A 115,343-nucleotide genomic window follows, 5' to 3' on the forward strand; every position below is an offset into this window, starting at 1 on the left:
GAGAGTGTGTGAATACACCGGCGCCTTCACGTTGCGAGCCCCTGACTTTACCGACGCGACAAAACGCATCAGCGCACGCTGATCATAGGATTCGGGGAAACCCTTGCGGTGCATGATCCCGCGTCGATTGAGCTCCGCTGATGGATAAAGAAAGCCATCAGTAGTGACGAGGTCCACCCGTGGATTGGTATCCCACCGCTCGAGCAGTACCTGCAATAGACGCGCAGTGGTGGACTTGCCCACAGCCACCGAACCAGCGACACCAATGATGAACGGCACTCCCTGGTACTGCTCGCCCAAGAACGTTGACGTTGTCTTGTTTAACTCGCGATGAGCCTGAACCCGCAGGTGAATCAAACGGGACAACGGCAGGTAGACTTCGGCTACTTCATCAAGGTCGATGTTCTCGCCAATGCCGGACAGGCGCACGGCTTCATCAGCGGTCAACACCTGGGGCATGGATTGACGAAGCGTGCGCCATTGCTGCCTGTCGAATTCGATGTACGGGCTTGGAGCTTGGGCGCGCGTCATAACTCCATTGTGCCAATGTGACTTCCATCGCGTTCTCACGGGTCTGTTTTACAGGGCACATGCGGCTGCCACGGTTGCACAGCGAACTCGATAGATCGACCATAGGATCAGCAATCATGATCGAAGTGTTTAAGGCGTTTCTCATCCTCGGATTGACCTCTTTCGGCGGACCCGTCGCCCATTTGGGGTATTTCCGTGAAGAGTTCGTCGTCAAGCGCAAGTGGCTCACCGATGCGGAATACGCAGACACTGTTGCGCTCTGTCAGTTTTTGCCAGGCCCCGCATCGTCTCAGGTAGGCATGGCATTGGGGTGGCGTCGCGCCGGGTTGCCTGGCATGCTTGCTGCGTTCGTTGCGTTCACTGCGCCGTCGGCAATCGCCTTAGGAGTGGCTGCGTGGGCAATTGCGACCGCAGGTTCGAGCATTGACCTCACTGCTCCGATTGCTGGTCTCAAGGCTGCTGCCGTGGCAGTTGTCGCCATCGCCTTGTGGGGCATGGCGAAGAACTTGACGACGACGCGCGTCACCACCGCGATCGCACTTCTCGCGTTGGCCGTCGTCTTGCTTGCGCCAGCTGGAATGGGAGTGTGGGCGCAGATTGCTGCAATCGTCGTAGGTGGCTTGGTTGGCTGGCTAACGATTCGCGGTGATCGTAGTGATCGTAGTGATCGTAGTGAAGAGGGCAACGAGAAGGGCATCGTAGACGAAAGCAGTGTCCGAACAATTCCGTACTCGTTGCCACGGTGGGCACAGGCGCTAGCAGCTACCGTCTTCGTCGTAGGTTTGTTGGGCGCCATGACCTGGTGGGCAGGGACATGGAACGGTATCGCAGCTGGTTGGGATACCTACTTACGCGCCGGTGCGCTCGTCTTCGGCGGTGGCCATGTGGTGTTGCCACTGCTCCAATCTGGTCTGGTGCCTGAACACCTCGACGCGGACCACTTCCTCGCAGGCTATGGCCTCGCTCAGGCAGTGCCGGGTCCGCTATTTACTTTCGCTTCATACCTAGGCGTGTCGACGAACGGAGCCCTCGGAGGTCTTATCGCCACCCTGGCCATCTTTCTTCCCTCGTTGCTGTTATTGCTCGCAGTATTGCCGTTGTGGTCAAAGGTGGCGGCATTGTCGTCCGCTCGTGGAATGGTAGCGGGAGCGAACGCAGCAGTAGTGGGAATCTTGGGAGCTGCGTTCTACGACCCAGTGTGGACTCACGGTGTGGTGAGCCCGGGGACGTTCGTCGTCACGTGTTTAGCACTTGTGGCGCTGACGCAATTCAAGGTGCCTGCGTGGGCAGTTGTGCTGGGTGCCGGTGCCCTTGGCTGGATCGTGTTTTAGCTCTGGCCGGGGCGGGAGGCTAGCATGGGGAGTGAAATCGACGCTTCTCTGAAAGGTTTATGGCCTACTCATGACCGGTACCCCAAATGAGGATGTCCGTTACCAGTCGCTATCCGAGCTGGACCCGGATGTCGCTACGGCAATGGCTGGAGAGCTGGCACGCCAGCGCGACACCCTCGAAATGATTGCTAGTGAGAACTTTGTGCCACGCGCTGTCCTGCAGGCACAGGGTTCTGTACTGACGAACAAGTACGCAGAAGGCTACCCAGGACGTCGTTACTACGGTGGCTGTGAAAACGTAGACGTTGTTGAAGACCTGGCACGTGACCGCGCTAAGGAACTGTTCGGCGCAGAGTTCGCAAACGTTCAGCCACACGCCGGTGCGCAGGCAAATGCTGCAGTTCTGCATGCACTGATCAACGCTGGTGACAAGATCATGGGCCTCGACTTGGCACATGGTGGTCACCTGACTCACGGCATGAAGCTAAATTTCTCTGGCAAGCTGTACCACGTTGCTGCATATGGTGTTGATCCAGAGACCATGCGCATCGACATGGACAAGGTTCGCGAGCAAGCTCTGGCAGAGAAGCCAGATGTGTTGATCGCTGGCTGGTCTGCATACCCTCGTCACCTCGACTTTGAAGCGTTCCGTTCTATTGCGGACGAGGTTGGCGCAAAGCTGTGGACTGACATGGCACACTTCGCTGGTCTGGTTGCCGCTGGTCTGCACCCAAGCCCAGTTCCTTACTCCGACGTTGTGTCCACCACCGTCCACAAGACTTTGGGTGGTCCACGTTCCGGCATGATCCTGTCTAAGCAGGACTACGCGAAGAAGCTGAACTCTGCTGTTTTCCCAGGACAGCAGGGTGGTCCGCTGATGCACGCAATTGCGGCGAAGGCTGTTGCTCTGAAGATCGCAGGAACCGAACAGTTCAAGGAGCGCCAGGAGCGCACTCTGACCGGCGCACGTCTGCTGGCCGAGCGTCTGACTGCACAGGATTGCAAGGATGCAGGCGTCGATGTCCTGACCGGTGGCACCGACGTGCACCTGGTTTTGGCTGACCTGCGCAACTCTGACATGAATGGTCAGGAAGCGGAGGACCTGCTGCACGAGGTTGGCATCACTGTCAACCGTAACGCTGTTCCGTTCGACCCACGCCCACCAATGGTGACCTCGGGCCTGCGTATTGGTACGCCAGCGCTAGCTACCCGTGGTTTGGATGAGAAGGCATTCGAAGAGGTTGCCGACATCATCGGTACCGCTTTGGCTGCTGGTAAGAATGCTGACATTGAGGCGCTGCGTGCTCGCGTGGCTAAGATCGCAGCTGACTTCCCACTGTACGAAGGCCTTGAGGACTGGACGATTCTGTAAGCCATTTCTCTGGCTAGAGTAGCTAGTTTTCTCACCCGCTACGGTGCGCTTTGTGCGTGCTGTAGCGGGTTTTCGTATGTCTCAATGCTCGCTACTGTGTAGCCCCTTTAGAGGTAAGGATGAGTCCTTAGGTTCGCTGCAAAAGCGAACTAGCGATGGTCAATATGTAGTAGTCGCCGGCCAGATCGTGCGGACCATCCGAGCCTCTCGGCACTACATCTTGTGCTCAGCTTGTTTTCAGATTCCATAAGTTGTGTCTATGTCATCTACTGGTTGACTTACAAACTTGTCATTTCAGGGCTAGCGTCAGTCAATATGACGGGTTTTGTGGATTCCATCGGAAGCGTTGACGAGTATTTGCAGAAGAGCGATTGGCGCGTCAACGCAAACGCTAATCAAGACTTTTCCTACGGTGGCCTAGTGCTTAATGTTGCCGGAAAAGTCATTGCAAATTACTGGCTCGGAACAGTATTTTCCGACGCTGCCGCCCAAGCTCATCGCACCGGTGCCATTCATATTCATGACCTCGACGTACTCGGTGGCTACTGCGCTGGATGGTCGCTTCGGCAACTACTCGAGCAAGGCTTCGGCGACGTTCCCAATACAGTGAGTTCGGCGCCACCTAGGCATATGTCGTCGGCATGTGGGCAGATCGTAAACTTCCTGGGCACGCTCCAGAATGAATGGGCGGGAGCACAAGCGTTCAGCTCCTTCGACACGTACATGGCACCGTTCGTGCGACTCGATTCGATGACCTACGAGCAGGTGTATCAATGCCTGCAGGAAATGGTCTTCTCTTTGAATGCATCCAGCAGGTGGGGATCACAAACGCCGTTTACAAACCTCACCTTCGACATCACCTGCCCAGCTGATATTGCTAATGACGTGCCGTTCATCGGCGACGAAGTCTGCGACTTCACCTATGGCGAGCTCAGCGAAGAAATGGCACTTATCAACCGGGCTTTCGTAGCGGTCATGACTGCTGGTGACTCGGATGGGCGGGTTTTCACTTTCCCCATCCCGACCTACAACATCACGCATGACTTCGACTGGGACAGCGAATTGTCGGACGCGATTTTCGACATGACCGCCAAGTATGGCCTGCCGTACTTCCAGAATTTCTTGAACTCGGACCTCGAACCCGGCCAAATCCGCTCCATGTGCTGCCGCTTGCAACTGGACCTGCGCGAACTGGAGAAGCGGGGGAACGGCTTGTTCGGTTCAGCTGAGCAAACTGGCTCGATTGGTGTCGTTACCGTGAACCTCGCCCGACTTGGCTACCTCCATGCGGGCGACTGGGACGGACTCATTGCAGAACTAGATCATCTCGTGGACATTGGCGTTGACACTTTGGAACGACGTCGCAAAGCCGTCGCTAAGTTCATGGAGCTTGGCCTTTACCCGTACACCCAGCGGTGGTTGGAGACATTGGACAATCATTTCTCCACGATTGGTGTCAATGGTGGCAACGAAATGGTACGAAACTTTACGACGGACACCGCCGATCTAGCCACACCGCACGGGCACGATATGGCGGTCGCAGTGCTTGATCATGTGCGCGCGAAACTCGTAGAGGCTCAGGAAAAGACGGGACATCTATACAACCTAGAGGCGACCCCAGCGGAGGGAGCTACCTATCGGTTCGCGAAGGAAGATCGGAAGCGGTATCCAGAGATTCTGCAGGCAGGAACGGTCGACAACCCGTATTACACTAACTCAACCCAGCTGCCGGTTGACATGACAGAGGATCCGTTCGAAGCGCTTGATGCTCAGGATGAACTGCAGACGAAATACACGGGCGGCACGGTCATGCACCTGTACATGGGCTCAGCGGTCAGTGACGGGCAGGCGTGCAAGAAGCTGGTACGTCGCGCATTGGAGACTCATCGACTGCCGTATCTCACCGTCACGCCAACGTTTTCAATCTGCCCAGCACACGGCTATCTCTCCGGCGAACACTGGCAATGCCCGCACTGCGGGGAACGTGCTGAAGTCTGGACGCGCGTGATGGGATACTTCCGGCCGGTTTCCAGTTTCAATATCGGTAAGACTGGCGAGTACCACGAGCGCACACCTTTTACGGAGCGTGTGTCCACACATGCGCAGGCGTCTTAGTGCATCGGACGGTGTCGAGTTGGCTCTAAACGTCTCGTCGGCGAGACACGTTGTCCCATCGAGGAACGCTGATCTTATTCCCATCGCCGGTCTTGTTCACTTCTCGACGGCCGACTGGCCAGGGATGCTCGTCGCCACGGTGTTTACACAGGGGTGTTCATGGCGATGTCCGTATTGCCACAATCCACAGCTGCAGGACGTACGTCGGGGTGGCGCGATGGCGTGGAGTGATGTGATGGAGTTTCTGAAGTCTCGCGAGAATTTGCTTGATGGCGTGGTGTTTTCTGGAGGAGAGCCGACTCGACATCGAGGTTTGGAGAGCGCCATGGCCGAAGTGAAGGAGCTCGGTTTTGCAGTCGGGCTGCATACGAATGGCATGTACCCAGGACGGCTGCGCTCTGTTGTGGGAGCGGGTGTCGTGGATTGGGTCGGTTTAGACATCAAGGCTGGCCGAGATGCCTATGACGTGGCGATTGGTCGTCCCGCGTGCGATTCGAATGATTCTTCCGGGAATAACACTGGTTCTGATCTACATCGCCGCCGCAGTGCTGCCGATGTCGTGTGGCAGAGCGTGGATCTTGTGCAGGAATGGGCCACCAACGCGCCGGGCTGCGACTTTGAAGTTCGTACCACGCTTTACGACGACTACCGCATCGGAGCATCTCTGCCATCCCTGGCGAAGGAACTAGCCGAGCGGGGAATTGGTGTCGTTGGTGGAGAAGGCGGAGCTGAAGGCGCTGGTAGCTGGGTGCTTCAGCGGGTGCGAGAGCAAGGCACGACAGCAGAGTTTCGTGATGTTACTTCGGTGGGGCCACACGTGAACTGGGACGACGTCATCGCCGAGGTACACCAGATCTGTCCTACAGTGACGGTTCGGCAGTGATGATTCGGTAGGAAAGGTCGAGGTTGAGCTCTAAACCCAGGCATTGATGCCAATCGACCCATTTTGGAAAAACGGCGTGCACACGTGAAAAACACTGGTTAAAGCATGTGCATAAGTGCGAACAGTGGGAGGAAAAGTAGAGCTACACAGCGTGTTTTTCGGCCGAGGTCCTACCCACGAAGCCCCTGCTTGGCTAGCGCATCGCCCGTCAACCGATAGGTATCCCACCCGGACATAGGGAAAGCTCCGAGAGAGTCATAGAAATCGATCGCAGGCTGGTTCCACTTCAATACGCACCATTCGACGCGGGAGTAACCACGATCGACGGCAGTCTTGGCGAGTTCCTGCAGAAGCGCCTTGCCCAACCCAGAACCGCGGCTCGACGGGCGGACGTACAAGTCTTCCAGGTAGATACCGTGGGTGCCTTCCCACGTGGAGTAGTTCAGGAACCACAATGCGAAACCATCGATGCGGTGGTCATCACTGCTGGAATCGGCTACGAAGGCGAAAATCGCAGGATTCTCGCCAAAGAGTTGCTCACGAAGACGCTCCGAGGTGAGTTTCACAGCGTCTGGTTCCTTTTCATACACCGCAAGCTCGGTGATCAGGTCGACGATCTCGGGAACGTCACCTTCGACAGCAGGACGGATTCGGCCAACAGGAGAGCCGTGAACAGGAGAGCCGTGAACAGGAGAGTCATGTGAGGAAGCTGAAGTCATAAGTCCTAGTCTTCGGAGTTAATTACTGATTTGCGGTGAAAGCACAACGATCACCAGCGTCGAATATTACTGTCATGAGCATGAACGCTGTGCTTACAGATTTTACTGATGGTCTCATGACCATTATCTTGAACCGCCCAGACGCTTTTAACTCTATTAATCAAGAGCTGCGAACCGAACTTCGCGACGCTTTTGTCCGTGCAACAGAACCGGATGTGCGAGCAGTTCTACTGAAGGGCAGCGCGAAGGCTTTCTGCGCTGGTCAGGATTTGAAAGAACACATCACGGATATTCAGACCGGCAACGGCATGGACAAGGTTGTCACCGAGTACAACCCAATGGTGGATGCCCTGGTAGCCATCGATGCGCCAGTCGTGGCAGCGATCGAGGGGGCGACAGCAGGGGCCGGTTGGTCCCTCGCGCTGCATTGTGATTTCCGAATCGCCGGCCCGAAGGCATCATTCAAGGCAGCATTTCCATCCATTAGCTTGGCTCCGGATTGTGGCATGTCCGCGATTCTGGCTCGAATCGTGGGGGATGCGAAGGCTCGCGAAATCCTCATGCTTGATCCGAAGTTCACTGCTGACGAGGCCAAGGAACTGGGTCTGGTTACCACCGTCGTCGACAACCCAGTGGAAGCAGCCGAGGACATGGCGCGAAAGCTCGCCTCCGGCCCGACGCTGGCCTACCGAGAGATCAAGGCTTTGCTGCGCCGCGAAATGGGCAAGCAAGTCTCCGATGCTGCAGAAGCAGAAGCAGGAGCGCAGGCCCGACTGGCTCAGTCCGCTGATCACCATGAGGCTGTATCGGCGTTCGTCGAAAAGCGAACACCTACGTTCCGCGGAAAGTAGCTGTATCAACTACCGCTCACGGCCAGGTATATCCTCTAGGGAGGAAAGGCGTGAGTGAGTGACGGTAAATAACTTCAAGAAGATGGTGTTTTCGGCCATTGGCCTGGTCTTTATGGCTCTCGGAATCACCACCGCAACAATGTCAGGGCTGGGGACCACGCCAATCTCAGCACCAGTGTGGGTAGCAACGCTCGCCGGTGGACTGAGTTTCGGTGGCTGGACTCTGGCCCTGAACGCACTGCTCTTTCTTCTGCAGCTCGTTCTTCTGCGTGGCAATTTCCCCGCATCAAGTTGGTGGCAGTTGCCAGCAATGCTTGTATTCAGTGCCGCCCTTGATATGTGGGTGTGGATTCTCGGCGATATTCATTTCACCGAATACTGGCAGCAGTTTGTCCAGCTCATCCTCGGGCTTGTCATTCTTGGTATCGGCATTGCCATTGAAGTAGCACCGAACTTCCTTTTTGTACCCGGCGAAGGGCTCGTTGCGACGATCGCCCTGCTACTAAAGAAGCCGTTTCATAAGGTCAAAATTGCCAATGACACCACGCTGGTGACCATCGCGCTCATCATGTCGTTTGTATTCTTCGGTGAAGTGCGGGGCTTGCGCGAGGGAACAGCAATCGCAGCGGTGTTGACTGGTGTTGTGGTTGGTGCGGTGGCACCAACCGTCGATAAGGCGTTGGGTAAATTCTTGGCTATTCGATCGTGACCAGCATGGCATCGCCAGACTGGGCAGTGTCGGCATAAAACTTTGCAAGCTGGGCAAAGCGGGTGCGAACAGTGTCGGCACTGTCGGAACCTGTCCCGTTCTCCTCAATGCGAGTGTCAATGTCAATCGTGGACAGTGTCTCCGCGATGACCTTCACTCGATCAGCATCAATGACTGACGACAGGGGATCACGGCACACACGATCCGCGCCCAAGATCGCTTCGCCCAAGGGATCGCCGAGTGCCTGACCGTCTAGCGGCTTGCCAGTCAGCGCCATGAGCAAGGATTCCCAATCAGTGTCAATATCGAGGGCATCGTCGTCGGCAATGTTTTCGAAATGGCGCAGAATGATCGACTTCGCTTCGGCACCGACAAGTCCGGCCGTGCCACCTTCACGTGTTGCAGCAGGGGCAGAAATATCCTGCAAGTGAGCGACGTCGCTTTCTGATAGTCGCAAATACTCTGCACACATTCCCATTGGCACGATAGTTCCCCTTCGTCGAGTGAGCTTTCACACCACTTTAGTGGTCAATCTTGGTTCGCGAATCGCTAATGTTCGAGGGCGCTTTTCATAAGCCTTCGTAGCCCTGGCGAGCTCATTCGCGTTTCACAATCACGAGCGCAGGATGCGTTCGAGCTTCTTGCCTTTGGCGAGTTCGTCGACAAGCTTGTCCATGTACCGAATATTCCGCATGACCGGATCCTCGACTTCCTGCACCTTCACACCACACACCGAGCCCGTAATCAGATCTGTGTTGGGGTTCATCTGCGGAGCCTGTGCGAAAAAATCCTCCAGCGTCCGCTTGTCGACGATCGCTTCTTGCAACCCAGTCTGGTCGTATCCGGTGAGCCAGGAAATGACGGTGTCGAGTTCTTCTTGAGTACGGTCTTTGCGCTCGATCTTGGCGAGATAGAGCGGGTAGATGTCCGCAAAGGGGACGCTGAAAATGCGATGGGGAGCCATGTCGTCGACAATACTTGCGTACTGCCGATGTCATGGCTCCCCACATGCCTGCAAACAAACAGTGTATAGCCGTAGTTCGCTGACCAGGCGAACTAACGTGAATCTGCGATGCTAGGAGGCATCACCCTTAGCGATACGACGCGAGATGATTTCCTTCATAATCTCGTTCGTGCCGCCGTAGATCGTCTGCACCTTCGTATCGAGGTAGTGCGTGGCGATTGGGTACTCCATCATGAAGCCGTAGCCACCGAACAGCTGAACACAGCGAGTAACGATGTCCTGCTGCTCCTCAGTGGTCCAGAACTTTGCCATCGATGCTGCGGTTTCGTCTAGCTTGCCCTCGTTGTGCTGCATGACGCACTGATCCACGAAAGCCTGCAGTGCAGTAATGCGAGTAGCAATGTCTGCGAGGTAGTGGCCGTGAACCTGATGATCGACGAGGCGACGTCCGAAGGTCTCGCGCTCCTTGGCGTAGTTGTAGGCCAGGGTCCACGCGCGTCGAGAAGTAGCAACCGAACCACAGGCAAGGGTGAGACGTTCGTGAGCGAGATTGGTGCGGAGGTAACCGAAAGCTGCGCCTTCTTCGCCGACGAGGTTCTCTGCTGGAACACGGACATTATCGAAGTTGAGCTCTGCAGTGTCCTGAGCCTTCAGGCCAACCTTCTTCAGAGGGCCGTTCTTGGTGTAGCCCTCAAGATCTGAATCAACCACGAACATGGAGACACCAGCGCGACCCTTGGATGGGTCGGTGACCGCTGCGACGAGTGCGAAGTCGGACAGCATGCCATTAGAAATGAAGGTCTTCGAACCGTTAAGAATGTAGTGGTCGCCGTCCTTCTTAGCGAAGGTGCGCATACCTGCGAGATCAGAACCCGCACCAGGTTCGGTCATAGCGAGGCAACCGATGAGATCACCGGCGTTCATGCCAGCGAGGTACTTCTGCTTGAGCTCCTCGGAGGCGAACTTGGCCAAGTACGGTGCACAGAGGTCGTTCAACGTGCCGAAAGAAACAACGATTGAACCAGAATCTGCCTGGGTCAGCTCCTCGTTGAGGATTTGGTTGTAACGGAAATCCATCGTTCCGCCGCCGCCATATTCCTCCGGCGTGGACATGCCAATCAGACCAAGTTCGCCAGCCTTCTTAAAGAGCTCGCGATCTGGCATGCCCTGATCGTGCCAACGCTCAACATTCGGTGCGATTTCCTTCTCGACGAAACCACGGACCATATCGCGGAACATGTCGTGTTCTTCTTCGAAGTGGGTGCGGGCGAGGAAGTCCTTCATCGCAATCTCCTTGGTATGTAATGCGGTTCAATGCCTTAACAGGTTTGTAGCGAAAAAATATCGCTAGAAATAGACATTGTGAGTATGTCCCCATTATGCCGATTAATGTGTCCGGCGCCACATTCTTGCGAATGTTACCCCCAAATTTGACAAACGTGAGACTCGCATCACGATTTTCGGCCTGGGTTAGCGTGCACTACCCCCGATGGTGGAAGTTAGGCCTACCTAATAGATGCTCGAGTCGACCTGGGATTTTGTCGACATGGGGTTGCGTTCGGAAGGTGGTGAATGGGGGTGATTTACGAAAGGATTTCGTTTCGTTATTCACAACTGTCCTGGTCAATGGCTAATGTAAAAGGCAGTGGTTAGGCCATGCCAGTCACATAGCAACCTCCAATTGCACTCGAAACGCTAAAGGCGACACATCCCTTGGAACAGGATGTGTCGCCTTTAGTCTTTGAACTACTACTCGCCGCGGGAGCTAATGAATGTCCGGAGCATTGAATTGACGATATCCGGTTGTTCAACATTGACCAGGTGCTTTGCAGGTGAAATCGTCACCATCTGAGAACCTGAAATGCCGTGATGCAGCTCCTGTACCACGGACAATGCGGTCGATGTGTCCTGCTCGCCAGCCATGACAAGCGTTGGCAGTTCAATCTGTGCCAGCACCTTGCGCGAGTCGAACTCCGCCAAGGCATGGCAACAGCCAACGTATCCAGCATCCTGCGTGTCGCAAATTCCCTGCGCATATGCATCGGGAACCTGAGGGGACGTACGGAAATAATCCTCCGTAAACCAGTTTTGCACCACAGTCTCTGCGAGAGCCTTCGTGCCGTGTTCCTTGACAAGCGCTGCCTTGTCCAGCCATGCCTGCTTGGTGCCGAACTTCGCAGCCGTCGACATCAACGTCAGCGACTCCAGGCGATCCGCATGCTTCAGCGCAAGCATCTGTGCGACCGCTCCGCCCAATGACAGGCCAACAACATGGGCTTTGTCGACCCGTACGGTATCGAGAAGCTTGACGACGTCGTCGGCAAGCAGTTCCACCGAGTACTCACCTTCCGGAGCGGGGGATTCGCCATGTCCTCGCAGGTCGACAGCGATGACCGCGAAGTCATTGGCCAACGCATCGACCTGGGCTTGCCACATCTCGCGAGTCGCGCCGAGAGAACCAAGAAGCACGATGGTGTCAGCGTGAGGCGTGGAATTCAGGCTCAGCGCAGGGTCGACGTGGGTGGGGCCGGTGATGTCGTAGGCAAGATCAACAGTGGTGAGGTCGGACATGGGGGACTCCTTCACTGAGTTTGTGATGTCGGTGAGAGCTACTCGGCTTCGGTAGCGTCCTCGCTCTTGTCAGCATTTTCTGCACGCTGCTTCGCCAAAGAGGTGCGCGCTGCACGCAACCAGTCTGGCTGGTCGGCGAGGAGTGCTTTGATGTCATCGGTGGTGAGAGGCTTATCCATCTCGTTCTTCTTGAGAGCGGTGATGGTGATGCCAAGACGGCGAGCCACTTCTGGACGCGGGTGCGGTCCATTGCGGCGCAGCTCCGCCAGCCACTCAGGTGGGTTGTTCTGCAATGCTACGAATTCATCGTGGGTCAGGGGTGAGTTCTGGAACTCGTCCGGCGTAGCAGGCAGGTAGATGCCCAGCTTCTTCGCTGCAGTCAGGGGTTTCATGGTCACTACGGTATCACCGGCAGCTAGTGTCTTGAGTATGTCGAGACCTGACTCCGCAAGCGCCGGATTGTCCATTGCATTCGTCACAGGAGCGAACCCGGAAAAGTGGTTCCGCCGTTTCCGGGAACGCAGTGGACTGTCTCTCCATGGTGTCGCTAGTGACGATCCAGGGAATTTGCTTCGCGACGACTCCGTTGACATGGCTCTCGTCCGCGACGACGGTGTTGTTGAGTTGTCAGAGGTGTTCGGAGACGACTTTCACAAGGTGCGTCTCTACGAAGAGGCGTGGGGAGTGGCCGTCGAGAAGGAACATGTCGTGTCTCTCCTTGATGAAGTTGCCGATGCGGAGCTTGCCGAAGAAACGTTGCTTTTGTCATCGACAGACGCGACGGCGCATCGAGAAATGATGCCTGTCGTTGCTACTGGGGCAGGTATCGCTACCGGACCGTTGCCATTGTTACGTGCGCTGGCAAAGAAAGCCATCGAAGTTCGGCCGGTCAGTGATGCGACGATGTCGACTCACATGTGGTTGGTCTGGCCAAAGGAATCAGACGATGACGTGCGACAGGAATTCGTGGGCATCGTGCAGGGTCGTCGGGCAGGATCGACACGCAGCGAACAGGGCACCGAGGTGCCTACGAAGAAACTCTCCGCGAGAGAAAAGACGTTGGCGAAGCAGGCTCGTCGGGAAGCACAGAATAAGCAGACCGGCGGTGGGCGCTCTGGTGGAGGTCGTGCCGGCGGGCGCTCTGGTGGGAGAGATGTTGGGAAGAATCGGAATAGAAGTAACGGCGGGGGACGTTCGATGAGGGGGAAACGTCGTTAAGATGCGATGTTTCGAGAACAATTTCGGCAATTATTCGACCCACGAGAGTTTTTAGGGGACACTGGTTTTATGTCTGACACCAAGCGCCGCTTTTCCATCCGGCTGATGCGCGAGGATGACTATCCTCAGGTCCAAGAGATTTACGAAATCGGCTTGGATACCGGTCATGCGTCGTGGGAGCATTCGGCCCCGAATTGGGAAGATTTCAGTGCGCTGAAGCGCCTCGACCTTTGCTATGTCGCAGTGTCCGAGGACAACCCAGAGAAAGTCCTCGCGTGGGCATCGGCATCGGCGGTGTCGAAGCGTGACATCTTCTCAGGTGTTATCGAAGACTCCATTTATGTTCATCCTGATGGGCAGGGCATGGGTATTGCTGGTGCCTTGCTGGGACGCCTCATGGATGACGCGATGGAGAAGGGCTGCTGGTCTATCCACTCGTGGGTATTCCCAGAAAACGTTGGTTCCCTGAACCTGCACCGGAAGCTCGGTTTCCGTGAAGTCGGTGTGTACCACCACATGGCGAAGATGACGTACGGCCCGATGGCCGGGCAGTGGCGCGACATCATCATTTTGGAAAAGCTCTTGGAGAAGCCCGAAGAGCGCGCTATTAAGCGTGCTTTGGAAGAAGCCGAGGCCGCAGGAGATCCGATTCGCCCAGTGCTTGAGAAGCTCGATTCTGCCGCTGATCAGGTTGGTGCCTAGCGTAAGCATTACTGGTTTAGAGCGTGACGACGATCGTCGTGATGTGAAAAAGACCGCCACGGTTGTGGCGGTCTTTTTAGTTTCTAGCGGGGATTACTCGATGGTTTCCTTCAATGCGTCTTCCTTAACGAAGAGCAGCAAAAGCACCGAGAAGGCCATCAGTGGCACCAGCATGAGGAAAACGGGCGCGAGGCCATCGTTGTAGCTGGTGACGAACACATCATGGATAGGTGCTGGCAACTTATCCAGAATTGCTGGGGTCATGCTGTGTAGAGCAGAAGGATCGACTGGTGTGGCATCAGCTGAGGGAGCGGATTGCTGCACTCGCGCCATTGCCTGTGGCAGGCGTTCCTGAACAAGGCTCTCCATGCGGTGAATGAAGATCGCGCCGACAACGGACGAACCAACAGCGCCACCGATCTGGCGGAAGAAGTTGTTCGCAGCCGTTGCAGTACCAACCATGGCGACTGGGAAGGAATTCTGCACAACTAGCACCAAGACCTGCATGCCAAGACCCAGGCCGAAGCCCATGATGAACAAGTAGATACCAACAGTGACCAGCGACGTGGATGCCTGCAAGGTGGACATGAGGTACAAGGCAATGCCCATAATTGTCATGCCAACTGGCGGGTACCAGCGGTACTTGCCGGTACGCGAAATAAGGTTGCCCACGCTGATCGAGGTCAGCAACATACCAACCATCATCGGAGTCATCATCAGGCCAGCGTTCGTTGGGGTCATGCCATGAACCATTTGCAGGTAAGTAGGCAAGTACGCCATCGTGCCGAACATAGCGATGCCGAGGGCCAGACCTGCGACCGTCGTCAAGCTGAAGTTACGGACGCGGAACAACTCAACTGGGATAAGTGGTGCAGACGCGCGGCGTTCGACAAAGTAGAGGGAAATCCACGCAACAATCGATACGGCAATGAGCGTCATGATGGTTGGTGACGTCCACTCGTACTGAGTGCCGCCCCACGTGGTGGTGAGAATCAGCGTTGATGCCGCAATGACCAGGAAGACGGTGCCGAGGACATCGTAACGAGCCTCCATACTGCGACGAGGCAAACGCAGGTAGCGTGCGGACACGAACAGTGCGATCAAGCCGAGTGGAACGTTGATCCACATGCCCCAACGCCAGCCGGGTCCGTCGGTGAGCCAGCCACCAATGACTGGGCCGAGCACCGAGTTGAGGCCGAATACAGCACCCATGATGCCCATGTACTTACCGCGCTGACGTGCAGGAATAACCTCAGCGATAATTGCCTGAGACGACACCATCAAGGTGCCGGCGGCGAAGCCCTGCAGGGCACGGGCTGCGATGAGAAGCCCCATCGACTGCGTGATAGCACCAAGGATCGAGCCGACCATGAATGCTGCGATGCCTGCAAGGAAAATGTGCTTGCGGCCGGTCATGTCGCCGAGCTTGCCGATAATCGGCATTGCACACGTCTGAGCCAACAGGAATGCAGAAATAACCCACGACATGTGGTTGACGCCGCCGAGTTCGCCAACGATGGTCGGCAAAGCGGTAGCGAAGATCATTTGGCCGAGCGAGCTCATCAGCATTGTGAGGATGAGCGCCACGAAAATGATGGTGACGTGGGACTTGTTCTTCTCGACGGTTGTCGTCGAGGTATCTTCCACGGTTGTGGTGGTGTCCTTTACCATGACATCCTCCTTGCGAAATTGTTGATGGCACCAGCTGCTGTTTGCAATGGGGCGCCATGAAATGGGTGTTCAATATGTGTTGCCGTGAACAAAATGCACTCTCTGAGGAAGCCAGCGCCCACAGACGCTTCTTCGCTCAACGTGAGTTCAGGACACTGACGCGAGTCCGGGTATGCCTCAAAACTTGCGACGAGGCTCAGGTGGACTCGTCGCAAGACGGGGCCGAATATGCTGAGCTTCTTCGTTACGAGGAATGGCTCGTTGTCCACAATGTCCCGACGAGTGCGACGAAGCTCTTCGAGCCGTGCAATTGGATCGGGCAGATCATCATCTCGGCGATGCGCATTGACCAGATTCTGTTCGATCATAAGCAGAAGAGCCCGCAACGGGTCGTCGTGGCGAACTGACTGGAACTCGCGAGCATCATCATCTGTGAAGATGAGTAGCCCGGGGCCGAAAACCGCGAGCTCTTTTGAATCGAAGTAATTAAAAAAAGTGCGGCGACTGATGCCGACGACAGCGCAAATATCGTCGAGCGTGACATTGTCGTAGCCACGCTTGACGACCAGCTCCGTCGCTGCATCCTCAATTCCGCGGCGAGTGCGGCGACGCTTGAGTTCGCGAAGGCCACAATCGCAGATGTGTTGTTTTTCCACCAGTGCAAAGTTACACTCAGTGCAATAATATGGCAATAGTGCAGGTGGATGCTGTTTTTCACACTCTCAAAAGGAAAATGTGGTGGCTCCCTTCCGGTAGCCACCACTGACATCACTAGTTCTTAGGAAGAGGTTTCTTGGCCTTCGATGGCCACCACATGCGGTCACCGAAAATGTCGAACAATGCCGGGACGACCAGCGTGCGGACGAGGAAAGTGTCGATCAGAATACCCAGACCAACGACAATGCCGACCTGACCAAGCGTGATCAGCGGAAGCACGCCCAGAACTGCGAAGACCGCTGCCAGGACAATGCCCGCTGACGTGATCACACCACCGGTGAGGCCAACCGCTCGGGTCATGCCGTCACGAGTGCCGTGGTTCTTCTTCTCTTCTTTTGCACGCAGCACGAGGAACACCGTGTAATCGATGCCGAGTGCTACGAGGAAGATCAGGGCATACAGTGGCACCGACACATCAAGCGCTGGGAAACCAAATACATGCTCTGACACCAAAGCTCCTGCGCCGAGGGCAGCTGCTGCTGACAACGACGTCGCAAAGAGCAGCAAAATTGGTGCCACAATGCTGCGCAACACCACTACCAGCAGCACGAAGACGATGACGAGAATAATTGGCAGAACCACAATCGTGTCGCGCTTGGTTGCATCGCGAGTATCCATTGCCTCAGCACTTTGGCCGCCGACAAGGGCGTTCTGATCCACGTTCTCCACGGCGGTTCGAAGCTGACGAATCTGCTCGTACGATTCCGGAGTTGCCGGAGCGGCATCAGCAATCACGGTGAACTTCTGTAGGGATCCGTCTTTAGAAGCTGTCGGCGGGCCCTGCACCGAAACCCCTGGAACGCTTGCCACTGCTTCCGGAACGCGTGCCGACGACTCCGAGGAAGCAATCACAGTCAATGGTGCTGCAGCACCAGGGGAGGAGGCCTTCGCAATTGTCTCCAGACCGTCAACGGCTTCCGACTCTGTGCGGAATTGCTCCGTAGTAGACAATCCGACGTTAGCACCTGCGATGCCCGAAGCGAGGGCGAAGAGAACGACGAGCATGGCGGCCAAAATGCGGCGAGGTGCCTTCGAAACCAGGCCACCGATGCGGAACCAGAGTGAAGAATTCTCGTGCTTTGTGTCGGAAGGATCGACCTTCGGAACCTTTGGCCAAAAGATGCCACGGCCGCACAGCGACAACGCTGCTGGCAATACAAAGAGAGAAAACGCAAGGGCGACAAGCAAACCCATGGATAGAGCAATGCCCAGCGATTTGTAGGCCGGAACCAAGGTGACGATGAGAGCCAACAGCGCCAACACAACTGTCAGGTTCGACGACACAATGGCTGGCACCGATGCACGGAGCGCGACGGAAAGCGCTTCACGGTGATCTTCGTGAGTGCGAAGTTCTTCCCGGTATCGACTGATCAGTAACAACGCATAGTTAGTGCCTGCACCGAACACGAGCACCGACATAATTCCCGATGTTGAGGCATCGAACGACAATGCAGTGTGGCCAGCGACGAACTCAACGAACATGGAGGCAACCCGGTCAGCAATGGCAACGACAAGCAGAGGCACAAGCCACAAGATCGGGGAGCGGTAGGTGAAAATCAGTAACACAGCGACGACTAACGCTGAAATGCCCAGCAGGGTGAAGTTTGCGCCTTCGAAAGCGGCAGCCGTATCGGCGGCGAAGCCGGCAGGGCCGGAGAGCTCTAGCGTGATGCCTTCTGGTAAAGAGTCCTTGCCAGATTCGCGCATTTCTTTGACGGTCTTGGACAGACCCGTGCCGTTGATGTCGCCCGGAAGTGCCAAAACAGACTGCGCAGCATTGTCAGACAGTGGAATGACGGGTGACACTGCCTTGATGCCACTGCCATCGACAGCTGTGTCGAGTTGTTCGCGAGCAGCTTCTGGGAGGGTTATTCCCGACATGGCGGCGACTGATTCGTTAATCGCGCCAAGATCCGCAGGTGTCAGTGGCGAATCATCATTCTTTGAAAACACCGCGATGGCAGGTGTTGCGTCTCCACCTTCAAACTGTGAAGTCAGTTCCTTGACCTGGTAGGAGTCAGAATCTGGCGGCAGCGTGGCTGGAGCCGAGTTTCCAGGCTCGAGGCTCGAGGTCAGCATTTGGAAAACGCCAACGGCGAGAATTCCGATAATCAGCGTTATCCAGGCAACAAATTTCTTTGCTACATGCTGCACCGGAAAGGCGTATGTTCTCATATCAACATTGTTTCATTAGGAATGTGAATTGGGAAAGTCACTTCACGAAGATCTTCGAAGAATTTTATGACAGGGAAGCGCAAAAAGGGGCTAGACCAGTCGTGGTCTAGCCCCTTTAGCGTCACGCTAATGCGCACGTAGCAGGTATGCGATGTGCATTTACAACTAGTGCACAGTCACCTGCGAATTAGTCGCGGTCGGTGTTTGCCATAGCAAGAACGTCGAGGCGCTTGTCCAGCTCTTCCTCGGTCAGCTTCTCGCCGTCGACAAAGCCCATGTCGATGACGGTCTGGCGGATGGTCTTGCCTTCCTTCAGTGCGGTCTTAGCAACCTTTGCTGCGTTCTCGTAGCCGATTGCAGAGTTCAGCGGAGTAACGATGGATGGGGAGGACTCTGCCAGAGTGCGCATGCGCTCGACGTTTGGCTCGATGCCGTCGACGAGGCGGGTTGCGAACTGACGTGCGGTGTTAGCCAGCAGCTGGGAAGACTCGAGAACGTTGCGAGCCATCACGGGAATGAAAACGTTCAGCTCGAAGTGTCCGTTTGCACCAGCGAACGCCACAGCTGCGTCGTTACCGATGACCTGTGCGGAAACCTGGGTAGCGGTTTCACACAGAACTGGGTTGACCTTGCCTGGCATAATCGACGAACCTGGCTGCAGGTCTGGCAGGTGGATTTCGCCCAGACCGGTCAGTGGCCCGGAGCCCATCCAGCGGATGTCGTTAGCGATCTTGTTCAGGGACAGTGCAACGCCACGCATTGCAGCAGAGAACTCGACGAGGCCGTCGCGGTTAGCCTGTGCTTCGAAGTGGTTGACGCACTCCTTCAGCTCAGAAACCTCAGTCAGCTTGACCAGCTCCGCGGTGACCTTTGCACCGAAGTCAGCTGGGGTGTTCAGGCCGGTGCCGACTGCGGTACCACCGATTGGCAGTTCGCCCAGGCGAGGCAAGGTTGCCTCGATGCGCTCGATACCAGCTTCGATCTGACGAGCGTAGCCACCGAACTCCTGGCCCAGGGTTACCGGAACAGCATCCATGAGGTGGGTGCGACCGGACTTAACAACGTCCTTCCACTCTTCTGCCTTCTTAGCGAGGGAAGCGTGCAGAACCTTCAGGCCTGGAATCAGATCCTTGATTGCAGCTTCGGTTGCAGCAACGTGAGTTGCGGTTGGGAAAGTGTCGTTGGAGGATTGGCCCATGTTGACGTGGTCATTTGGGTGAACCTCAACGCCGTTTGCCTTAGCAATCGAAGCAATAACTTCGTTGGTGTTCATGTTGGACGAGGTGCCCGAACCGGTCTGGAAAACGTCAATTGGGAACTCAGCGTCGTGCTTGCCCTCTGCAATTTCCTTCGCAGCTGCAACAATTGCGTCTGCCTGCTCAGCTGGGAGCAAGCCACGATCCTTGTTGACCTGTGCACATGCAGCCTTGAGCAGGCCCATTGCACGAATCTGTGCTGATTCGAGCGGACGACCGGAGATTGGGAAGTTCTCGACAGCACGCTGGGTCTGTGCACGCCACAGAGCGTTGACTGGAACCTTCACTTCACCCATGGTGTCGTGCTCAATGCGGAACTGCTGCTCGGTCATGCGAAATCCTCTTTCTTTGGGGAGTTTTCTACGAGAGTTTTTGATCAAGTCCAGTATGTACGAGAAGAAGAATCAGGGTGTGCCATGGATTACCCCCGACCTTCAGGAAACTCCCCTGGGTTGTACAAAGTCCCAGGGGAGCATCGGTATTAAGGCTTACAGGTCCTCGTCTGCCATCTGGCCCTCGCCGTAGTCAATCGCGGCGTACTTACGCAGCTTGTCCAGCGAGTGGAAAGCCTCGATGTGGCGGACGGTGCCGGACTTGGAACGCATAACTAGCGAACGGGTCCAAGCGCCCTTGCCACGGTAAGCAACACCACGCAGCATGTCGCCGTTGGTGACGCCGGTTGCGACGAAGTAGCAGTTGTCGGATGCAACCAGGTCATCGGTGGTGAGGACGCGAGACAGGTCGTGGCCTGCGTCGAGGGCCTTCTTGATCTCAGCCTCGTCGCGTGGGTGCAGCTTGCCCTGGATCTCGCCACCCATGCACTTCATGGCGCATGCAGTGATAACGCCTTCTGGAGTGCCGCCCACGCCCATCATGATGTCGACGGAGTTGGTGTCCTGTGCTGCAGCAACGGCACCTGCAACGTCGCCGTCACCGATCAGGCGGATCTTTGCGCCAGCAGCGCGGATGTCGCGGATCATGTCCTCGTGGCGAGGGCGGTCCAGAACAACAACGGTGACGTCTTCCTTGCGGATGCCCTTAGCCTTTGCCACAGCCTTGATGTTGTGTTCGACTGGAGCCTCAATATCGATGACACCCGCAGCCTCTGGACCAACCGCGAGCTTGTCCATGTAGAAAACTGCCGATGGGTCGTACATCGAGCCACGGTCCGCAGCCGCGAGAACAGCGATCGAGTTTGGGCGACCTTCAGCCATCAGGGTCGTGCCGTCAATTGGGTCAACTGCGATGTCAACTGCTGGGCCTTCGCCAGTGCCGACCTCTTCGCCGTTGAACAGCATCGGGGCTTCGTCCTTCTCGCCCTCACCGATAACGACGACACCGTTCATCTGGACAGTGTTGATGAGCTTACGCATTGCATCAACCGCCGCACCGTCGCCCTTTTCCTTCTGGCCACGTCCGACCCACTGGCCAGCTGCGAGTGCTGCGGACTCGGTCACACGGACCAGTTCCATGGCGAGGTTGCGATCTGGTGCCTCAGGATTAGCTGCGTTCATTGGTGGATGGCCTCCGTCATTTCTAATGATCTGGATTTCGTTCTGCTGCTCCGCGTGGCTTCAGACAGATTCCACGAGGAATACAACTTCTAGTGTTCCACTTTTTCAGTAATAGGGGGTGGCACAAGTCATTTGTGGGGGAATAAATACCAACAATTCGTCGCGGATTTCGCTTGCTTTACGACGTCGTCATGCAAGCGTTTTCACCCAGTTCAAGGGACGATGCGGGATTATCCACGGTTTTTGGCATACTAAGGCGCGTGAGTTCGGAGAAGCCAAAAATCCTGGAAGACAGTCGAGATATCACTTTCACATTGGTGGTGATGGCTGTCTTGATGGTCGTTACTGTCGGTTTTACGGGACTGTGTTCGTTTAATCCGGGGCGTCCGGAAAATGGCCCAGTTCGTCAGGTAGATACGCAATCGTTCCTCGATATGGAATCGCGACGGGTGCCGTTTAAGATTCGGGTGCCAGAGGTACCTCAGGGGTGGACAGCCAATTCGACGCGGGGCGGTATGGCCGGTGGGCATCAAGCAACCGTTCTTGGTTATGTCACGGCTAACCAGGATTTCATTCAGGTGACGCAGACGGATGCGCCACTGGATGCGCTACCAGGTGATGGAGTCGCTCGGATTGCTGAAGGCGAAGTCACTGTCGATGGTGTCACATGGACAAAGCATGAAGCTGTTGACAATAAAGAACGTACGGTCTGGGTGGGCGACCTCGGCGATGCTCGGGCAATGTTAGAAGGCTCGGCGAACGAAGACGAGTACACGGCATTGGCCAAGGCACTGCAGGCAGGGAAGAAGTTACCCGGCCTGGACGATGCTCCTGCGCAGCCAGGCCAGCCCGAGCAGCCGGGAGAACCAGCTCAGCCGGAAGCTCCAGCTACGAACTAACTTGGTTTCACGCACCCGCATTAATCGACGTCGCCGTTATCGGCGGCGTCGTTTTCGTCACGTTGAGCAAGACGCTGCTCAACCTTGGCGCGGGCACCTGCCAGGTGCTGCTCACAGCGGTGGGCGAGTGCCTCCCCACGTTCCCAAAGAGCTAGCGATTCGTCGAGCCCCATTTGGCCAAGCTCGAGTAGTTTGACGGTTTCGACGAGCTCGTCGCGAGCTTGCTCGTATCCCATCTGCTCTACAGGAATCTGGTCATCCTGAGTTGGGTCACCGGAACCGTACACGTTGGTAGTCATTGGCCTCTCTCAGTTCTTCGCTTGATCAATCTTTGCTGAATACTCGCCCTGTGGTTTTTGGTTGCTGTGGCTGCAGTCTAATCTGCTCGCCGGATTCCGAGGGCTGCTGCCGTAATCGAACCATCTCCAACTCGGATGCGTAGTTGCGAGCCGGGCTGGGTTTGGTCGATAGACATGACGACCTCGTCCGGCGAACCATCCCGCTGTTGCACCTGAACGATGGCGTAGCCACGAGCCAGCGTGGCAGCCGGGCCAAGTGCGGACACCTTGCCACGCAACGCGGACACCGTTGCGTCTTCACGATCTAACAGCCACGTAAACCGAGCGGTCAACCGCTCACGGTGACGCTCGATGTCGTCTTCATGAGCTCTGATAGCTGTCATCGGATCGGTCAAGACAGGACGAGACTTCAAATCTGCGAGGATGCGTGATTCGCGATCCACCCACCGTCGCAAAGCAGCGGCAGAACGACCACGCATTTCTGCTATCCGACGACGTTCCTCAGCGACATCAGGAACAGTTCGCTTTGCTGCATCCGTCGGTGTTGCTGCGCGAACATCAGCGACATTATCGAGCAAAGGGTTGTCAGGCTCGTGGCCGATGGCTGACACGACGGGAGTCTTTGCGGCGCTGACCGCGCGCACCAAGGCCTCGTCCGAAAAAGGTAGAAGATCCTCGACCGAACCACCACCGCGCGCGATAATGATGACATCGACATCAGGGTTTGCATCGAGAGAAGTCAGTGCTTCCAAGATCTCGGGCACAGCCTTCGCGCCCTGGACGATGGTGTTGACAACTTCGAACTCAACCTCAGGCCACCGACCCCGAGCCACCGCCAAAACATCACGCTCTGCGGCCGAACCACGACCGGTAATCAAACCAATACGTCGAGGGAGAAAGGGGAGCGGGCGCTTCAAACGAGGATCGAAAAGACCCTCTGCCCCAAGCGCCTGCCGCAAATGTTCGATGCGAGCGAGCAACACACCAATGCCGACCGGACGCCACTGCGTGGCCCACAAAGAAAACTGACCACGCGCCGCATAGAAGGCGGGCTTGCCGCAGACCACAACGCGATCGCCAGTCTGTAAAGGATTAGCCCGCAACGCCGACGTCGAGCACGTCACCGACACCGACGCTTCCGCCGACGTATCCCGCAACGTTAAGTACGACAACTTCCACGACGGCTTCGAACTGATCTGAGCGATCTCACCCTCGACCCAAATCTGGCCGAGGCGCTCAATCCAGTCCTTTACCGCACTATTGAGATTGCGTACCTGCACCGGAGATTCCGGTGACGAATCAAGCTTTGCCATGTGCCTACTTCTACCCGATACGGCGGATTAGCGATCGCGTCGACGCGGATCGCGATCACGCGAATGCCGCGCAGCGTGACGCGGACGCTCGTACCGTGGCGGCCATTCCTCCACCCGGCGTGGTTGAACAGGGCGAGGTGATGCTTCACGACGGTTCGTCGTTACGCCGTGCTCCCCATAAGCAGTGGACTGGCCGGACGGGCGTCGCTGCTGCGCGGTGCGACGCTGTGCTTCGCGACGCACCTGCTGCGCACCCTGACCCGCCGAGGAACGGCGACGAGCCGTGCCAGCGTATGGCGACGACTGCGCTGGACGTGTGCGAGGCGTCGATGAATCGGTATCGGAACCCCACAGCCGTGGACCGTCAGCTGGACGTGCACTGGCGATAAGGCGATCGTCATTGCGTGGACGTTTAGCGGCCGGACGATCAGTGACGCGACGCTGTGGACGTCCTGTGGCTGCATGACGCGCGGCTGCTGCACCTGCACCAGTCGCAGCGGCTGCGGGCCCGACGCTGCCAACTGTGCCTACGCGACGAGGCTCCGTTGCACGGCGTGGTTCGCGACGTTCAGTCTCACGTCGACGCTCAGCAACACGGCGAGGTTCAGCCTCACGACGGCGATCTGCGCCACGTCGTGGCTCGGTCGAGCGCTTTGGCTGTGCAGCCCGGCGTCCGCCTGCCTTACGAGTTTCTTCAGCTTCCGCGGACTTCGCCAACCGACGCTTTTCTGCAGCCTTGATCAAGTCGGCTGCAGACTGCTTCTTGACTGCTGACTCGTCGTCACGTTCCTTCGACGCAGCATGCGCTGGACGACGACGGCGTCGCTTATCCGACTCCGACAAACGGCGATGTGCTTCAGTAGCTGTGCGCGTAGTTTCGGCGTCGACCTCCGCACGACGACGAGATTCCTTGCGACGCAGACGATCAGTCTTGGCATTAACCCGAGTGAGGTCGAGATAGCGCCAAATAGCGATTGCAGTACAAATCAGCGGAATCATGATCATCCACGGGAAGTACTGAACCACTGGATACGCGGCAGTAATTAAACGCGTCGTACTTGGAGTAGTCGCGGTAGCGCCACCGACCGATTGGTGTGCGAACTCAGCTGTAAACCATGACACCAGAGGTGTGATGACTGTAAAAAGCACAGGCTGCTGCGCCACCGTAATTGTCAAACCGCGTGGCACCACAACCATCGTGCCACCGATCGCAGCGACTGCGAATGCGATCAGGTAGGGAAGTCCAATGGATCCGGCGGGGATAGCGAACAGCAGGCCGACTATGCCACTGATGACAAGCAGCAGTGGCGGAACCCAGATAGGCAGCCGAAAAGATCGCGAACGACGGTTGGTGTTCGCGCGGGTTGAAGCTGATCTATCGGACACGTCTCCCGATGTTACCGTCTAAAACCATAAAAACCCGCATGGCCGACACGCGGAATTCGTGTCGTTGCGGGTATATGGAGTGTAGAAAGCGCTGGTCTGCGGTAGTGGCTTAACGACGGAACTTGTTAGTTACCGCATTGGTGAGGCGACCAAATGCGCCGGTAGCAGGCCCCTCGTTGTTGGTTCCGGCTGCAACAGCGTTGCCTGGATCGTCGAGTGCGTCGTCAGAGCTTTTCTCTCCGGAAGGATCGGTGGAAGAGTTTCCACCGAGTCGAAGCAGTGCAAGCTTGTCTCGCATGGCCCGACTTGCTTCCTCAATTCGGATACCCGAAATGGAGCCAGCTTCGGTAGCGAACTTAATGTCAGCTGCGGTCTTGTCGCCGGTGCGCAAGTCCGTGAGATCGCCCAAGTATCGGAGCCACACGGCGATGACCGCGGCGACAGGGACAGCGAGGAAAGCACCGATAATGCCGAAGAGTGTGCCACCAAGCGTGACCGACAGCAGCACGATTGCTGCGTGCAAGTTCATTGCGCGTGACTGCAGCATCGGGGACAAGACATTGCCCTCGATCTGCTGGACAGCGATAACCAGGACCAACGTCAAGACAGCTGCCGTGACGTCTACCGCTACTAGGGCAACGACGACCGCCATAAAGCCCGCGGTAAATGCACCGATGATTGGAATGAAGCCTGCAAAGAATGTTAGTACTGCCAATACCAGGGCCAGCGGTACATTCAATAGCCACAAGCCGAGGCCAATGAAGATGGCATCGATCAGCGACACCAAGGCCTGGGTACGTACGAAACCAGAAAGAGTGTTCCAGGATCGAGTCAGAACTTCAGTGAGATGCCAGCCAAGACGGCGACCTGTGATCGCACGGAGCCACGGCAGAAAGTCCTTGCCGTCCTTGACGAAGAAGAAGGTTAAAACCAACATCACACCGAGTGTGACGGCGACGCTAGATACGACTGAAACACCTTGCATGACGGTGGACGCGATATCCCCGGACTGGTTTTTCAGCCAGTTTGTCGATTCGTCGAGAAGATCGAGCAGTTGCTCGTCCTGAACATTGAAAGGAGGCGCTTGGATGATCGCCTGAATCTTCTCGATGCCCTTGACGAACTGGTGGGAAAGCTCGGGAACCTGATCCTTAACGGTAGGAGCCATAAGAGCAAAAGTGCCACCGATAACGCTGAAGGCAGCCAAAATCACGCCGATCGAGGCAAGCCCAGAGGGGACCTTGTGGCGCATAAGCCACCCTGCCGGTGGCCAGAGCACAGTGGAAACGATGAGGGCGAGGAGGATGGGAAGCAGTCCCGTCCAAACCTTTCCTAAGAATTGGAAGCCCACATAAAGGGCGGCAACCACAATGAGGAAACGCAAGCACCAACCAGCGAACCACCGTGCGCCTTCGCCAATGACATCGGCGCGGTCCAGTTCTTCAGTCTCGGAATCCTGGTTAAGTTCCTGCAGCTCCTCCCCGTACTCGGGGAGGATTGGAGTGCTGGACTCTTCCCGAACTTCATCTGAAGGGATAGAAAGTGATTGGTCCAACCGCAGAGGGTCAGAACCAATCACTTTGTCGATGAAGTCCTTCTCGTTCTGATCTGGCTGATCTGGCTGATTCGGAGTTCGTTTCTCTTCGTTCACGCTCCCCATTATGAAACACAAAACGGATTCATGGGAGAGCTGTGAGACGATTACTGAAACTATTGCTGCTCTTGCGCAGCGAGTACTTCGTTGGAGACATCGTCGCCAGTGCCAAGGGCACCGGCAACTTCGTCAGGGTTTTTCATCAAGCTCACCGTAGCGATGGCCAAACCACCCCAGATGACGATGATGAACATTGCCATCATGACGATTGCAATTCCGTCCATTTGTTACACCTCCGAAGATTCAGTCGTACGAATGTCATCGACATCGTGAACAGCTGATGGGTCGTACTTACGTGGAATGTGAGTGCCCTGACGGTATGCAGGAGTGACACCGAAGTCAGAACCTGGAGGGCCTTCCAAACGATGCTGGCCACGCCATGGCAGCAGTGCCATGGACAGGGCGCCGAACACGATGAGTGCGAGAACGCCCCAGCCGAAGGTATTGATCTGGGCATTCGAGTAGCCCTCGTAGTTCTCAGAAATCAGGCCAATCAATTCCTGCAGCAGAATGAAGCCCAGTACAACCGGGGTGATGTTGGTGACAAAGATGCGCCACAACGTGCCGACCTTGAATGAGGACACTGCGTTCAAGTGCAGCGCGAACTCATCGGTACGGCGCATGATCCAGTCGACGGCGACGATGGTGATCAGGGCAACGCCCACGATGCCAATGTTGTTGGTGAACTTGTCCACGATGTCCAGGGTGACCAGACCCGACGTGGTCGGGAATAGAACCATGGATACAACTGCCATGAGGCCACCGATGGAAATGGTTGCTTGGACGCGACCGAGATTCAGCTTGTCCTGGACGGCAGAAATGACGACCTCGATGAGGGACATCAACGACGTGAAGCCAGCGATAGCAAGCGACAAGAAGAACAGGATGCCGAACATCGAGCCAAGCCAACCTGGCATCTGCGAGATGACTGCCGGGAATGCGATGAAGGCAAGGCCGATGCCAGAGGTGGCAACTTCGTCAACGGCAACACCCTTCTGTGCAGCCATAAAACCGAGAGTTGCGAACACGCCGATACCAGCGAGAACTTCGAAGGACGAGTTAGCGAATGCGGTTACCAGACCGGAGCCGGTCAGGTTGGTGCGTGGCTTCAGGTATGACGCGTAGGTCAGCATGATGCCGAATGCAACAGACAGCGAGAAGAAGATCTGGCCGTATGCGGCGATCCACACAGAGGTATCGCTCAGTGCGCCCCAGTTCGGCGTGAAGAAGGCATTGAGGCCTTCTGCTGCGCCGTCGAGGGTCAGCGCATACACGACAACGCCAATGAACAGTACTGCCAGCAGTGGGATGAAGAGCAAGGAAACCTTGCCGATGCCCTTGTCGACGCCCAGTGCCAGAACAGCGATGATGCCCACCCACAGCAGGAGCAGCACAATGGCAATTGGCCATACGAAGTCGAGAGACATGAGGGAGGCGGTGTCTGCCTTCAAGAAGTCTCCAGCGAAGTGAGCATCTGGGTCGTCGCCCCAGCTCTTGCCGATGGACTTCCAAGCGTAAATGAATGCCCAGGCAACAATTACTGCGTAATACACAGTAATGAAGAAGGACACCAGCACCTGGATCCAGCCAATAGGCTCAGCCCACGGTTTGATGCGGCGGAACACCTTTGGAGCAGAGCCACGGAAACGGTGGCCCAGTGCAAAGTCGAGGAATAGCAGTGGAATACCTGCGGTCAAGAGTGCGACCAGGTACGGGATAAGAAACGCGCCGCCGCCTGACTCGTATGCGACGTATGGGAAGCGCCAGATGTTGCCGAGGCCGACTGCGGAGCCGATTGCGGCAAAGAGGAACGCAGCGCGGGTCGAGAACACCTCTCTTCCCTTCTTATCCCCTTGTGCTGCGGCGGATGTGCCGCGTGAAGCATTGCTCATGGTATGGAACTCCATTCTCAAAATATGGATAAAAATTTATCAGGTGAGACAAGGATTGCGAATTACCATACTTTTGGCTGGGGGTGCCTGTCTTGGAAAACGTGCAAGTGGGAAGCAATTTCGAGAATTAATTTTGACTAACAACGTTTTTCAGGGGCTTCTAAGATTCTTACACTTCATTTTCGAACCATTCCTATAGTTATTGCGTGGTGAGGATCGTCGTAAAGCCGGACAATAATGTGTGTCGCGCACAGAATTGGGCGGACGAGTGCGGGGGAGACAAGCCGGAAAGTGTGGCTGTTGCTGAATCCGATTGACGTGCCCGTAAGATGAGACGCGTGAGCCTTACACTTGGAATCGTCGGTCTGCCCAATGTCGGCAAGTCAACTCTTTTTAATGCGCTGACGCGCAATGATGTGCTTGCTGCTAACTACCCGTTCGCCACCATCGAACCGAATGTCGGTGTGGTCGAGCTGCCAGATCCTCGTCTGGACAAGCTCGCTGAGGTATTCGGTTCGGAGCGCATTTTGCCTGCGACGGTGTCTTTCGTGGATATTGCGGGCATCGTGAAGGGTGCGTCCGAGGGGGAAGGTCTGGGCAATAAGTTCCTGGCGAATATTCGTGAAGCTGATGCAATCTGCCAGGTTGTTCGCGTTTTCGCTGATGATGACGTCGTGCACGTCGACGGTCGCGTCGATCCAGCATCGGATATCGGCGTGATCGAGACTGAGCTGATCCTCGCGGATATTCAGACCATCGAAAAGGCCATTCCACGCTTGGAGAAGGAAGCCAAGAAGAATAAGGAAAAGGCCGGCGAAGTTGAGGCAGTGAAGAAGGCTCTCGAGGTGCTCGAAGAAGGCCGCACGCTGTTTGCTGCTGCAAGCGATGTCGATATGTCGAAGCTTCGCGAGCTACACCTGCTGACGGCGAAGCCATTCCTTTATGTATTCAACGCGGACGAGGAAGTGCTTGCCGACGACGACAAGAAAGCAGAACTGGCATCCGCTGTCGAACCTGCCGATTGTGTATTCCTCGATGCAAAGGCAGAGTCCGACCTGCTGGAATTGGACGAGGAGTCTCGTGCTGAGTTGCTTGCTGAGATCGGCCAGACCGAACCTGGTTTGAACTCGCTGGCACGTGCTGGTTTCCGCACGCTGGGACTGCAGACTTACCTGACGGCTGGTCCGAAGGAAGCTCGTGCGTGGACTATTCCGAAGGGCGCGACTGCTCCGCAGGCTGCTGGCGTTATCCACTCGGACTTCGAGCGTGGCTTTATTAAGGCTGAAATTGTGTCCTTCGACGACCTTGTCGAGACCGGTTCCATGGCCGAAGCTAAGGCGCAGGGCAAGCTCCGCATGGAAGGCAAGGACTACATCATGCATGACGGTGACGTCGTGGAGTTTAAGTTCAATGTCTAAGTCTCGCCCCTTAAGAAAGGGAAAAGCTATCAGTTTCGTTGACTGTCGCCCCTCGATCTAGGCCTCCAGCAATTCGACGGTTGTCGCATTGGTAGCCTTGCTATGGTGGCTGGGTGATCGTGAGCCCACGAACCAAGGTGGTGGAGATTGACGCGCGAGATTTAAGGCATGGCCGTAGATAGGGGCGAGATTCGCGAAGCAATAAAACTTCTTGCCGTTGGTGCAGCTTTTGTCGCCTGCGGTGTATTTCTGCTGCTCGCTGACAATCTCTGGATGGGAGCCATGGGCATTGCGTTTGGCTTTATGGGGCTCGCGGTAGGAATGGCAAAAGCCCTGGGAGGTACATCTCAGGCTGCCCGTATAGCGATGATCGTCGGATGTGCCGCGTTTGCCGTTACTGGGGCGCTCGCAATGATTTCGGGTATCGTCGCACCCGGTGTTTGGGGCTGGCGTAGTGGTGTTTCCGGCATTGTTGTAGGTGCGCTCTTACTTGGTTTCTTCGGTCCGGGGACATGTATCTTGATTTACCGGGAATACCGCTTGCGATGCCGCCACGGCGAATTGGCCAAGTAGGCCAACTGTTTTTGGCCCCGACGATCCCTTACAGCGTTATGCATTGTGGGATGCCATTCCCCGATGTGGGATGCCTTCCCTCGAAAAAGTAAGGGACGGTACTGTGGCCACGTTTTGCACGCCCTCGTTGTTCACCAACCTGGTTTTTCTGACGCACAACAGGTTCCGCGCCCAATATTGGTTCCTCTTACCAGACTGAATAATCACTCTTGCTGATGGTGAAGCCATGCTTGTCGGTCACGCATGTCATTTGGTTGTCTTTGACTCCGCAGGTGATGTTAGTTGCATCCGGCCGCGATGAAAGAGCAACGGTCAGTTTGGTGTTATTCGGCAAGGTTTCACTGTCCCTCGGGAACTCCCCTTGGAGTGCCCACGTTTTTGGGGCACCGGAGGTAGGTGCACCGATGTCGTCACTCCAGCCGATCAAATCGGAATCAGGTACTTGATCGCTAATACCGTCGTTGCCTCTATCGGCCATGTCCCATGAAATGGAATCCTCTCGGATGTAGCAAGCCGCCCGAAGCGGAGCAATGGAGCAGGAAATATTTCCGTCAGGCGTTGTGAAGTTGACCCCAGCGCCGCCGGTGACACTCGCTACCGAGTAATTAATCGAATCAACTTCCTCCATGTCGTCGAGCACCGCTGCGTCGTCAGACTTGTCACCGGAGCCGTCCGCATCCGTTGTCTTTTCAGTTAAGCTTTCCGACGAACCCCCGCCCGAAGATGAACCTCGGGTCGGCTGAGGACCTTTGCCTGCAGGCGAAGACGCTGTGGTGGCAGTGTCTTTCGAATCAGATGCTGATCTCTCAATGTTTTCCTGCTGTGCCTCTACGGATGCAGGAGTGCTGACGTCGTCGGTAGATCCGCACGCCACGCTAAAAGTAGCAATGAGTAAAAAGGAACCAGATGTCACGAGTAATTTCTTTGCCTCCATGACACCCACCGTAAGCCACCAACGGTAACAGGAAGCAGAGTTCATGAATTCAATTAAGAAATATGGATGTAGCTCCCAGAAACGGCGCGATTAAAGACTAAGCCAAGAACCAACGCCAATACAGGACCGTCGCAACGCTAATGAGCACGATGATGGTCTGCAGCACGGTGGGTCGCTTCTTCTGCAACGGTCTAACTAACCACACTGCAACAAGTGCCACGGTGAGAAGGCCGTTGACTATAGCCAAAATGCGTGCGACACCCGCATCGGTTCCGAGGGCGCCGAAAAGAAGCGCGAACACGGAGACACCCAGCGCCGCCTGCAGCGCGTGGAACAAGAGTGATGTCGCCGTGATGTGGGAAGCTCCACTTTCCGTATCGTGCTTCTTCCGGAAAAAGGACCACAGTTTGCGGATAACAAGGACAAGCAGCGCAACCACAGAGACGATGGACGCCACAAGGAACAACAACACACTTAACCAACGAGCGACAAACAACGCGGTGTTTTCCTTGACGTTGTCTCCGGTATACGTCTGCATTATTGGCGTATCAGTGTCGTGGTTCATCACCAGCAAAGTACTGAGTCCATTGCCGGAATCGAAAGAGTAAACGTTACCTGCAATGTGCTGGACTTTTCCAGGTCCAATAGCCAACCGATAGGTATTTGCGTCCGTATCCTTTTTCAGTGGCAAGATTCCGCTCATATATCGCAGGAACTTGTTCGCATCGTTGGGGATGTTCGCCCGTGCATTCGTGTAGACACCGGCAAGATCTGGCGGTTCTCCGGTACTTGGTTCGATATCTCCGGGAACGTAATCACCAAAGAACTCTTGTAGCAATCCGTAGGAATAGCTTGTCTCTCCGACCTCATTTGTCATGACGACGATGCCACGAGCAGAATCTGGATCAACGAAAATGGTGGAGGTATAGCCTTGAGTATTTCCACCATGCCCCAGCACACCATTCCCATACGGAAGTAGCCACATTCCGTGTGAGTTCTGAATGATGTCGGTTCCCTTATAGAAGGTGCTGCCAGCAAAGAAGGTGGTGAGCGTTTCCGGTTCGTCGAAAAGCGCGCGTGATTGTTCGGAATCGGGGACAAGTGCCTGTCCGAAGGTCATGAAATCTTTCAGTGTGCCAATTGCGGAGCCAGCTGGATAGAGCTGAATATAGGAGCGAGCTGTGCCGTAGCGTTCATCGACGCCTTCGAGCAATTGATATGACTTGTTTGCGTCACGACGTTTCGACACCGATGGATTATCGCTTTGGTCAGGCGAAATCGAGGTATCGGTCATCTCGAGTGGAGCAAAGATCTCTTTCTGAACATAGTCAGAGAAACTCTGTTTACCGATCTTTTCGACGATCAACGCCGCCAATGCGGCGCCGTAGTTCGAATACGAAGTGATCGTTTTCGGTTCGTAGATCTGGGCAGGCTGGTAGTGCTTTAGAGCTTCCTCGAGTTCCAGGATTTCGTCGGGGTGTTCAGTTTCAGGGGGATAAGGAATCTCCGCGAATCCAGCTTGATGGTTCATTAGGTCCTGGATGGTGAACGGCTTGTCGAAGGTCAAGCCGGTGTCATCGAGGTACGTACTTGCGTCATCATTGAGATCGATCCGACCCTGCTCTTCGAGTTGCATCAATGCTACCCAGACCAACATTTTTGTTACGGATCCCCACTCGAATACAGATTCCTGGGTTGTTGGAATTGAGTTTTCAATATCCGTGTGACCGTAATAGGCACTGACCGAGTCTTTGGCATCGAAGTAGCCGATAGCTACGGCAGCGGTTGCTTCTTTGCGGGGCTCGTAGAAGTCATTTAGTAGAGCTGTTACCGCCTTTTCGTCGCCGGGTGGCGGGGTGGTAGGTGGCGCTGCGTAGGAGGGGGAGGGACACCCAAGGGCCAATAATAGGAAGGCGAATGTAAGGACGATATAGTTCCGAAAAGTCAAGGTCTTTGACATGGCAACTCTTTCAACGGCGGTAACCCCAGGATATCAAGGGTATTTCCGGTCCGACTGAGGTAAGATTGCCCCTGCTGGCTCGGTTCTGGCGCGTTCTCGTATTTCAGCCGTCAGTTCGTCACCAAACCCCGGGCAGCAGGATTCGTCGTGAAGCGGGGTAGTCGGGGAAATGCTCGTGGTACCACCGCTGATTGCTGCGGGCGCGCGGAATGAGATTCGCGCACGTCCAAACTGCAAAAGTAAGTCCCGCGAGGCTCCACGTGAGGATGGCGAAGCCGATCCACTCGACTATTTCGCCCAGCAGATTCGGGCTGGTGACCCAGCGGAACGCGCCGCCATGAGGGATTTTGTAATCAGTCTCGCCGGGTGCTCGCAGGCTCAACAGAATATTGTCGCTGTGCCAGTTGAGAGACATTCCAATGACAAAGAGAGCAAAACCGATGATGAATCGTGGGTCGGAGAACCAGTCGACCCCGCGGTTGAGACGTAACAGGTCAGCACCTAAAAACGAACCGTTGACGGTATTGAATAGCGCTGACATGAGCATGACGGATAACGGCATCGTTTTGCCTTGTGTTTTCGTCCGCCATGGATAAATCAGTGCGCGATTGACGTAGTGAATTGTCAGCAGCGTGGCCATGAACAGCGTGGTTTTCGTTGGTGTCGTGTCTGCTAAAACAAGCACTGCGAAAAAGCTGACGAGTACGACAGCTTCCATGAGGAACCACGCAAGCTGATTGGGTACGCCCGGCCCCCAGCCAGATCGGGCACGGCGACCGTAGGGTGCGTCGATAAACCACAACGCACAAAGGGCCACGAAAGCTAGAACCAACCAGGAGTACATGAGTAGGTTCAGTGAAATGCTGGGGAACACAATCTCCATCGTAGCCGTGAAGGGAAAGTAAAATGGCTGGTAGAGATTGTGCTGTTTGCTACTGTGTGGGTGTTGGTAAGGAGAATCTACGATGCGCAACGCCACATCCCGGCATGTGTGGACCCTGGCAGACATGCCAGATCTCACCGGGCAAACTTGGCTTATTACTGGCGCTACCCGTGGACTTGGACTTGAAACTGCCCGCGCTGCATGCGCTGCTGGTGCCCATCTGATTCTCGCGGTTCGAAACACCGAGCGTGGCGACGACATCGCTGCCCAATTGGGAAACGCCGAAGTGGTGGCGCTGGACCTCGCTGATCTGCGTAGCGTGCGCGCCGCGGCCACTCAGGTACTTGAGTGCGGTCATCGAATCGATGTCCTGGTCAATAACGCGGGTGGTTCCACTACACACCGGACTGAAACCCGCGATGGCTTCGAATGGCATCTTGGTGTCAACGTTCTCGGGCCATTCTTATTCACGAACCTGATTCTCGACCGTGTGCTGCGCAGGGTCGTCATCGTCGCTTCGACCATGCATCGCTTTGGAAAGTTCGACTTTTCGGATCCACATTTTCGGAACCGACCATGGCATCAAGTGGCTGCGTATAGCCAGTCCAAGCTCGGGAATCTGTTGTGGGCGCATGAACTCACGCGACGCCTGCAGGCTGACAGACGTGGCGTAGACGTGCAGATTTCTCATCCAGGCTGGGCAAACACTGCCATGGGTAATCCTGCGCGAACATCATGGGGAAAGAAGATTGTTGCCCCAGCTTCTTCTCTACTGGCCAATCCCACACAACAAGCAGCCCTGACAACGTTGTTCGCGGCGACTCAGTCTTTGCCGCCCTGTAGTTTCATTGGTCCCGATGGGATCGGTGGACTGCGTGGGTACCCAACCGTTGTTCGTCCGGCGAAGAAGGCAACTGATGACGCGTTAGCACAGCAATTATGGGATTTCGCAGCAAGCGAAACCCAGTTAGCGAAGTAGCCAATGGCATCTCCCGACAATATCCTGCTGTACCTGCCCGAAGAGCAAGAGCAAGAAGTACGCAGCATCTTCGCTGCGCTGGCCGAGCGTGGATTTCCCGTTCAGCATCAGACACCGCACATCACCGTTACGTTTTCGCCGATGATGGATATGCGCGTCGTCGCAAAGGCTGCCGAGTTGTTGCCTCCGGTAATTCCTGCGCAGTTCCGCCGAGTCGGAACTGTGGTGTTTGGTACGAAGCGGAAACAGACTGTTGCGTGGCTTCTCGAAACCACCGATGAACTGGAGGAAGCGGCGCGAACGCTCAGTGGAATGAACCCGGATGGTAGGGGATTGCGGTGGACTCCGCACCTCACCATGGGGCTGCGATTGCCCCGCGACATCGTTCCCGAATACATTCGCGCGCTCGACGAAGTCACGTCGCCCCACTTCAAAGAACTGACCGCAGATTGCGCGGCCTTTTGGCGTCCGTTGACCAAGGAAATGACAATTTTGGCGTGAGAGTATGTACGCGCTTTGTGGCCTCAGGCGAACAGGGTTAGCCAAATTTGCCACGGTAAAAAAATGTGACCTGGGTCGCAGTACAACGGCGTTAACGTTGGCTTGTGTTCACTCGTAGATCGGGTGGGCGCCGAAAAGCCTACCCCCAACTTTTGGAGGTGAATTCGCGTGGCCTAATTGAGCCTTGGGTCCTGTTCAGATGTCCGGATAACTGCAAATATATGCATAGAAACCCTATCCTTCCGGGGCTAAGAGGAAACTGAGAAATTCGCAAGCTTTGCATTTACGGGGATCTTCACATGGTTGCAAATGGTGTGATTTACACCTCAATACACCCGTGAACTGCAATGATGTGACAACGATAAATCTGCTGTATAGCGTCTCACATAGTCTTAACAACGTGGCTTAGGTCACTATCTAGTGAGAGGTGGATAATGAATCCTTCTGCCCCAACTCCGGAAGAGTTCCTCGAAATGAGTGAATCTCAGGAGTTTGACGAGCTGCGCGGAACCTTCCGCAAGTTCGCGTACCCAGTCACCATCGCCTTCTTGGCGTGGTTCATCTTCTACATCGTCACCGCAACGTATGCGTCTGACTTTGTATCAACTCGCGTTTACGGCGCTATTAACGTCGGCATGATCCTTGGTCTGCTGCAGTTCGTCACTGCTGGCCTGGTCACGTGGGCATATGTCCGATTTGCCGACAACAAGCTTGACCCAGCCACCGCAGCTATCCGCGAAAAGCTGGAGAACACCCCACGCTCGACCGGATCTCACGAAGGCCAGGTGAACTAATATGCAGCTTCTTGCAGCTGAGCAGATTTCTACGGGTAATCCACTGCTCAACATCTCGATCTTTATCCTGTTCATCGTGGCAACGATGACGATCGTCGTTCGCGCTACTCGCCAGACCTCCCAGAAGGGTTCTGACTTCTACACCGGTGGCGCATCCTTCTCCGGTTACCAGAACGGCCTCGCTATTTCCGGTGACTACCTCTCCGCAGCAGCATTCCTCGGTGTTACTGGCGCGATTGCACTGAATGGTTACGACGGCTTCCTGTACTCGGTTGCCTTCCTTATTGCTCTGCTGGTTGCGCTGGTGCTCGTTGCTGAGCCGCTGCGTAACACTGGTCGATTCACCATGGCGGACGTTCTGTCCTTCCGACTGAAGCAGAAGCCAGTTCGTATGGCCGCAGCTATTTCGACGCTTGCGATTTCGCTGTTCTACCTCATTGCGCAGATGGCGGGTGCTGGTGGCCTCGTTGCACTGTTGCTCGGCGTTGAAGGCAAGACTGCACAGTCTGCAGTTGTAGCCATCGTGGGTGTTCTGATGATCGTATACGTCCTCATCGGCGGCATGAAGGGCACTACCTACGTTCAGATGATTAAGGCAGTCCTCCTCGTTGGTGGCTCCGTCATTATTACGATCCTGACGTTTGTTGCGGTCAAGGGTGGCTTCAACGCAGTTCTCGAGTCCGCAGTTGCAAACCACCCTAAGGGCGATTCAATCCTGAACCCTGGTCTGCAGTACGGCAAGAATGAACTGACCAAGCTGGACTTCATCTCCCTCGGCCTCGCGCTGGTCTTCGGTACCTCGGGTCTGCCACACGTACTGATGCGCTTCTACACCGTGCCAACCGCTAAGGAAGCACGTCGCTCCATCACCTGGACCATCGTTATCGTCGCGATCTTCTTCCTCATGACCGTCGTCATGGGCTACGGCGCAGCCGCACTGGTTGGCCCGGAGCAGATTGCTAACGCTCCAGGTGGCGCCAACTCCGCTGTTCTGCTGCTGTCCTCGAAGGTTGGCGGCACCATCTTTATGGCATGTATTTCCGCTGTTGCCTTTGCGACGATCCTCGCTGTTGTTGCTGGTCTCGCAATTACCGCATCTGCGTCGGTTGCTCACGACATTTACAACTCTGTCATCCGTGACGGCAAGGCTACGGAAGAAGAGCAGGTTCGCGTTTCCCGCATCACTGTTGTTGTCATCGGTATCCTGGCAATCGTCCTGGGCATCGGTGCTATGGGTCAAAACATCGCGTTCCTGGTTGCACTCGCCTTCGGTATTGCTGCTGCGGCTAACCTGCCAACCATCCTGTACTCGCTGTACTGGAAGAAGTTCAACACCATGGGTGCTCTATTCTCCATCTACGGTGGCCTGCTGACTTCCATCATCCTCATCATCTTCTCGCCAGCAGTATCCGGCGCAGAGACCTCGATGCTGCCAAACGCTGACTTCGCATGGTTCCCACTGACGAACCCATCGATCGTCGCAATCCCAACCGGCTTCATCCTGGGTATCATCGGTACCTTGATTGGCAAGCCTGACAACTTCCCACTCAAGCGCGCTGAGATGGAAGTTCGCTCCCTCACGGGTGTGGGCGTCGAAAAGCCAGTCGAGCACTAATAGATCGCTGGTTTTGAGCTAGGTAAATCACTCGCATACGAGCGGGCCTGGAGTTCACATGAACTTCGGGCCCGCTTTGCTGTGTGTGGAGGGGAACGCAGGTGCTTGATGTTTCGTGTGCGGTTTCGCTTGACGACGGTGTCGTCGTGAAGCTGTGGTCACGAGAAAACGGGGAGCGGGCACCGGGGAGGCGCGGGGAGGGCGCTCGCGAGGGTAAGCCAAAGCTAAAGCGTGTCTGTGCTTTCCAATCGGCTCGGTAGCTCCTGTGCAGCCCGGGTTGGTGTGGTAAAACCCCAGGTCGCGATTCCCGGGGCTGGGCCGCAGAAGAGCCATCGAGCCGATTTGAAGTGGTCAGAGGCGCGAATGATTGAGGCGATAGTGGCGTCGGGTCTCTAGGGAATAAAGTCGTAGCTATTCAGGCGAAGCATTCCGAGGGGGCAGACCAGTATCTGAGGGGAAGTAGTCTGGTCGGCTGTGATCCTGATGGTGACGGTGGAACCCTCGTGCTGAGGCCAGTTCGCGCTGGCCGTTCATCAACTCGCCGGCAGTTTTGCGAGTCACCGTGGCGAAGCTCACCTTCGAAAATGCCCAGTTCACAGTGCTTTAACCGCGTGGAACAACATATTCGACAAGTTTCGCTTTTTGCGCGCCAAGTTTCGCCCATTCACCCTCAAACTCAACAACTGCAATTGCGCTCGTGGGGAATTTAACGTCCATTTGCGCCCATCCTGGATGGTCATCTTCTGCCGCAATTTCCCTTACCATCTCCTCAACTCCTGGGAAGTGTCCGAGCAGCAAAGCGACCGACACTGATTCGGGAAGGGTTCTCGCTAGCTCAATGTTCTCCGCGCCATTGACCTCATAAATTTCGTCATGGAACGTCACTTCCTGCGCTCGCGCTCCACCGTCCACTGCGCGTGCCCATGTCTCACGGGTTCGCGCCGAAGACGAGCACAGCACTCGCTCAATGTCCCAGCGTTTGCCCAGCCATGCCCCGGCAGCAGGTGCGTCACGACGGCCCCGCTTATTCAACGGTCGTTGAAAGTCTGGTTTGCCGGTCTTCCAAGAGGATTTCGCATGTCGCATCACGATTAAAGTCTTCGCACTCATGCCCGCATCGTACCTGGGAAAATGCCTGGTCATGGCTTTGTTGATTGGTGGCTGGGATCGTCGCAAAGCAGGTGGCGCAGAAGTGAAGCTATGGGATCCAAAAATATATCTCCAAAAAGTGTGTTCAGGGTCACAACTTTGCGGTATGGTGCGTTCACTAAGAGTTAGTGACTGCCATCACACCCCGAAGGTAAATCTAACGAGACTCGTCCAACGCAGTGCTTCAAAACGAATAGTGCTTCACAGTCAAGGCCCCCAACCCATAGGGCCGTAACCAAAGGTTTGGTGACACCATGACCTCCGTAATTGACCCACCTCAAAAGAATGAATTCGACGGTCGCGGCTTCTCCCTGGAAGACCGCTACACACGCGAAGAAGGAACCGTATTCCTTACCGGCATCTCGGCGCTCGCCCGCATGGTGCGCGACCGCGCCGCGCTTGACCGACGCTTGGGATTGCGCACGGCATCCCTGATCTCCGGCTACGAAGGCTCGCCACTTGCCGGCTACGACCTCGAAATCGCTGGCAAAGCAAAGCGATTCCTGGATCCTTACGACGTCGTCCACAGACCAGCTCTCAACGAAGAAATCGGCGCGACCTCGGTCATGGGGTCGCAGCTCGCAGCGCCGAAGGCACCACTCGATGGAGTAGTGGGCTACTGGTACGGCAAGGCACCAGGTCTCGACCGCGCTGCCGATGCGCTTCGCCACGCGAACTTGATCGGCACGAATCATCGCGGCGGAGCCGTAGCGCTGGTCGGTGATGATCCAGGGGCGAAGTCGTCGACAGTTCCATGTGCCTCCGAGATGGCGTTGGCTGACTTGTACATGCCAATCCTGTATCCATCTGATTCGCAAGACATCCTCGATATGGGCATCCATGCAGCCCTGATGTCGCGCACCTCCGGCCTGTGGACGTCGCTGAAGATTTCGGCGCACGTTGCCGACGGTTCGTCGACAGCCGAAGTATCTCCAGACCGCATCACTCCAGTTTTGGAACCACTAGGGGACAGCCCGCACATCCCAAGCGGACGATTGTTGGGCAAATCGCTCATGGAGCTGGAGCAGAACCAGTTGACCACTCGTATTCCACGTGCACTGGAGTACGCGCGTCTCAATGGCATCAACAAGATGGTGACCTACACCGGCGACGACCGCATCGGTATCGTCGCAGCAGGTAAGACCTATCTTGATGTGCGTTCAGCGATGCTGCGCATGGGCATCGACGAAGACGAGATGAACCGTCGAGGCATTCGCCTGCTGAAGCTCGGCATGGTGTACCCAATGGAGCGGGACATGCTATTCCGCTTCGTCGAAGGCCTTGATGAAGTCATCGTCGTCGAAGAGAAGCGTGACTTCATTGAAACGATGATTCGTGAGATCCTCTACGATCACCCGCGCACCCCTAACGTGCGTGGCAAGTCCAATGAAGACGGCTCGACGCTCTTCTCTCGCTTCGGTGAGCTGGACATTGATTCGGTGACTACTGGCCTCGCGCATCGACTCGGTACTGTCCACGGCATTGAGGCAGCACAGCGCTGGGTTGAGCGTGAGTCCAACAAGCGCACACGCATCAACCTGCCACTCGCGCAGCGCACGCCGTACTTCTGCAGTGGTTGCCCACACAACTCGTCGACAAAGGTGTCCGACGATTCGCTGGTCGGCGCTGGTATCGGTTGCCACGCAATGGTGTTGCTCCAGCCAGAAAAGCAGGTCGGCAACGTCATCGGCGTGACCCAGATGGGCGGAGAAGGCGCGCAGTGGATTGGCATGGCACCGTTCGTCAAGGAGAAGCACTTCGTGCAGAACCTCGGCGACGGCACCTTCGACCACTCTGGATCGCTAGCAGTCCGTGCTGCTGTCGCTGCTGGTGTGAACATCACCTACAAGCTCCTGTTCAACGGCACAGTCGCCATGACCGGTGGTCAGGACCCAGTGGGAGGCAAGACCCTCGTCGAGACTCTGCACTTGTTGAAGGCGGAGAAGGTCGGGCGCATCGTCGTCACGACCGACAATGTCGCGCAGACCAAGAAGCTGGGGCTTCCATCGGGCATCGAGGTGCGCCACCGACGCGATCTCGCCGATGTACAGCGCGAACTCGCAGCGACCCCTGGCGTGACTGTCTTGGTCCATGACCAGCACTGCGCAGCGGAAAAGCGCCGCAAGCGTAAGCGCGGTGCGTTCCCAACCCCGAATCAGCGGGTCGTCATCAATGAGCGCATTTGTGAGGGCTGTGGCGACTGCGGTGAGAAGTCCAACTGCCTGTCCGTCCACCCTGTTGATACCGAATTTGGTCGCAAGACCCGAATCGATCAGTCGACCTGTAACCTCGACTTCTCCTGCTTGGAGGGCGATTGCCCATCATTCATGACAGTCTCGATCCCAGAAGCTGGCGAACGCAAGCAGGGATTGAACATCGTGAAAAAGGTCAACGCGCCGGAACTTTCCGATCAGGATCTACCAACGCCAACAAACCCTATTTCGCTTGACGATGCCGGCGGTTTCGGCATGCGCATAACCGGTATCGGAGGAACCGGCGTTGTCACGGTGTCTGCGGTGTTGGCAACGGCAGCAGTTATCGACGGTAGCTACTCGCGAACCTTAGATATGACGGGACTCGCCCAGAAGGGTGGCGCGGTGGTGTCTGACGTGAAGATTTCGGCGCGCCCAACACCACAGGCTGCGAAGATCGGCAAGGGAGAGGCTGACCTCTACCTGTGTGCTGACGGTCTGGTCGGCGCTGACAGCACAAACTTGAAGGCTGCATCCACCGATCGCACCACTGCTGTGCTGTCCACCACCAAGGTCCCAACTGGCCAGATGGTGACCGACACGAAAACTACGTATCCACAGGCTGACGAGATTTCCGGCCGAATCGCGGAGTCCACTCGCCGCCTGGTGCAGCTCGACCCGATTGCCTTGTCGGAAGAGCTTTTCGGCGATTCCAGCGCTGCGAACATGGTGCTCGTTGGTGCTGCGTACCAGGCGGGAGCGCTGCCAATTTCCGCGGAGGCGATCGAAAAGGCCATCGACCTCAACGGTGTTGCAGTTGACCGCAATATCCAGTCTTTCCGACGCGGTCGCCAGACCATCGCCGACCCACAGAGCCTGGAAAAGACATTGGTGTCTCTCCGTCCGGCACCAAAGCCTGCGCCAACGCAGACGTTGCCGGAGATCATTGATCTCCGAATCGCTGAGCTGACTGAGTACCAGGATGCCGAATACGCTCGACGTTACGCGGAACGAGTCGATGCGGTTCGACGCGCAGAAGCAACCATCGCGCCGGGATCCACCATGCTCGCAGAGTCGGTAGCCCGCTACTTGCACAAGCTCATGGCGTACAAGGATGAGTACGAAGTTGCTCGCTTGGCGACGGACCCATCGGTCGCCGCCGACATTGCAGCTGATTTTGGCCCTGACGCGAAAATGTCGATCCGCCTTCACCCACCAATGCTTCGAGCAATGGGAATGAAGAACAAAATGACGCTCGGACCGTGGGCTCAACCAGTGTTGAAGACGCTGTCGAAGGGTAAGAAGCTTCGCGGCACTCGGTTTGATGTTTTTGGCAAGACCCACGAGCGTCAACTGGAGCGCGAGCTGTTGGCGGAATACGAGCAGTTCGTTGACTCGTTGATCGCGCACATCGAGAACACCCCTGATCTTGACCTGAACTGGCTCACTCGGGCTGCAACCGCAGCAGCGCTGCCTGATCTGGTTCGCGGTTTCGACACCATCAAGCTTCGTACTGCGAAGGAATACCGAGAGGAGCTAGCAAAGCAGCGTCAAGAGCTGTTTTAAACCCGGGCGGTACGTCACGGACCTGGGTACGCTGAGGTTCGTGAAGTTCCTTAACGATGTCACCCCGCCATACGAACTGACCTACAACGACGTTTTCATGGTTCCGTCCCGGTCGGACGTGGGATCACGCATGAGCGTCGATCTGTCTACCAATGACGGAACGGGCACAACCATTCCGTTGGTTGTTGCGAATATGACTGCAGTGTCGGGTCGTCGGATGGCTGAGACGATTGCTCGTCGGGGTGGCATCGCCATTTTGCCGCAGGATGTCCCTGCTGAAATTGCCGCAGAGACCATTGCCAAGGTCAAAGCGGCTCATTTGGTTTTCGATACCCCGATTACCGTGAAGCCTCACCACACGGCAGGCTACGCCCGGCATCTGCTGCCGAAACGTGCGCACGGGGCGGCCATTGTCGTCGATGGTGAAGTTCCGGTGGGGTTGATCACTGCCCGCGACTTGGAAGGCGTAGACAATTTCGCGCAAGTCGGCACACTCATGAGTACGAGCCTGATGACGCTCCCGGACACCATCGAGCCGCGCGAGGCGTTTGATCTCCTTGTGTCGTCAGGTCGAAAATTGGCACCCGTCGTCACGCCAGAGGGAGCTCTCGCCGGAATTCTGACGCGCAAGGCGGCGCTGCGCGCGACGGTGTACACGCCGGCCGTGGATGCTCAAAACCAGCTGCGTGTCGGCGCTGCCATTGGCATCAACGGTGATGTGGAAGGTCGCACCCGCACACTATTGGCTGCTGGAGCCGATGTGTTGGTCGTGGATACGGCGCATGGACATCAAGAATCAACAATTGATGCTTTGCGACGAATCCGCGCACTTGACCCTAAGGTTCCCGTCGTAGCAGGAAATGTGGTGACTACGCAGGGAGTGCGCGATCTGGTTCGGGCAGGTGCGGACATCGTCAAGGTGGGTGTTGGGCCAGGAGCTATGTGCACAACGCGCATGCAGACCGGTGTGGGGCGACCACAGTTTTCGGCGGTCTTGGAATGCGCTGCGGCAGCTAACGAGCTTGGTGCGAGCGTGTGGGCTGACGGAGGTGTGCGTCATCCCCGCGATGTCGCGTTGGCACTTGCGGCAGGTGCATCCAACGTCATGATCGGTTCGTGGTTTGCCGGTACCCATGAGTCGCCCGGAGATCTCCACTTTGATGTTGATGGTTCGCCGTACAAGGAGTCCTTCGGCATGGCTTCGCACCGTGCCGTCGAGCATCGCAACGCATCGGTAGAGGCATTTGAGAAAGCCCGTCGACAGATGTTTGAGGAAGGAATCTCCTCGGCGCGCATTTACTTTGAAGGCGGTCGTGGTGGGGTAGAAGACCTGGTGGACAAGATTGTGTCAGGAGTGCGTTCTTCCTGTACATACGCAGGTTCTGCAAATGTGAAGCAGTTTCACGAGCGCGCAGTGGTGGGTGTACAGTCTGCTGCAGGTTTTGCCGAGGGAGAGCCTCGCGCAACCAGCCGCTAGCTGGCGACTTCAGAAAGCAACTCACCACACATGACAGACGTACTTTTCGCATTCGCGTTAACGATGGCTGCCGGCCTCTCTACAGGTATCGGCGGCCTCGTTTCTGTGCTGCGCAAAAATCCAGGCCCGCGGTTTATGGCTGGTGCGCTGGGCTTTTCCGCGGGCGTGATGTTGTATGTATCGTTCCTCGAAATTTTCCCCGAGGCAATCGACAAGCTTGGCGAGTCTTTCGGAAATGTAGGTGGCAACTGGGCTGCTGCAGGTGCATTCTTCGCCGGCATCGCTGTCATTGCCGTCATTGACCGCCTTGTTCCAGAACCCATTAACCCCCACGAACCAGGCGTCCAAGCGGACCCCAAACTCGCCGCACAACGTCGCACCCTGATGAAGATGGGTGCGATGACTGCCCTGGCTATCGCCATCCACAACTTTCCGGAGGGCTTTGCGACGTTCATCGCTGCTCTGGAAGATCCAACTCTTGCAGTGCCAGTTGCTGTGGCTATCGCTATCCACAACATCCCTGAGGGAATTGCTGTCGCGGTACCTGTGGCGCAGGCATCGGGGAGCCGTGCGAAAGCCATTCGCTGGTCTTTCCTTTCGGGCTTGGCTGAACCTGCTGGTGCTCTGGTGGGTTATTTGCTGCTCATGCCGTTTCTGGGGCCAGCCGCGATGGGCATTGCCTTCGGGATGGTCGCCGGTGTCATGGTGTTTATCTCCTTGGACGAACTACTGCCAACGGCAATCGCTACTGGAAAACACCACACTGCCATTTACGGCTTAGTTCTAGGCATGGCAGTCATGGCAGTGAGTCTGCTGCTGTTTCTGGCATAAGCACTGTGGTTCGCAGGCACTGTGATCCGTGAGCACTCCGGTCGACAGCCCGCGGGAATTGCCGAAACTGGCTACAGTGAAGTTCTATTCGTTAACGCTTCTATCGGGGGGAATGGAGCACACATGTCATCAACACCACTTTTTCAGCGAATCCGCCTTGCAGATTCCGACCATTGTCCATGCTCAATCCCGGGGGATGGTGCGAGCTCGGCCGAAGGAACCGTCGTCACGTATGGGGATTGTTGTGCGCCGTTGCATCGGTTTGAACGGCAGGCTGAGACTGCAGTGGAGTTGATGCGGGCGCGATACAGCGCGTATGCAGCCCATGAAGCTGACTACTTGTGGAAGACATGGCATCCGAGGCGACGACCTGAGCTCATCACGTTTGATGATGGCGTGGAATGGCTGGGGCTGGAGATCCTCGACACGGTCGACGGTGGGGTGGGACAGCGATCTGGCATTGTCGAGTTCCGCGCGTACTTTACTGACGCGCAGGGACGCGGAGAGTTCTGGGAGCGCTCCACATTTGAGATGCGGGCAAAGCGCTGGATGTACATCGAGGGCGACGTGTCCATTGACAACGTCGCCCTCAATAGGAAGTGACTCCTGCTGGAGTGGTGAGCCAGGCTAGGCTGTTTCCTTGTTTGCGTCCTCACGTGCAGCAATTGCGCCACCTGGAGTAACGCTGGAGATAACAGCGCGACCATCGGTGCGCTTATCCGACGGTGCGGAGTCACCATCGGAGTGATCCGTTGCGTTATCGTGCGACTTCTTGTGGCCGAATGGCAGTACGTGGAGAACAGCGACGATGATGGAACCCCAAATCGCACCAAACACCAGGGATCCGGCAGTGTTGACTAGCCAGGCGAGGAAGCCAGCTGGAACCATTGTTTCTAGGTGGTGAACCTGCGCGTATGGCCAGTGCCAGCCCAACTCGTCCAGACCGACCAGCATGATGTGGCCACCCACCCACAGCATTGCAAACGTGCCAATGACACCAATTGTGGACAGCACAACAGGCATGGCCTTGACCAGGCCCATGCCGAACTTTGCGGCAAAACCTGTGTGCTTCTTTGCCATGTGCAGGCCGATGTCATCCATCTTCACCAGCAACCCGACGACACCGTAGACCAACAAGGTCAGTGCAATGGCTACGACAATGAGAATGATCGTGCGATTCACGATCGGCTGGTCAGCAACCTCATTCAGCGAAATCACCATGATCTCTGCCGACAAAATCAGGTCGGTGAAGATCGCGGTCTTCACAAGTGTGTCTTCGTCGCGAGGAGCCTTGTCCTCGGCTGCAGCGTGCAGATCAGCGTCGGGATTGCGCTTGTGCGCGATCTTCTCCCAAACTTTCTCCATGCCCTCGAAGCACAAGTAGGACCCACCAAGCATCAGAATGGGGGTGAGCGCCCACGGCAGGAACTGGCTGAGCAGCAATGCGATTGGGAGGATAATCAACAACTTGTTGACCAGCGACCCCTTCGCGATTCGCCAAATCATCGGAATTTCGCGTTTAGGCTGAATGCCGTCAACGAACTGTGGCGTCACAGCGGCATCGTCAACGACCACGCCAGCTGCCTTCGCACCAGCTTTAGAGGCAGCGGCTGCGATGTCATCAGTCGAGGCCGCAGCAGCCTTAGCGATCATTGCGATGTCATCAAGAAGGGCGACTAGGCCACCACTCATGCGATGTCTCCTCGGTGCAATTGCTGATAGGTCACGTTCTGGGATTGCATGCGGTCATATTATCTGTAAAACGGTCAAACCACCGGCAACTTCACCCGTACGCGCACGACATGGCAGAATCCTTGAACTATGACGGATCCACAGCAGCCCACTTCACGCCGCCCCTCTTTCGCCGAAACCTACGCCCAGGTGCAGGCAGGTTTGGGGAAGCTTCCCGACGAGCCGAATGCGCAAGCAGAAACGAACGAACCACAGCGCAACACTCGTCCTGTGTTCGCATTGGTTGTTGTTGATGCGCAGAATGACTTCGCCGAAGGAGGAGCGCTGGGGGTTGATGGCGCGATTCAGGCGTTCCGTAACACCTATCGCCATGTTGCAGGAAGTGCCGGAAAGTACTCGGTACTAGTTACTACGCGCGACGCACATATCGATCCAGGTGAGCACTGGTCTGATACCCCAGATTTCGTAAATTCCTGGCCACGACATTGCGCCGAGGGCGAACCAGGTTCTGAAATCCACGCAGACATGCAGCGTGCGTTGGATTACTTTGCCGTCATCAATCCGCAGGCAGTGCGCATTGATGTAGCAAAGGGTGCGTACGAAGCAGCGTACTCAGGTTTCGAAGGTGTCACTGAGGCGCAGGTGCCACTCGTCGAGGCACTTCGCTCCGCTGAGGTGCAGAACCTTGATGTCGTGGGAGTGGCCACGGATCACTGCGTCCGGGCAACAGTCCTCGATGCCCTGAAGGAAGGCTTTACCGTTCGAGTCTTCACTGACCAGATCGCAGCTGTGTCCGCGGAGACCGGCGACGCAGCTCTTGCCGAAATGGAAGCAGCCGGCGCCGAGATTATCCGCTAGTAGGGTGCGACGAGCACGGGGCTAACCGAAGCGAACGTCCTCCAACGAAACTGGGGACAGCTCCTTATGCAGGCGAGACGTGTCAACGTACTTGCCCGCATGGGTAATGAATCCTGCAACAGCGTCGTCGTCGAGTTCGCGTCGTACCTTCGCCGGAATGCCAGCCGCGAGAGACCGAACCGGGATTTCTTGGCCCTCGAGGACAACGGCACCGGCAGCGATGAGTGAGCCGGTGCCTACCTTCGAGTGGGAGAGCAACGCGGACTTCATGCCAACCAGCGTGCCGTTCTCAACTGTGGTGCCGTGGATAAGTGCCATGTGTCCGACAGTGACGTCATCTCCGATGATGGTTTCAGCGTCTTCGTCGACGTGAATGGTGGAATTGTCCTGAATATTGGTGCGTTCGCCGATACGGATCGAGTTAATATCGCCACGCAGGACGCAACCGTAAAACACAGAAGAGTCAGCGCCGATTTCGACGTCGCCGATAATGACCGCGCCAGGTGCAATCCACGCATCCTTGTGGATACGAGGAATCTTTCCGTTGCAGGGGAGAATGACTGGGGCAGGGGCAGAAATAGTTTCGTTGCTCATACTGTGCGATTGTGCCAGGGAAGTTTGCGCACGTCCCGGAAATTCCTAATTCATGGGGATAGAGTGGCCTCATGATTTTTATCGTCGTGAAGTTCAATGTGAAGCCTGAATACGCCGACTCTTGGATGGAGCATGTCGCTGAGTTCACAACTGCGACGCGCGCGGAGTCTGGAAACAAGTGGTTCGACTGGTCGCGGTCAGTAGAAAACCCACAGGAATACGTGCTCGTCGAGGCATTTGACGATGACGCAGCTGGCGCGCACGTCAATTCTGACCACTTCCAGAAGGCCATGGAGACCATGCGCCCACTTCTGGTGGAGACGCCACGCATTGTGTCGCAGTCCTTGGAAGGTAAGGCCGACTGGGACCGCATGGGTGAGCTAGAGGTGAATTAGCGTCACCAACGGTGGGGTTGCTGTCGCAAAACCCCGCCGTGCCATCGTGCAGGTGTAGAAAATCAAGTCGTTTGCCAAATATCACTCGCAGAGTCAGCGCGGGCGCTAGCGTAGAAAACGAAAGCGTAAATCTCGCGTTACTTTTCGGGAAAAGGAAGAGACTTCATGGCAAACGAAATCACTCGTGTTGGTGTTGTTGGTGCTGGCCAGATGGGCTCCGGCATTATCGAGGTATGTGCCAAGGCTGGTAGCGACGTTCTCGTATGGGAAGCAAAGCAGGAATTCCTTGATGCTGGCCGTGCGCGTCTCGAAAAGTCGTTGGACAAGGCAGTGTCCCGCGGAAAGATGGAGCAGGCTGACCGAGATGCGACTCTTGATCGCATTTCCTACACCACTGATTTCAAGGATTTCGCCGATCGCCAGCTGGTGATTGAAGCCATCGTGGAGAACCCAGAGATCAAGGCATCCGTGTTCTCCCAGCTGGATGAGGTCATTGAGGATCCGAATGCGATTCTCGCGACCAATACCTCGTCTCTTCCTGTGCAGTCGATTGCGGCAGCAACGAAGAATCCTGAGCGCGTGATGGGTCTGCACTTCTTCAACCCTGTGCCAGTGTTGCCACTGGTCGAGCACGTCGTCACGCTGACCACCGGTGAGGTTCAGGCGGAGCGTGCGTATGCTTACGCATCCGAGGCGCTCGGCAAGAAGGTCATTCGTGCGACGGACCGTTCGGGCTTCATTGTGAACGCTTTGTTGGTTCCATACCTGTTCTCGGCAATGCGCATGTTGCAGGATGGTGTCGCATCGGCAGAGGATATCGATACCGGCATGGTTAACGGATGTGCGCACCCAATGGGGCCGCTGACGCTGTCCGACATGATTGGTCTGGATACCATCAAGTTCATTGGTGACGCCATGTTCGATGAGTACGCAGATGCTAACTACGCAGCTCCACCACTGCTGAAGCGCATGGTCGAGGCTGGTCACCTCGGACGTAAGTCCGGCAAGGGTTTCTACGACTACTCGAAGTAGAAGTGGAAATGAGCCCGAGTCGGGGCTAAGAATCCGAATACGTGAAACACCGGGGAGCGCCTTCCCTGGTGTTTTCGTGTCTAGAGCGCATCGGCGCACATCGAGTCACGCCACGCCCTCGACTAAATTAACCTGAAATTCATTTACCCTTTAGGTAGTTGTTAATAACGCTCACCATTGTGTCGTATGAACAAAAGTTATTACTACATAAAGGAGTACGGCGTGGCTGCTCGTTCCCAGGCCTCTGGTTTCCGTTCGCGCTTTGGAATTCGTGTGTGTGCCACGGTTTTGGCTGCAAGTGTATGTTTCGGAGCGCCCGCGCCGTTCACCTTCGCGCCTGAAGCTTCCGCAGCTCCAGCTCGCCCGGATCTGCCACAAGTCCCAAGTTGGCGTCCAATTCCTACGATCCCTGGGCTTGCCGACGCTCTGCCAGTAGAGCAGGCTGCAGACGGTTCTCCGACGCCTCGTCCGTACCTTCCGTCGGAAGTTGCTCGCTCCTTCCCATCGGATTTCGCAACCGATAAGTGGTCTTACCTCTACATTGTCGATCCGTTTGTAGATGTGAAGGACAATCATCCTGAGATCATGGATCAGAACTTGGAAACGGTCATCCAGGTCAACAATGCAGCGAAGAACGATCCTGCCCTTGTCGAGCAAGCGCTCGACGATGACCACAATGATCCACTGATGAACATGTCCATCGCGTTCGGCCAGAATCTTGGCCAGCACTTCCGCGATGCATTCAACGAAGATCGCTTGCCCAAGACGAAGGCCTTGCTGTCCGGCAATTTGGCCCGCGCAGGCGGAATCGCGAACTCATCTTTCATTGAGAAGTACACCTACGACTACGACCGTCCGTTCGTTGTCGCACCAGATCGTATTGAGCGCTACTACCGCGAGGGCGAGGACGATCCGTACTCGACCACTCCTGCATACCCATCGGGACACACCAACAAGGTGATGTGGACTGGTTCGCTGCTGAGCGTCATGCTTCCGGAGCTCGCCCCACAGATTCAGGTGCGCGCATCCGACGCGGGTCATTCGCGTCTCGTCATGGGTGTGCATTACCCACTGGATGTTATGGGCGGTCGCATGATGGGCAACCAGGCAGCTGCCGACCGTTGGGCTGACCCTGAGTTCCGTCCACTCATTGAAGCTGCCGCCGCAGAGCTGCGTGCAGAGCTCGAGTGGCGCTGCGGTTCCACCCTTGAAGAATGCGTTGCGACGGATACTCCGTACATGTCCAACGCCGAAGCAGTGCGCGTCTACACGGAGCGCATGACCTACGGCTTCCCACAGATCGGCCCAGCTGGCCAGGACATTCAGGTTCCTGCACGCTACGCGGGGTTGCTGGAAACTCGTTTCCCTGAGCTGACTGAACAGCAGCGCAACGAAGTACTGGCCCGCACCGCAATCGATTCGGGCTACCCGCTCGACCGTACCGACGGCGAAGCAAACCACGTACGCATCAATATGGCACGTGCGCTCGCTGCACAGGTCACCGTCAACGCGGATGGTTCGCTTAACATCCAGGGCTAGTTTGCAGCTGCGATAGCGTTGCCAATCCGGTCAAGCGCGTCGTTGAGGATGCTTGGCGACGTCGCAAAGTTCAAGCGAACATGACCGGCCCCTTCGTCTCCGAATGCGAGACCGGGGTTGACGGCGACTCGTGCGTTGTCGAGAAGCCACTGTTGTGGTTCGACGCCGGACTGTGCGATCGCGTCGACTCCGCGGAGATCAAGCCAGGCCAGGAATGATGCAGCGTTTGGGGTGAACTTTGCGCCGGGCGCTACCTCGGGTAAGCGACGGGCGAGAGTCTCCTGGTTGGTGCGGAGCGAGTCGAGGAAGTTGTCCAGCCAGGCTTCGCCATGCGTATAGGCAGCGGTTGCGGCCACGAGGCCGAGTGTTGACATCCCCTCTCTCGCAGCGTGGGGGAGTTTTTGCCAGGTGGTGGCATCGTCGTCGTTAAGTATCAACTGTGCGCACTTCAAACCGGCGGTATTCCAGCCCTTGGACGTCGCGGTCACCGTGATAGTGACAGCAGCTGCGGTCTCAGACACGCTGGCAGTGGGAACGTGCTTTCCGTGCAAGACAACAGGTGCATGGATCTCGTCGGAGATGACCCTGGCGTTGTACTGCGCCGCAAGATAGGTGAGGCGGCGGAGTGCCTCGGGCGCGTAGGTGAACCCCAGTGGGTTATTGGGAGCGGACAGGATGACTGAGCCTGCGCCGTTCTTGAAATGAGTTTCAAGGGCGTCGAGATCGGGGCCGGTGTAGTCGGCAGTCTGCACGGTTGGCGCGAAGAGAGTGTCCCGCTCGGCCGTGGGGCCGACTTCGAAGAAGGGCATGTACGCAGGTGTAGGCACAACAACCGCTGAGCCTGGTGCCGTCAAGTACTTCACTGCGAGGACGACACCCCGAACGACATCCGCGACAGGGAAAATGTGCTCCGCATTCGGTTGCCAGCCATAGCGCTGCTGGTACCACTGAGCTGTTGCGTTCTGCAGGGCTGACGTATCTTGCGAGGGGTAGCCGAGGTACTCACGATCCACTGCTTCGCGCACCGCTGTGAGAACTGCCGGGCACGTGACTGCATCAGTCTCGGCAACCCATAACGGCAGGACATCGGCTGGGTACGCTGTCCACTTCACCGTGCCACGACGGCGAAGGGTGTCGACATCGGGAAAGGTAACGTCATTCATGCTGGCAACTGTACACAAATGAGCGGCGATGTATAGACGGAGTTGTCTATTTGGTGTCGGTTAGTTGCAAAACCTCGCGCGCACATTCGAGGACTTTGTCTCGATCCGATGCGACTAGCCCAATCCTGCTTCGCCTATCCACGAGATCCTCAACAGTAAGGGCGCCTTCATGGGTGACATGCCATGCGAACTCCGCCCTGGTGATGTCTACGCCTTCTGCCACGGGATCGCATGGTCGTGACAATGGGCACTGAGAAATCACTTTTGCAGCTTCTGTACCGAACCGGGCTGTGACTGAATCAGGGATGTCTGACGCCTGGGAGGAATTTTGTGGCATCGGTTGCTGTGACTGGGCGAGAGGGCCGCCAGGAGCGCCAACGAGCGGAACATCGCGGGTGAGGCAAGGCTGAATGCGGTCGGCCACATTGCGTCCTGGCTGTCCCGTTGATTGTTCGCTGAGTTGCTTGACCACAGCGTCGACAACTTCTTCAGCCATCAAGCGGTATTCAGTGAGCTTTCCACCGGTAATGGAGATGAGCCCGTTTTCTGAGGTGATAAGGGCATGGTTTCGGGATAGGTCCGCAGTGCTTGGTGAATCATCCCCATCGGAAATCACATCAATGAGCGGTCGCAGACCTGAGAATGCGCCAATGACATCGTCCCTAGTCAACGGGGTGTCGAGAGCTTGATTAATGACGCCGAGAATGAAGTCGATGTCCGAGTCAGGCGTTGCGGGAACATCGGGAATCGGACCGTCAAGAGGCTCGTCGGTGATGCCGATGTAAGTGCGACCGTGCTGAGAGGGCAACGTGAAACAAAATCGGCTGCTCGAACCAGGAACGGGAACTGTCAATGATGACGACGAATTTCCCAGCTTGGCGGAGTCAACGACAATGTGCGTGCCCCGCGATGGGCGCACCCTGATTTCCGGCGCGAGATCGCCAGCCCACACACCCGTGGCATTGACTACTTGTCGCGCGCGGAGTCGACGAGTCTCGCCAGAGAGGGTATCGGTCAACGTCAGCGACGTTCCGTCTACATCGGATGCTTTCACTTTTGTGAGCACTTTCGCGCCGTAGCTTGCCGCGGTTCGGGCGATGGCGACCACAAGACGAGCGTCGTCGATAAGCTGTCCGTCATAGTTCAGGTGGCCACAGCGAAGCGATGTGTTCTTCACTCCGGGCACGAGCTGAGCGACCCGTTTCGCCGATACCGTGCGCGACCGTGGCAGCGTTGTGGCTGACGTACGAGACAACACTCGTAGAACATCACCTGCGATGAATCCGATTCGCGGTAGAAGTGCCTTTCCTAGTGGTTGGCCTGCGTAAACGGGGACCACCTGGGGGATTGCACGTACGAGATGCGGTGCGGTCTTCTCCATCAAGACGCGACGTTCGTTTGCAGATCTTTGGGCGATTCCGACATTTCCTGACGCCAAGTACCTCAGCCCACCGTGCACGAGTTTCGACGACCACCGAGAGGTGCCGAATGCTAGGTCGTGTGCATCCACAAGAACTGTTTTCAGACCTCGCGACGCCGCATCGAGAGCGATTCCAGCGCCTGTCACTCCGGCACCGATGATGACAAGATCGGGTTGCTCATCAACTGTTGAACTGGCGGAGATTCTCTTCAGCTCCTGCCATTCTGCGTTGCGACGGCTCGCATTCAAGGCAGATGAGTGCGTTGGCTGTGGGCGCGTTGACTGTGGGAGTGTGCGCTGTGAATTGTGCTTAGGCACCAAAATCTCCAATACGGTTTTTAGGACGAGTTGGCTTTTAGGTAGTGTGAAAAAGGAAAGGGTTGCCGAGTTAGGAAGGAGACACACTGATGGAAAATTCGCTGGCATTGTTCCACCGCGATCCATCGTCGCAGCTGTGTTGTTGTCTCCTGTCCGCGTCGCAACTCCGTAGAAGTCCCGGCTAGTGTGCGCGCAGGTTGTGCCTGCCACACAGCTGCATTTTCGTGTTTGCCACGCGGACGTTTCAGATCAATCAATTGACCTGCACTCTGACTTTTAGGCAACAACACCATGTCTTCTGCTATCCAAGCTGCTGCGGAAACCACGCCAGTCGCGTCGATTTCTCCATTCACTCTCGACGAGTACGTTTCGCTCTTCATTTATGACGGACCGTCGAGCCCCGAGATCCTTTCCAGTGATCTCGTGACTCTGATTTCCTAGTTCGAAACCACTAGCTGGGGTCTTGGCTGTAGGCCTCGTTCAGCGTTCGCGGGCCGCTCGCTAGCTTTCCTGGGTTGAGAATTCCGGCCGGATCGAACTCGCGTTTCACCGCGCGGAGCGCCTGAGCAAATAGTTCGGTGTTCTCTTCGTAGAACTGTGGACAGTGATCGCGGCCAATGCCGTGATGATGAGTAATCGTCCCGTCATGACTCATGATGGCATCACCGGCAGCAGTCTTGATATCGATCCACTGCTGAATTTCTTCGCCTTCCTTTTCCCGGAAGAAGTACGTGAAGTACAGCGAACATCCTGTGCGGTACGTGTGCGAAATATGGCAGAAAACGTAGGCTGGCGTGCCGTGTTTCTGCGCTGCTGCTTCCATCGCGCTCGTGACTTCGGCTTTCAGCTTTGCGACGTTACCCCAGGTCGTTGCTGTTTCCAAGGTGTCGACACCAACACGCTTGGTCATGAGGACATCGCGCAGATATGGGGAGGTGAATCGATGGTCTACCCACATCATTCCCGGGACACTGCCAAGGCGTACGCAGTGCTGTCGTGCAAACGCCAGTGCGAGCTTCTCCCGTGCGAGGCGGGCTGCGCGTCCAGAGCTGTCAGTGAAACCGAAGATAGCCATACAAGGGGTCGACATGCCACGAAGTTGAAGATACTTCTTCAGTCTCGTTTGAATCGTGGAGTTTCCAAGTTGTGCGATGCCAAAGGCTGTCTCTTTTTCATCGGATAGCCGTGCTAGGTGTGGTGTTGCTCCGGACTGCTCGAGCTGCTGAAGCGCGCGAGTACCCGCTTCAAAGTTGGGGAAGAAGTATGTATCGAAGAGCATCTTCTTGGTCTTCCGATGCAGCTGCAACGTAACCTGGGTAATGATTCCCAGTGTCCCCTCTGACCCCAGAAATAGCTCACGTGGATCGGGGCCAGCGGCTGACGACGGCATGTCCCGGAATTGCATGATGCCCTGTGGGGTGACTACACGAAGTCCGATGACGTTTCGATCAATTCGTCCATACCCGGACGACTCTTGCCCAGCAGAGCGGCACGACACCCAACCGCCGACCGTGGAGAACTCGAAAGACTGTGGGAAATGACCGCAGGTGAAGCCCTCGTCGTTCAGGGTTTTCTCGAGGTCCGGTCCATATACGCCACACTGGATCGTGGCTGTTTCGGCCTCGCGATCAATGTGCAGCACCTTGTTAAAAGCTGCGGTCGATACTGCAATTGCAGCGGTGAACCCAGCGGAGGATGACTCCACACCGCCAACCACGGATGTTCCTCCGCCAAAGGCAACAACAGCGATTTTCTGTTCGGAGCAGAGCTGAAGGAGCTCGAGCAGTGCTTCTTCGGTCTGTGGATAAACGACTGCGTCCGGGGCATCAGGCAAATCGGCGGCACGCAATCGGACGAGGTCAGGGTAGCTTCGCCCGACGCTGTGCTGTACTCGGGTGTCGTGGTCGACAGCGACGTTGTCGGCGCCGACAACGGATTGAATCGCCTCCACAGCATCGGAGGTCAAATGACTGTCGGGAATGGTGACGTCGTTGATGGCTGGTGGGGGATTCGAAGCGTGCCGATCCATCTCGATATCCCGCTCCAAGAGAGCGATGGCACTCGGCGTAAGTGGCTTATCGTGTCCGTCAGTTCCCCAACCCCACCATCGCATTCGGTGTAGTGGCTTACCAGGGTGGTCGTCGATTGTCATTGAGCGATCTCCGCCTAACGCTGTGTGTAAAAAACGCAGTGTGTATAAAAACAAGTCTTAGCAGTTGCGCGTTCTAGCATCCCTAAAATTGGCTCTGAATTTACAATTTTTCGAAAATTGTCCCAAAGTTATCTCAATCCGCTAATTTCTGTCAGCATAGGAAAGCTGTTTCGTTGAAGCTTGATTGAGGAGGCCACGTGATTGACGACTCTTCATCGTCACACAGTGCGGATGATGTGCAAACACCAGGAAAGCCACTCGTGCATGGGCTGTCGGGCAATGCCTATCCGCTGGGTTTCGCTCAGATTGAGACGGTGGCGCTCGTCGTCAATCCATTAGCCGGCTCAGGTATGGCACATCGAGCAGCTCAGCATGCGGTCGAGGCATTCGTAGAACGTGATGTCGACGTCGTTACGCTGCAAGGTTCCAGCCCTGATGATGCTCGCCACATGATGTCCGAGGTCATCGCTGATGACCGCTTTGACGCGCTCGTGGTCGTGGGCGGCGATGGTCTAGTCAATCTTGCATTGCAGGAACAAGCGGGCAGTGGCATGCCACTTGGGCTCATTCCGTCGGGAACTGGAAACGACCATGCACGCGAGTACTCGATTCCTCGCCATGATGCCCGCGCCGCTGCGCGCGTCATCGCCGACGGTTTTTGGACTCATACAGACCTCGCCCGCATCACTGATGCAGAGGGCAAGCAAATGTGGTTCGGCACGATCATGTGCTCCGGCTTTGACTCGCTAGTCACGGACCGCGCGAACACGATGTCCTGGCCACACGGAAAGAACCGTTATCATTTGGCTCTCGCACGCGAGTTCGTGAACTTCAAGGCGTTGCCGTTTCGGATCACGCTTGACGACGATGTCGTGCTCAATGACGAGATCACCTTGGCTGCATTCGGCAACACCCGATCGTACGGAGGTGGCATGCTGATTTGTCCGGCAGCGAACCATTGCGATGGGGTGATGGACATTACGGTCGTCGGCAAAGCTAGCCGACTTCGTGCGGGGCGGGCGCTGAGCAGCGTGTTCTCGGGGAAGCATGTTGAGTACGACGAAGTGACAACGCATAGAGCGAAAAAGGCCCACGTAGAGTACGTGGGCAATGGTGAGGATCTGAGCGTTTATGCTGACGGCGAGTACATGGCGAAGCTTCCAGTGACGGTGGAGATCGTGCCGGGCGCGGGCAAGTTTTTGGTGCCGCGCCCGTAGCCGAAGCTAGACCACCGGGGCGCTAGCGGCTCGCGTCGGCGGTGTCGTTGTCGACATCAACGTCAGCGTCCTCTTCGTCGTCGGTCATGCCGTCTTTGAGGCCGAACTCGCGTAGACGCTTGCGGTCTGCAGCCGATGCTGATGCAGTCAGGCGCAGCAGCTCGGCGTAGATACCACCGGATTGGGCAAGCTCAGCTGGGGAGCCGATCTCATGCACGTGGCCATCCTTCAATGTGACGATGGTGTCTACATCCGAAATCGTCGACAAGCGGTGCGCAATGATGAGAGTTGTACGACCCTCCATCAAGTGCTCGAGACCGTGCTGAACTTCGCGCTCTGCCTTGGTATCGAGGGCAGACGTTGCCTCGTCCAAGATCAGCACTGGAGCGTCCTTCAGGATCGCGCGGGCAATCGCGATTCGCTGCTTCTGGCCACCAGAGAGTTTGAGTCCGCGTTCGCCGATCATGGTGTCGTAGCCGTCCTTGAACTTCATGACGAAGTCATGAGCGTTTGCGCGCCGGGTGGCGTCAATAATTTCCTCGTCGGAGGCTGCCGGGCGACCGTACGCGATGTTTTCCCGGATTGTGCCGGAGAACAGTGCCGCGTCCTGGAAGACGACGCCGGTGGTGGCTCGTAGATCCGAGATTGACATGGTGGCTGCAGAGGTGTCGCACACCGTAATGTCGCCCTTGGTTGGCTGGTAGAAGCCGAGCAGCAAATTCACAATGGTGGATTTGCCACCACCGGACTCACCGACGAGAGCGATCTTTTCGCCCGGCGCAGCGGAGAACGTCACATCGGTCAACACTGCGTTGTCTTTTTCGTACTCGAAGGTGACGTTATTGAATGCCAGTGCGTCAGTGACGCCGTCGACACTCAACTTCGTGCCTGGCTGATCGAAGCCCTGTGCACCAGTACGGATTTCGCCGTTGGTTTCAGCCGCATCGAGCAGAGCCTTCGTTGCCGACGGCTCTGGATCTAGCTCCATGACGTGGAAGTAGTCCTTGGAGCCAGCGATTGCGCGTTGTGCAGCATCAACAATGAAGCTCATCATCGTTGCTGGTTGGCGTGCCATATTGACCAGCTGAATCAGCATAATCATGGTGCCGATGGTGAACTCGCCGTGGAGGGTGCGCAGGAAGATCATCACATAGATGCCAGCGAAGATGAGATTCAAGATGGCACCGCGAATGGAGTCCATCTGGTGCCACCACGAGGACTGCTTGCGCGACAACGACACTGTCGTGTCGAAGTGCCGACCAAAGTTGAAAATCTCACGCATCTCGGCAGTGAAAGAACGAGTAACCTTCACTTGGCCGATAACCTCGGCGAAACGACCACCAGCGGCGTCGATCTCCTTGTTTTTCTCGCCCTCGATCTTTTGCCACTTCTTCGAAGTCAGAGCCGTCAACCACATGTAGGTGGGGAACACCAACACCAGTAGGACGGCCAGCGGCCAGTAGTGCCAACCAGTAATCGCCAATACTGCGGCGATAGTGAGCAGCATGGGGAAGAAGTTGTTAGAGAACGTCTGGAGGAACTGCGTGATGTTCGTAATCGATCGCTCCAGGCGGGCGATAATCGTGCCTGTCACCTGGTTGTCGAAGTAGCGCTGTGGCAAGCCGAGAAGCTTTGCGAAATAGCGCGTCGACAAGATTTCGCGCATCCGGGCGGTCATAATATCGCCCAAGTAGCCACCAATATTGTGGATGATGGTCTGCGACAAGTCAGCAATGAGCAAGCCCGCTGTCAGCCACAACACTGTCGTCGTAGCCTTTTCGAGCACACTTTGGGCCGGGCCATTCGGGCCAGAATCAGAGATGGCAGACACGATCGCATCTGTTGCATCGCGCACCAGGAATGGGCTGATTAGTGTGGCCACCGCGGTGAGCAGTGAGCACACAATAATGCCGACGTAAAAAGGCCACAGCACCTTGGTGGTGCCGAGAATTCGCGCAAGTGATTGCACTACGAAAGCTCCTTCGCGCAGAGCGTAGATAGACGTCGAAGTAAGGACGATGCCAACTGTAGTGCCAATGGCTGATTAGTAAACAACTGCGTTCGTTGCGCTATCCGTCCACCAGGTGCCATGGGCGACGTTTTCAATCCACACCGTGACTTTCCGTGGCTCAGTCTGCGCGCGTGACGACGGCTCCGCCCACACTGCAGCACGGTCCACCACAATGCCGTGCGCACAGCGGGTAATCCAGTGGAATTCGCCAGGCTTATGCAGATCAACTCGGCGACCGGAGTCCGGTTCGACGGTGACCAAGATGTCGCCCAGGGCAGTGGCGTAGGTATCGGCGACGAGAAGCGTGACTGCGTCGTCGTTAGGCGGTGGGGTGAGTGCCTTGGGCGCTGCGTAAGGAGTGTTGAGGATTGCAGTAGTCATGCGGGTAGAACCTTCCAGAGTCGAGTGCTTCCGACCGTGCGGTGTGCACGGTGGCAGGTCGTATCCCCGGGAGTGGAAGGGCACCGTGGGCTCGCACCGCGGTTGCCAGGAAAGTGGACGGCTTTGTCCCGGGCAAAAGCCACTTTCCTTCTGGACCTGACCCCACTCTAGACTAAGCGGTCTACTTTATGTCAAGTCTTCGTTGAGAAGACGCTGCACCGCAGCCAAAGGCAGCTCCAGCCAATCTGGGCGATTCTGGGCTTCATACAAGCACTCGTAAATGGCTTTATCGAGGATGAAAGCGTTCAGGAGGCGCTCGTCGAAAAGCGATCCGGAATCGGGAGCGGAGGTCGACACTTCTGCATCCGGGTCGATCTGCGAGTAACCGCGAAGAAATTCAGCGATATTACGTGAAGCCCACTCGGCGACGCGCTGGCGAGCGGTAGCGGAATCATCGCGTCCTGCGAGAAGCGGGAAGTGCGCGGCGTAGTCGAAGGAGCGGATCATGCCCGCGATGTCGCGAAGTGGATGATCTGGCAGTCGGCGCTCTTCCCACGGACGCGACGGTTCGCCCTCAAAGTCAATGAGCAGCCAGTGTCGTGGCGTACGCAAGACCTGGCCAAGGTGTAGGTCACCGTGGATTCGCTGGACGACGACACCGTCTTTCGACACTGCCTCTGCTGCAGAAGTAAAGACCTTTTCCGCTGCGTCGGCACGCTCAGCAATTTCTGGGACAAGCCGTGCCACGTGGGCGAGGCGCTCACGCATGGGGGCGACCAGTTCCTCGCCGGATACTGCGCGATTGGCAGGCAAAGCAGCTGCGAGGTGGGCGTGTACTTCTGCGACTGCCTGGCCGAGCTGCAAGGCCTCGGTATCGAAGTCCGTACCGAGGTCGCTGATTTCGGTCAGCGGATCGCGAATGACATCGCGCACTGACGTCAGCGCCATGGCCCAGCCATCGGCAGAGTTTGGCAAAAAGGATTGCAACATGGCGGTGGTGTACGTATCCGTGGCGGAATCCTCGCCGATCTCTAACTCGATCCAACCAAAGAGATGTGGAACGGATTCACAGTTGGACGTAGACAGCGCAGCAAGCAATTCGACGTCGGCGTTCGTACCAGGGTGCAGGCGACGGAAGAATTTACACATCACGGCATCGTCAAAAATGACGGACGTATTGGACTGTTCGACACCCATTGGGCGACCATGCTCCGGCACATTCAACTCGGTGCCAGGAACGCGACGAAGATTCATCGCGCCCAGCGAGCCGGTCTTTAGTAGTTCTTGTCCCAGTGCCGTGACGCAGTCGGCATCGCCGAGCGCGTCATAGCCGATGACACCGTCGCCGTTGACCAAAATGGCAGGTGATGTCGACGTCTCATGGTCTGGCAACCCATGTGCCCAGGCGATGGGAAGCTGGTACGTCGGCGACGCAGCTGCCGTGTGCACAGCAACTATCACCATGTCAATATCTGGCACAGTGGCGTGGTCACGGATGGCTGGTGACGAATCGATAATCTCGATCGACTGAATGTCGGCAGCTTTGTCAGCAAAGAATCGCAAGGAAGGCAGCGTATGCGCCAACTCAGCAGCGATTAGATCTGTGGAGGGAATCTCAACGTGGCTCATCGCAATTAGCCTTTCTTCGAATCTGTGGTGGGGACATCAGTGGTGTTGCCGGTGGCAGTCGCTGGAACTGGTGCGTCAGAAATAGCTTGCGCTACAGGAACCGTCGGCGCAGCAGAAGACGCTTCCACGGAGGGAGCTTCGGGTGGTGCTTCCAACTCGAACCAGTAGAAACCGTGACCCGGCAAAGTGATCTGGTACGGCATCGAATCGATAGTGGGGAATGGGATGGAGCCGGTCAGCTCGATCGGAGTGCTGCGTGCGAACTCAGACAGATCCAACTCCACAGCTTGCGGATACTTAGACAAGTTATTGACACACAAAATGCGCTCGCCGTCGTACTCGCGCAAGTACGTGAACACGCTTGGGTTTGCGTTGTCGAGCTCTCGGAAATCACCCAACCCGAACGCGTTGTACCGCTTGCGCACATGAATCAAACGCCGCACCCAGTTCAGCAAAGAGTTCTTTGACGTGGATTGATTCTCGACATTGATGGCCTGGTATCCGTATGTCGCATCTTGAACCGTCGGCAAGTACAGCCGTCCCGGATCACACTTGGAGAAACCGGCGTTGCGGTCTGGGGACCACTGCATCGGCGTGCGAACACCATCGCGGTCACCCAGCCAAATGTTGTCGCCCATGCCGATCTCATCTCCGTAATAGAGAACCGGTGAGCCAGGCAGCGACAGCAACATCGCGTTAAACAGCTCCAGCTGGTTACGGTCATTATCGAGCAAAGGAGCTAGACGACGCCGAATGCCAATGTTCGCCTTCATGCGAGGGTCCTTCGCATATTCGCGATACATGTAGTCGCGTTCTGCGTCGGTTACCATTTCCAGAGTTAGCTCATCGTGATTTCGCAGGAAGATTCCCCACTGCGCAGTTTCTGGGATGTCCGGGGTGGACTCGAGGATCTCAGAAATAGGGAAGCGGGATTCCTTGCGAACCGCCATGAAAATACGAGGCATCAGCGGGAAGTGGAATGCCATGTGGCACTCATCGCCACCGGTGGCTGGGTCACCGAAGTACTCGACGACATCTTCTGGCCATTGGTTCGCTTCTGCGAGTAGCACGCGACCTGGGTACTCGTTATCCATGACGGCGCGGCAGCGCTTCAAGAAATCATGCGTTTCAGGCAAGTTCTCACAGTTAGTGCCTTCTCGCTCGAAGAGGTACGGCACAGCATCCAATCGGAAACCATCAATGCCAAGGTCGGACCAGAAGCGGAGGACATCGAGCATTGCTTCCTGCACGGATGGATTGTCGTAGTTCAAATCCGGCTGGTGGGAGAAGAAGCGGTGCCAGTAGTACTGACCGCGAACTGGGTCATAGGTCCAGTTGGATTCTTCGGTGTCGACGAAGATAATGCGGGCACCGGAGTACTGCTCGGGATCATCTGTCCATACGTAAAAGTCGCCATAAGGGCCATCCGGGTTCATTCGTGATTCTTGGAACCACTCGTGGGTATCGGAGGTGTGATTCATGACCAAGTCGGTAATCACGCGGATGCCACGGGCATGGGCTTCGTCGAGAAGCGTTTTGAAATCGTCGACGGTACCGAACTCCGGAAGCACTGCGCGGAAATCGCGAATGTCGTAGCCACCATCGCGGAGCGGGGAATCGTAGAAAGGCGGAAGCCAGAGACAATCGACTCCGAGCCATTGCACGTAGTCGAGTTTCTCGGTTAATCCGCGCAGGTCGCCAGACCCGTTGTTATCTGAATCGTTGAATGCGCGAACCAGCACTTCGTAGAAAACTGCACTGCGGTACCAATCATTCATGCAAACCACGGTAGGAGGAAATGGCGATCAGCGCAGTGGAATTTTGTGGAAACTGGCGCAGAATCCCACCGTAAACGCGATTAAAGACAGGTGGCGAACTAGCGCACATGTCGAGCATTCACAATGCTCACAAGCTTTTCAGCATCCGCGAGAGACAACTGTCGCGCTTTAGGCTTAACCGGGCCTGGAACCATATCAATTTCAACAGTGACTAATCCCAGTGCCTTCGAAATTGGTCCGGTGTGTGTCGTAAAACCCTGAATTCGATCCCACGGAACAATAGTGGTGACATTCCACAACCGACCATGCGTGACGACGAGTGCACGCGGACCAACAATGACTTTCTGTTGTTTCCAGTCGATTGGGGATAACCACCGTGCTTGACGTGGAGAGGCCAGCGTTAACTCTGGTGCAAGGCGTGGCTGTTCAGTGATTCGGTCAATGATTTGGTCGACAGTTTCATCGACCCGCACGGTGTCATCGACTGGGATGAGGGCTGTTGGGGCTTGCTCATCAGCGCCGTACCCTGCCACAGACATATGCGCTTTCGCCCACTGACGGCGTTTCCACCACAGTGGTTGGATGACACGGAATCCGTGGAGCCGATGGATAGGAATTGTTTGCCGACGCGTCGACAGCAGCCCGGCGCGAATGTGGAGCCGTTCAGCCTCATCGTCAGTGGAAAGAGTGAATCCGTACGACGTGCTCCACAGGCCCCAGACAACCATCACGATTGTAGCGAGGTAGATAGCCAAACTGATTCCAGTGGTGAGAAGAGAGCCCCCAGCGACACCGACGACGCCGGCCCACGATAGCTTCGTGGCTGCGAGAACCACGATGATAATGCCAACGACAACGAGCCCAACGGCGAAGAGAACACCGAGCAGCAGAATCGGACCGAGGATCAGCGAAACGAATAGCTTGACTGGATCGACGGGACCGTTGAGGACAGTCTCGTGCTGTGGCTCAACACTGGCTGCCGTCTCACCGTCCGCCGTCACGCTTTCTGTCTTCCCATGGGAAGGTGCTAGGGCCCAGGATTCACCGTCAGTTTCCGTTGGCGAAAGCGCAGCTTCCTGCTTCCCTCTGCGAGTTGCCTCCAAGATCTCTTGGCGAAGCGCCTTACATTGATCAACCTTGAGATACTTAATGGTCAGATCAGAATTCTGACCACCGGCTGTTTCGACTTTCAGTTCTGCCAATCCCACGAGCCTGGCGAGTAGTGGCTGATTAATATCGATTGCCTGAACTCGGTCGAACCGCGCGTTACGACGAGTCCTGAAAAGCCAACCTGCACCAATGCGGACTTCTTCGTCGGAAAGCTCGTAGAAGCGGTACTTCCAGGAAATCCAGGAAAATAGGCCGACGACAAGGACCAACAACACAAAGCCGCCAGTGAGGGCGAGCATTGCCCACAGAGTATCTTCGCGCAACCATGTGAAAAACAACCTGACTAATTCAAAGGAATTCGCCAGGATGGCCACGCCAGCGAGCACGATGAAGCGAATGCCGGTCAGGATAGGTGTGAGCGGATGAACTTGGTGACGCTGCGTTTCCATCACAGACCTGCCATGCGTTCGCGAGCCCGGTTGGATAGTCGTTCGCGAATCGCTTGTGCCTCTTCGCGTGGAATACCAACGATGGCGGCATCTGATGTCACCGATGCGGTGTTGAGCTTCAAGCGTGCCAGTCCGAATGCGCGAAGCAGGGGGCCTTCGGTGAGATCAACGAACTGAATACGGCCGTAAGGTACAACCGTGACGCTGCGCCACCAGCGGCCCTTGGCGACGAAAAAATCCTCGGCGCCTTCGAGGTAGCGATGCGCAGAAACTTGCCGGCCAATCAACCAGAAATCCCACACCCACAGTACGAGCACAAGGGCCGCCCCAATCCAGGCAACTAACGTCAAATACGGTGCATCCGCGGCAGGAATGATGGTCATCGACAAAATCGCCACGATGACGGCTGCAATGAGTAGTGGCCCGAACAAGATTGCGGCTGTGATTCGACGCACGGTGGCGTACTTTGGGGACACCTGAATGAGCCGAGGGTCATCGGGATTTAGGAGATCCACCTGTGGGTTATTGGTGTTCATAGTTTCAACACTACCTGCCACAGTGGCTGTAGAAGTGTCTGCATTTTCACGTGGCGAACTGGCATGATGGGGCCATGATTATTCGACGCTTCGACGATGATTTCGATCCCAACAATCCGGATTCGGAGGACCATCCGCGCGGGGAATCCGACGACAACTTCTTCAGCAAATACAAGCTGATCTGGGCTGTTCTCATCACGCTGATCACCTTGCTGTCGTGCTGGCAGCTGTTCCAGGTCGTGCTGGCGAGCTAAGGCTGGCGAGCTAGTGCTGACCAGGGTCGGCAGCTAGCTTTTCACAAATAGTTCGCGCACTGCCTTCCATGGATCGCTTTCCGACGACTCCTCGCACTCAGCACCGCCACCAGACCAAATATGGGATAGGCGGGCGGGCTCGTCGTAGGTTTCCCAGCCAGGTGAGCCGGTCCTGATAAATGACACGACTTGGTCGTGAAATGGGTGCCCGGCTTCGCGACCGAAGAAACGTGGCAACTCAATACAGTGTGGAGCGCCAGTGGTTGGCTTCCCATCAGGCCCAGTGCCGACGCCGTTGCCCGGGCGGAATTCGCCAACCCACGTTGGAAGACCAGCATTCGCGGTGGCATCGGCCACCCGAACTGCATTGGAGCGGATTGCCGAATCGCCCACCATCGAGGCGAAAGGGCGTTCCTTGTAGAAATCTGTCGGGAAGGCCCCACGGTTTCCGATTCGCCGTGAAAAAGCTCGAGCGAAGTATTCAGATCCCGGGATTCTGTCAATTGCCGTGAGCTGCCACGTTGCGTGAAATTCCTCGCTGGTCGCTGTGACGAGAGTAGGCACGGTCGGCGTGAACTCGGATAGTCGCGGGCCGACCGCCGGATCCGTTGGGGCGGGTGCTGCCATTAATCGGTAAGCCCGCTCAGCCTGAACAGGGCCGACCGCTGCCAGTGCTGACGATGTCGCCTTACGTCCGAGTGCGGTGGACAGGAGGGACCGTCGAAAAGCAGAACCTGACGATCTGGAAAAGGCCGGCGACATAGCTATCGCTCGCTGAATCTGACCTCGAGTGCGGGGATCGCCGGCAACCATCAGCGCCAGAGCAGCACCAGCAGATTGACCGGAAATAGTGATGTTGGAGGGATCGCCTCCGAAAGCAGCAGCGTTGTCGCGAACCCACTGGAGAGCGTTAACGAGATCCCCGACACCGCGGTACGGCTCGGTGGCGGAAAGGTCGGTGGCTAACTCTCCATCGGTGTCAGCATCGTCGAGGGGAGTGTCTCGCCAGAATCCAGCAAGTCGCTTGCGATAGCCGAGCGACACCATGACCACACCATTCCGAGCAAAATGACCACCATCGCACCACGGTTCGGAAGGATGACCAATTTCGTAGCGACCTCCATGAATCCACAGCAAAATCGGCTTTGGAGTATCTGGATCAGCCATCGGCGCGGTGACCGACAGGACGAGCTCAGCGTAGCGATCCATACGTCGACTCGTCCCGTCATGGGTGCGTGGCCGATCCGCGGTAGGACGTAGCGGAACGGATGGCTGATAGGGCTCGGCGTACGCGAAGGGGATGGAAAAGACACGTAGCGTCTGTTCTTCGTCGCACAGCCCCGTGAGTACGCCAGCGGGTGCCGTCACTGTCATGGGCTTCATATACCTAACCTATGTCAACATCGACGGCGCTACAGTGGAACTCTATGAACGACGCACAGAACGCACAGCAAGATCAGCCGAGTCAGAACATTCGCCCTGTAGCCGACAATCCGCTTTTGGTGCCATCTACGTTGCCGTATGGTTTGCCAGATTTCGCTGCCATCAGCGACGAACACGTTATCCCTGCTTTCCGTACCGCTTTCGTAGACCACGAAGCCGAGATCGCTGCAATTATCGCTAATCCTGAGACACCTACCTTCGAAAACACGATTGAAGCGATGGAAAAGTCCGGTCGTATGCTGGAACGCGTTGCCGCATACTTCTTCAATGTCGCGGGCACTGATGCCACTGACGAGCGTATGGCTATCGAAACGGTCGTGGCTCCGGAAGTCGCCGCTCATCTCGATTCGATTCGGCTGAATAAAGAGCTGTGGGAGCGTATTAAGCAGGTTGCAGCTCCGACCGGTGACGATGCCGACTCCGCGGAAGCCCGTCGTTTGTTGGACAAAATTCGTCGCCAGTTCCAGCGGGCCGGTGCCGATCTTGACGACGTCGACAAGAAGCGCCTCAGGGAACTCAATTCACGTCTGTCGCAGCTGTCTACTGCTTTTGGTGAGAACTTGTTGAACACCACAAATGACCTCGCAGTCGAGATTAACGATGAAGCCGAACTCGATGGGCTGTCCCCGTCCGCTAAGGATTCGCTTGCCCGTTATGCCAAGAAGAGTGACAAGGAATGTGGCTGGCTCATTCCGTTGGACCTGCCAACGGCTCAGCCCATCCTCGCTGACTTGAAGAACCCAGCGACCCGCGCCAAGGTGTACGAAGCATCTCGTGCTCGCGGTGGCGACGCGAATGCCGACATCGTGCTGGAAACGGTGCAGCTGCGCGCGGAACGTGCCCGTTTGCTGGGGTACGACACTCACGCTGACTATGTCATTGCTGACGAAACCGCTGGTTCTGCTGCCGCAGCAAAGAAGCTGTTGACCGATCTCGCACCTGCTGCAGTGGCCAACGCTGAGGGCGAGTACAAGCGCGTTGCCGACTTAGCTGCTGACGCTGTCGAAGCGGAAGTCACCGCCGCTGACTGGCCCTACTGGGCGCAGTTGCGTCGCGCCGATGAGTTCGCCGTCGATGAAGAGGAGCTGCGCCAGTACTTCCAGCTCGACCGGGTCATGGAGGATGGAGTTTTCTACGCGGCCAACCAGCTGTACGGAATCACGATGACCCGCCGTGACGATCTCACCGGTTACGCGCCGGGCACAACGGTGTGGGAAGTCACCGACGCTGGTGATGCCGGCATCGGCCTCATCATCACCGACTACTACTCACGCCCAACGAAGCGCGGTGGTGCGTGGATGAGCTCGTTCATGGACCAGTCGCGACTTCTGGACACCCGCCCGGTGGTCGTGAACGTGCTCAATATCGCGGAACCAGCGGAGGGTGAACAGGCCCTGCTCACCATGGACGAAGTCACCACTCTCTTCCACGAGTTTGGTCATGCGCTCCATGGCCTATTGTCGGATGTTCGCTACCCAACGTTCTCCGGTACGAACGTGCCTCGCGACTTCGTGGAATTTCCAAGCCAGATCAACGAAAACTGGGCACTCGAGCCGTCGATCCTGAACAACTACGCATTCCACGCAGACACTGGAGAGTTGATTCCGGAGGAGCTCGTCGCAAAGGTCAAAACTGCGCGCACCGCAGGCGAAGGCTTTGCGACGGTCGAATACTTGGGCGCCTCTGCTATCGACTTGGCGTGGCATTCGTTGACGCTGGAACAGGCTCAAGCAGTGGCTACGAAGGCGGAATCACAGTCGGCTATGCAGGTGGTCGCGGAGTTCGAGCGGGAAGCTCTCGAGGATTATCGACTGGTGGTAGAACACTTGACGCCTCGCTACACGTCGACCTACTTCAACCATATTTTTGCTGGTGGTTACTCCGCTGGGTACTACTCGTACTTGTGGGCCGAAGTGTTGGATGCAGACGGTTTCGGCTGGTTTGCGGACAACGGTGGTGCGACCCGAACCGGAGGTGAGCGTTTCCGCGACTTGATTCTGTCGCGCGGTGGCTCCATCGATTACACCGAGGCGTACCGTAATTTCCGAGGCCGGGACAAGGATATTCGTCCGTTGTTGGAACGTCGCGGACTCGTTGGAACTGCCGGATAGAATCGCTGAGGGGTAGGTGGCGATGACCCCACCGGTATCTCACAAGGGATTCAGGTGGGGTAGCATTGCTGGCCGTGAACGAAGTAGTGGACGCAGTCGGGCAATGGCTGACTCAGCTGTCCGTACTCGGACAAGTAACAGTGATGTTGCTTATCTTGCTGCCTGTCGGTGGTTTCGTTGCATTTCTTTTCGTAGGTCTAATCGACACAGTGTTTGGCCGGGTTTTCGGCAAAATCATCGTCGAAAACGAAATGGAACGAGTCACGCCACGTAAGAAAATTGTTCTGAAGGAAGAGGAAACCAACTAATGCGTAATTCACGAGTCAAGCTCGCACTGGTGGCCCTCATTCTCTTGGTGCTCATTGCAGGGGCATTGTCTCAGTACCAGTGGTAGCACCTGAAACTGCATTTGTACTCGGGGCGCGAGTGCTCTGAAACAAAAACACAGCCACTTATGGCCGAGTCGGCAACAATTTTGAGTGTTTTTCCGCCTCAAATGTTGCTCAGCCGGTCATAAGTGGCTGTTTGCTGTGTGGTTCTGCGTGCTGTGCAGCGCTAGCGAAGCTACCTACTTCGTGTTTGCAGCAGCGCTTTCGGTGGCAGCTTCAGCACTACCTGCGCTAGCAACTGCATCTGACTCTGTAAGAGTGTCTTCCTCCGCGAGGTCGTAGCTCTTGGTGCGGACACCAGGAAGTGGTGCAGGTAGACCCTTGGAGCGGTCAATGAAGAAGCACACGATAAACGCCACCACAGTTGGCAAGACCCACGACAGGGACTGTTCGTACAGTGGCACCTTTGCCAGCGCTGGAACGTATTCAGCCACATCGAAGTCGATGGTCCGCGCGAGATCCAGAACGGCGAACGCCATGGCAACTGCGACTGGAACGCGGTACGACCACACGAACTTGAACTTGGACGCAGCCTGGATCAAGGTGATGAATACCAGCGTCATAGCTGCTGGGTACAAGAACACGTTGAGTGGGATAGCAATACCAATGATGGTGTTCAGGCCAAGGTTAGCCATGAACAAACCAGCGAGGGTGAAAATGATTGCCCAACCGTTGTAGCCAACCTTCGGCACAAGCTCGCCAAAGAACTCGGCGGTAGCGGTAATGAGTCCAACGGCAGTGGTCAAGCACGCAAGCAGCACGATACCTGCGAAGAGCCACGCGCCGGCGGAGCCGAAGGACTGGGTAGCGACGTCGGCAAGCAAACGAGCACCGTTGTCGTAGCTACCTTCGACACCCTGGCCAAGCTGACCGAGGCCGAGGTACACAGCGCCCAGCAAAATAACCGCGATGACACCAGCGGAAATTGCGGAGGTAACAACCTTCGACTGTCCAGTGATGCCTTGGCGGCGCAGTGAGGAAATGACAACAATGCCGAAGACCAGTGCTGCGAGAGAGTCCATTGTGAGGTAGCCCTCGAGGAAACCAGTCGTGTACGGAGCATCAGCCCACTTTTCGGTTGGCGCACCGGGAGTGCCGGTCAGCGTCATCGTGCCCACAATGACAAGTGCAACGATGAGAATAAGGAGTACTGGGGTCAACCACTGGCCGATGGAGTCGACGATGCCGCTTGGGCGGATCGACAGCCACAGAGATACTGCGAAGAAGATCGCGGTAAAGAGGAACAATGCTAGGGCGGAATCAGTGCCGACCAGCCCGGCAGCACCAGTTTCAAAGGCGACTGATGCGGTGCGAGGAATGGCGTACAAAGCACCGATGGACAGGTAAACGGCGATGGAGAAAACCAGACCGAAAACCTTGCCAGCGCGAGTAGCAATATCGACTATGCCGTTGCCGGATACGGCCACAGCGATCACTGCGAGCATTGGTAGCAGCACGCCGGTGGACAAGAAACCAGCAATAGCGGGTACATAGTTTGTGCCGGCCTCGACGCCAAGTTGTGGCGGGAAAATGAGGTTGCCGGCACCAAAGAACATGGCGAAGAGCATTAAGCCAATGACAAGGATGGTCATCAAAGGCTTTTTAGACTGCGTTGTTTGCATTCTTTTATGTAACCAGGTCGCGCTGTGGAACCAATAACCAGGGCGTATGAGAACACCCTAAGTCATGGTGAGTGGTGTGCCTAGCTACCCGTTCATCGCTTTTGCGACGTCCGCAAACGATGGGTAGTCGACCAAGTCGCTGACCAACACTGCGTTGCCGTCGCCGTCGGTAAGTGGAACACACCAGTTCGGGTACTGGTCGTGAACCGTGCCCGGCTGGTTCTGGGTGCGCTTGTCCGACACCAAGTCGGTCAGCGCCGCGCACTTCAGCGCCGAAGGAGTGCGTGCGAGGTACTTGTGCAAACCTTCGATAAGGATGTCGACGTCAGGCAGATCATCGCGCTGCAATGCCTCGAAGTTCACGTATGCAGCATCGGTGTCTGCAAAACAGCCGGCAGACTGTGCTGCAGCCAGTACCTTGGCAATCCACGCGAAGTCACGCTTTTCTTCCTCGTCGGCATCGCTGAGGAGAATACCGAGGCGGTCGCGCAGCTTAATGTGCTCGCCGGCCAGGTATCCAGCAGTCGGTGGCAAGTCGTGCGTGGTTACTGAAGACAAGCACAACGAGCGGTAGTGCTCGGCTGGCTTCGGGTGATCACCGTCGGACTCGAACCACAAGATGGACGTACCCATCACGCCACGTTCGGCAAGGTAGTCCTGCACCCACGGTTCGAATGTGCCCAAGTCTTCGCCAATGACGACTGCGTCCGCGAGTTCAGCTTCCAACGCCAGGATGCCGACCATTGCCTCATGGTCGAAGTACACATAGGTGCCCTCCGTTGGTGGTTCCATGCGTGGCATGACCCACAGGCGGAACAGACCAAGAATGTGGTCAACGCGGATACCACCTGCGCGACGCAGGATCGTGCGCAGCATGTCACGCCACGGGCGGTAACCAGCCTTTGCCAACTTGTGTGGATTCCATGGTGGCTGCGACCAGTCCTGGCCCTGCTGGTTGAAACCATCTGGTGGGGCGCCCACGGAAATATCTGGGGCAAGCCATTCTGCAAGATTCTCCGCGTCGGCACCGCCTGGGTGAACGCCGACTGCCAGGTCTGCCATCACACCGATGCGCATGCCGGCATCGGTGGCTTCCTTCTGTGCGTTTGCCAGCTGCTCGTCGACAATCCACTGCATCCAGCAATGGAAATCCATCGTTTCCTGACGGAACGCCTCGATGTCCTCATGTGCCCCAAATGGCTCCACGTGATCTGCGAAGGAGTTGCTTGCAAACGATTCGTCGTCACGCGCAGCCAGGCGCAAATCGATTTCACGCTGAGTGCACCATTGCGCGTAGTCGTAAATGCCACGGCCTTCCTGAGCCAAGAAGCGCTCGTAATCACTCGCGCGAGCAGGGGACAGTGGCACCCTATGGACAGCGCGCAACACCCGCAGTTTCGCTGCGTAAATAGGATTGCGCTCGATCTCGGTGGTCGTGTGGTTCAACTCTCGGAACTCGGCAGCCGTTGCGCGTGCAACATCCGCCTCGTCCTCGTCCAAGTAACCGAACTCTGGGATCAGCTCAGGTCGGATATACAGAGGATTGGTGTAGCGACGCGTCGTCGGCAGGTACGGCGAGTTTTCGACTGGAGGACACGGCTCGGCTGCGTGGAGCGGGTTGATCAACACGAAATCAGCATCCGCGTACTTCGCAGCTTCCGCCACCAAATCCGCGAGCGTGGACAGATCGCCAATGCCCCAGCTTCGGTCCGAACGAACCGAGTACAGCTGCGCCATAATTCCAGAGGCAGGCTTTGCGACGAACTTGTCTGCCGTGGACAGCCGCTCAGGGGTGACCGCGAGATCACATTCCGCAATCTCGCCGTCATTGTCGGCGCGGAGGCGGTGCCAGCCGAGAGGCAGATCTTCAGGAATCGCGAAGGCGGCTTCGCCAATGGACACGCCGTCGACGACACGAGGTGCTACGTTGTGCTCGACTTGGGCAAATGGATGCACGGTGCCGTCGTTAAGTAAGGCAGAGACGGAGACCTTGGTGCCGTCTGGGACGTGCACGATGACGGTGTTGTAACGACCGCGACGGGTGACAACAGCCGGTGGTAACAGCTGAGACCAGCGATCATCGGCCCACGCCGTGCGTGCTGCCTCTACTTCCTCGTCGGTAGGGTCATCGCCTAAATCAATGTCTAGAGCCGCCAGCACCTTCAAAATGGTGCGGCGAGATACCGTCACATACTCGCCGTCAAAGGCGTAGTAGTTAGTGGCGATGCCGACATCTTTGGCCAAATCTGCCAGCGGGGAGGTCACGGGAATAGTCGCGTCGAGAGTGGTCACCTTTTTCATCATGCCAGCGAAAGGTGATTCAGGCGCGTTAACTGTCAAGGGAAGGTTGAACCGAAGTCGGGGACTGGTTGCAGAAAGACGCTCCAGAAACGGGAATAAATCTGCAGTAATGTTCTTTTGAGAATATTTTTTGGGATTCCACAACGCGAGCGGGATCGTGTCGTAAGTTTGGGGATACGTAATTTGCATCACAATCGCACTCTGCATCCCTGGACTGCATTATTGAAGGAGACGGAAGAGCCTATGCGTGAATACACGACCGAAGCACAATTTGTGATCGGTGAAGATGAGACGGTTATCACTTCTCTCCGCGACCTTGTCACGAAGCGCCCGAAGCTGGTTCTGTTTAGCCGCCCGAAGAACTTTGAATGGGTCAACGTTCAGGTTCAGGAGTTCTGGGATGAAGCCTTTGCTGTGGCCAAGGGGCTGATCGCAAATGGCGTGCAGGCGGGTGACCGCGTTGTGTTGCTGTCGGAAACGCGCTATGAGTGGAATCTCCTGAACATCGGTATCTGGATGGCTGGTGCCACGATCGTTCCTGTGTACGGATCGTCCTCGAGTGATCAGATCCGCTGGATCGTTGAAGACTCTGGTGCGGTCTTTGCTATCACCGAAGCTCGTGAGCACACCGACAAGGTGAAGCTGTTTGTCGTCGACGAAAACGGCAAGTCCGCTGTGACGGAGACATCGTCGAAGCTGCGTCGCGTCGTCGAGATCAATGCGTCGGCCGTAGACACGTTGATGTACGAAGGTCGCGATATTCCTGACGACGAAGTCACTAAGCGCATCAACAACACAAAGGCCGATGATCTCGCATCTGTTATCTACACCTCAGGCACGACGGGACGCCCGAAAGGCTGCATGCTGCTGCACAGTAACTGGCTGGCAGAAGTACGCACCATCTTGACCAACCCAATTGGTTTGATCGCCCGCCCAGGCAACCGCGTGCTGACATTCCTGCCACTGGCGCACGTGCTGGCAAACGCCGTGTCGCTGGCTGCCATCGTTTCCGGTGCGACGCAGTCCCACTGGGCTGATACATCCACGGTGACGCTTGAATTCCAGCGTTCCCGCCCGCACCTAATTCTTGGCGTGCCGCGCGTTTTCGAGAAGGTCCGCGATTCGGCATATGCCACTGCCAAGGACAAGGGGCCAGTTGGACAGGCCATGTTCGAGCGGGCCGAAGCAACCGCAATTGAGTACTCGAAGGCATTGGACACCCCGCAGGGACCTTCGCGAATGCTGAAGGCTCGCTTGGCTCTGTATGACCGTCTGCTGTTCCGCAAGATCAAGGCAGCCATGGGTGATGCGGTATCAACGACCATTTCTGGTGGTTCCGCACTGTCGACCGACTTGGCGCACTTCTTCCGTGGCTTGGGTGTCAACGTCTATGAAGGCTACGGCCTGACCGAAACCGCAGCTGCTATCACGGTGAACAACCCTGAAGACCAGGTTATCGGCACCGTTGGTCGCCCGTGTGGTGGCTGCTCGGTGCGCATCGCCGGCGACGGCGAAATTATGCTCAAGGGCCCAGTTGTTTTCGCTGGCTACTGGAACAACGAAAAGGCCACTGCCGAGGCGCTGAAGGATGGCTGGTTCTACACCGGCGACATTGGTGAGCTGGATCCGACCGGACACCTTCGCGTGACCGGTCGCAAGAAGGAAATCATTGTCACCGCTGGTGGTAAGAACGTGTCCCCAACGCCACTGGAAGAGCGGATGCGTACGCACCCACTGATTTCCCAGGCGGTTGTGCTTGGCGACGGCCGTAAGTTCATTTCCGTTTTGGTCACGTTGGATGAAGAAGCGGCAAAGAAGTGGAAGATCGAGCACGGCTTGCCTGAAAACACCAGCATTCGCGAGCTGGCGACTAACGCTGTGCTGCGTGCCGAGATTCAGGATGCAGTGAACGCCGCAAACGAGCTTGTCTCGCACGCGGAGGCCATCAAGAAGTTCCATATTTTGCCACGCGATCTGACCGAAGAAGACGGTGAACTGACCCCGACGATGAAGATTAAGCGCAACGTCGTCATGGATCGTTTCGCACATGAGATTGAGCAGATGTACCAGCGGTAAGTAACCGTTTCAAAACGCGCGTTATCAAACCGTGTTGCTCCCTCATTAGCGCCCTCTACCCACCTAAGGTAGGGGGCGCATGTGTGTGGAAAGCCGATTTCAAGGAGGTTGCTGGTGGATCATTACGATGCCCGCCTCCGTCTGCGTGAAGTTACGCAAGAGTTGTTTGACATCGGTGATGAAGTCGCTGAGTACATCAACAATTTGAGTCAGGCCATCGCTGATGTTGATCGCGATTTGGTCGACGAATGCGTGCTGGAATTGGCTGACATTGTCGATGAAGCAGTGGAGGATGCCCGCCCGCTGGTGGGTGAGCTTGCAGGGCTTCGCCAGGCATTCACATCGGGTATCCGTCGTGGGGAGTTTTCGCCGTTCCACCTTCGACCAGCTGAGGCTGCTCCGGTTGCGATTGATGTCGAGCGCCTTAATGCCATCCCTACGCCGTTGCAGCACCCGGTGCCAGTGCCTGCTGTCACCGAAGCCATGGCGGCACGTTCAGATGCTGTGGCGACCTACCTCGATGAACTCGCTGATTGGCTATCCGCCGAAAACATTCGCGGTGTAGAAAACCTTGGCGCGGTGATGCTTCCACATCTGTACGCGCACTGTGGCCGTCGCGCGTTGAGCGCCGCAGCCTCGTGGTGTGTGACCGTTCCCGAAACGCATCCGGCAGTCGCCCGGACGTTGCGTGGCAGGAAGCCGCCAGCGTTCCTCATTGAACGTTCACGTATCGACGACGTCGTGCGTCGCATCAATCAGAAGCGCGCTGCTCGCCAGACTATGGAACACGCGTGAGCACAGTGACTGACGCTTTCGGCGTGTATGTGCACGTCCCGTTTTGCGCTACCCGTTGTGGCTATTGCGATTTCAATACCTACACGGCAGGCGAGCTTGGTTCCTCGACCTCAACTGGCTCGTACCTTGATGCGATCGCTCATGAGTTAGAGATGGCCGTCGCAAAGCAGTCCGAGCGTGGCGACGATATTCGTCCGGCCGACACCGTGTTCATAGGTGGTGGCACGCCATCACTTCTTGGTGCGTCGGGTTTGACGCGATTGTTGGACGCGGTCCGAAATACCTATGGCCTCGCCGATGGGGCCGAGGTGACGACTGAGTCGAATCCGGAGTCGACGTCGCCGGAGTTTTTTGCGGGTATTCGTGAAGCTGGTTTCACGCGGTTGAGTTTGGGAATGCAGTCGGTGGCTCCGCATGTGTTGGCGACATTGGATCGCACGCACACCCCGGGTCGTCCGGTCGAGGCTGCGCGGGAGGCGCGGGCTGCTGGGTTCGAGCACGTCAACCTAGACATTATTTACGGCACTCCGGGGGAGTCGATGTCTGATCTCGACGCGTCCCTCGATGCGGTGTTGTCCGCCGACGTTGATCATGTCTCTGCGTATTCGCTCATTGTGGAGCCGGGCACTGCGATGTTCCGCAAGGTTCGCAAGGGTGAGCTGCCAATGCCTGACGACGACGACCTCGCCGACCGCTACGAACGTATCGATCGGGCATTAAGCGGTGCAGGCTTCGGCTGGTACGAGGTATCGAATTGGTCGAAACCAGGTGGGCAGTGCCGACACAACATGCTCTATTGGCGTGACGGCGACTGGTGGGGAGCAGGTCCCGGGGCACATTCGCATCTCGGCGGCACGCGTTTTTATAACGTGAAGCACCCGGCGCGGTACGCAGCCACGATTTCCGGTGGTGAGCTGCCGATCGCAGATCGAGAAGATCTTTCTGCTGAGGATCGACATGTCGAGCACATCATGCTTGGGCTGCGTCTCCGCGAAGGCATTGCAGCCGAGGTGCTCACGGCGGACGAGACGCGTCGAGTCGATGCTCAGATAGCAGCGGGTATGCTGCAGCGTCGCGACAATCGGGTGATGCTCACAGAAGCTGGCCGGCTGCTGGCAGACGCAATCATTCTTGATGTGTTGAGCTAACGCACAGGCGTTGTCATCTGTGTGCGTCTCACCTGGCGCGTCTCCTCGCTAGTATGTAGGGAGTTCATGCACACGTGCCAGGTCGAGTGGGGAGGTCACCGCACTATGTCGAGTCAGACTGAACGTCGTCGTCAAGAAGTTTTGCGAGCAATCGTGGCCGATTTCGTGTCGTCGCAGGAGCCTGTCGGTTCGAAAGCACTTGTCGAGCGCCACAACCTCGGGGTGTCCTCCGCAACCATTCGTAATGACATGGCCGTGTTGGAGGCTGAGGGGTACATCACGCAGGAGCATGCCTCGTCGGGGCGCATTCCCACGGAAAAGGGCTACCGCCGGTTCGTGGATGCGATCTCTCAGGTCAAACCGTTGTCGGTCCCGGAACGTCGTGCCATCTTGGAGTTCCTTGAAGGTGGCGTCGACTTGGAGGACGTCTTACGACGCAGCGTGCAGCTGCTCAGCCAGCTCACGCGACAGGTAGCCGTGGTGCAGGTGCCGACGTTGCAGGTGTCTCGGGTGCGACACTGCGAGGTCGTGCAGTTGGCGGATGTGCGCCTATTGCTGGTTGTTATTACTGACACCGGTCGTGTGGAGCAGCGCAATGTCGAGTTGGCAACGCCTATGGATGCCGAGTTAGTTCCAGCATTGCGGGAGCAGCTCAACCGCGCGATGGATGGCAAGACGCTGAATGAAGCAGCAGTTGCCATGTCTGACTTGGCTGCGAACGCACCAGCCGAGATGCGTGATGTTGTGATTCGGTGCGCGACGGTACTCGTGGAATCGCTGATCGAGCGCCCGAATGACCGCTTGATCTTGGCAGGTGCATCGAATCTGACCCGTGGGCCAATGCGTGGAGCCTTGCCGTCGACGTTGCCACAGGTGTTGGAGGCGTTGGAAGAGCAGGTCGTCGTTTTGAAGCTGTTGTCGGCTGCGCAAGACCTGCACCGAGTCCAGGTATCCATCGGTGAGGAAAACGAAGATGAAGAGCTTCGTGGCACCTCGATTGTGTCGACTGGATATGGCACGGGCTCGGCGATTTTGGGTGGACTGGGTGTTGTTGGCCCGACGTATATGGACTATCCGGGAACAATCGCATCGGTCGCTGCTGTTGCACAGTACGTGGGTCGGGTTTTAGGAGATTGAAGCTAGCCCGTACAATGCTTGTTTGTTCATTTAGCTTGTACATTCATCTGTACTTTGTCCATATTCGTTTTATCGCATAGGTCCTAAGGGAGTATCTGACGGTGGCTCGTGATTACTACGGCATTCTCGGAGTAGAAAAAGATGCCTCGGACGCAGAAATTAAGAAGGCGTACCGAAAGCTCGCGCTGAAGTATCACCCGGACCGCAATCCGGACGATGAAACTGCTGCCGAAAAGTTCCGCGAAGCATCGGAAGCACATGAAGTGCTGTCTGATCCCGAAAAGCGACGCATCGTCGACCTGGGTGGCGACCCATTGGATCCAACTGGAGGTATGGCCGGTGGCGGGTTCGGTGGCTTTGGTGGCGGTGGACTCGGTGATGTCTTCGAAGCATTCTTTGGTGGCGCAGGCGGACAACGTCAGCGTCGTTCGCGCGTGCAGCCTGGTGCTGATGCACTGCTGCGCATCTCGCTCGGTTTGGATGAGTGCTTCACCGGTGTTCGTAAGCCCATCACCGTAGACACCGCTGTGTTGTGTGACGTCTGTGAAGGTACTGGATCGAAGACGAAGGCCAAGCCACAGCCATGTAAGACCTGTAACGGCACTGGTGAAATTCAGCAGGTGCAGCGTTCGTTCCTTGGCAATGTCATGACATCGCGCCCATGTTCAACCTGTGCGGGTACTGGCGAGATCATTCCAGATCCATGCTCGAACTGCAGTGGTGACGGACGTGTTCGTTCTCGTCGCGACCTCACGGTCAACATCCCGGCAGGTATTGGCGACGGCATGCGTATCCGCATGGCTGGTCAGGGTGAAGTTGGGCCAGGTGGTGGCCCAGCTGGTGACCTGTACGTCGAAGTTCATGCTGAACCGCATCCAGTCTTCCGTCGTGAAGGCGACGACTTGCACATGACTGTGCGCGTCCCCATGGTCGACGCTGCATTGGGCGCAGATTTCGAGGTCGAGGACCTTGTTGGCGAGACGTTCTCCATTGACGTGGAGCCAGGCACTCAGCCAGCGCAGAGCATTCGTGTGGAGGGCCGCGGTATGCCACGCCTGCGTGGTGAAGGTGCCGGCAACCTCATCGCTCATGTCGATGTGGAAGTACCAACTAAGCTCGACGGCAAGTCCCGGGAACTGCTGGAGAAGCTGCGCGACCACCGTGGCGAAGACACCCAGGTGGCAGATGAAACCTCTTCCAGAGGTTTCTTCTCTCGATTCCGTAACCGCCGATAGCACCGAGCACACCTGCGGATAACCATGACGCTGCCTGTCTTTCTCATCGACTTCACGGAGCTTCCTGAGGTCGGTGCCACAGTGACCATCGACGGCCCAGAGGCGAAGCACATTGGTGTGCGTCGCCTGGGCATCGGGGAGCTCATCGGGCTCACCAATGGTGCGGATGGGTATCTCGAAGCGGAGATCCGCAGTATCGCTGGCTCTGGCAACTCGATGACCGTGGCGTGCGACGTCGCAGTGTCCAGCATTGCGCAGCGCCCTGGGCCACACGTCACTGTGGTGCAAGCACTACCCAAATCTGATCGGGCGGAACTTGCTGTTGACCTCATGACAGAAGTCGGTGTCGACTGCATCATTCCGTGGTCGGCGCGAAACTGCGTCGCAAAGTGGGTAGGAAACAAACAGGAAAAGGCGCGCCAGAAGTGGGCACACTCAGCGCGTGAGGCGGCAAAGCAAGCGCGCCGGGCGTGGATCCCACCGGTATTGGAGCTGCACGATACTCACGGCGTCGTCAAGCGAGCACAGGAGTGTATTGCAGGCGGTGGCATGGTTGCAGTTCTGCACGAGTCCGCGTCAGCCCCGTTTGCAGAGTTCGCGGCGCAGGCGCGCGATTGCGACGAAGTGATGTTCATTGTCGGGCCAGAAGGTGGCGTGGATCCGACTGAGGTCGAGCAGTTCGCAGAGATCGGTGCTCACACACTGGTGTTGGGACCGACGGTACTGCGGACGGCGTTGGCGGGAGCGAGCGCGATTAGTGCGCTAGGACCGCTGACGAATCGTTGGCCGTAGTGGGCGAGAGGTAATGCGCGTGACGTATATAGCGCGCCGGGCCACATGTTTTAGGGCTAGGATTAACGGCTAATGAAAAGTATTGATTATCGCACGTCAGCAGTTATCGAATTGGATCCTGAGTTCGCCCCGATAGTTCTGGGCGAGGCGGATCGAAACTTGCGACTGCTCGGCGAGCTGCTGGGCGCAGATCTGCATGTTCGCGGCGCGACGGTCACGGTGAAGGGCCGTCCGAATGAAGTGGCGACTGCTGCGCAGGCTTTTAAAGAGCTTGAATCAATGGCAAGCCGAGGACATGAGCTGTCCGTAGAGTCCGTCCGCCGGGCGATTGGCATTGTTGATCGTGGCGGTAATGCGACCAGCACTCTGGCGGCGGAGATTGTGTCGCATCGAGGAAAGACAGTGCGCCCAAAGACCGAGGGCCAGAAGCGCTACGTCGATGCCATTGACCAGTTTTCAATTGTGTTCGGCATCGGCCCTGCGGGGACCGGCAAGACCTATTTGGCAATGGCCAAGGCAGTCCAGGCGCTACGAAACAAAAGCGTTGAGCGCATTATTCTGACTCGCCCTGCCGTCGAAGCTGGCGAGAATCTTGGCTTTCTGCCTGGCACATTGCACGAAAAGATCGACCCATACTTGCGCCCGCTTCACGACGCTCTGCGGGACATGGTGGAACCCGAAATGATTCCTAAACTCATGGAATCCGGTGTCATTGAGGTGGCACCGCTGGCGTACATGCGCGGTCGCACGTTGAACAACGCGTTCATCATTCTCGATGAGGCGCAAAATACGACACCAGCGCAGATGAAGATGTTCCTAACCCGACTCGGGTTTAGCTCCAAGATGGTCATTACCGGCGACGCAAGCCAGGTGGATTTGCCGCGAGGCGCCAAGTCCGGCCTGGCCGTTGCCCGTAAGGTTCTGCATGGAGTACCAGGTATTGCCTTCCCGGCACTCGGATCGACCGACGTGGTGCGAAACCCCCTAGTCACCTCGATCGTGGAGGCATATGACGACTTCGACGCATACGAAGCACAAAAATCGGAGGCACGGAAGTGACTATTGAGGTTTTTAACGAGTCCGGAGTTGGTGTTAACGAGGAATCGCTCATTGACGTTGCCAAGTACGCACTTGGTCGCATGGATGTACACCCAGCAGCTGAGCTGTCGCTGCACATCGTCGATGAAGCCACCATCGAGGATTTGCACGTCCGTTGGTTGGACCTGCCAGGTCCAACCGATGTCATGAGCTTCCCCATGGACGAGCTGACCCCCGGCTCTGGTCGCCCCGATGCAGCCACGCCTGGACCTGCCATGCTCGGAGATATCGTGCTGTGCCCAACGTTTGCTGCGAAGCAGGCGGAAAAGGCTGGCCACCCACTGAGCCATGAACTTGTATTGCTGACCGTCCACGGTGTGTTGCATCTGTTGGGCTATGACCACGTCACGGCTGAAGAAGAACACGAGATGTTCAAGATCCAAAACGGCCTGCTGGCCGATTGGTACGACGACATTGAAACCCGTGGCGTCGAGTTCCCAGCCAAGCCCATCACTCCCGCAGCTTTCCCTTCGGGAGCTGACGGCCGGTGAGCCCTTGGGTCATCGTTATTGTTGTAGTTCTCCTGGTTATTGCCAGTGTGCTTAGCACCGTTGAAACTGCTCTCTCGCAGATCTCTCGCGCCCGAGTCATGGAAATGCTTCGCGACGAAGTCGCCGGGGCAAAAGCCCTCCTGCGGGTGTTGGATAATCGTCCACGGCATGTGAACGTGCTTGTGCTGCTTCGGACGTTGTGCGAAGTGTCAGCTGCGATTCTCGTTGCGGTCGTAGCATCTGAATTCATCGAGTCCGATGTGAAGGCAATTTTCGCCGCCATTACGGTCATGAGCTTGTTTACCTACGTCGTGCTGGGTGTGACGTCGCGGACTTTGGGTAAGCGAAATCCGTACTCCATTTCTTTGGGGTCGGCGCTTCCGGTGGAGTTCGTCGCAAAGCTGTTTGGCCCGGTGGAAAAGCTGCTGATTGGTGTCGGCAACATTGTCACGCCGGGTGGCGGTTTCCAGGACGGGCCGTTCTCGGGAGAAGTTGAGCTGCGTGAGATGGTGGATATTGCGCAGGAACGCGGCATCGTGGAGTACGACGAGCGTCGCATGATTCAGTCGGTGTTTGATTTGGCATCGACGTCGGCACGCTCCGTGATGGTGCCACGCCCGGAGATGGTGTGGATCGAAGCGGATAAGCACTGTGGTCAGGCGGTGACGCTGTGCGTGCGGTCAGGACATTCGCGTATTCCGATTATTGGTGACAGTGTCGATGACATCATCGGTGTCGTGTACTTGAAGGATCTGGTGCAGCAGACCTATGACCGTACCGATGGCGGTCGAGGGGTGCCGGTGACTGCGGTGATGCGTAAGGCTGTGTTCGTTCCGGATTCGAAGCCACTTGATGATCTGCTCGATGAAATGCAGCGAGATCGCAACCACATCGCCATTCTTGTCGATGAATACGGTGGCGTCGCGGGTCTCATTTCCATTGAAGACATTTTGGAAGAGATCGTCGGCGAGATTGCCGACGAATATGACGATGCGGAACGCGCACCAGTTGAAGAACTCGGTGGCACGAAGTACCGCGTGGTTGCGCGGCTGGGGATCCATGAGTTGGCTGAGTTGTATCACGAAGCGCATGACATCGAACTGGAATTCTCACCGGAGATGGAAGAAGAAGTCGACACCGTTTCCGGTTTGCTTGCGTACGAATTAGGGCGAGTCCCGTTGCCGGGTGTGGAAGTTGAGGTCGCAGGCCTTAAACTCACGGCAGAAGGTTCTCGCGATCGTCGTGGTCGCATGCGTGTGCATGCGGTAATTGTGGAACCAGTGCAGTCTGGAAAGGACATTAATGGCGAATCTTGAGGACATGCTGGCGTCAGCCGGAATGGGCGGATCTGCTGACGACTACTCGGCACCAGAGGGTTTTCGTTCCGGTTTCGTGTCCATCGTTGGCCGCCCGAATACTGGCAAGTCAACGCTGACGAATGCGCTGGTGGGCGAGAAGATCGCCATCACCGCGGACCAGCCGGAAACGACTCGCCACGTTGTTCGTGGTGTCGTGCATCGTCCGGAATGCCAGATTGTTGTCGTCGATACGCCGGGTCTGCATAAGCCACGCAAGCTCATCGGTCAGCGTCTGAACGACATGGTGGCGGAGGCATATGCCGATGTCGATCTCATTGCGCTGGCCGTTCCTGCTGATGAAAAGATCGGCCCAGGTGACCGCTGGATTCTCGATTCCGTGAAAGAAGCGTGTCCGAATACGCCGCTGATGGGCATCGTGACGAAGGTCGATAAGGCTTCGCGCGACCAAGTGATGGAGCGTCTACTCGAATTGCATGCTTTGCTTGGCGACGTCGAGTTGGTGCCAGTTTCGGCTACGTCGGGGGAGAACCTGGAGACGTTGGCGAAGGTCATTGGTTCGCAGCTGCCTGAGGGTCCGAAATTGTACCCGGATGGGCACGTCACTGATGAGGATCAGCGCACCCGCATGGCCGAGCTGATTCGTGAGGCTGCTCTTGGTGGCCTACGTGACGAACTTCCGCACTCTGTGGCAGTCGAGATTGATGAAATTCTGCCAAGCGATCGTCCTAACTGCACCGATGTTCACGCAGTCATTTATGTGGAGCGTCCCGGCCAGAAGATGATTCTGCAAGGCCGCGATGGTCGTCGTTTGAAGTCGACTATCCAGAAAGCGCGTAAGGAACTCATCGAGCTGATGGGCACCAACGTCTTTCTGGACCTGCGCATCAAGGTGTTGAAGGATTGGCAGTCCGATCCGAAGCAGCTTGGACGCCTGGGCTTCTAGCCTCTGGCGTATGTGCGCCTGGGTAGGGGAGCTGCTTCGTGGCTGAACCATTTCGCGATCGCGCCATTGTGGTGCGCCGGCATGACCTCGGTGAAGCCGATCGGATTATCGTCCTCTTCACTCGGGAGCACGGCTTGGTGAGAGCCGTCGCAAAGGGTGTCCGACGAGCGAAGTCAAGATTCGGATCGCGACTATCGCCATTCGTGGAAATTGACGCGCTGATTTATCCGGGGCGGAACCTTGGCACGATCAACAGCGTCGACACGATTCGCACGTGGGCCGCTCCGCTTGTCGACGACTACGCCCGATACACCTGCGCCTGTGCAGTGTTGGAAGTCGCCGAGCGTTTAGTGCTGGAGCCGGACCCGCAATTGTGGGACATGACGGTTGGAGCGTTGGGCAACGTCACGACGTATACGCCAGGGCTTGCCCTGACATCTTATATTTTGCAGGCCATGCAACATACGGGCTGGGCGCCGAGCCTTTTTGAGTGCGCGAACTGTGGCAAGGCGGGACCTCATCATGCCTTTTCGCCGGCGTTGGGCGGGGCAGTGTGTACGAACTGCAGGCCACCTGGAACAGGCGTGGAGACTGAGGTGCTGCGACTAATGTGGCATCTAAGTAGGGGAGACCTGTCGGCTACTGATGCTCATGTGGGGTCACGGGCGCGGGCATTGGCGACGGCTCATCTTGAGTTTCATCTGGGGCGACGGATTACGGCGCTCAAACTTGTCGATGCGCAGTGGTAGGCGCGCGCTCGATGGTCAGTGGCAAGCGACATTTACCGGGTCGTCGTAAGGCACAATAGAAGGGTGACTACGTTGAATCCCCCAGTGCCAGAACAATTCGTGCCGAACCACATTGCCCTTGTCATGGATGGCAACGGCCGGTGGGCAGAAGAACGTGGCATGAAGCGCACCGAAGGCCACAAGCGTGGCGAAGCCGTGTTGATGGAATGTGTTGATGCCTGCCTCGAGATGGGCGTGAAGCACCTGTCGGCTTACGCTTTTTCCACCGAGAATTGGCGACGTTCCACGGATGAAGTGCGTTTCCTCATGGGATTCAACCGTGATGTGTTGCGTCGGCGTCGCGATGAATTGGATGGCAAGAACGTCCGGGTGCGCTGGGCTGGACGACGACCACGATTGTGGCGTTCCGTCATTAAAGAGCTTGAAATTGCCGAAGATCAGACCAATGACAATGACGCATTGACGTTGTACATGTGCGTCAACTACGGTGGTCGCGCTGAAATCGTTGACGCGGCGAAAGAAATTGCTCGGCAGGCAGCAGCTGGTCAGTTGAGCGAGTATGACTTAACGGAGTCGTCGTTTAGCCAGTTCCTGGACGAGCCAGATATGCCGGACGTGGACTTATTCCTGCGCCCGTCGGGGGAGCAGCGGACATCGAACTTCCTGATTTGGCAGTCGGCGTACGCGGAGATGGTGTTTCAGGACAAGCTATTCCCAGACTTTGGTCGAGAAGATTTGCGGGAAGCTGTTGTGGAATACGCGAAGCGCGACCGACGGTTCGGTCGCGCTTAGGACAACTCTGATGTAGTGCGCCTAATGCCCTGGTGCAGAGCACCTGATGCAGAGCACCAGATACGGAGCCACGTGTGTGTCGTGGACGTCGGTTTACTCCGCTGGCTGCGTGTCGGTGTCTGGGGCCTGGCAGTCCCCGCACAGACCAAAAACCTCAGCGGAATGACCGGTGAGCTGGAAACCATGTTCGGTAGCCAACTGGTCTGCCCATTGCTCAACCGGGCCACCACCGACTTCCACGGTTTCGCCGCAATCGGTACACACCAAATGGTGATGATGGCTATCGCTGCACAGACGGTACAGGGCTTCGGATCCATCGTGGTGCAACACGTCAACGGCCTTCATCTCGGCCAATGACTGCAAGGTGCGATAAACAGTGGTCAAACCAACTTTTTCGCCCTTATCGGTAAGGGTGCGGTGGATCTCAGCTGCAGAGCGGAAATTCTGGTCTTCGCTCATCACCGTGACAACGGCTTTTCGCTGGCGGGTGTTGCGTACGCCGATCTTCTTAGCGCCTTTCATACCTTGACCATACCCTCAAGTGCATAACACAGTCCTTTACGACTAGAGTTGGGTGAATCCATGTCCAGCAACTAAGGAGCAGAAGAGGCAGTGGCCCCTAAGTCTGTCGTCGATACCGTCGCTAACCTGTGTAAGCGCAGGGGTTTTGTTTACCCTTGCGGTGAAATTTACGGCGGAACCCGCTCTGCGTGGGACTACGGTCCCCTCGGCGTCGAGCTGAAGGAAAACATCAAGCGTCAGTGGTGGAAGACCTTCGTTAACGGCCGCAAGGACGTCGTTGGCCTCGACTCGTCGATTATTCTGCCTCGCCAGGTCTGGGAAGCTTCCGGGCACGTCGCAACGTTCACTGACCCTCTGGTCGAGTCGCTGCACACCCACAAGCGCTACCGCGCAGACCACTTGCTTGAGGCATACGAGGCTAAGCACGGCCACGCTCCTGAAAACGGTCTTGCAGATGTTCCAGACCCAGAGACTGGCCAGCCAGGTAACTGGACCGAGCCACAGCTGTTCTCCGGATTGATGAAGACCTACCTTGGTCCAGTGGACAACGAGGTTGGCCTGCACTACCTGCGTCCAGAGACTGCTCAGGGCATTTTCGTGAACTTCAAGAACGTTATGACGACGTCGCGTATGAAGCCGCCATTCGGCATCGGCCAGACTGGTAAGGCATTCCGCAACGAGATCACCCCAGGTAACTTCATTTTCCGTACTCGTGAGTTCGAGCAGATGGAGATCGAGTACTTCGTGGCGCCGGACGATGCGCCTGAGAAGTTCGACGAGTGGGTAGACGCGTGCTGGAACTGGTTCATCGACCTTGGCGTGAACCCGGACAACATGCGCCAGTTTGATGTCCCAGACGACGAGCGCGCACACTACTCTGCACGCACCATCGACTTCGAGTACCGCTTCGGTTTCTCCGGCAACGAGTGGGGCGAGCTCATGGGTGTCGCTAACCGCACCGACTACGACCTCGGCTGCCACTTGGAGCACTCCACCGAAGACATGCGCTACCACGACCAGGTCACGGGTGAGAAGTACATTCCGTACGTTATCGAGCCTTCCTTCGGTCTGACTCGTGCACTCATGGCGTTCCTGTGCGACGCATACGAGGAAGAAGAAGTGCCAAACGCAAAGGGCGGCACCGATACTCGTACCGTGCTGAAGCTGGATCCGCGCCTGTCGCCAATCAAGGTTGCTGTGCTGCCACTGTCCAAGAAGGACACGCTGACCCCAACCGCGGAGGCTGTTGCTGACAAGCTGCGTGGCCTCTGGTCGGTGGACTACGACACCTCCGGCGCTATTGGTCGTCGTTACCGTCGTCAAGACGAGATTGGTACGCCATACTGCGTCACCGTTGACTTCGACACCCTCGAAGACAACGCTGTCACGGTCCGCGACCGCGACACCATGGCTCAGGAGCGCGTAGCTATCGACGAGCTGGAAGGCTACCTCGCACAGCGTCTGGTGGGCTGCTAATGAGCGATCACGAGGGCGATCACGAAGTCACGATGCCTGACGGTTCTCACGTCACATGGGAATCGTGGAGCTTGGGTGATCCGAAGAAGGACCGCACTCCGATTCTTCGCGAGAACCAGGTCGTCGGCGAGTACGTTCGCCACGACGGCAAGGACTCCATCGAAGCTAACGGAACGTGGGCTCTGCAGGCTGACGAAAACTCGCTTTCCGGCACGCTTCCCGACGGTCGTGTCTACTCGGCTACGTCGGCAGATGGCAAGAAGATTGCGCGTTCGAAGGCGATTAACGTTGACTTCGGCGACTCGTCGGCACGCATCGTGTGTGAAGGCTCGACCAACTACGTCATCGAAAATGACGCAGACAAGATCGGCCAGTTCACCGGCGCGAGCCGTGGTGTCCGCCATGCGGAGATTCAGTACGACACCGAAGTTGGTCGCGCGCTGCCGGATGAGCAGAAGATCTTCCTCGCGTGGACTGCCCGCCGGGTGCTGGAAGCACGTATGGTGTCGTCGACGTGGATTCTGACCATCTGTCTGATCCTGCTGATCGCCTACCTCGCGTGGGCGTGGGTGGCATAGGTCTGAGCGGAGAGAGGCGCAGATAATGTGGCTGCTTGATAACGCAACTGTCTACGAAGACGGGCAGCCACTCACCGCTGGGTGGACCATTGAGGGACGTGGCCAAGCGTTTCGCATCAGCGCACCTGATGTGGAATATGTCGCGCGTCCCGATGGTTTCCTCGCCACCAAAATGACCGTGTCTGGTCCCGCGGATTCCGTCCGCATCAAACGGCAAGGTCGCTCGTGGTTTGTACTTTACGACGACCACATGATCGCCAAATACTCAAAGAGTCGCTTCGTTGTCTTTGAGGAATCTGATCGGGTGCTTCCTACTCAGGACTTGCTGATCGCCGCAGCACTGGTGTGCTGGAAGATGGAGCACCCGGACGTTTACATCTGACTTACTTGCAAGTCTGTTTGGGGCCTATCGCTGACCTTCTTGCACTTATTGCCCGCCTTTTCACCTTTTGGTTCGCGCGCCAGAACCAACAAGTGAAGAAGCGGGCAATAGGTGGTTTGGTAGTGCGTTTGGGCTTAGAACCGCAGCGAGGTACCGGAGCCACCGCCTCCACTGAAGCCACCTCCGCCGAAGCCACCACCACCAAATCCTCCGCCACCAAAGCCGCCACCGCCGTTCATCATGCCACCGAGCACCATGCCAGCAATGAGCGCACCAGAGTCGCCTCCGCCACGTTGCTGGTTTCGGTAGTTGTTGATGTCCTGCTGCGCGCGCTTCGATGATTCGCGGGCAAGTCGTGCTGCCTCACGAGCCTCGTTAATGCCCGTGCGCGGGTTATTCTGTGGCGTATTGCCAGGTGTCACCGCAATGGTGTCTGCGACTGCGTAGTGTCGCTCTGCCTCTGCAAGCAAGGTACGGGCACGGGAGCCAACAATGCGGCGTCGGGTGCCAATTGTGTCACGCGCCGCGACAATCGCAGTCTGCGCATCAGCCAGGGAATTCTGCAGAGTTTGCATCGCGCGTGCGAATACCTGCGTGGCATCACGTGCCGACGCGAGATGCTCATCCAAATCAGCATCTGCCTCGGTCAACTCGGTCCAGGCAGACAACGGATCCGTGGAGCCGCGTTCTTCGGCGACGGCCAGGGCAGCGGTGCCAGCATCAATCGCAGAGCGAAGTGCGGTGCGGTCAAACTGAGCGGCTTCAGGAGTGCCAAGGAGATTGCGTGCTTCGTCAACCTCACCACGAACCTCAGCAACCAATGCTTCGAGGCCAGACACTGCCTGACTGATATTCGAATCCGCGTGTTCAATACCCGCAATGAGCTGGTCTGCCTGAGAGAGCGCCATGTCCGACTTCGCCAGCGCGTCCACCAGCCCAGCCTGTTCGCCAGCAGGACGCTCCAAGATACTGCGAGCTTCATCGATAGACTGCTCGGCCATATTCACATGCTCGGTGGCCATGTCGATGTTGTCGGCGATGGAGGTGAGCATCGTCGCGTCGTAACGCGCGCGCAGACTGTCCAGCACCGTGGCAGCCTTCGGGATGCGCGTGCGCAGGTCAATGGTGCGCTGGGTGTAGCGGTCGAGAGTCTCGGGCGCGTTCATGAGCTGCTCGCGCATTTCGCGGTAACGGTCGGCCTCAGCGTCGAGCTGATCGTCGGCGACACCACACGTGGAGACGATTTCCAACAGCATCGAGCGACGCTCAGATTCTGACATGGAGCGGTGGCTATCTACACGCTGGCGCATCTGGAAAGCCTTGTCTAGAGTGCGCTGCGAGTTTGCCAGGGCCTGTTCAAGATCGCGCACACGTGCGTCACCGAACTCGTTGCGGGCCATCTCCAGTTCGGATTGGGCCTTGCGGATCGACTCGTCCGTAGAGACCAGTTCTTCCTGCGCCAACGTGTCCAACGCGTCGGTGCTGAGTTCCCCAAGCGCATTGACATCTGCTGGGTTAATTGCGCGACCCTCGACAACTTCCTGAGCAGTGCGCTTCTTCTTGTTACGACGAGCCCACAGCAGGCCACAGCCACCCAATACAGCCGCGCCACCAAGCCCCGCGCCAAGACCAACGACACCAGTGGCGTCGCCACCACTTTGCTGGACTGCAGCGTTGCCAGCTCCGAACCAATCGTCGTTTGTCAGGGGAGCGTAGACGGCATCCGAGAGCTGGTCGACGGAGGCTGGATAGTCATCGCCAGCCCAAATGCCGAGGTTTCGTTCCTCGGTAGCAATGGCTACGACGGCGGTGTTGCTGGTGCTGCCTTGGGCGTCGTAAAGCGCCTTGGCCCATTCTTCACCGGACATGCCGTCGAAAGTCCTGACGTAGGCAACGAACAGCACTGCCTTGGAGTCAGCCTGATTCTCCTTGATGCGCGCTTCTAGGTCGGACTTCTGCGATGATGTCAACACACCGGCGGTATCAAGCACAGTGCCCGGAAAACTGTCAGGCGCTTCGGCGACGGCGGTCGGCGCGAAACTATCGAGATCAACGCTAACAAGACCAACGCTGGCCGGACCGAGTGTGACCAGGACTCCGGCGCAGACGCCGGCACAAAGGGCTGCTGCAGTTCTCTTAGGGCTCATGCTTTCTAAGATACCTACCTCGGTCGCCGTGTCGTGGAGCGCAAAGGCGCGTGCGCCAGCCACAATGGGGAGGTGACTGCTTTGTTCGCCTATTCTCCGTCCGATTTCGAGCGCATTTTGCAGGAAGGTAAGAAAGAGTCTTTACTTCCTGGTTCGGAATCGGTGGAGGCTCATCGCGGTGATTTTTCCCGAGACCGCGCTCGCGTGCTTCATTCAGCTGCTTTACGACGACTCGCCGATAAGACCCAGGTCGTCGGTCCGCGGGAAGGGGACACGCCGCGAACACGTCTGACTCATTCGTTGGAAGTGGCGCAGATTGCGCGTGGCATTGCGGGAGATTTGGGTGCGGATCAGGACCTCGCCGAGTTGGCTGGGTTGACGCACGATATTGGGCATCCGCCGTATGGGCATAACGGCGAGCGGGCGTTGAACGAGATCGCAGCAGGCTGCGGTGGTTTCGAGGGCAATGCGCAGACGCTGCGCATTCTGACCCGATTGGAACCGAAAATCCTGGACGATACCGGCTACCCGTGTGGTTTGAATCTGACACGGGCTGCTCTTGATGCTGCGTGTAAATACCCGTGGACTGCATACGACAGCGAGGGTAATCTCCGCCCGAAGTACGGCGCCTACATGGAAGATGCGCCGATTCTGCAGTGGATTCGCTCGGGCGCTCCATATGGTCAGCAGTGTTTGGAAGCTCAGATCATGGACTGGGCTGACGACGTGGCCTATTCGGTGCACGATGTCGAAGACGGCATCGTGTCGGGCCGCGTTGACCTCGGCGTGCTGTGGGACATGGTTGAGTTGTCGAACCTCGCTGACAAGGGTGCCAAGGCATTTGGCGGTGACCCTGCCGAACTGGTGGAAGCAGCCGGGCGGCTGGCCGGGCTTCCTGTCGTGGCGCACGCAGCTTCCTACGATGGATCTTTCGAAGCTCATGTCGCCTTGAAGCGGATGACTTCGGAGCTGGTTGGTCGCTTCGTTACCGCATCGGTGGCGGGTACCCGCAAGGCAGCGAACACGGATATGCCGCTGGGGCGCTATGACGCTAACCTTGCCGTTCCTGCGTCAATTCTCGCTGAAGTCACCATGCTCAAAACCATCGCTGTGTTGTACGTGATGGATTTGCCGGCGCATCTTCGTCGTCAAGATCGTGAACGCGACCGCTTGCACCGGGTCGCCGAGTACTTAAAGGAAGGCGCGCCGGGCGCTCTTGATCCGATGTTCCGGTGGCTGTACGAGCAAGCGGATTCGGATGCTGGGCGACTGCGCGTCATCGTGGATCAGTTGGCGTCGATGACGGAGTCGCAGGTTGAACAGCTAGACCATCGCATCGCGGGATTCACTGCGGCCTGGGGCTGATGGAGGCTTAGGCTGGCGCGAGTTCTGTAAACCCGCGCCTATTCTTCTGCGTCTGGAATTTCGCAGAAGCTTTCGAAGTGATCGTCGGTGTAGTACCAGACATCTGGGTCATCTTCGGTGCCACCGCCCACCACGATGCGTCGCGCACCGCGGTGATTGATGCCTGGCGTTTCCACGGTGTATTCGCGGTAGTAGCTGCTCTTTTCCTTTGGCAGAACATTCTCGTAGTTGCCGAAGTGCTTGCCATCGTGCTGTGAGTAAATATGGTCTTGATCAGCGAGAATTCGGTCGATGACCTCGTCTGCTTCTTCTGGTAGCTCGGTGACTGGGCAGGTATCGCTTGACGACGATCCCTGCTGATTCGACTTCCTATCATTGGCCGGCTTGTTCGTTTCCTGGCCCTTGGTTTTGCCTGTTGGCTGGCCGGTTGTCTGGTTTGCGTTTTGACCAGAGTCGGTAGAGGTATCCGTGTTACCCGATGTTGTGGAGTCGGTGCCCTCTAGTCCAAAGTACGAACCTGCAATAACCAGTGCTGCGGCACCCAAGCCGCCAGCGATCTTCTTCCACGAATTCTCAGCCATGAGTCTATGTTCTCATGAAGGTCGGATTGGCTCCGCGATCTGCCCCTCGCCAGGTGCCCGCAGTAAAGGGCGCGTGCATAGCGCTAAGGTAGTGCTCATGGCTAGGGGACGTATTCCGGACAGTGATATCGCTGCAATTCGCGAAAACACTCCGATCGAAGAGATCGTGGGTGACTACGTTCAGCTCAAACCTGGCGGTGCAGATTCCCTCAAAGGATTGTCGCCTTTCAAGGACGAGCGCACCCCGAGTTTCCATGTCCGTCCGAATCATGGGTACTACCACTGCTTTTCCACAGGCAAAGGTGGCGACGTGTTCAGCTTCCTCATGGAAATGGAACACCTCACATTTCCGGAAGCCGTGGAAGCATGCGCCGAGAAAATCGGATACCGCATTAACTACGAAGGTGGCGGCACGGGTCGTCGTGAAGAACCTGGTACTAGGCAGCGATTGATCGCTGCGAATCGTGAAGCGCAGAAGTTCTATGCGGAGCAGTTTGGCACGCCGGATGCGGCGACGGCGCGGAAGTTCTTGGCAGACCGTGGGTTCACACCGGAGCATGCCAAGCAATTCGGATGTGGTTACGCGCCGGCTGGTTGGGATACGCTGACCAAGCATTTACAGCGTCTAGGCTTCAGCTTCGACGAGTTGGAAAAGGCCGGCTTGTGCAAGATGGGTCGGCAGGGGCCGATTGACCGTTTCCACCGGCGACTGCTCTGGCCGATCCGCAACATGAGCGGTGATGTGATCGGGTTTGGTGCGCGCAAGCTTTTTGACGATGACAAACTCGGCAAATACATGAATACGCCTGAGACGATGCTGTACAAGAAGTCGAAGGTCCTATTCGGCCTGGATCTGGCGAAGCGCCATATCGCGGAGGGGCACCAGGCGGTCATCGTCGAGGGCTATACCGATGTGATGGCGATGCACGCGGCTGGTGTGCCGACCGCTGTCGCGTCGTGTGGCACGGCTTTTGGCGACGAGCACTTGCAGCTGCTGCGCCGGCTGATGCTCGATGACAGCTTCTTTCGTGGCGAGCTGATTTACACCTTTGATGGAGACGAAGCAGGGCAGAAGGCTGCCATGCGCGCTTTTGAAGGTGAGCAGAATTTCACCGGCCAGTCGTATGTGGCGGTCGCCCCGGAGGGCATGGACCCGTGTGATCTGCGCATGGAAAAGGGCGAGGCAGCGGTGTGTGACCTCGTGGCTAATCGAGTGCCACTGGTCGAGTTCGTGCTGCGCACGTTGTTGAAGGACTTCGACCTGACCACCGCGAATGGCCGCGTTGAGGGGCTGCGTCGCGTGGTTCCGGTCATTGCGCAGATCCGCGATTCCTCTCTGCGAGATGAATATGCCCGCGAAGTCGCCGGCTGGGTCGGCTGGAACGATGAAGCTGAGCTGGTGCAGCGGGTGCGCAACGAGGCGCGTCGACCCGCCGATCCAAAGAAAGCTTTACGACGCACCCCTGCATCAGCTGGGTCCGCTCGGGCGGGTGCTGGAGCCGGGGCCGGGTCCCAGAAGCCGACCTTGCCGTATCCGAATCCGCGCGATCCCGTGTTGCATGCGCAGCGTGAGGCGCTGAAACTTGCGATTCAAGAACCGGTGCTTACTGGCCCTGTTTTTGATGCGCTCGCTCCAGAGACATTTGGGCATCCGACGTACCGGGCTGTTTTCGACGCTATTCAGGCTGCTGGCGGTGTGGCTGCTGCTGCGGGTGGCGTAGCTGCGGCTGGCGGCGCAGGCGTTGACGGTGTCGGCGGCGCGAAGTGGGTCGCCGATATTTCGGCGGGGACGTCGGATGCGATGGCGCGTCGTCTAGTTACCGAGTTAGGCGTCGAACCAATTCATGTGGACTACGAAGCGCTGCGTGGCTATGCCTCCGCGGTGCTGGCGCGCTTGCAGGAAGTGTGGGTGGGCGATCAGATTGCTCAGGTGAAAGCGCTGCTGTCGCGGATGCGCCCAGCGGACGATGAGGCCGGTTACCGACAGTTGTTCGCCGACCTCCTTGCGTTGGAGGAGTATCGCCGCGAGTTGCTGGCGGAAGCTGTGCAAGTGCCGACGCTGGAGTAGGTGACTCACTTTCATTCTTGTAATTCGGGACGGGGTGTTTATGGCTGAACGCTCAGTGTTGGTCGGGAAAATATGGTGTTTAACCAGCGGATTTGTTTCGTTGAAGGGTGCTAGGTAAAGTACTGAGTCGTTGCAAGGGAACACCGCGCATAGCAGTGTGAACACGCAAAGCGCATTCCTCCATAGCTCAATGGCAGAGCATTCGACTGTTAATCGAAGGGTTGCTGGTTCGAGTCCAGCTGGAGGAGCAAATACACCAGGTCAGGGAAGTTTCCCGGCCTGGTTTTTTCGTTGTGTGGGGGCAAATTGTCCGAACAGTGAATATGGTTAAATTATGGATTCTTTAATCCCTCAAGAGGGGCCTCGTGCACGCGCCCGAACTCTGGTGACGGCTTTTTCCATCGTCTTCCTGTTAGCCCTGGTTTGGGAGTTGATCGGCCAGTTCCTCTTGCCAGACGCTAATCTCGCTTACACCTCAGGCGTGATCGTGTGGTCGCTGACGATCATCATTCCCGCCCTGATCGTTGGTCTGGCTACACACCTGCTCGGCTGGCCTTATGTCCGGGTCTGGCGGTGGACACTCATCTTGGTCGGCGCGCTCGCTTGCGTTGTGCTTCAAACCGCACTCATGGTCTATGTCTTTGCGACGACTCCGCCCGACGGACAAGACGGCCTGATCGTGGCGTATGTCGTGTTTGTCCACCCAATGCTCATCCTGGTTGGCAGCTGGATAACAGTTCTGATCGCCGATTTTGCTCGTGGCCTGGGCAGGCACAAGCAAAATTCTTCACAAGCACTTTCACTCAAACCTGCTCCGACCCATCACGGCGATTGATATATTGACACACATATCCAATTGTGTCCCAGCCCACACAGGAGTCACTGCGATGGCCTTCACTCCACACCAATTGAAAAAGTACATGCAGTTCTGGCCACCGTTCCTCGGGGCGGGAATCAAGGTCAAGGAGTTCGCTGATGATGGCTCACGAGTCGTCGTCACGCATCGCCTTGGAAAGTTCACACAAAATGCGGTTGGGACTGCGTTTGGTGGCACGATTATGTCGATGACTGATCCGTTTTACATGCTGGCATCGATGGCTCGGCTCGGGCGCGAGTACAACGTGTGGGACGTGAAAGCGGAAGTTGAGTTTGTGAAACCGGGGCGGGGAACGATCTCGGCGGACATGCGCATTGATGATGAGACGTATGAGCTCATCAAGGAAAAGACCGCTGGCGGTGACAAGTACCTGCATTGGTTCGAGACTGCCGTGACCGATGAAGAAGGGGATACGGTCGCGAAAGTGCGACGGCAGGTCTATTACCGGCGGAAGAAGCGCTAGGCACTGGCTCCCGTAAACACGCCCGCCTTTCGCACGGCAGGCAATTTGTCACCCCTCTCTTTACACTGTGCTTGTACGTACGCTTGTCATAGAGGGGCAATTAAAGGTACTGGTGTGAATACTGATCGAACAGGCGCCAGCAAGCCAACTGGCGCAACTAATAACGAGCAGTCGACGTCGGCGCACAACAACGCTTCCCGCTTGGATCGTGCCCGCGGATGCCTCCTCGGTCAGTTCATCGGTGATGCACTCGGCGCTCCAGTTGAATTCAAAACCGCAGAACAAATCAAGGCCGAGTTCCCAGACGGCGTTCGAGACATGGCAATCCCGGATCCATGGGGACGCATTCCAGGGCAAGTCACCGATGATTCTCAAATGGCCATGATGCTTGCCCGCAGTATCGACGCACTCGGTACTTTTGATCCCGCAGACGTGTTCAACCGCTATCAGTACTGGTACTCCACAAACCCCATCGACATCGGTAATACCTGCAAACTGGTCCTCTCCGGCGAAGGATTCAACCCGCATTCCGAAGCCAACGGCACGGTCATGCGAGTAAGCCCACTGGGTATTTACTGCGCACGCGACAATATCTCCACCGTGCAGGCTGTCACCTTCGCCCACGAAGAAGCCGCGCTCACGCACCCGAACCATGTTGTTCTCGACGCCAACGCCACGTTTACCGTCGGCATCGCAACCGCAATCCGCACCGGGGATCCGCAGGCCACGACCAACGCCATGGTCGACACCGCCCAGACTCCCGAAATTAACCGTGCACTTGACGACGGTCTCCGCGGAACCTACGACGTCTACGCCGAGCACATTGGTTGGGTCAGGTTGGCGTTGGGGCTGGCCGTCGCAAAGCTCAAAGCTGTCGCCGAGGGAACGCTGACACCGGCAGAAGCTGTTGTCGAGGCAATCGGCTTCGGCGGTGACACCGACACCAACGCGGCGATTACGGGTGCGCTCGTCGGAGCGGTTGGGGGAGAATCCGTGTGGCCTCGCGAATGGGTGGACACCGTCCTCAACGCGGAGCCAGAGCTGCCCGAGGTGTTCTGGGCGCATGACCTACGCGGGCTAGCGGCGCGGTTGGTGGGGCACTAAATCTGCCCAGTTGTCTCCGTCAGATACTCCAGGATTGCCCGCACACGGCGATTTTCTTCGCCAGGCTGCAGACGAAGCTTCACAAAAATATTGGACACATGCTTCGCCACACTCGCCGCTGACAACACCAACGTCTCTGCGATCTGCGTATTCGACAACCCTCGAGCCATGAGTTCGAGTACCTCACGCTCACGCGCCGTGAGCTCTGCCAACCCGGAATGACCTGACCGCATCAGCGCCGTCGCCACATCAGGGTCAATGACCACGCCACCGCCCGCGACCACGTCGAGGGAGCCAAGAAAATCAATGACGTGCGAAACCCTGTCTTTCAACAAATAGCCAGTTCCCGCACGGTTTTTATCGCCCGAAAACAACTCACGTGCATACGCCGGCGCAACGTACTGCGATAGCACCAGCACATTCAAATCCGGGTACGTTTCACGCAGCTCCACTGCAGCACGCAAACCATCGTCCTGCATTGTTGGCGGCATCCGCACATCGGTAATCACCAAATCCGGCAACGTCCCCGTCGCCTCCCACGCGGAATCAACTGCCTCGACGAGGGCATTCGCAGAGTCAACCTTGGCTAAAACCTCATGGCCGCGCTTTTCGACGAGCCCCGCAACGCCCTCCCTCAGTAGCGCTGAATCATCGGCGATAATGATTTTCACTGGGATTCTCCTGGGGTTGGCGGGGTAGCGCTGCCTGTGGTGGCACGGTCGGTATCGTCCCTGCCACCAGCGCCATCGGCGATGCCACTCTCGCCGCGATTCAACAGCAGTGGAATTTTGGCAGCAATCCGCGTTGGGCCACCAACAGGCGAGTCGATGGTTACCTCTCCATCGAAAGCTGCGAGCCGTTCAGTCATGCCGGATATGCCATGTCCGCGCACCACCTTGGCACCACCCGGGCCTTGATCCATCACTGAAATATGTAACCGGTCATCGCTAGTTAGCAGCACTGACACTGGTGCATCAGGGGCGTGCTTTGCTGCATTCGTCAGAGACTCTGTGGCAAAGAAATAGGCCGCGGCCAGCACATTGGGGTCGATTGTCGGCAACGGATGCGGGCACTGCACCGTCACATGCGGGCCGTATCCCTCGGCGACCTCTTCAAGCGCAGCTGCCAGTCCGCGATCCCGCAGAACTTGTGGGTGGATGCCGTGAACGGTGCGTCGTAAAGCAGTAAGGCCTTCTTCCAATCGCGCGCGAGTCTCTGCAATGAGTGACATCAGCTCATCGTTGCCGGTATCCATGGCTTCGAGTTCGGCCTCTCCGAGTTTCAATGCAGCGGCGACGAAGTACTGCTGTGCACCATCGTGGAGATCATTTTCGATGCGGCGACGCTCAACTTCGTAGGCCTGAGCGATAGAGCGCCGGGACTCGGTCAGCTCTGCGATTCGGGCGACCGCCATCTCCTCGTACGTCGTCCCTGATGGAAGACGGTCGCGACTCAGCGACTTGCGAGAGAGCGAATTGCGAGGCAACGAACCACGGGACGGCGCATCGTCGGAATAGCGATCGTGCTGACGACCCCAGCCCAGCAACTCCCGCAATGACTTCATAGTCGCCATGATACGAAGTTCAACAAGAGCACGATAGTCCGTCGCGAAGTAGGAGGGTAGTGCCAGCACTACCGTAAGTTGGTTTCTAGCACTGTCGTTTTACGCTGTGCGAACAGGTGAAATAGGGAACATGAGCACAGAAACAACAACACGAAACCAGGGCGCGACTGGGGCAGGCGCCGTGGTTCTGCAGGACATCACAAAGTCGTTCAACAACTCGCCAGTACTGACTGGCATCTCGCTGACCATCCAACCCGGCGAGACTGTCGCCATCATGGGCCCATCCGGCTCCGGCAAGTCCACACTGCTGCATTGCATGTCCGGAGTCCTCGTTCCAGATGCGGGCAAAGTCTTCCTCGGGGACACCAACATCAGCTACCTCAGCGACGCTAAGCGGTCGGCGCTTCGCTTAAACAAATTCGGCTTCGTTTTCCAGGACGGACAGCTACTGCCTGAACTGACCGCACGCGAAAATGTTGCATTGCCAGCAATTCTGCGAGGTGAGCCCAGGGGAGCCGCGCTGAAAGCTGCCGACGATATGCTGACCCGCCTTGGCCTCGGCGATTTGCTTGGGCGTCGTCCCGGCAAGATGTCTGGTGGCCAAGCGCAGCGCGTCGCTATTGCCCGCGCCATCGCTACGAAGCCACAAGTGATCTTTGCCGACGAGCCAACAGGTGCCCTCGATCAGCAGACCGGCCACGAAGTGATGCAGCAACTCATCGCCGTCGTGGAACAGGCTGGTTCCACACTGATTATGGTGACGCACGACGCGAAGGTTGCCAACTGGTGCCAACGTCGGGTGGAGATCCGTGACGGCATTATTCACGACGATCGGATGCTCGCCGGAGCGGGCGCCCGCAGCGTACTCAACAGCCGTTCAGCCGAAAGGGTGAACTAGGCATGACAACAGCTCAGCTCACTCGAACTGATGTCACGCGCATCCCAACTAAAGCTCTCGTTGATCTCGGTGTCTCCTTCCAACGCGCTGGCCGCGAAAGTAAGACCGGAAGCCGCTGGTTGTCTACTCTCGCCGTTCTCGCAGTCACCGTGAGCACCTGGGCGATCATGATTGTCGCCGGTGGAACATGGATGTTTGTCGAACGGTGGCGCGATCCCATCCCAGAACTCGAGCCACTCAAATCACAAGGCGTCTTGGAGTTCTACGTCTTTCTCGCGCTCGTCGCCTGCGTGTTCGTCATCCCCACAACCATGTCCCTGATTGCGCAGTCGGCTGTGTTGGGCGCATCCGGAAGGGAACAACGCTTGGCGACGCTCCGCCTTTTAGGCCTTTCCAACGGTGCCGTAACCCGCATGACCATGGTGGAGACAGCCGGACAGGCGCTGCTCGGAATCGCACTCGGCACCATCTTGTCTGTCGCAACAGCCCCATTCTGGGCCTTGCTAACTTTCCAGGACGTACGCATTTCCACGTGGGAAGTCCTATTGCCGTGGTGGGGCTACCCAGTTGTGTGGTTCATCGTCATGCTGCTGGCACTGGTGGCATCGGTTATTGGTTTGAAGCGAGTATTGGTGACACCTTTGGGCGTGTCCAAGCGTGATATTCCAAAGGCATTGAAGTGGTGGCGGGTCATTGCCTTTGCGGTCATCGTTGGCGCAGGTGTCATGTACGTCAACACTTTCGACCCATCGGCAGAGCTCGCCTCTTCGGAGATTTTCGGCTTCGTCTTTTTGGCTCTCGTACTGTTTGTCATGGTCAGCTCTGTCAATATCATCGCGCCATTCATGCTGCAGGTACTTGCATGGGTATCTCGCATTGTGCCTGGCAAGACTGCTTTTGTAGCGACTCGTCGAGTGGCAACGAATGGCAAAGAGGCATGGCGTCGCGTCAGCGCAATGACATTCCTGGGTGTTTTGCTGGGCTACATCACTTTGATGCCGATGGACGGTGATGAACAGTTCGGTGATCTCGCGATCCAGCGCGATTTGGTCCCAGGTGTGGCAATTACGTTCATTGTCGGATTCATCATCATGCTGATGTCGACGCTGCTGAACCAAGCCTCGACCGTGTATGAACAAGCACCGCTAACCCGGGCGCTGGACTTCATTGGTACGCCGTTTGCGTTCCACCGCAGCGTGGCCATCCAGCAGATCTTTGTGCCGATGCTCGTGATGGGCGCACTCGGCTTTGCCTTCGGGTACAGCATTGGTTACCTCACATTCGGTCAGTTCGCCGAAGACACGTTCACCATGCGTAGCGTCGTTATCATCGGCATATTCCTCGCCAGCATCGTGATCGCGACACTAATGACAGCAGCAGTCGATCCGCTGCGGAAGCAAATTATTGGCCGACAGGTTCGTCGTAACGATTAGCCACAGCGATTAACCTGTGCGTTCCGGGGACGTGGCGCGAAACGGTGTTCGCCGTAATGAAATAGTCACCACGTTTACCCGGAATTCATCTCACACCAACGTGATTTACACCTCCGACACCTACGCTGGGAGCTAGCTGGCAAGGGGAAGTTGTCAGCTACACCCCAAACGGGCTGCTCACCAGGAGCAACCCACTAGGAGTCAACCTTGCGAACCTATGTATTGGACACCTCGGTGTTGCTGTCCGACCCTCATGCACTCCGCAAGTTCGCAGAACACACGATTGTTCTGCCACTCGTTGTGGTGAGTGAACTTGAGGCCAAGCGACACCACCCAGAGCTCGGCTGGTTTGCACGAACCGCCCTGCGTCATCTGGAAGAGCTGCGCTACCAGCACGGACGTCTCGATCAACCAGTACCCGCCAATAATGAAGGCGGGTTTTTGCATATCGAGCTCAATCATTCCGACCCATCAATCCTGCCCGCGGGATTCCGAAACGACACCAACGATCACCGTATTCTGACGTGTGCTTTGAACTTGCAGTCAGAGGGGCACGACACCGTGCTGGTGACGAAAGACATTCCACTCCGCGTCAAGGCCGGTGCCGTCGGCCTGCCCGCAGATGAATACCATGCTCAGGATGTCGTGCTCACTGGCTACTCCGGTTTCGTTCATGTAGAAACCGGCGCTGACACCATCGACACGCTGTACCGCAACGGTTTCGTCGACCTCAGCGAAGAACAGACCACCGATGGTGAAATTGTCGCCGAGCTGCCCATCCACTGCGGTGTGCAATTGACCGCAGGTAGCCAATCTGCGCTTGGCCGCTTGGGCAAGGATGGCGTCGTCAAGCTTGTTCGTGGCGAGCTCGAAGCATTCGGTGTGCGCGGACGCTCTGCAGAACAGCGCATTGCGTTGGACCTACTTCTCGACGACTCCGTGGGCATTGTCTCACTCGGCGGACGTGCGGGTACTGGTAAGTCAGCGCTGGCGTTGTGTGCTGGGTTGGAGGCTGTGCTGGAGCATGGTCTGCATCGCAAGATTGTTGTCTTCCGTCCGCTGTATGCCGTGGGTGGGCAGAACTTGGGCTACCTGCCTGGTTCGGAAAACGAGAAGATGAATCCATGGGCGCAGGCAGTGTACGACACCCTGGAAGGCATTGTCAGCGACAACGTCATGGAGGAAATTCAGGCCCGCGACATGCTTGAAGTTTTGCCGCTGACGCACATCCGTGGTCGCAGTTTGCACGATAGTTTCGTGATCGTCGACGAAGCGCAGTCGCTGGAACGCAACGTCTTGCTCACCGTGCTGTCGCGACTGGGCAAGAACTCTCGCGTAGTGCTGACACACGATGTGGCGCAGCGCGATAACCTGCGCGTTGGCCGGCATGATGGTGTGCAGGCGGTTATCGAAAAGCTGAAGGGCCACGAGCTATTTGCACACGTGACCCTCAAGAGGTCGGAGCGCTCGCGTATTGCCGAGCTGGTCACCGACCTGTTAGAACAGGGCTAGTTGCCTGAGTCGCCGTCCAGGTTTTCCACCTGGATGGCAGCGAAGCTGGATGTTGCGGCGCGCTTGCGTCGCTCGCCAGCTTCTTGCTTTTCGCTCAACGTATCGACGAAGTCCGCAACTGTCGACGAGTCCACGTACTCAATGCGCTCAGGCAGAACATTCTCTGCGACCATGCGTTTCAGCACAGGAAGTTCGACGTACGAGGATGTCGCGCCCAGTGAGCGCACGGCCTGCGAGCCCGCGCACACAGCCAACTCAACGGCCTCCTGCAAGCTGGAGCCACGAGCTAGTTCAGCGGCGAGAGTGCCCGAGAAGGCATCGCCTGAACCCGTGCCGTCGATGACCTCATCAGCCGGAACGGTCACTGCTGGTTGGTACCAGAGCTTTCCATCACCGCCGTCTACTTCTGCTTCAGAGTAAACACAGCCCTTGTCGGACAGCGTCACCACAATAGAAGGGGCGTACTGCAGAAGCGCATCGATCTGTGTGGAGAGATCCCCACGACGAATGCCAGTGGTCAGATCGAGTTCCAACAACACTTCCCACAAACACCGGGTGTTCACGACAAGCGGATCTGCATTGTCAATCAGCGTTGGGGTTGCGACGGTCACCGGCGACAAATTCAACACAAACCGGGTACCGCTGAGGCTCGCCAGAGAGGCAAGAGTCTCGATTGCCTCGGGCATCAGCTCACCCTGGGACAGTAGAACGTTAGCTTTCGCGATGTCATCGGCGAAGTCTGTCGGGTCAGTCTCCATATTCGCACCGCGCTGCACAAAGATGCGTGGGGCGCCTTCGCGCTCGGATGCGATAAACGCGGTGCCAGTGGGGCGATCCCACGTCGTTTGTACCGCATGGACATCGACGCCCTTCGCAGTCAGTTCCGCTAGGACTTCGTCAGCAGCAATGTCTTCACCGACAGTGCCAAGGATTTTGGTTTGAGCCTCTGCGAGCGCAGCTGCAACAGCCTGGTTAGCGCCCTTGCCGCCGAGGGCTTTTACGCCTTCGTTGACAATCATGGTCTGGCCGGGCTCTGGAAACGTGTCAATGGACACCATCGTGTCTTGGTGAATAGAACCGCACACAACAACAGTCGGATTTGTACCCGAAATATTCTGAGCCATAACTCATACTCTGCCACGATCGCCGGACCCACGTGTTCGAAAACGGGTGAGGCGGGGGAAGAGCGCAAAAAAGTGCCCCCAGCAGGGCTCGAACCTGCGACCAGCGGATTATGAGTCCGCGGCTCTAACCGACTGAGCTATAGGGGCATCGCGATCCCCACAAAAGCCGGACAGTTGGGCGGTAAACACCCAGCAGCGACCGTCGTGAAGCGCGCAGGAACATGCTACCAAGGGGCGGTTTTTGCTTATGAATTGCGGTCGAAAAATGCCTCGACAGCCGTGATCCGGTGAACTCGCTAGGGTGAAGGCATGACGTCATCGCAAGAAGTAACTCCAGCTGATTCAGTCCTTTCTGTGTTGAGTTCCATTGATAATTGGCCGGTCCCGCGTGTGGCAGGAGCTGTGCGCGATGGCTCCGGCGAGTGGATTACGCACGGTGATATTAGGGACCGCTATGGTCTGGCTTCGGTGACCAAATTGCTGAGTGCGCACGCGATGTTGGTGGCGTATGAAGAGGGCGTGTTCGACCTGGATACGGATCTGTCGCCGCGCGGCCCGGAGGGGGCGACTGTTCGTCACTACTTGTCGCATGCCTCCGGCGTTGGCTTCGCATCGCCGAAGCCAGAGAAGCCTGTGGGAGAGCGTCGGCTATATTCGTCGGCAGGTTTTGATGTGGTGGCCGATGCAATCGCTGCTGAAACCGAAATGAGCTTCTCGGAGTACCTCCGCTTGGCGACGTTTGAGCCGTTGGGAATGGAATCGTCCGCGCTGCATGGTTCTGCCGGGCATGCGGGTGAAGGCAACGTTGTTGACTTAATGAACTTTGTGGACGAAATTCTGGAGCCAACGCTGCTTGATCCGGCGACGGTCGATGAAGCACTGACGGTGCAGTTCCCAGGTCTTAATGGTGTTGTGCCCGGCTATGGCCTGCAGAAGCCGGCTGATTGGGGGCTGGGTTTTCAGATTTACTCCCAGCCGGAATCCCGTGGCGGATTGTGGTTTGGCGCGGATATGCCGGGCGACACTGTGGGTCACTTCGGGCAGGCTGGAACATTCGTGTGGCTGCATAAGGCGACAGGGCGAGCGGCAATCGTGCTCACCGAGCGCCCATTCGGTGACTGGGCGAAGCCATTGTGGACTGAGTTCAATGATGCGCTGTGGCAGGCGCTTGACTCCTAAAACCTTCAAGTGTTGCTTGAATGAATGGGGGAATCAAGCAGCACTTTAGGGTTGTCGCGTCCTGCAACACGGGCCACACTATGGAACATAAATCACAACAGTGTGATGGTTCGGAACGAGGACGTAAGGGGAAGACGAGCCTCGTCTTAAGACATCCGCTGCTGGCCTGTGCGTGAGTTTCCTCGTGTGCAGGTGTCAGCGCGAGTGTCTTTCCATCGACCCACACAGGTATTTGTCATGCGCGAACACGCGTGCACGGGAGTTCTGTGGATCCACTCGGCTCCGCAGGCTCTGCAGCCACATCTCGTCTGGGCAATCGCTCGGGCTGGTTTCACCACGCCTGAAGGATTGCGACCAGAACGAGCAATGTGGCGTGTCCGTCCGGACAATCCACACAACAGCCATCGTCCACACGACAGTCACCGTCGAATCTGCGCCGAACTCAGTTGGCGCGCACAACCCGGCGCTGCAGAACAACTTGTTAGCGATTTGGAACGCTGGCCAGACCTGACTTTCGAGCTAGCTGTCGACGCACCGATTGGTGGCAACGGCGCGCGCTACTGCCGCGTGCCGGAACTAGGCATGTACGCGGCTGTCACGGACGACATCGGCAACGTCGTTCTGAACGAAAACACGATTCGGTCGATCATGCGGCGCCACGCAGGGGATAGCGCTGCCATGACTGAAGCCATGGATGAAGCGCTCGGCGGCCCGTGGGATCAGCATTTGGAAGCCCTACGCCCCGGAACCGCCGGCTATGCCGACGACGAGTGGATCATTGCACCCTGCGACGTCGTTCATCTCGACAACGTCCGCGACATCAGGGATACCCGCGCAGTCATGTAGCGCGCTCTGCCGCAATCACGCTGGCAGAGTGCGCCAAGTTCGCCAATCGGTCAATCGCCGAGCTAGTCCTCAATACGGTCAGTGAGATACGTGACGACGTCGCCAAGAGTGGTGAAACCAGCGATATCGTCATCTTCGACGCGCACGCCGATCTCTTCCTCACACCGGACCGCTAACTCGATGACACCGAGGCGATCTAGGCCAAAACTGGCCAGTGGTGCATCCAGTGCCGGTGGTGGGGCATCCTCACCGTCGGCGGACTCATCGCCAAACCCGCCAGAGACGCGACGCAGGATCTCCGTCACATCACCGCGGACGGCAGCTTTGCGGTCCTTAGGCTGATCCGATGCCGAAGCACCCGACGCGCCACCTTTCTTCTTTGATGAAGTGGTGGTGGCGTCGTCGGAAAGCAGAGCTCCAAGGGCTTCGCTCAAACTGCGAGTCATGAATCTAGGCTTCCGGCTCTGGGTTCGCGACTGCAGTTGGGTCGGTGATGCGGTACTTCTCGGCAGCCTGCTGAGCAAGCTCCGGATTGAGCTTGCCTTCGCGAGCCAGGCCCGCGAGAGCAGCAACCACGATGGATTCCGCGTCGGTGTTGAAGAAGCGGCGGGCCGCTTCGCGGGTGTCCGAGAAGCCGAAACCGTCACAGCCAAGCACGGTGTAGTCGCCTGGAACCCACTTGCGGATCTGCTCCGGAATCGCGCGCTGGAAGTCGCTGACTGCGATGAACGGACCATCTGCATTTTCGAGCTTGCGCTGGACAAATGGGCGCTCGTGGAACTTCGTTGGGTTCTGCAGAACCTCGGTTTCGCGAGCAAGGCCGTCGCGAGCCAGCTCGTTCCACGACGTCACCGAGTAGATGGACGACGGAATGTTGTATTCCTCTTCCAACAGTTCGGCTGCGCGCAAAGCTGCCTGCATGCCGATGCCCGATGCCAAGAGGTTGACGTGATTGTCGCCAGAACCTTCCTGGAACAAGTAGATGCCCTTGTGCAGGCCCTCGACATCGAGGTTCTCTGGCACTGGTGGCTGCTGCGTTGGCTCGTTGTAGATGGTCAGGTAGTAAATGACATCCTCGCCACGACCTTCGCCGTACATACGGTCGATGCCTTCACGAATCAGGTGTGCCGCTTCGTATGCGAACGCTGGGTCGTAGGTAACCACGGCAGGGTTGGTCGCAGCCAACAGTGGGGAGTGGCCATCCATGTGCTGTAGGCCCTCACCGGTCAGCGTGGTACGACCAGCAGTAGCGCCCAACAGGAAGCCACGTGCCTTCTGGTCGCCAGCAGCCCACATCGAGTCACCGGTGCGCTGGAAACCGAACATCGAGTAGAAGATGTACAGCGGAATCATGGCTTTGCCATGCGTTGCGTACGACGAACCCGCAGCCATGAACGACGCCATCGAGCCAGCCTCGTTAATGCCTTCGTGCAGGATCTGACCGTCAGTAGCTTCCTTATAGGACAGCATCAGCTCATGGTCAACCGGCACGTAGTTCTGGCCGTGTGGGTTGTAAATCTTCAGCGTAGGGAACCACGAGTCCATGCCAAACGTACGAGCCTCATCCGGAATGATCGGCACAAAACGCTCGCCGAGCTCCTTATCGCGCATGAGCTCCTTGAAGATACGCACCACAGCCATCGTGGTCGCAACCTTCTGCTTGCCCGACCCCTTCAAGATGCTCTTCAGCGTCTCCACTTCCGGCACCTTCAATGGGTCGTACGCTTCACGACGCTCCGGTAGGCAACCGCCCAGTTCCCTACGTCGATCCATCATGTACTGGATCTCAGGCGCATCTGGGCCTGGGTGGTAGTACGGAGGTAGATAAGGATCCTTTTCAAGTTCCTCATCGGAAATAGGGATCTGCTGCTTATCGCGGAACAACTTCAGGTCATCCAGCGTCAGCTTCTTCATCTGGTGGGTAGCGTTTCGGCCCTCGAAGTTGTGGCCAAGACCGTAGCCCTTAATGGTGTGCGCAAGGATGACCGTTGGCTGATCCTTGGTTTCCATCGCTGCCTTGTATGCGGCGTAAACCTTGCGGTAGTCGTGGCCACCACGGCGGAGATTCCAGATCTCGTCATCCGTCATATCCTCGACCAGCTTTGCCGTGCGCGGATCGCGACCGAAGAAGTGTTCGCGGACCCACGCGCCGTCGTTAGCCTTCAGCGTCTGGTAGTCACCGTCAACGAACGAGTTCATCAGGTTAACCAGGGCACCGTCGTTGTCCTTCTCGAACAGGTGATCCCAATCGCGACCCCAGACAACCTTGATGACGTTCCAGCCAGCACCACGGAAGAACGACTCGAGCTCCTGAATAATCTTGGTGTTGCCTCGAACAGGGCCGTCGAGACGCTGCAAGTTACAGTTCACAACGAACGTGAGGTTATCCAGGTTGTTCAGCGCAGCATGCTGAATCAGACCGCGTGATTCTGGCTCGTCCATCTCGCCGTCGCCAAGGAATGCCCAGACATGCTGCTGGGAGGTGTCCTTGAGGCCGCGGTCGTGGAGGTAGCGGTTAAAGCGCGCCTGGTAAATGGCATCCATTGGGCCTAGACCCATCGACACCGTTGGGAACTCCCAGAAATCAGGCATGCCATGAGGGTGTGGGTACGAAGGGATACCGCCGCCTGGGTGGGATACTTCCTGACGGAAGCCATCGAGGTCATCCTCTGTCAGACGGCCTTCAAGGAACGCACGGGCGTACATGCCAGGGGAAGCGTGGCCCTGGTAGAAGATCTGGTCGCCACCACCTGGATGGTCCTTGCCACGGAAAAAGTGGTTGAAGCCGACTTCGTACAGCGGCGCCGACGAAGCATAAGTAGAAATGTGGCCACCCACGCCAATGCCTGGTCGCTGTGCACGGTGCACCATGATGGCTGCGTTCCAGCGCATCCACTTGCGGTAGCGCCATTCGATCGACTCGTCGCCAGGGAACTCAGGCTCCATGGTCGTTGGAATCGTGTTGACGTAATCCGTTGAAGTCAACGGTGGCAGCGCGACGCGCTTGGCGGTGGCGCGCTCGAGCAAGCGCAGCATGAGGAAGCGGGCGCGATCCGGGCCGGCTTCTTCAAGCAGTCCGTCGAGGGATTCAAGCCACTCGCTTGTCTCCTCAGGGTCCGTGTCCTTTAGATACGAGGCAACTCCGTCTCGGATCAGAGCGAAATTAGAGTCGTCAATATGCCGATCAGTCGAGTCTGACATCGGATACCTCCCATGGAAATTGTTTGTTGTCACTCACTCTACGTTCGTCCCGAAAAGGACGCACGTACCTCGTCTTCACAAAGCAATTAAGAATTAGGGCAGGTTCACACTTCGCGACGATAACCGTCGCCAATGTTTATGGATTCTCTAACAATATGGCCCCAATAGCTGTGAAACTCGTGGTTGGGCGCTAAACTTTGCGGGAGTACATTTTTCACAATGGCCCAGCGAGAAAACACTCGCGCAGAGCAATCTGCGTGCGGTACTCGCGTGAGGCCACGTTTTTAAGGAGGACACCGGAAGTGGTCGACGCCACGGGCGCTACTCGTGACTACGCAGAGCAGCTGGGAATTAAGAAGGGTCAGCTTGTTCAGGAAGTCGGCTGGGACGACGACTGCGATAGCGCAATTAGCGAGTCCATCGAAGAAGTTCTGGACGATGACTTGCTAGACGAAGACACCGATGAGGTTGTCGATGTCGTCCTGCTGTGGTGGCGCGCAGATGACGGTGATCTGGTCGACGGGTTGGTTGATGCCGCTCGTCCGATGGATGACAACGGCAGCATCTGGTTGCTGACCCCTGGTGCAGGCAAGCCTGGTGCAATCGAGCCTGGCCTGGTTGACGAATCCGCACAGCTTGCTGGTCTGACTGCTACTTCTGCTCTTCGTTTGGGCGATTGGCAGGGGCTGTGCCTCGTTCAGCGTGGGCATAAGCGAAACGTCTAAACAGCCTGTGAGCTGGGGATTAGGAACATTGGGTACATAGTGTGCTAATGTTTCGCGAGTAGCCAAGCACGGCAGGAACGCACTTTGTGCGTGGCTTGTTTTGTGCTCGGAGTACATGCGGCGATAGCTCAGCGGTAGAGCTCTGGTTTTACACACCAGCGGTCGGGGGTTCGAAACCCTCTCGCCGCACAACGAATCCCTATTCGATGTTTCATTAACATCGGGTAGGGATTTTTCATTTCACTTTCTTTCGCGCACTTATGACCGATCTAGCAACAATTTCTGCGTTTTTCTGTCGCGAATTGTTGCCCACTCGGTCATTAGTGGCGGCTCATTGATCGGAATACACCGTGCAGCAATTGTCCCGTCGCATCCAGCGGCACTGCGCAGTTTCCATTGCGGGACTCGCAACCGGCTACCTCGCCGACCGCCTCTTCGGCGATCCCGCCAAACACCACCCAGTTGCCATGTTAGGAACGGCTGCCACGTCACTGATTGACCGGATGTACGCCGACTCCCGTTCCCGCGGTGTTCTCTTTGCGACGATCGCGGTTGGCCTTCCCACCGTCGCCACAGCCGCACTGTCCCGGACTTCACCAGTGGTGCATTACGCTGCCTTGTCCGCCACGACATGGGCCGCTCTAGGTGGCACGACGCTAGCCACAACGGGAGAGCGAATGGCCAATCGAGTTGAGTCAGGTGATCTGGAGTCTTCCCGCGAGCTCATTCCGTGGTTGTGCTCGCGTGACCCTCAACAATTGGACCTCGCGGGCGTATCCCGAGCAACCGTCGAATCACTCGCTGAAAACACCTCTGATGCGGTGACCGGCACTCTGTTGTGGGGTGCTGTCTGTGGCGCTCCCGGAGTGGTGTTGCATCGCTGCGCAAACACGTTGGACGCGATGGTCGGCTATCGCACGGAGAAGTGGAACAACTTCGGGTGGGCATCAGCGGTATTCGACGATGCCGTCAATTATCTTCCCGCGAGGTGGACCGGCCTGGCGACGGTGCTGTCGGGGCCGAATCGTCGTGAAGCAATTGCTGCGTGGCGACGAGACGCAGGAAAGCACCCGAGCCCGAATGCGGGGATTCCGGAAGCGACAGCAGCAGCGGCATTGGGTGTCACCATCGGAGGGCGCACCGAGTACTTCGGAGGCGTGGAAGATCGGCCGACGATGGGGCAGGGGCCAGCTCCACGCGTAGCGGACGTGCGACGAGCGGTGGCCCTGACGAAAAAAGTCCAAGACATAAGCCTTGGACTTGTTCTTGGGGGTCTAGCGGTGTCGATGACGCTTGCGTCGACGGGGAAGCGCAACGGTGAAGCTGGGCGCTAGAAGCGCTCGCCACCACGTTTCTTAGGTCGACGCTGTCCGCCAGCTCGATGGCCGGAATCGCCGTAGCGCTGTGCTAGTCGCTGGGCGCGGAGATCCGTGTCGGCTGTCGCTGTAGGGGCAGGAGCGGGAGATGCCGGCTCGGCTGTCGACTCTGTTGGCGTGGTGGCATCTGGCTGAAAAGTTCCTGCCGATCGCGCAGAACCAGCAGACCCGGTTTTGGTCGACGATTTCTGCACCTGTCGAAGTGCTTCTTCCTGCTCCTCGCGGTCGCGACGCCGTTCGCGAAGCTCAGCAAAAATGAACCACACGACAGCGAGCGGAATAAGAATGCCAAACGCGACCCACTGAATGCCGTAGGACAAGTACGGGCCATCTTCGAGTTGTGGCAACGTGATTGCGTTGAGGACACCGTCGGAATTGTCGTCCAACTGAATCCAATCGTGCTCCAGCGTTGCCGTGCTGTCAGAATCCTTGGCTGTGGTGGTTTCCTTGTTCAGCTCATCGCCAACAAGCTCCGCGACCTGCTGCGTATTGATGCCATAGACCTGCGTCGGATCTTTGTCCGTCGCAGCGATTGGTGGTTTTTCCGGCGTGCGTTCGTTTGCTCGAACGAATCCCGACAGTGTCACCGACCCCTTCGGTGCCTCGGGAACGTCCGGCAACCCCGACGATGGCGGCGGCAAATAGCCACGATTGACCAGGTACACGGTGCCCGCGTCCGTTTCGAACGCAGTCAATACCTGAATGACCGGGTCCCCATCGACTGGTCGGTTACGCAGCAACACTTCGGCATCAGGAAGGAACTGGCCCTGCGCAGTAACGCGCGTCCATTCCTGCGTGTGCTCCAGCTTCTCTCCAGCGGGAAGAACCTTTGCGATGTCGACAGGTTCGCGCTCAAAGGCCTCTCGAAGCTGCTGGTTCCGTTCTTTCGTGGTTGCGTTCTTTCCCAACTGCCACGGTGCGAGGATCGTGAAAGCGATGTAGGAAAAGGCAATCGCAAGGATGACGATGAGAACCCAGCCGGGGGTTAGAAACTGACGGAGCTTGTTCATCACGACGCTGATTCTACGCTGTCGGCAGATTATGGCCTCTATCACCGAGTGGGAAATGGGATGGAGGAATTGGCTTCGATAAAATGGAACGACAGCTTAAATTGCAAGAAAGAGGATGCGTCTGTGTTCGAGAAGATTTTTTCGCCACGCAATCGCACCGTGTTTCGTCAGTTCCTGAAATTCGGAATGGTCGGTGGCACGGGCGTTTTGGTGAACACTCTCGTCGCAATAGCGACGCGCAAAGCTGGACTTGAGTTCGGCGTTACTGAACACGATGTCTTTGTGAACCTTTTGGGCACGCAGTGGAATGTGCGTTGGTCGCACGTGTACGCAACGATTGCATTCCTCATTGCCAACATGTGGAACTTCCAGCTCAACCGCTCCTGGACGTTCCGCACCGACAACCGTCCGAATTGGTTTCGCCAGTTTGTGCCATTCCTCATGGCTGGTTTATCTGGATTGTTGGTGACGTTTGTCGCCATCACCGTGCTCACCAACCCGACTTCGGCGTTGGCATTGCCGTCTGATGTTTTCGACAACTCGTCGGGACTTCGGACTGCGTTCTACTGGGCAAACCTGGTGGGCGTACTGCTGGGAACTCCGATCAACTTCCTCATCAATAAGTTGTGGACGTTCCGGGTACGCAAGGTACGACGCGGCAACGGTGTTGGCGAACGCGTCGAACTTAAAGAACTCTAATGTCGTGACAGCAAACAGCTAGCAGCTAGTAATCGGCAGCGGGCAACTAACAGGCTTATCGAGCCGAGACATCCGCGAGCAGGTTACGGGCATACGCCACGATGCCCGGGACTGCAGCCTCAATCTCTTCGCGAGTCTGCACGAAACCCTCCGGACCGCCGTAGTACGGATCGTCTACCTCAGCGCCTTCAGGAGATGCCGGGTCGAAAGAACGCATGAGCCGAACCCGTTCAGCAGGGATACCGCGAGCGATCAACTGAGAAACATGGCCCTGATCCATCGCGATGTACAGCGTTGCATCGACATGCTCTGCGCCAAGCTGCGCTGCCGTGTGCGAAGGGTCATAGCCGTTGTGGACCAATTCACGCTGGGCACGGTCGTCGGCACCCTGGCCGACATGCCAGCCACCGATTCCGCATGATTTCACGAGGACATCGTCGGAAAGCTTCGCGTGTTCCAGGGCATCGCGGGCGATGATTTCAGCCATCGGCGAGCGGCAAATGTTACCTGTACACACAAACACCAGGTAGAGCGTTTCTGTGCGACCAGAACGATTCTGGAAAGTAGGCACCGTATTTCCCTTCATTGCTCGGGTGAGAGCACATATCCAAATGACTAGGGCCGACTGTAAAAGATAGACGGCTAACGAACTAGTGGGAAATCGGCTTCATCAGCTCAGCGCGAGAAGTCGTCGGACTTCCGCATCTAAATCTTCCGGTGAAGCTGCAGTAGACGAGGCGAGTGCGCGTTCCTCGTCATCTCCATAGCCCCAGCCGACAGCAATGGACGGAAGCCCGAACTGCGTTGCCGATGCGAAGTCATGAATACGGTCGCCCACCATGACCACGCCCGACGGCCACAACAGCTCGCCCTGCTCATCTGTGTACGCAATGCCCAAGCCTTGCAGCGTGTACTCAATCACGGCTGATTTCGTGCGCCGGGAGCCCGAATCATCCGCGGCACCAATGAAGTCGAAGAACTCCAGAAGTCCGAACGTGTCCAACACCTTCTTTGCGAAGTGTTCGCCTTTCGACGTCGCCGTCGCCAAGCGGAAACCACTGTCACGCCAACTCGTCAGTAATTCAGGCCAGCCGTCGAACATCGTGGTGTCGGCCCATCCGCCACTGCGCTGCTGGTGCATGTATGCATCCATCGCCGTTGCGACTGCAGCGGGACTCAACCCAAGCGCCGCCATCGACTCGACCATGGGTGGACCAGCGAGTTTTGCCATAAAAGCAGCATCGGGAGCTGGGTGGTCAATCGCAGCCATTGCCACCCGGAAACCATTCTGAATGCCGGGCAACGAATCTGAGATTGTGCCGTCGACATCGATGAGCACGGTAGGTGGGGAGACATTGGCTGTCGAAGTCATGGCTCTAGCCTAAGTGCGCTGCACGTGACCTGCAGAAGTGTCCGCACCGCCAATCACTACAGTTAAGTTCATGAGCACTTCCGGTCGTCCCGTTCCCGCGGATCTCCTTAGATACCACGGTGACGTCGCATCACGAACCGCCACCATCGATTTCGCCGTCAACGTTCGCGGCAGCATGCCCGACTGGCTCACCCACGCGTTGACCGATTCGCTCGGTGAGCTCAGCTCCTATCCAGATCCTGCTCTTGATGCAAAAGT

The 115,343-nt window shown here is 56.9% G+C and carries 104 protein-coding genes and 3 tRNA genes (2 of these 107 only partly in view); 59 read left to right on the forward strand and 48 right to left on the reverse strand.

What is annotated here, in order from left to right; genetic code table 11:
* Positions 1–531 carry the 5' portion of a type I pantothenate kinase gene (coaA, locus tag WG934_RS07305; RefSeq protein ID WP_339979349.1) on the reverse strand. The gene continues 396 nt to the left of window position 1, outside the view, so 531 of the gene's 927 nt are visible here — the first part of the coding sequence; its start codon is at positions 529–531; the stop codon falls past the left edge of the window.
* Between the two features lie 116 nt (positions 532–647).
* On the opposite strand from coaA, the gene chrA reads away from it, so the two are divergent.
* From chrA to WG934_RS07325, 4 genes are all read left to right on the forward strand, one after another.
* Positions 648–1,862 carry a chromate efflux transporter gene (gene chrA / locus WG934_RS07310; protein WP_339989470.1) on the forward strand — a complete coding sequence of 405 codons (1,215 nt, stop codon included), beginning with the start codon at positions 648–650 and terminating at the stop codon, positions 1,860–1,862.
* A gap of 70 nt (positions 1,863–1,932) precedes the next feature.
* Positions 1,933–3,234 carry a serine hydroxymethyltransferase gene (glyA, locus tag WG934_RS07315; RefSeq protein WP_339989471.1) on the forward strand — a complete coding sequence of 434 codons (1,302 nt, stop codon included), beginning with the start codon at positions 1,933–1,935 and terminating at the stop codon, positions 3,232–3,234.
* A 315-nt stretch (positions 3,235–3,549) separates the two neighbouring features.
* Positions 3,550–5,349 (forward strand): ribonucleoside triphosphate reductase, encoded by a 1,800-nt coding sequence (locus tag WG934_RS07320; RefSeq protein WP_339989473.1) that lies wholly within the window; start codon positions 3,550–3,552, stop codon positions 5,347–5,349.
* Positions 5,333–6,232, forward strand: a complete 900-nt coding sequence (locus WG934_RS07325; protein ID WP_339989475.1) for an anaerobic ribonucleoside-triphosphate reductase activating protein — start codon at positions 5,333–5,335, stop codon at positions 6,230–6,232. The genes WG934_RS07320 and WG934_RS07325 overlap by 17 nt, the downstream gene beginning before the upstream one ends.
* Positions 6,233–6,402: 170 nt before the next feature.
* Here the strand turns inward: WG934_RS07325 and WG934_RS07330 are convergent, their stop codons facing one another.
* Complete coding sequence (locus tag WG934_RS07330) at positions 6,403–6,951, reverse strand: GNAT family N-acetyltransferase (RefSeq protein WP_339989477.1); 549 nt, start codon at positions 6,949–6,951, stop codon at positions 6,403–6,405.
* Between the two features lie 74 nt (positions 6,952–7,025).
* Here WG934_RS07330 and WG934_RS07335 point away from each other — a divergent pair, with 74 nt between their 5' ends.
* Positions 7,026–7,802: an enoyl-CoA hydratase/isomerase family protein gene (locus WG934_RS07335; protein WP_339989479.1), complete on the forward strand. Its 777-nt coding sequence runs from the start codon at positions 7,026–7,028 to the stop codon at positions 7,800–7,802.
* A 58-nt stretch (positions 7,803–7,860) separates the two neighbouring features.
* A complete protein-coding gene (locus WG934_RS07340) occupies positions 7,861–8,511 on the forward strand; it encodes a YczE/YyaS/YitT family protein (RefSeq protein WP_339989481.1) in 651 nt (216 codons plus the stop codon).
* On the opposite strand, the gene WG934_RS07345 is transcribed toward WG934_RS07340, so the two are convergent.
* The 5 genes from WG934_RS07345 to WG934_RS07365 all read right to left on the reverse strand — a co-directional run bounded on the left by WG934_RS07345 (position 8,498) and on the right by WG934_RS07365 (position 12,438).
* Positions 8,498–8,989, reverse strand: a complete 492-nt coding sequence (locus tag WG934_RS07345; RefSeq protein ID WP_339989628.1) for a DUF1877 family protein — start codon at positions 8,987–8,989, stop codon at positions 8,498–8,500. The two genes, WG934_RS07340 and WG934_RS07345, sit on opposite strands and share 14 nt — an antisense overlap.
* A gap of 135 nt (positions 8,990–9,124) precedes the next feature.
* A complete protein-coding gene (locus WG934_RS07350) occupies positions 9,125–9,475 on the reverse strand; it encodes a DUF2200 domain-containing protein (RefSeq protein ID WP_339979369.1) in 351 nt (116 codons plus the stop codon).
* Positions 9,476–9,586: 111 nt separating this feature from the next.
* Positions 9,587–10,759 carry an acyl-CoA dehydrogenase family protein gene (locus tag WG934_RS07355; protein ID WP_339979371.1) on the reverse strand — a complete coding sequence of 391 codons (1,173 nt, stop codon included), beginning with the start codon at positions 10,757–10,759 and terminating at the stop codon, positions 9,587–9,589.
* A 465-nt stretch (positions 10,760–11,224) separates the two neighbouring features.
* The gene (pcaD, locus tag WG934_RS07360) at positions 11,225–12,046 is read right to left on the reverse strand and encodes a 3-oxoadipate enol-lactonase (RefSeq protein WP_339989483.1); all 822 of its coding nucleotides are present in this window, start codon (positions 12,044–12,046) and stop codon (positions 11,225–11,227) included.
* A gap of 38 nt (positions 12,047–12,084) precedes the next feature.
* Positions 12,085–12,438 carry a DUF5997 family protein gene (locus tag WG934_RS07365; protein WP_339989485.1) on the reverse strand — a complete coding sequence of 118 codons (354 nt, stop codon included), beginning with the start codon at positions 12,436–12,438 and terminating at the stop codon, positions 12,085–12,087.
* 37 nt (positions 12,439–12,475) lie between these two features.
* On the opposite strand from WG934_RS07365, the gene WG934_RS07370 reads away from it, so the two are divergent.
* Both WG934_RS07370 and WG934_RS07375 read left to right on the forward strand, forming a co-directional pair.
* The gene (locus WG934_RS07370) at positions 12,476–13,264 is read left to right on the forward strand and encodes a LysR family transcriptional regulator substrate-binding protein (RefSeq protein ID WP_339979379.1); all 789 of its coding nucleotides are present in this window, start codon (positions 12,476–12,478) and stop codon (positions 13,262–13,264) included.
* A 69-nt stretch (positions 13,265–13,333) separates the two neighbouring features.
* Positions 13,334–13,966, forward strand: a complete 633-nt coding sequence (locus WG934_RS07375) for a GNAT family N-acetyltransferase (protein WP_339979381.1) — start codon at positions 13,334–13,336, stop codon at positions 13,964–13,966.
* 93 nt (positions 13,967–14,059) lie between these two features.
* Here the strand turns inward: WG934_RS07375 and WG934_RS07380 are convergent, their stop codons facing one another.
* The 5 genes from WG934_RS07380 to glpX all read right to left on the reverse strand — a co-directional run bounded on the left by WG934_RS07380 (position 14,060) and on the right by glpX (position 21,299).
* Entirely contained in the window at positions 14,060–15,637 is a 1,578-nt protein-coding gene (locus WG934_RS07380) for an MDR family MFS transporter (RefSeq protein WP_339989486.1), read from the reverse strand.
* Positions 15,631–16,293, reverse strand: a complete 663-nt coding sequence (locus WG934_RS07385) for a TetR/AcrR family transcriptional regulator (RefSeq protein WP_339989488.1) — start codon at positions 16,291–16,293, stop codon at positions 15,631–15,633. Before WG934_RS07385 ends, WG934_RS07380 begins: the two co-directional genes overlap by 7 nt.
* Before the next feature lie 115 nt (positions 16,294–16,408).
* The gene (locus tag WG934_RS07390) at positions 16,409–18,529 is read right to left on the reverse strand and encodes an MMPL family transporter (protein ID WP_339989489.1); all 2,121 of its coding nucleotides are present in this window, start codon (positions 18,527–18,529) and stop codon (positions 16,409–16,411) included.
* 187 nt (positions 18,530–18,716) lie between these two features.
* Complete coding sequence (locus WG934_RS07395) at positions 18,717–20,117, reverse strand: class II fumarate hydratase (RefSeq protein WP_339979393.1); 1,401 nt, start codon at positions 20,115–20,117, stop codon at positions 18,717–18,719.
* 156 nt (positions 20,118–20,273) lie between these two features.
* On the reverse strand, positions 20,274–21,299 hold the full coding sequence (glpX, locus tag WG934_RS07400) for a class II fructose-bisphosphatase (RefSeq protein WP_339979395.1): 1,026 nt from the start codon (positions 21,297–21,299) through the stop codon (positions 20,274–20,276).
* A 260-nt stretch (positions 21,300–21,559) separates the two neighbouring features.
* On the opposite strand from glpX, the gene WG934_RS07405 reads away from it, so the two are divergent.
* The gene (locus WG934_RS07405) at positions 21,560–22,198 is read left to right on the forward strand and encodes a DUF4245 domain-containing protein (RefSeq protein WP_339989490.1); all 639 of its coding nucleotides are present in this window, start codon (positions 21,560–21,562) and stop codon (positions 22,196–22,198) included.
* Between the two features lie 20 nt (positions 22,199–22,218).
* On the opposite strand, the gene WG934_RS07410 is transcribed toward WG934_RS07405, so the two are convergent.
* The 6 genes from WG934_RS07410 to WG934_RS07435 form a co-directional block, all read right to left on the reverse strand.
* Positions 22,219–22,497 carry an exodeoxyribonuclease VII small subunit gene (locus WG934_RS07410; protein ID WP_339989492.1) on the reverse strand — a complete coding sequence of 93 codons (279 nt, stop codon included), beginning with the start codon at positions 22,495–22,497 and terminating at the stop codon, positions 22,219–22,221.
* A 77-nt stretch (positions 22,498–22,574) separates the two neighbouring features.
* Complete coding sequence (gene xseA / locus WG934_RS07415; RefSeq protein ID WP_339989494.1) at positions 22,575–23,810, reverse strand: exodeoxyribonuclease VII large subunit; 1,236 nt, start codon at positions 23,808–23,810, stop codon at positions 22,575–22,577.
* A gap of 27 nt (positions 23,811–23,837) precedes the next feature.
* Complete coding sequence (locus WG934_RS07420; RefSeq protein ID WP_339989496.1) at positions 23,838–25,196, reverse strand: DUF6542 domain-containing protein; 1,359 nt, start codon at positions 25,194–25,196, stop codon at positions 23,838–23,840.
* A 109-nt stretch (positions 25,197–25,305) separates the two neighbouring features.
* Entirely contained in the window at positions 25,306–26,856 is a 1,551-nt protein-coding gene (locus tag WG934_RS07425; protein WP_445228219.1) for an AI-2E family transporter, read from the reverse strand.
* Positions 26,857–26,906: 50 nt separating this feature from the next.
* Positions 26,907–27,074 (reverse strand): methionine/alanine import NSS transporter subunit MetS, encoded by a 168-nt coding sequence (metS, locus tag WG934_RS07430; protein ID WP_339989500.1) that lies wholly within the window; start codon positions 27,072–27,074, stop codon positions 26,907–26,909.
* 3 nt (positions 27,075–27,077) lie between these two features.
* Positions 27,078–28,742 carry a sodium-dependent transporter gene (locus WG934_RS07435; RefSeq protein ID WP_339989501.1) on the reverse strand — a complete coding sequence of 555 codons (1,665 nt, stop codon included), beginning with the start codon at positions 28,740–28,742 and terminating at the stop codon, positions 27,078–27,080.
* Positions 28,743–29,080: 338 nt separating this feature from the next.
* Between WG934_RS07435 and ychF the strand changes: the two genes are divergently transcribed.
* Complete coding sequence (gene ychF / locus WG934_RS07440) at positions 29,081–30,160, forward strand: redox-regulated ATPase YchF (RefSeq protein ID WP_339989503.1); 1,080 nt, start codon at positions 29,081–29,083, stop codon at positions 30,158–30,160.
* Between the two features lie 168 nt (positions 30,161–30,328).
* On the forward strand, positions 30,329–30,733 hold the full coding sequence (locus tag WG934_RS07445) for a hypothetical protein (RefSeq protein ID WP_339979415.1): 405 nt from the start codon (positions 30,329–30,331) through the stop codon (positions 30,731–30,733).
* A gap of 187 nt (positions 30,734–30,920) precedes the next feature.
* Here WG934_RS07445 and WG934_RS07450 read toward each other — a convergent pair whose 3' ends face one another.
* The 3 genes from WG934_RS07450 to WG934_RS07460 all read right to left on the reverse strand — a co-directional run bounded on the left by WG934_RS07450 (position 30,921) and on the right by WG934_RS07460 (position 34,606).
* Entirely contained in the window at positions 30,921–31,667 is a 747-nt protein-coding gene (locus tag WG934_RS07450; RefSeq protein ID WP_339979417.1) for a hypothetical protein, read from the reverse strand.
* A 97-nt stretch (positions 31,668–31,764) separates the two neighbouring features.
* Positions 31,765–33,627, reverse strand: coding sequence for a serine hydrolase domain-containing protein (locus tag WG934_RS07455; RefSeq protein ID WP_339989506.1), 1,863 nt, complete (start codon positions 33,625–33,627; stop codon positions 31,765–31,767).
* 118 nt (positions 33,628–33,745) lie between these two features.
* A complete protein-coding gene (locus WG934_RS07460) occupies positions 33,746–34,606 on the reverse strand; it encodes a DUF1295 domain-containing protein (protein ID WP_339979423.1) in 861 nt (286 codons plus the stop codon).
* On the opposite strand from WG934_RS07460, the gene WG934_RS07465 reads away from it, so the two are divergent.
* The 4 genes from WG934_RS07465 (at position 34,593) to WG934_RS07480 (ending at position 38,399) form a co-directional block, all read left to right on the forward strand.
* A complete protein-coding gene (locus tag WG934_RS07465; protein ID WP_339989508.1) occupies positions 34,593–35,489 on the forward strand; it encodes an SDR family NAD(P)-dependent oxidoreductase in 897 nt (298 codons plus the stop codon). The two genes, WG934_RS07460 and WG934_RS07465, sit on opposite strands and share 14 nt — an antisense overlap.
* Before the next feature lie 3 nt (positions 35,490–35,492).
* Positions 35,493–35,990, forward strand: coding sequence for a 2'-5' RNA ligase family protein (locus tag WG934_RS07470; RefSeq protein WP_339979427.1), 498 nt, complete (start codon positions 35,493–35,495; stop codon positions 35,988–35,990).
* A gap of 434 nt (positions 35,991–36,424) precedes the next feature.
* Positions 36,425–36,784, forward strand: coding sequence for a DUF485 domain-containing protein (locus WG934_RS07475; RefSeq protein ID WP_339979430.1), 360 nt, complete (start codon positions 36,425–36,427; stop codon positions 36,782–36,784).
* A 1-nt stretch (position 36,785) separates the two neighbouring features.
* Positions 36,786–38,399, forward strand: a complete 1,614-nt coding sequence (locus tag WG934_RS07480; protein WP_339979431.1) for a solute symporter family protein — start codon at positions 36,786–36,788, stop codon at positions 38,397–38,399.
* A gap of 603 nt (positions 38,400–39,002) precedes the next feature.
* Here WG934_RS07480 and WG934_RS07485 read toward each other — a convergent pair.
* Positions 39,003–39,509 (reverse strand): SixA phosphatase family protein, encoded by a 507-nt coding sequence (locus tag WG934_RS07485; protein ID WP_339979432.1) that lies wholly within the window; start codon positions 39,507–39,509, stop codon positions 39,003–39,005.
* Between the two features lie 293 nt (positions 39,510–39,802).
* On the opposite strand from WG934_RS07485, the gene WG934_RS07490 reads away from it, so the two are divergent.
* The 4 genes from WG934_RS07490 (at position 39,803) to WG934_RS07505 (ending at position 46,217) form a co-directional block, all read left to right on the forward strand.
* A complete protein-coding gene (locus tag WG934_RS07490; RefSeq protein ID WP_339989509.1) occupies positions 39,803–43,306 on the forward strand; it encodes an indolepyruvate ferredoxin oxidoreductase family protein in 3,504 nt (1,167 codons plus the stop codon).
* Between the two features lie 40 nt (positions 43,307–43,346).
* Positions 43,347–44,783 carry a GuaB1 family IMP dehydrogenase-related protein gene (locus tag WG934_RS07495; protein WP_339989511.1) on the forward strand — a complete coding sequence of 479 codons (1,437 nt, stop codon included), beginning with the start codon at positions 43,347–43,349 and terminating at the stop codon, positions 44,781–44,783.
* 30 nt (positions 44,784–44,813) lie between these two features.
* The gene (gene zupT, locus WG934_RS07500) at positions 44,814–45,614 is read left to right on the forward strand and encodes a zinc transporter ZupT (protein ID WP_339979439.1); all 801 of its coding nucleotides are present in this window, start codon (positions 44,814–44,816) and stop codon (positions 45,612–45,614) included.
* 123 nt (positions 45,615–45,737) lie between these two features.
* The gene (locus WG934_RS07505) at positions 45,738–46,217 is read left to right on the forward strand and encodes a YchJ family protein (RefSeq protein WP_339989513.1); all 480 of its coding nucleotides are present in this window, start codon (positions 45,738–45,740) and stop codon (positions 46,215–46,217) included.
* A 24-nt stretch (positions 46,218–46,241) separates the two neighbouring features.
* Here the strand turns inward: WG934_RS07505 and WG934_RS07510 are convergent, their stop codons facing one another.
* Positions 46,242–47,306 (reverse strand): DUF808 domain-containing protein, encoded by a 1,065-nt coding sequence (locus WG934_RS07510; RefSeq protein ID WP_339989515.1) that lies wholly within the window; start codon positions 47,304–47,306, stop codon positions 46,242–46,244.
* 129 nt (positions 47,307–47,435) lie between these two features.
* Here WG934_RS07510 and WG934_RS07515 point away from each other — a divergent pair, with 129 nt between their 5' ends.
* Positions 47,436–48,164, forward strand: a complete 729-nt coding sequence (locus tag WG934_RS07515) for an isochorismatase family protein (RefSeq protein WP_339989516.1) — start codon at positions 47,436–47,438, stop codon at positions 48,162–48,164.
* 21 nt (positions 48,165–48,185) lie between these two features.
* Here the strand turns inward: WG934_RS07515 and WG934_RS07520 are convergent, their stop codons facing one another.
* Complete coding sequence (locus tag WG934_RS07520) at positions 48,186–48,758, reverse strand: gamma carbonic anhydrase family protein (RefSeq protein WP_339989518.1); 573 nt, start codon at positions 48,756–48,758, stop codon at positions 48,186–48,188.
* A 71-nt stretch (positions 48,759–48,829) separates the two neighbouring features.
* Between WG934_RS07520 and WG934_RS07525 the strand changes: the two genes are divergently transcribed.
* From WG934_RS07525 to WG934_RS07535, 3 genes are all read left to right on the forward strand, one after another.
* Positions 48,830–49,153, forward strand: a complete 324-nt coding sequence (locus WG934_RS07525) for a putative quinol monooxygenase (RefSeq protein ID WP_339979450.1) — start codon at positions 48,830–48,832, stop codon at positions 49,151–49,153.
* Positions 49,154–49,318: 165 nt separating this feature from the next.
* Positions 49,319–50,185 carry a 3-hydroxybutyryl-CoA dehydrogenase gene (locus WG934_RS07530; RefSeq protein WP_339979452.1) on the forward strand — a complete coding sequence of 289 codons (867 nt, stop codon included), beginning with the start codon at positions 49,319–49,321 and terminating at the stop codon, positions 50,183–50,185.
* 222 nt (positions 50,186–50,407) lie between these two features.
* Positions 50,408–51,724 carry a phosphatase PAP2 family protein gene (locus WG934_RS07535; protein ID WP_339989520.1) on the forward strand — a complete coding sequence of 439 codons (1,317 nt, stop codon included), beginning with the start codon at positions 50,408–50,410 and terminating at the stop codon, positions 51,722–51,724.
* On the opposite strand, the gene WG934_RS07540 is transcribed toward WG934_RS07535, so the two are convergent.
* Both WG934_RS07540 and WG934_RS07545 read right to left on the reverse strand, forming a co-directional pair.
* Positions 51,721–52,887, reverse strand: coding sequence for a MalY/PatB family protein (locus WG934_RS07540; RefSeq protein ID WP_339989522.1), 1,167 nt, complete (start codon positions 52,885–52,887; stop codon positions 51,721–51,723). The genes WG934_RS07535 and WG934_RS07540 overlap by 4 nt on opposite strands.
* Positions 52,888–52,933: 46 nt before the next feature.
* On the reverse strand, positions 52,934–54,625 hold the full coding sequence (locus WG934_RS07545) for a glycerol-3-phosphate dehydrogenase/oxidase (RefSeq protein ID WP_339989524.1): 1,692 nt from the start codon (positions 54,623–54,625) through the stop codon (positions 52,934–52,936).
* Positions 54,626–54,916: 291 nt separating this feature from the next.
* Between WG934_RS07545 and WG934_RS07550 the strand changes: the two genes are divergently transcribed.
* Positions 54,917–55,066 carry a hypothetical protein gene (locus WG934_RS07550; protein ID WP_339979461.1) on the forward strand — a complete coding sequence of 50 codons (150 nt, stop codon included), beginning with the start codon at positions 54,917–54,919 and terminating at the stop codon, positions 55,064–55,066.
* Positions 55,067–55,076: 10 nt separating this feature from the next.
* On the opposite strand, the gene WG934_RS07555 is transcribed toward WG934_RS07550, so the two are convergent.
* Positions 55,077–56,777, reverse strand: coding sequence for an FAD-binding oxidoreductase (locus WG934_RS07555; RefSeq protein ID WP_339989526.1), 1,701 nt, complete (start codon positions 56,775–56,777; stop codon positions 55,077–55,079).
* Positions 56,778–57,037: 260 nt separating this feature from the next.
* Here WG934_RS07555 and WG934_RS07560 point away from each other — a divergent pair, with 260 nt between their 5' ends.
* The gene (locus tag WG934_RS07560) at positions 57,038–57,994 is read left to right on the forward strand and encodes a diacylglycerol kinase (protein ID WP_445228228.1); all 957 of its coding nucleotides are present in this window, start codon (positions 57,038–57,040) and stop codon (positions 57,992–57,994) included.
* 22 nt (positions 57,995–58,016) lie between these two features.
* Here WG934_RS07560 and WG934_RS07565 read toward each other — a convergent pair whose 3' ends face one another.
* The 6 genes from WG934_RS07565 to WG934_RS07590 form a co-directional block, all read right to left on the reverse strand.
* Positions 58,017–59,963: an ABC transporter ATP-binding protein gene (locus WG934_RS07565; RefSeq protein WP_339989528.1), complete on the reverse strand. Its 1,947-nt coding sequence runs from the start codon at positions 59,961–59,963 to the stop codon at positions 58,017–58,019.
* A gap of 75 nt (positions 59,964–60,038) precedes the next feature.
* Positions 60,039–60,386, reverse strand: coding sequence for a hypothetical protein (locus WG934_RS07570; protein WP_339989532.1), 348 nt, complete (start codon positions 60,384–60,386; stop codon positions 60,039–60,041).
* Between the two features lie 186 nt (positions 60,387–60,572).
* On the reverse strand, positions 60,573–62,015 hold the full coding sequence (locus WG934_RS07575; protein WP_339989534.1) for a maltokinase N-terminal cap-like domain-containing protein: 1,443 nt from the start codon (positions 62,013–62,015) through the stop codon (positions 60,573–60,575).
* Between the two features lie 5 nt (positions 62,016–62,020).
* On the reverse strand, positions 62,021–63,793 hold the full coding sequence (gene treS / locus WG934_RS07580; RefSeq protein WP_339989536.1) for a maltose alpha-D-glucosyltransferase: 1,773 nt from the start codon (positions 63,791–63,793) through the stop codon (positions 62,021–62,023).
* Between the two features lie 98 nt (positions 63,794–63,891).
* Entirely contained in the window at positions 63,892–65,352 is a 1,461-nt protein-coding gene (locus WG934_RS07585; protein WP_339989632.1) for a PH domain-containing protein, read from the reverse strand.
* The gene (locus WG934_RS07590; protein WP_339979474.1) at positions 65,352–65,888 is read right to left on the reverse strand and encodes a PH domain-containing protein; all 537 of its coding nucleotides are present in this window, start codon (positions 65,886–65,888) and stop codon (positions 65,352–65,354) included. Before WG934_RS07590 ends, WG934_RS07585 begins: the two co-directional genes overlap by 1 nt.
* A gap of 74 nt (positions 65,889–65,962) precedes the next feature.
* Here WG934_RS07590 and WG934_RS07595 point away from each other — a divergent pair, with 74 nt between their 5' ends.
* Positions 65,963–66,142: a hypothetical protein gene (locus WG934_RS07595; protein ID WP_339979477.1), complete on the forward strand. Its 180-nt coding sequence runs from the start codon at positions 65,963–65,965 to the stop codon at positions 66,140–66,142.
* A gap of 33 nt (positions 66,143–66,175) precedes the next feature.
* Here the strand turns inward: WG934_RS07595 and WG934_RS07600 are convergent, their stop codons facing one another.
* Positions 66,176–67,525 (reverse strand): carboxylesterase family protein, encoded by a 1,350-nt coding sequence (locus WG934_RS07600; RefSeq protein WP_339989539.1) that lies wholly within the window; start codon positions 67,523–67,525, stop codon positions 66,176–66,178.
* A gap of 44 nt (positions 67,526–67,569) precedes the next feature.
* On the opposite strand from WG934_RS07600, the gene WG934_RS07605 reads away from it, so the two are divergent.
* Both WG934_RS07605 and WG934_RS07610 read left to right on the forward strand, forming a co-directional pair.
* Positions 67,570–69,696 carry a M3 family metallopeptidase gene (locus WG934_RS07605; protein WP_339989541.1) on the forward strand — a complete coding sequence of 709 codons (2,127 nt, stop codon included), beginning with the start codon at positions 67,570–67,572 and terminating at the stop codon, positions 69,694–69,696.
* Between the two features lie 74 nt (positions 69,697–69,770).
* Positions 69,771–70,004, forward strand: a complete 234-nt coding sequence (locus WG934_RS07610; RefSeq protein ID WP_339979483.1) for a hypothetical protein — start codon at positions 69,771–69,773, stop codon at positions 70,002–70,004.
* A 260-nt stretch (positions 70,005–70,264) separates the two neighbouring features.
* On the opposite strand, the gene brnQ is transcribed toward WG934_RS07610, so the two are convergent.
* Complete coding sequence (gene brnQ, locus WG934_RS07615) at positions 70,265–71,677, reverse strand: branched-chain amino acid transport system II carrier protein (protein ID WP_339989543.1); 1,413 nt, start codon at positions 71,675–71,677, stop codon at positions 70,265–70,267.
* A gap of 114 nt (positions 71,678–71,791) precedes the next feature.
* Positions 71,792–74,011 carry a 4-alpha-glucanotransferase gene (gene malQ, locus WG934_RS07620; protein ID WP_339989545.1) on the reverse strand — a complete coding sequence of 740 codons (2,220 nt, stop codon included), beginning with the start codon at positions 74,009–74,011 and terminating at the stop codon, positions 71,792–71,794.
* A gap of 240 nt (positions 74,012–74,251) precedes the next feature.
* On the opposite strand from malQ, the gene WG934_RS07625 reads away from it, so the two are divergent.
* The 12 genes from WG934_RS07625 to WG934_RS07680 all read left to right on the forward strand — a co-directional run bounded on the left by WG934_RS07625 (position 74,252) and on the right by WG934_RS07680 (position 86,583).
* Positions 74,252–76,084: an AMP-dependent synthetase/ligase gene (locus WG934_RS07625; RefSeq protein WP_339979489.1), complete on the forward strand. Its 1,833-nt coding sequence runs from the start codon at positions 74,252–74,254 to the stop codon at positions 76,082–76,084.
* A gap of 114 nt (positions 76,085–76,198) precedes the next feature.
* Positions 76,199–76,879: a hypothetical protein gene (locus WG934_RS07630; RefSeq protein WP_339979491.1), complete on the forward strand. Its 681-nt coding sequence runs from the start codon at positions 76,199–76,201 to the stop codon at positions 76,877–76,879.
* On the forward strand, positions 76,876–78,027 hold the full coding sequence (gene hemW / locus WG934_RS07635; RefSeq protein ID WP_445228220.1) for a radical SAM family heme chaperone HemW: 1,152 nt from the start codon (positions 76,876–76,878) through the stop codon (positions 78,025–78,027). The genes WG934_RS07630 and hemW overlap by 4 nt, the downstream gene beginning before the upstream one ends.
* A gap of 105 nt (positions 78,028–78,132) precedes the next feature.
* Positions 78,133–79,164, forward strand: a complete 1,032-nt coding sequence (gene hrcA, locus WG934_RS07640; protein ID WP_339979496.1) for a heat-inducible transcriptional repressor HrcA — start codon at positions 78,133–78,135, stop codon at positions 79,162–79,164.
* A 101-nt stretch (positions 79,165–79,265) separates the two neighbouring features.
* Complete coding sequence (gene dnaJ, locus WG934_RS07645; RefSeq protein ID WP_339979498.1) at positions 79,266–80,399, forward strand: molecular chaperone DnaJ; 1,134 nt, start codon at positions 79,266–79,268, stop codon at positions 80,397–80,399.
* Positions 80,400–80,423: 24 nt separating this feature from the next.
* Positions 80,424–81,191, forward strand: coding sequence for a 16S rRNA (uracil(1498)-N(3))-methyltransferase (locus tag WG934_RS07650; RefSeq protein ID WP_339979501.1), 768 nt, complete (start codon positions 80,424–80,426; stop codon positions 81,189–81,191).
* 72 nt (positions 81,192–81,263) lie between these two features.
* Positions 81,264–82,250: a PhoH family protein gene (locus WG934_RS07655; protein ID WP_339989547.1), complete on the forward strand. Its 987-nt coding sequence runs from the start codon at positions 81,264–81,266 to the stop codon at positions 82,248–82,250.
* Positions 82,247–82,780 (forward strand): rRNA maturation RNase YbeY, encoded by a 534-nt coding sequence (ybeY, locus tag WG934_RS07660; protein WP_339979506.1) that lies wholly within the window; start codon positions 82,247–82,249, stop codon positions 82,778–82,780. The genes WG934_RS07655 and ybeY overlap by 4 nt, the downstream gene beginning before the upstream one ends.
* Complete coding sequence (locus tag WG934_RS07665) at positions 82,777–84,096, forward strand: hemolysin family protein (RefSeq protein ID WP_339989548.1); 1,320 nt, start codon at positions 82,777–82,779, stop codon at positions 84,094–84,096. The genes ybeY and WG934_RS07665 overlap by 4 nt, the downstream gene beginning before the upstream one ends.
* A gap of 22 nt (positions 84,097–84,118) precedes the next feature.
* Positions 84,119–85,042: a GTPase Era gene (era, locus tag WG934_RS07670; protein WP_339979648.1), complete on the forward strand. Its 924-nt coding sequence runs from the start codon at positions 84,119–84,121 to the stop codon at positions 85,040–85,042.
* Between the two features lie 38 nt (positions 85,043–85,080).
* The gene (gene recO, locus WG934_RS07675) at positions 85,081–85,791 is read left to right on the forward strand and encodes a DNA repair protein RecO (protein ID WP_339989550.1); all 711 of its coding nucleotides are present in this window, start codon (positions 85,081–85,083) and stop codon (positions 85,789–85,791) included.
* A gap of 63 nt (positions 85,792–85,854) precedes the next feature.
* Entirely contained in the window at positions 85,855–86,583 is a 729-nt protein-coding gene (locus WG934_RS07680; protein WP_339979513.1) for an isoprenyl transferase, read from the forward strand.
* A 93-nt stretch (positions 86,584–86,676) separates the two neighbouring features.
* Here the strand turns inward: WG934_RS07680 and WG934_RS07685 are convergent, their stop codons facing one another.
* Positions 86,677–87,105, reverse strand: a complete 429-nt coding sequence (locus WG934_RS07685; RefSeq protein WP_339989552.1) for a Fur family transcriptional regulator — start codon at positions 87,103–87,105, stop codon at positions 86,677–86,679.
* A 90-nt stretch (positions 87,106–87,195) separates the two neighbouring features.
* On the opposite strand from WG934_RS07685, the gene WG934_RS07690 reads away from it, so the two are divergent.
* The 3 genes from WG934_RS07690 to WG934_RS07700 are packed head-to-tail and all read left to right on the forward strand — an operon-like array spanning position 87,196 to position 89,541.
* Positions 87,196–88,581 carry a glycine--tRNA ligase gene (locus WG934_RS07690; RefSeq protein WP_339979518.1) on the forward strand — a complete coding sequence of 462 codons (1,386 nt, stop codon included), beginning with the start codon at positions 87,196–87,198 and terminating at the stop codon, positions 88,579–88,581.
* A complete protein-coding gene (locus WG934_RS07695; protein WP_339989554.1) occupies positions 88,581–89,159 on the forward strand; it encodes a hypothetical protein in 579 nt (192 codons plus the stop codon). Before WG934_RS07690 ends, WG934_RS07695 begins: the two co-directional genes overlap by 1 nt.
* A 25-nt stretch (positions 89,160–89,184) precedes the next feature.
* Positions 89,185–89,541 carry a hypothetical protein gene (locus WG934_RS07700; RefSeq protein ID WP_339989556.1) on the forward strand — a complete coding sequence of 119 codons (357 nt, stop codon included), beginning with the start codon at positions 89,185–89,187 and terminating at the stop codon, positions 89,539–89,541.
* A gap of 134 nt (positions 89,542–89,675) precedes the next feature.
* Here WG934_RS07700 and WG934_RS07705 read toward each other — a convergent pair whose 3' ends face one another.
* Complete coding sequence (locus tag WG934_RS07705) at positions 89,676–91,688, reverse strand: TPM domain-containing protein (protein WP_339989557.1); 2,013 nt, start codon at positions 91,686–91,688, stop codon at positions 89,676–89,678.
* Positions 91,689–91,769: 81 nt separating this feature from the next.
* Between WG934_RS07705 and WG934_RS07710 the strand changes: the two genes are divergently transcribed.
* Positions 91,770–93,053, forward strand: a complete 1,284-nt coding sequence (locus WG934_RS07710; protein WP_339989635.1) for a deoxyguanosinetriphosphate triphosphohydrolase — start codon at positions 91,770–91,772, stop codon at positions 93,051–93,053.
* A 38-nt stretch (positions 93,054–93,091) separates the two neighbouring features.
* Here WG934_RS07710 and WG934_RS07715 read toward each other — a convergent pair whose 3' ends face one another.
* Entirely contained in the window at positions 93,092–93,634 is a 543-nt protein-coding gene (locus WG934_RS07715) for a ribonuclease domain-containing protein (protein ID WP_339979527.1), read from the reverse strand.
* A 97-nt stretch (positions 93,635–93,731) separates the two neighbouring features.
* Here WG934_RS07715 and dnaG point away from each other — a divergent pair, with 97 nt between their 5' ends.
* From dnaG to WG934_RS07740, 5 genes are all read left to right on the forward strand, one after another.
* A complete protein-coding gene (dnaG, locus tag WG934_RS07720) occupies positions 93,732–95,702 on the forward strand; it encodes a DNA primase (RefSeq protein ID WP_339989558.1) in 1,971 nt (656 codons plus the stop codon).
* 176 nt (positions 95,703–95,878) lie between these two features.
* Positions 95,879–95,950, forward strand: a tRNA-Asn gene (locus WG934_RS07725).
* A gap of 86 nt (positions 95,951–96,036) precedes the next feature.
* Positions 96,037–96,537 carry a hypothetical protein gene (locus tag WG934_RS07730; protein WP_339989560.1) on the forward strand — a complete coding sequence of 167 codons (501 nt, stop codon included), beginning with the start codon at positions 96,037–96,039 and terminating at the stop codon, positions 96,535–96,537.
* Between the two features lie 52 nt (positions 96,538–96,589).
* Entirely contained in the window at positions 96,590–97,042 is a 453-nt protein-coding gene (locus WG934_RS07735) for a DUF4442 domain-containing protein (protein WP_339989561.1), read from the forward strand.
* A 114-nt stretch (positions 97,043–97,156) separates the two neighbouring features.
* Entirely contained in the window at positions 97,157–98,146 is a 990-nt protein-coding gene (locus WG934_RS07740) for an ADP-ribosylglycohydrolase family protein (protein ID WP_339989563.1), read from the forward strand.
* On the opposite strand, the gene WG934_RS07745 is transcribed toward WG934_RS07740, so the two are convergent.
* Positions 98,143–98,817, reverse strand: a complete 675-nt coding sequence (locus tag WG934_RS07745; protein WP_339989565.1) for a response regulator transcription factor — start codon at positions 98,815–98,817, stop codon at positions 98,143–98,145. The two genes, WG934_RS07740 and WG934_RS07745, sit on opposite strands and share 4 nt — an antisense overlap.
* Positions 98,814–99,560: a sensor histidine kinase gene (locus WG934_RS07750; protein ID WP_339989637.1), complete on the reverse strand. Its 747-nt coding sequence runs from the start codon at positions 99,558–99,560 to the stop codon at positions 98,814–98,816. The genes WG934_RS07745 and WG934_RS07750 overlap by 4 nt, the downstream gene beginning before the upstream one ends.
* A gap of 280 nt (positions 99,561–99,840) precedes the next feature.
* Between WG934_RS07750 and WG934_RS07755 the strand changes: the two genes are divergently transcribed.
* From WG934_RS07755 to WG934_RS07765, 3 genes are all read left to right on the forward strand, one after another.
* On the forward strand, positions 99,841–100,608 hold the full coding sequence (locus WG934_RS07755; RefSeq protein WP_339989567.1) for an ABC transporter ATP-binding protein: 768 nt from the start codon (positions 99,841–99,843) through the stop codon (positions 100,606–100,608).
* Between the two features lie 2 nt (positions 100,609–100,610).
* Positions 100,611–102,041 (forward strand): FtsX-like permease family protein, encoded by a 1,431-nt coding sequence (locus tag WG934_RS07760; RefSeq protein ID WP_339989569.1) that lies wholly within the window; start codon positions 100,611–100,613, stop codon positions 102,039–102,041.
* A gap of 207 nt (positions 102,042–102,248) precedes the next feature.
* Entirely contained in the window at positions 102,249–103,553 is a 1,305-nt protein-coding gene (locus WG934_RS07765) for a PhoH family protein (RefSeq protein ID WP_339979546.1), read from the forward strand.
* On the opposite strand, the gene WG934_RS07770 is transcribed toward WG934_RS07765, so the two are convergent.
* The gene (locus tag WG934_RS07770) at positions 103,550–104,677 is read right to left on the reverse strand and encodes a PfkB family carbohydrate kinase (RefSeq protein ID WP_339989571.1); all 1,128 of its coding nucleotides are present in this window, start codon (positions 104,675–104,677) and stop codon (positions 103,550–103,552) included. The genes WG934_RS07765 and WG934_RS07770 overlap by 4 nt on opposite strands.
* A gap of 73 nt (positions 104,678–104,750) precedes the next feature.
* A tRNA-Ile gene (locus tag WG934_RS07775) sits at positions 104,751–104,824 on the reverse strand.
* 162 nt (positions 104,825–104,986) lie between these two features.
* Here WG934_RS07775 and WG934_RS07780 point away from each other — a divergent pair.
* Together WG934_RS07780 and WG934_RS07785 are read left to right on the forward strand one after the other, a co-directional pair.
* Positions 104,987–105,856, forward strand: a complete 870-nt coding sequence (locus WG934_RS07780) for a serine hydrolase domain-containing protein (RefSeq protein WP_339979551.1) — start codon at positions 104,987–104,989, stop codon at positions 105,854–105,856.
* 237 nt (positions 105,857–106,093) lie between these two features.
* Complete coding sequence (locus WG934_RS07785) at positions 106,094–106,702, forward strand: DUF3145 family protein (protein ID WP_339989573.1); 609 nt, start codon at positions 106,094–106,096, stop codon at positions 106,700–106,702.
* Between the two features lie 62 nt (positions 106,703–106,764).
* Here WG934_RS07785 and WG934_RS07790 read toward each other — a convergent pair whose 3' ends face one another.
* The gene (locus WG934_RS07790) at positions 106,765–107,148 is read right to left on the reverse strand and encodes an acyl carrier protein (RefSeq protein ID WP_339979556.1); all 384 of its coding nucleotides are present in this window, start codon (positions 107,146–107,148) and stop codon (positions 106,765–106,767) included.
* Between the two features lie 4 nt (positions 107,149–107,152).
* Positions 107,153–109,903 carry a pyruvate dehydrogenase (acetyl-transferring), homodimeric type gene (gene aceE, locus WG934_RS07795; RefSeq protein ID WP_339989574.1) on the reverse strand — a complete coding sequence of 917 codons (2,751 nt, stop codon included), beginning with the start codon at positions 109,901–109,903 and terminating at the stop codon, positions 107,153–107,155.
* 302 nt (positions 109,904–110,205) lie between these two features.
* Between aceE and WG934_RS07800 the strand changes: the two genes are divergently transcribed.
* From WG934_RS07800 to cbiB, 3 genes are all read left to right on the forward strand, one after another.
* A complete protein-coding gene (locus WG934_RS07800; RefSeq protein WP_339979560.1) occupies positions 110,206–110,628 on the forward strand; it encodes a DUF3052 domain-containing protein in 423 nt (140 codons plus the stop codon).
* Between the two features lie 117 nt (positions 110,629–110,745).
* Positions 110,746–110,817, forward strand: a tRNA-Val gene (locus WG934_RS07805).
* A gap of 170 nt (positions 110,818–110,987) precedes the next feature.
* A complete protein-coding gene (cbiB, locus tag WG934_RS07810) occupies positions 110,988–111,962 on the forward strand; it encodes an adenosylcobinamide-phosphate synthase CbiB (RefSeq protein WP_445228229.1) in 975 nt (324 codons plus the stop codon).
* Here cbiB and WG934_RS07815 read toward each other — a convergent pair.
* Complete coding sequence (locus WG934_RS07815; protein WP_339989639.1) at positions 111,959–113,014, reverse strand: SURF1 family cytochrome oxidase biogenesis protein; 1,056 nt, start codon at positions 113,012–113,014, stop codon at positions 111,959–111,961. The genes cbiB and WG934_RS07815 overlap by 4 nt on opposite strands.
* 123 nt (positions 113,015–113,137) lie before the next feature.
* On the opposite strand from WG934_RS07815, the gene WG934_RS07820 reads away from it, so the two are divergent.
* Complete coding sequence (locus WG934_RS07820; protein WP_339989577.1) at positions 113,138–113,713, forward strand: GtrA family protein; 576 nt, start codon at positions 113,138–113,140, stop codon at positions 113,711–113,713.
* 55 nt (positions 113,714–113,768) lie between these two features.
* Here the strand turns inward: WG934_RS07820 and WG934_RS07825 are convergent, their stop codons facing one another.
* Together WG934_RS07825 and WG934_RS07830 are read right to left on the reverse strand one after the other, a co-directional pair.
* Entirely contained in the window at positions 113,769–114,284 is a 516-nt protein-coding gene (locus WG934_RS07825) for a low molecular weight protein-tyrosine-phosphatase (protein ID WP_339979565.1), read from the reverse strand.
* A 99-nt stretch (positions 114,285–114,383) separates the two neighbouring features.
* Positions 114,384–115,085 carry an HAD hydrolase-like protein gene (locus tag WG934_RS07830; protein WP_339979567.1) on the reverse strand — a complete coding sequence of 234 codons (702 nt, stop codon included), beginning with the start codon at positions 115,083–115,085 and terminating at the stop codon, positions 114,384–114,386.
* A 70-nt stretch (positions 115,086–115,155) separates the two neighbouring features.
* Between WG934_RS07830 and cobC the strand changes: the two genes are divergently transcribed.
* A protein-coding gene (cobC, locus tag WG934_RS07835; RefSeq protein WP_339989579.1) for an Rv2231c family pyridoxal phosphate-dependent protein CobC crosses the window boundary here: on the forward strand, positions 115,156–115,343 show its 5' end (the start). Its footprint extends 937 nt past the window's final position; only the first 188 of its 1,125 coding nucleotides appear in the window; it begins with the start codon at positions 115,156–115,158; its stop codon lies off the right edge, out of view.

Source organism: Corynebacterium sp. H78 (assembly GCF_037572275.1).
In the GTDB taxonomy this organism is placed as follows: domain Bacteria; phylum Actinomycetota; class Actinomycetes; order Mycobacteriales; family Mycobacteriaceae; genus Corynebacterium.

Excerpts from the sequence above, each read along its gene's own strand:
- chrA (WP_339989470.1), top strand. The coding sequence starts at position 648 with ATGATCGAAGTGTTTAAGGCGTTTCTCATCCTCGGATTGACCTCTTTC.
- glyA (WP_339989471.1), top strand. The coding sequence starts at position 1,933 with ATGACCGGTACCCCAAATGAGGATGTCCGTTACCAGTCGCTATCCGAG.
- WG934_RS07320 (WP_339989473.1), top strand. The coding sequence starts at position 3,550 with ATGACGGGTTTTGTGGATTCCATCGGAAGCGTTGACGAGTATTTGCAG.
- WG934_RS07325 (WP_339989475.1), top strand. The coding sequence starts at position 5,333 with ATGCGCAGGCGTCTTAGTGCATCGGACGGTGTCGAGTTGGCTCTAAAC.
- WG934_RS07330 (WP_339989477.1), bottom strand. The coding sequence starts at position 6,951 with ATGACTTCAGCTTCCTCACATGACTCTCCTGTTCACGGCTCTCCTGTT.
- WG934_RS07335 (WP_339989479.1), top strand. The coding sequence starts at position 7,026 with ATGAGCATGAACGCTGTGCTTACAGATTTTACTGATGGTCTCATGACC.
- WG934_RS07345 (WP_339989628.1), bottom strand. The coding sequence starts at position 8,989 with ATGGGAATGTGTGCAGAGTATTTGCGACTATCAGAAAGCGACGTCGCT.
- WG934_RS07350 (WP_339979369.1), bottom strand. The coding sequence starts at position 9,475 with ATGGCTCCCCATCGCATTTTCAGCGTCCCCTTTGCGGACATCTACCCG.
- WG934_RS07355 (WP_339979371.1), bottom strand. The coding sequence starts at position 10,759 with ATGAAGGACTTCCTCGCCCGCACCCACTTCGAAGAAGAACACGACATG.
- pcaD (WP_339989483.1), bottom strand. The coding sequence starts at position 12,046 with ATGTCCGACCTCACCACTGTTGATCTTGCCTACGACATCACCGGCCCC.
- WG934_RS07365 (WP_339989485.1), bottom strand. The coding sequence starts at position 12,438 with ATGAAACCCCTGACTGCAGCGAAGAAGCTGGGCATCTACCTGCCTGCT.
- WG934_RS07370 (WP_339979379.1), top strand. The coding sequence starts at position 12,476 with ATGTCGAGACCTGACTCCGCAAGCGCCGGATTGTCCATTGCATTCGTC.
- WG934_RS07375 (WP_339979381.1), top strand. The coding sequence starts at position 13,334 with ATGTCTGACACCAAGCGCCGCTTTTCCATCCGGCTGATGCGCGAGGAT.
- WG934_RS07380 (WP_339989486.1), bottom strand. The coding sequence starts at position 15,637 with ATGGTAAAGGACACCACCACAACCGTGGAAGATACCTCGACGACAACC.
- WG934_RS07390 (WP_339989489.1), bottom strand. The coding sequence starts at position 18,529 with ATGAGAACATACGCCTTTCCGGTGCAGCATGTAGCAAAGAAATTTGTT.
- WG934_RS07395 (WP_339979393.1), bottom strand. The coding sequence starts at position 20,117 with ATGACCGAGCAGCAGTTCCGCATTGAGCACGACACCATGGGTGAAGTG.
- glpX (WP_339979395.1), bottom strand. The coding sequence starts at position 21,299 with ATGAACGCAGCTAATCCTGAGGCACCAGATCGCAACCTCGCCATGGAA.
- WG934_RS07410 (WP_339989492.1), bottom strand. The coding sequence starts at position 22,497 with ATGACTACCAACGTGTACGGTTCCGGTGACCCAACTCAGGATGACCAG.
- xseA (WP_339989494.1), bottom strand. The coding sequence starts at position 23,810 with ATGGCAAAGCTTGATTCGTCACCGGAATCTCCGGTGCAGGTACGCAAT.
- WG934_RS07425 (WP_445228219.1), bottom strand. The coding sequence starts at position 26,856 with ATGGGGAGCGTGAACGAAGAGAAACGAACTCCGAATCAGCCAGATCAG.
- metS (WP_339989500.1), bottom strand. The coding sequence starts at position 27,074 with ATGGACGGAATTGCAATCGTCATGATGGCAATGTTCATCATCGTCATC.
- WG934_RS07435 (WP_339989501.1), bottom strand. The coding sequence starts at position 28,742 with ATGAGCAATGCTTCACGCGGCACATCCGCCGCAGCACAAGGGGATAAG.
- WG934_RS07445 (WP_339979415.1), top strand. The coding sequence starts at position 30,329 with ATGGCCGTAGATAGGGGCGAGATTCGCGAAGCAATAAAACTTCTTGCC.
- WG934_RS07450 (WP_339979417.1), bottom strand. The coding sequence starts at position 31,667 with ATGGAGGCAAAGAAATTACTCGTGACATCTGGTTCCTTTTTACTCATT.
- WG934_RS07455 (WP_339989506.1), bottom strand. The coding sequence starts at position 33,627 with ATGTCAAAGACCTTGACTTTTCGGAACTATATCGTCCTTACATTCGCC.
- WG934_RS07465 (WP_339989508.1), top strand. The coding sequence starts at position 34,593 with ATGCGCAACGCCACATCCCGGCATGTGTGGACCCTGGCAGACATGCCA.
- WG934_RS07470 (WP_339979427.1), top strand. The coding sequence starts at position 35,493 with ATGGCATCTCCCGACAATATCCTGCTGTACCTGCCCGAAGAGCAAGAG.
- WG934_RS07475 (WP_339979430.1), top strand. The coding sequence starts at position 36,425 with ATGAATCCTTCTGCCCCAACTCCGGAAGAGTTCCTCGAAATGAGTGAA.
- WG934_RS07480 (WP_339979431.1), top strand. The coding sequence starts at position 36,786 with ATGCAGCTTCTTGCAGCTGAGCAGATTTCTACGGGTAATCCACTGCTC.
- WG934_RS07485 (WP_339979432.1), bottom strand. The coding sequence starts at position 39,509 with ATGAGTGCGAAGACTTTAATCGTGATGCGACATGCGAAATCCTCTTGG.
- WG934_RS07490 (WP_339989509.1), top strand. The coding sequence starts at position 39,803 with ATGACCTCCGTAATTGACCCACCTCAAAAGAATGAATTCGACGGTCGC.
- zupT (WP_339979439.1), top strand. The coding sequence starts at position 44,814 with ATGACAGACGTACTTTTCGCATTCGCGTTAACGATGGCTGCCGGCCTC.
- WG934_RS07505 (WP_339989513.1), top strand. The coding sequence starts at position 45,738 with ATGTCATCAACACCACTTTTTCAGCGAATCCGCCTTGCAGATTCCGAC.
- WG934_RS07510 (WP_339989515.1), bottom strand. The coding sequence starts at position 47,306 with ATGAGTGGTGGCCTAGTCGCCCTTCTTGATGACATCGCAATGATCGCT.
- WG934_RS07515 (WP_339989516.1), top strand. The coding sequence starts at position 47,436 with ATGACGGATCCACAGCAGCCCACTTCACGCCGCCCCTCTTTCGCCGAA.
- WG934_RS07520 (WP_339989518.1), bottom strand. The coding sequence starts at position 48,758 with ATGAGCAACGAAACTATTTCTGCCCCTGCCCCAGTCATTCTCCCCTGC.
- WG934_RS07525 (WP_339979450.1), top strand. The coding sequence starts at position 48,830 with ATGATTTTTATCGTCGTGAAGTTCAATGTGAAGCCTGAATACGCCGAC.
- WG934_RS07530 (WP_339979452.1), top strand. The coding sequence starts at position 49,319 with ATGGCAAACGAAATCACTCGTGTTGGTGTTGTTGGTGCTGGCCAGATG.
- WG934_RS07540 (WP_339989522.1), bottom strand. The coding sequence starts at position 52,887 with ATGAATGACGTTACCTTTCCCGATGTCGACACCCTTCGCCGTCGTGGC.
- WG934_RS07550 (WP_339979461.1), top strand. The coding sequence starts at position 54,917 with ATGTCTTCTGCTATCCAAGCTGCTGCGGAAACCACGCCAGTCGCGTCG.
- WG934_RS07555 (WP_339989526.1), bottom strand. The coding sequence starts at position 56,777 with ATGACAATCGACGACCACCCTGGTAAGCCACTACACCGAATGCGATGG.
- WG934_RS07570 (WP_339989532.1), bottom strand. The coding sequence starts at position 60,386 with ATGACTACTGCAATCCTCAACACTCCTTACGCAGCGCCCAAGGCACTC.
- WG934_RS07575 (WP_339989534.1), bottom strand. The coding sequence starts at position 62,015 with ATGAGCCACGTTGAGATTCCCTCCACAGATCTAATCGCTGCTGAGTTG.
- treS (WP_339989536.1), bottom strand. The coding sequence starts at position 63,793 with ATGAATGATTGGTACCGCAGTGCAGTTTTCTACGAAGTGCTGGTTCGC.
- WG934_RS07585 (WP_339989632.1), bottom strand. The coding sequence starts at position 65,352 with ATGGAAACGCAGCGTCACCAAGTTCATCCGCTCACACCTATCCTGACC.
- WG934_RS07590 (WP_339979474.1), bottom strand. The coding sequence starts at position 65,888 with ATGAACACCAATAACCCACAGGTGGATCTCCTAAATCCCGATGACCCT.
- WG934_RS07595 (WP_339979477.1), top strand. The coding sequence starts at position 65,963 with ATGATTATTCGACGCTTCGACGATGATTTCGATCCCAACAATCCGGAT.
- WG934_RS07600 (WP_339989539.1), bottom strand. The coding sequence starts at position 67,525 with ATGAAGCCCATGACAGTGACGGCACCCGCTGGCGTACTCACGGGGCTG.
- WG934_RS07605 (WP_339989541.1), top strand. The coding sequence starts at position 67,570 with ATGAACGACGCACAGAACGCACAGCAAGATCAGCCGAGTCAGAACATT.
- brnQ (WP_339989543.1), bottom strand. The coding sequence starts at position 71,677 with ATGACCATCCTTGTCATTGGCTTAATGCTCTTCGCCATGTTCTTTGGT.
- malQ (WP_339989545.1), bottom strand. The coding sequence starts at position 74,011 with ATGATGAAAAAGGTGACCACTCTCGACGCGACTATTCCCGTGACCTCC.
- WG934_RS07625 (WP_339979489.1), top strand. The coding sequence starts at position 74,252 with ATGCGTGAATACACGACCGAAGCACAATTTGTGATCGGTGAAGATGAG.
- hrcA (WP_339979496.1), top strand. The coding sequence starts at position 78,133 with ATGTCGAGTCAGACTGAACGTCGTCGTCAAGAAGTTTTGCGAGCAATC.
- WG934_RS07650 (WP_339979501.1), top strand. The coding sequence starts at position 80,424 with ATGACGCTGCCTGTCTTTCTCATCGACTTCACGGAGCTTCCTGAGGTC.
- WG934_RS07655 (WP_339989547.1), top strand. The coding sequence starts at position 81,264 with ATGAAAAGTATTGATTATCGCACGTCAGCAGTTATCGAATTGGATCCT.
- era (WP_339979648.1), top strand. The coding sequence starts at position 84,119 with ATGGGCGGATCTGCTGACGACTACTCGGCACCAGAGGGTTTTCGTTCC.
- WG934_RS07685 (WP_339989552.1), bottom strand. The coding sequence starts at position 87,105 with ATGAAAGGCGCTAAGAAGATCGGCGTACGCAACACCCGCCAGCGAAAA.
- WG934_RS07695 (WP_339989554.1), top strand. The coding sequence starts at position 88,581 with ATGAGCGATCACGAGGGCGATCACGAAGTCACGATGCCTGACGGTTCT.
- WG934_RS07700 (WP_339989556.1), top strand. The coding sequence starts at position 89,185 with ATGTGGCTGCTTGATAACGCAACTGTCTACGAAGACGGGCAGCCACTC.
- WG934_RS07705 (WP_339989557.1), bottom strand. The coding sequence starts at position 91,688 with ATGAGCCCTAAGAGAACTGCAGCAGCCCTTTGTGCCGGCGTCTGCGCC.
- WG934_RS07715 (WP_339979527.1), bottom strand. The coding sequence starts at position 93,634 with ATGGCTGAGAATTCGTGGAAGAAGATCGCTGGCGGCTTGGGTGCCGCA.
- dnaG (WP_339989558.1), top strand. The coding sequence starts at position 93,732 with ATGGCTAGGGGACGTATTCCGGACAGTGATATCGCTGCAATTCGCGAA.
- WG934_RS07730 (WP_339989560.1), top strand. The coding sequence starts at position 96,037 with ATGGATTCTTTAATCCCTCAAGAGGGGCCTCGTGCACGCGCCCGAACT.
- WG934_RS07735 (WP_339989561.1), top strand. The coding sequence starts at position 96,590 with ATGGCCTTCACTCCACACCAATTGAAAAAGTACATGCAGTTCTGGCCA.
- WG934_RS07750 (WP_339989637.1), bottom strand. The coding sequence starts at position 99,560 with ATGGCGGTCGCCCGAATCGCAGAGCTGACCGAGTCCCGGCGCTCTATC.
- WG934_RS07755 (WP_339989567.1), top strand. The coding sequence starts at position 99,841 with ATGAGCACAGAAACAACAACACGAAACCAGGGCGCGACTGGGGCAGGC.
- WG934_RS07760 (WP_339989569.1), top strand. The coding sequence starts at position 100,611 with ATGACAACAGCTCAGCTCACTCGAACTGATGTCACGCGCATCCCAACT.
- WG934_RS07770 (WP_339989571.1), bottom strand. The coding sequence starts at position 104,677 with ATGGCTCAGAATATTTCGGGTACAAATCCGACTGTTGTTGTGTGCGGT.
- WG934_RS07780 (WP_339979551.1), top strand. The coding sequence starts at position 104,987 with ATGACGTCATCGCAAGAAGTAACTCCAGCTGATTCAGTCCTTTCTGTG.
- WG934_RS07785 (WP_339989573.1), top strand. The coding sequence starts at position 106,094 with ATGCGCGAACACGCGTGCACGGGAGTTCTGTGGATCCACTCGGCTCCG.
- WG934_RS07790 (WP_339979556.1), bottom strand. The coding sequence starts at position 107,148 with ATGACTCGCAGTTTGAGCGAAGCCCTTGGAGCTCTGCTTTCCGACGAC.
- aceE (WP_339989574.1), bottom strand. The coding sequence starts at position 109,903 with ATGTCAGACTCGACTGATCGGCATATTGACGACTCTAATTTCGCTCTG.
- WG934_RS07815 (WP_339989639.1), bottom strand. The coding sequence starts at position 113,014 with ATGAACAAGCTCCGTCAGTTTCTAACCCCCGGCTGGGTTCTCATCGTC.
- WG934_RS07830 (WP_339979567.1), bottom strand. The coding sequence starts at position 115,085 with ATGACTTCGACAGCCAATGTCTCCCCACCTACCGTGCTCATCGATGTC.